This window comes from Streptomyces sp. NPDC017246 (genome assembly GCF_044331325.1).
Taxonomy (GTDB): domain Bacteria; phylum Actinomycetota; class Actinomycetes; order Streptomycetales; family Streptomycetaceae; genus Streptomyces.
The window spans coordinates 281,200-396,542 of sequence record NZ_JBIRMW010000003.1 but is presented as its reverse complement, the minus strand read 5'-3'; the positions used below and the strand labels follow the sequence as shown (position 1 = coordinate 396,542).

The window sequence follows — 115,343 nt, the reverse complement described above, 5'->3', positions numbered from 1 at the left end:
TACGGGCGGAGGTCGCCCACGGTCCATGTCCGCCAGTCGGCCTCGGTGAGCAGGCCCGAAAGCTTGCCCACGGTGTTCGGCAGGGCGGCGAAGGCCCGCAGACCGGCCGCCCAGGGTTCGAGCTCCCCGGTCGCGATCGGCGGTTTCGCCGCGTGGTCGAGTACGAAGGTCAGCTCCGGCAACGCCTCCGCCGCGGCGGTCGCGGCCACCAGCTGGTGCGGAAGGATCACCAGGTCGTAGACGAGCCCGGCGCCGGCCACCGCCCGAAGGCCCCGGCGGACGTCGGGGCGGAGCAGCCAGGCGGGGTCCGCTTCCGCCTGGACCTGGTGGCGGATGCCGACCAGGTGCCCGCCGCCCGGCAGGGCGAGCAGCTCGGCCAGGGTGTCGGCGACGGCGGGCGCCGTCAGGTCCGTCCAGCCCACGACACCGGCGACGAGGTCGCTGTGGTGGGCTGCGGCCAGCATCTCGGGTGTCTCGTCGGCGACCGTCACCGTCTGTACGAGCACGGTGGCCGTCACCCCGGAGGCGACGGTCTCGGCCCTCAGGTCGTGCTCGGTGAAGGTGCGGCGCAGGGGGGCGAGCGCGGGTCCGGTGATCCAGTCCTGCTCACGTACGGCGAGGTCCCAGAGGTGGTGGTGGGCGTCGACGACGAACGGGCCGTTCACGGCCGCTCCCTCCGCAGCGGCCTCTTCCGCGGCCGCACCGCTCACAGCGGGCCCGCCCGCTTCGGGCCTGCTCGCTTCGGGCCTGCTCGCTTCGGGCCTGTTCGCTTCGGGCCTGTTCGCTTCGGACCCGACAGCTTCGGGCCCGCCCGCTCCGGGCCCGTTCACAGCTGCCACACCACGGGCAGTCCGGCGTCCGCCCCTTCGCCGGAGTAGTCGTGCACGACGTCCAGGAGTTCGGCCATCCGGGCCTGCCACTCCACGTTGACCGGCAGTGTCTCCAGTTCGGCCAGGAGGCGGGCGTAGTCCTCGCAGTCGAGCAGATGGAAGAGGTCCGTGCCGCTGCGCCAGATCGTCCAGGACGTACAGCCGGCGGCCCGGATCGCCCGGGTCAGTTCCAGGGGGACTTCCCGGTGCGCCCGCTCGTACGCGGCGATGCGGTCCGCGCGGACGCGAGTGTGCAGGGCGATCCTCATCGGCCCCTCCCCTGCCCCGGCACGGGGGCGTCGTCGGGCAGATGGTGCGCTTCCCGCAGCTCGTCCCAGAGGGCGGCGGGAATCTCCCGGGCGAGCAGGTCGGCGGCGTCCGTGGCCTCCGCGGCGCTGCGCAGGCCCAGGAGGACGCCTGCCACGGCGGGATGCCCCAGCGGAAAACGTGCCGCCACGGCTCGAAGGGGCACTCCGTGGCGCTCACAGATCTCCCGCAGCCGAAGGGCCCTGCCCAGCGTCTCCGGGGACGCGGCCGCGTAGTCGTACCTGGCGCCCGGGCGCGGATCGGCGAGGAGACCCGAGTTGAACACGCCTCCCGCGACGATCGACACACCTCGGTGCAGTGCGGCCGGCAGCAATTCGGCCAGGCCGCTCTGGTCGAGCAGGGTGTAGCGGCCCGCGAGCAGGACGACGTCGATGTCCGTCTCGGTGACGAAGCGGGTGGGTGTCGCCGTCTGGTTCATGCCCACGCCGACGGCCCGAAGGACTCCCTCGGCCCGCAGGCGTTCCAGGGCCGGGTACGCCTCGCGCAGGGCCTGGTCGGTGTGGTCGTCGGGGTCGTGCAGGTACACGATGTCGACGTGGTCGAGCCCGAGGCGTTCCAGGCTCGCTTCGAGGCCGCGCCGGACGCCGTCCGCGCTGAAGTCCCAGACCCTGCGGTACGCGGCGGGTACGGCGAAGCCGTTCGCGAGGTCGTCGCCGGTCGCCCCGGGGTCGGGCACCAGAAGGCGGCCGACCTTCGTCGAGACGGTGTACGTGTCACGGGGCCGGTCCCGCAGAAAGGCGCCGAGCCGCCGTTCGGACAGGCCGAGGCCGTAGTGCGGGGCCGTGTCGAAGGACCGGATGCCGCGGTCCCAGGCGGTCGCGAGGGTCTGGGCGGCCTCCTCGTCGGTGACGCTCCGGTAGAGGTTGCCGATGCCGGCCGCGCCGAACGCGAGGCGGGTCGTCCAGGCGTCGGTCCCGCCGATGGGGACGCGCTCCGGGCCGGTGCTGTCCCCGTCGGGGCGGACTGTGCCGGCCCGGTCCGCGCCGGTGCTCATGTGCCCGCCGGTCGGAGTCGGAGCCCCGCCATGCCGCCGTCGACCGCGAGGGCGGTGCCCGTCACCGAGGCGGCGGCCGGGGAGGCGAGATAGACGACGGCCGCGGCCACCTCGTCGGCGCTGACGAGTCGCCCGGTGGGCTGGCGGGCGCTGAGCGCGGCGCGTTCGGCCTCCGGGTCCTCCGCCGCGTCGAGCAGGCGGGCGACCCAAGGGGTGTCGACGGTCCCGGGGTTCACGCAGTTGACGCGGATCCCCTCCCTCACGTGGTCGGCGGCCATGGCGAGGGTCAGGGAGAGGACCGCGCCCTTGCTGGCCGAGTACAGCGCCCGTCGGGGCAGGCCCGCGGTGGCGGCGATGGAGCAGATGTTGACGACGGCGGCGTGCTCGGAGCGGCGCAGATGGGGCAGAGCGGCCCGGGTCGTACGGACGACCCCGAGGACGTTGACGTCGAGGACGTCGTGCCACTGGTCGTCGGGGTTGTCCTCGACCGTCCCGGCGGCGCCGATGCCCGCGTTGTTGACGAGGATGTCGATGCCGCCCAGCGTGGCGGCGGCCGCCTCTACGGCTTGGCGTACCGAGGTCTCGTCGGCGACGTCCGCGCGGAGGGCGGTGAGGTGGTCGGGCGTCGCGTCCGGGTGGAGGTCCAGGACGGCGACGGCGACTCCGTGGGCGTGCAGCGTCCGTGCGACGGCGAGTCCGATGCCGGAGGCGCCGCCGGTGACGACGGCCCGCAGGCCGACGAGCGGGGGTGTGGTCATGCGGTCACCTCCAGAGTGACTTCGTTCGTGGCGCCGGTCGTGGCGTCGTTCGTGGCGTCGTCGGATCGCGCGAGGTCGGCGGCCCAGAACGTGCCGTGGGGATACAGGAACATCGCGAGGGAGGCCTCGTGCATGTCCGCGGAGAAACCGGGGCCCAGCGGCGCCGTGTACGAGCCTCCGCGGACGACGGCCGGGTGGGTGAAGTGCTCGTGCAGATGGTCGACGAACTCGATGACCCGGTCCTCGGTGGTTCCGCTGAGCGCCACGTAGTCGAACATCGCCAGATGCTGGACCAGTTCGCAGAGTCCGACCCCGCCGGCGTGGGGGCAGACGGGGACGCCGAACTTCGCGGCGAGCAGCAGTATGGCGAGGTTCTCGTTGACCCCGCCGACGCGGGCCGCGTCCAGCTGCACGATGTCGACGGCGTCCGCCTGGAGGAGCTGCTTGAAGACGATGCGGTTCTGCACGTGCTCGCCCGTCGCCACCTTGACCGGCGCGACGGCGGCCCGCACGCGCGCGTGTCCCAGGATGTCGTCCGGGCTGGTCGGCTCCTCGATCCAGTACGGGTCGAACTCGGCGAGCGCCCGGGTCCACTCGATCGCCTCGGTGACGTTCCATCGCTGGTTGGCGTCGACGGCCAGGCGGATGTCCGCGCCGACGGCCGCGCGGGCGGTGCGGCAGCGGCGTATGTCGTCCGCGAGATCGGCGCCGACCTTCAGTTTGATCTGGGTGAACCCCGCGGCGACGGCCTCCTCGGCCAGTCGGGTCAGCTTCTCGTCGGAGTAGCCGAGCCAGCCGGGCGATGTCGTGTAGGCGGGGTAGCCCTCGGCTCGCAGGCGCTCCTCGCGTTCGGCCCGGCCTTCCTTGCCGCGGGTGAGGAGGTCCAGCGCCTCCTCGGGCGTGATCGCGTCGGTGATGTAGCGGAAGTCCACCTGGGAGACGAGCCATGCGGGGTCGGCGTCGGCGAGCAGCTTCCACAGGGGTTTGTTCCGCCGTTTGGCGGCCAGGTCCCACACGGCGTTGACCACGGCCCCGACGGCCATGTGCATGACGCCCTTCTCCGGTCCGAGCCAGCGGAGCTGGCTGTCGCCGATCAGCGCTCGGCTGACCAGCCCCGGGTCGGCGCAGAGGTCTTCCACGGAGCGACCGACGATGTGCGGGCGCAGTGCTTCGATCGCCGCGACCTGGACATCGTTGCCACGCCCGATGGTGAACGTGAAGCCGTGTCCCGCCGGTCCGTCGGGCTCGTCGGTGCGCAGGACGAGGTAGGCCGCGGAGTAGTCGGGGTCCGGGTTCATCGCGTCGGACCCGTCGAGTTGGCGGGAGGTCGGGAATCGGATGTCGTAGGTGTCCATCGCGATGACCCGCGTGATGTCAGTGGACAACGGGGTTCCTTTCACACCTGGGCCGCGTGCGCGGTGTTCGACGTCATCTGTCCGACGCACACGGAGCAGCCCCAACCCTCAGCACAGATCGGGTGATTGGCCTGTCGAGCGAGAACGATACGGCGCCCGCGAGAGCCCGGGCAAGTAGACATCGGATGTTTCTCTCTCGTCGAGAAATGTCCGCCGGCCGACCCGGCACCGACCGGGAGCCGTACGACGAAGGGCGCCCGTCCCCCTGGGGAACGGGCGCCCGAGTCCTGCCACCGCCGCGGGGCGTCACAGCACGGTGTCGAGCCAGCGCACCACGTTGGAGATGTGGATCGTCGCCCAGGCCTCCGCCGTGCGCGCGTCGCGGGCGGCGAGCGCGTCCAGGATGGCCCGGTGCTCCGAAAGGGTCCGGGCCACCGCCGTCTCCTCGGTGATCCCGCGCCACAGCCGGGCCCGCACGGTGGCTCCGGAGATGCTGTCGAGGAGGGAGCAGAGCAGCGGGATGCCGGAGGCGGCCGCGATCCTCCGGTGGAACTCCAGGTCGCTGGCGACGAGTTCTTCCAGGCTCGGGGCCTCGCCGAGCCCGTCGAGAAGCTCCGTGAGCTCCCTGATCTCGTCCTCGGGGATGCGCTCCGCCGCCAGCGCGGTCGCCGCGGGCTCCAGGATGCCCCGCACCTTCAGGGCCTGGAGCGCCTGGTCGTCCTGGTGGAAGTCCAGGACGAAGGAGACCGCTTCGAGCAGCAGGGGCGGTTCGAGGCTGGAGACGTAGGTCCCGTCGCCCTGCCGCACGTCGAGGATGTTCAGCAGGGAAAGCGCCTTCACCGCCTCGCGCAGGGAGTTGCGCGACAGGCCCAGCTCAGCGGCGAGGTCGGCCTCCTTGGGCAGCCGGTCCCCCGGGCGCAGCGCACCGGAGACGATCATCTCCTTGATCTTCCCGATCGCCTCGTCCGTAACTGCCAAGGCGTCCTCCTGTGCACGGCGAAATACATCGGATGTGTCTGCTGGCCGTCAGCCTACTGCAGGGGTGAGGCCGGGCCGGCCGGGAGCGGGCTCACCGGCCGGCCGTCCTTCACGGCGGCGGTGTCACCGGGCGTTCGGGCCCACGTCCGCCGGTGTCAGGGGACGGTTTCGCGGCGTGATCGTCGCGTACTCGTCGGCGCCGACGTCCCGGAGGCCCCCGCGCGGGTCGCCGTCGATGTCGTGGGTGACCGGCGCCGGGCTCAGGGTGGCCGCTCCGATCGCCCGGCTCGTGCTCGACAGCCGGTACACGCCGTCGGTCCCCCGTACCAGTCGGGGGTCGGCCCGTACGAACCCTCCCGCGGGGATGTTCCCGTCGGCAGCGGCCCCGAACAGGATGTTGCTCTGCCAGGTGAAGCGGACCGTGGTCGCCATCTCGACCAGGGTGCCGGTCTGGCCGACGAGCAGGTTGTCGGCGATGGTGACGTCGCGGGGCTCGTGCGGGCGATGGCTCTCGCCCGACAGCCCGTCCGCGTTGTCGAGCAGGGTGTTGTGGGCGATGAGGACACGGTCGGGCGCGTCGTTGCCCCGGCGGGCCTCGGCCGACTCGCCGGGGACGTGGTCGCGTGCCGTACCGCTGCCGACGACCATCGCCCGTCCGGTGAGGCCGGCCAGGTAGTTGTTGACGACGACGTGGTCGTTTCCGTAGATCCGTACGCCCTCCTGGCCGCCGATCAGGTGGTTGCTCTCGACGCGGGTCCGGTTGCCGTGTCGCAGCACGATCCCGCCGAGGCTGTTCCGGATCGTGTTGTACCGGATGACGTTGTCGGAGCTCTTCACGGAGATCGCCTCGGGATCGCCGTCGGCCCGCTCGAACAGGTTGTACTCGACGAGCGCGTGCGCACTGGACAGGGCGCGGGGGCTGACGCCGAGCCGGATCGGCTCACCGCCGTTGGAGCCCGCGAAGGTGTGGTCGGAGAAGTAGTTGCGGTGCACGTGCACGCCCTGGGCCATGGCCTCGCTGCCCGCGCCCTCGATGCCGAGGAAGATGCCGAGCGTGGTCTTGCCGTGGAAGTGGTTGCGGTCGATCACGGCGTCGTCGCCGCGCACCATGACCCAGTGCAGCCCCTCGATGTCGGCGAGCTGGAAGTCGTTGCGGGTGAGCCGGATGTACGTGCAGTTCGGCGGGATCTCCAGGGTGGTGCTCTGGCGGAAGGAGAAGCCGCTCACCGTGACGTCGCTGGAGTCGTCGAAGACGAAGCTCCGCTCGCCGCGCAGGACGGCGCCGCCGCGCGAGGCGGCGACGATGGTGATCGGCGCGCTGCGGGAGCCGTGCCTGCCCGTGACGGTGAGGGGCTTGGCGGCGGGGACGGTGTAGGTGCCGTTCGCGAGGACGATGCGGGTGCCGGGGCCCGCCGCGTCGATCGCGTCCTGGAGGTCGTCGAGGGAGCTGACATCGACGGTGGCGCCCCGTACGTGCGCGTGGGTGTGCCGGGAGGCACTCGCGTACGCCGGGGTGGAGAGGGGCAGGGCGGCCGCGGCCGCTCCTGCCGCGGTGCCGGTGAGGAACGTGCGTCGTTGCATGGTGCCTCCTGGTCGAACGGGGGTCAGGTGGGGGCTGAGGAGAGGTCCTCGGAAGGGTGCGGAGGGGCCCTCAGAGCAGATGGAGTTCGATGACGGGTACCGGGGTGTCCGGCCGCCGCACCGGCAGCCGGAGGGTGAGTGTGCCGGGCGGCTGGCCGCCCATCTGGGTGTTCATCGCCGGGCGGTCGGGGGCCGGCGGTTCCTGGACGAGCTCGGAGGCGTCGTTCAGGAGCTGGGCGTAGCGCACCCGCCCTTCGAGTCCTGGCAGGTGCAGATGGCGCAGCGGCCAGGCGAAGAGGTGGACGTAGAGGCGGTCGCCGCGCTGCGTGTAGCGGCAGTCGGCGGGCGGGGTGAACGGGGAGGGGCCGCAGCCGCGGACGGCCCTTTCGTGGAGCTCGGTCCAGCGGCCGATCTCCGCGAGGGCGGCGGTGTCGCGCGGGTCGAGGTCGCCCCGGCCGGTGGGTCCGACGTTCAGCAGGAGGTTGCCGCCCTTGGACACGCCGTCGACGAGCATCCGGATGAGCAGGTCGGGGCTCTTGTGGTCGAGGTTGTCGCGGTCGTAGCCCCAGCTTCCGTTGAGCGTCTGGCACGCCTCCCACAGCACCGGCCGGCCGTCGACGGTCATGGGTGCGGAGGGCTGGTACTGCTCGGGGGTGACGAAGTCTCCGGGCAGGCCGGACCGGTCGTTGACCAGGATGTGCGGCTGGAGCCCGCGGACCATCTCCATGAGCCGGGGGGAGTCCCAGTCGTCGGGTCCCTTGCCGCCCCACCATTCGCGGCCCGCGTACGAGAAGTCGAAGAAGAGGTAGTCGACGCGTCCGTAGTCCGTGAGGAGTTCGCGTACCTGGCCGTGCAGATAGCGCTGGTACTCACGGATGTCACGATCGGCCGCGGCGGTCTTGAACTCCTCGTCGTCGCGCTGCGGATGGGTGCCGTCGACGGGGAACGACGGGTGGTGCCAGTCGATCAGGGAGTGGTAGAAGCCGACCTTGAGGCCCTCGGCGCGGCAGGCTTCGACGAACGGGCGGACCAGGTCGCGGCCGTGGGGCGTCCTGGTGACCTTGTAGTCGGTGAGCCGGCTGTCCCAGAGGCAGAAGCCGTCGTGGTGCTTGGTGGTCAGGACGACGTACCGCATCCCGGCGGCCTTCGCGGTCCTGGCCCACTGGACCGGGTCGTACCGGTCGGGGTCGAAGTGGTCGAAGTACACCTGGTACCGCTCGTCCGTCATCCTCTCCCTGGTCTTGACCCATTCGTGGCGCGCGGCGAGGGAGTACAGGCCCCAGTGGACGAACATGCCGAAGCGGTCGTGGGTGAACCAGGTCGTGTCCGGTGCGGGGAGCGGGGCGGTGCTCCCGGCGGGTACGGACGGGGAGGCCGGCGCGTCGTCGGCGCTGATCGTGGTCATGGCGCATCGTTCCTGTGGGGTCTGAGGGGGTCGGGACCCTGCTGTCGGGCGGGCTCGTGGACGTCCTCGCGGAGCCGTACGCCGGGGGCCACTCGGGCCAGGTACCCGGTGTCGTCGCGTCGGGTCAGTCCGCACGCCAGGTACTGCTCGTGCAGCCGGTCCAACGCCTCACGGTCCAGCTCCACGCCCAGTCCGGGTGTCCGCGGGACGGTGATCGCGCCGTCGACGAGAGTCCAGGGCCGCGTGACGACGTCGTCCTCGGGCCGCTTCCAGGGCCAGTGGGTGTCCAGGTCGTGGCCGATGGCGGGGGTGGCCGCGGCGAGGTGCACCATCGCGGCGAGGCTGATCCCGAGGTGGGAGTTGGAGTGCATGGACATGCCGATGCCGAAGTGGTGGCAGGCGGTGGCCAGGTGCTGCGCGGCCTTGAGGCCGCCCCAGAAGTGGTGGTCGCCGAGGAGGACGCCGACGGCCCGGGAGGGGACGGCCTCGGTCAGGTCCTTCCAGGTCACCACGCACATGTTGGTGGCGAGGGGCATCGGGGCGATCCGGGCGAGGGCTGCCGTCGCGGGGATCCCGGCGACCGGGTCCTCCAGGTATTCGAGGACGCCCGCGAGCTCCACGGCCACCCGGGCGGCGGTCGCCGGGTCCCAGCTCGCGTTGGGGTCGAGACGGAGCGGATGGCCGGGAAAGGCCTCACGCAGCGCCCGGATCGCCGCGACCTCCTCGTCCGGAGGGAGTACCCCGCCCTTGAGCTTGAACGACCGGAAGCCGAACCGTTCCGCCATCAGCCGGGCCTGTGCCACCAGACCGGCGGGGTCGAGGGCCGGCCCCCACGCGTCCGGCTCGTGACCGGGGTGCGCGGCCCACTTCGCGAACAGGTAGCCGCAGAAGTCGACCCGGTCGCGGGTGGCTCCGCCGAGGAGGTCGGAGACGGGCCTGCCGAGGTGTTTGCCCTGGAGGTCGTGGCAGGCGACCTCGAACGGCGAGGTGACGCTCGCGACGGTCTTGGACGACCCGCCCGCTCCGATGAGGCCGTGCGCGTCGTCGGCGCTGCGGCCGCCGACGACCGCGCCGACCCTCCCGGCCAGTTCGTTGAGGTCGAAGGGGTCGAGGCCGGGCAGCTCGTCGGCGACGTGGCGGAGCAGTTCGAGATGGGCGGAGTCGCCGTAACTCTCGCCCAGGCCGTAGGCGCCGGTGTCGGTCCTCACCTCCACCACCGCGCGCAGGGCGTACGGCTCGTGGACGCCGACGGCGTTGAGCAGCGGCGGGTCGGCGAAGGCGACGGGGGTGACGACGACGGAGGTGACCTTCACGACGCCGCCGTCGCGGTGGGAGCCGTCAGGGAGGTGGAGGTGGGGGTCGCGGCCGCGGCTGCGGCTGCGGTGGTGCGGGCTCCGGTACGGGCTTCGATGTCCGCCAGTGCACACCGGCCACGGTCGAGCAGGTCCCGCAGCTGTTCGACGTGGTCCGGGGAGGCGTCCACCAGCGGCGCCCTGACGTGTCCGACGTCGAGCGAGCGCAGGCGCGCTCCGGCCTTGACGAGGGAGACCGCGTATCCGGGGACCCGGTCGCGCAGTTCGGTCAGCGGCAGGTAGAAGTCGGCGAGGAGCCGGCCGGTGGTGACGGTGTCACCGGCCGTCAGGGCCGTGTGGAAGGCCCGTGCGACGTCGGGGGCGAAGCACAGGACGGCCGAGGAGTAGTCGCGGATGCCGATGGCCCGGCAGGCGCCCGCGCTGACCTCGGCGGTGGGCAGGCCGTTGAGGAAGGCGAACGTCTCGGCGCGGGGGTGGCCGCTGGTGCGCACGGCGGTGACCATCCGCGCCATCGTGTCCAGGTCGCCGTTGCCTTCCTTGATCCCGGCGACCTGGGGCAGCGAGAGCAGGCGCAGGGCGGTGGACACGCCGATCCTGGCCAGGCCGCGCCGGTAGACGAGGACGGGCAGGCGGCCGGTCCGGGCGACGGACTCCACGTACGCGACGTAGCCGTCCTCGGTGCCGCCGACGAGGTACGGGGGCAGCAGCAGGATCCCGTCGGCGCCCGCGTCCGACGCGGCGGCAACGGCCCCTTGGGCGTTGCCGAGACCGCCGCCGGCACCGGCGAAGACGGGCACGCGGCCGGCGACGACGTCCACGGCCCGGCGGACCACCTCGGCGTACTCGGACGCGGCGAGCGAGGAGTACTCCCCCGTACCGCAGGCGACGAAGAGCGCGGCCGGGCCGTGGGCGAGCTGGTCCTCGATGTGGTCGGCGAACACGGCGGGGTTCACCTCGTCGGCGGGGGTGAACGGCGTGAGCGGGAAGGACATCAGGCCGGACGGGATCACGGGAGGTGGTCCTTTCGGAAGGTCGGGTCACCCCTTGAGGGCACCGCTGGACAGGCCGTGGACGAAGGAGCGCTGGAAGAAGAGGAAGACGACGACGGACGGCAGCAGGGCGAGCAGCGACGCGGCCATCACCACGCCGGGGGTGACGAGCGGGTCGACCCGCAGGGTGCGCAGGGCCAGCGGCAGCGTGTACGAGGAGGAGTCCGTGGCCACGAGAAGGGGCAGCAGGTACTGGTCCCAGATCATCGTGAAGCCGAAGACGCCGATGACCCCGAGCGCGGGTTTGCACATGGGGAGGATGATCTGGGCGAAGATCCGCAGGTCTCCGGCGCCGTCGATGCGGGCGGCCTCCTCCAGCTCCCTGGGGACCTCCTTCATGAACTCGGTCATGACGAGGATGGAGAACGCCCAGGCTCCCAGGGGCACGATCATGCCGGCGAGCGAGCCGATCAGGTTGATGTGGACGACCGGCAGGTCGGCGAGGATCACGGACAGCGGGATGGCCAGGATCTCCTCCGGCAGCATCAGCGTGGCCAGGATCGCGACGAACACCAGGGACATCCCCCGGAACCGCTTCCTGGCGAGGGCGTAGCCCGCGAGCACGGAGACGGCCACCTGGAGCAGCAGTCCGAAGCCGACCACGAAGAACGAGTTGAGGAGGTACTTCAGGACTCCCTGGTCGAACGCGACCCTGAAGTTGTCCACGGTGGGGTCGGAGGGGACGACGCTGAGCTGGGTCGGGTCCTTGACGTGGTTGAACGCGCTGACGAGCAGGGCCAGCAGAGGTCCGGCGAACACCAGCAGGACCAGGAGGTAGGTGACGGCCTTCAGGACACGGCCGCCGGCGCTCCGGCTCTCGGTGAGACCCAGCGCGGTCTCGGTCGGCGCGCTCATTCGTTACCCCTCCGTCGGAACAGGTGGACGCAGACCGTCAGAAGCAGCGTCGCCAGGAAGAGGAGGACCGCTCCGGCCGCGCCGACGCCGAGCCGGTTCTGTTCGAGGCCCAGCTTGTAGATGACGGTCATGACGACCTCCGTCGAGCCGTCGGGGCCGCCGTTGGTGAGCAGGAAGACCTCGGTGAAGACGCGCAGGCCCCGGATGGCCGCGAGGATGAACAGGATGGTGAGGACGGCGCGCAGTCCTGGGACCGTCACATGGCGGATGCGTTGGAACCTCGACGCGCCGTCGACCTTGGCGGCCTCGTACAGACCTCGGTCCACCCCGGCCAGACCGGCGAGGAAGATCATCATGTCGTAGGGGGCTCCCCGCCAGATGCCGGTGAGCATGATGGACGCCATGGAGGTGTCGGGGTCGTTGATGAAGCCCGACGGGCCGAACCCCACCAGGCCGAGGAGGGAGTTGAGCATGCCGTCCCCGGTGGGGTGGTACATGATCCGCCAGAGCTCGGCGACGACCGCGATCGGTACGACGACGGGCAGGAAGGCCGCCGAGCGGACGAAACCGAGCCTGCGCCCCTGCCCCTCCATGAGCAGGGCGAGGGCGAGACCGAGCGCCATCGATCCGAGGGTCTGGCCGACGGCGAGGACGACGGTGTGCCAGGCGGCTTCCCGGAAGCCGTCCGAGGACAGCACCGTGGCGTAGTTCTCGCCGCCGACCCACCGGTTGCCGAGGTAGGGCTGCACGTCCTGGAAGGACATGGTCAGCGCGCTGGCCATGGGGATGAACTTGAAGTAGAGGAAGAGGATCAGCGCCGGGGCGAGGAAGAGCCACGGTGTCCACCATCGGCCCGCCCGACGACTCCTCGCACGGCGATTCGTCACTCGGCGACCGGCGGGCGGCCCGCCTCCGGCCGAGGTCGGCGCCGGCCCGCCCTCTGCCCGCGGGGTGGTGCCGGCCGCCGTCCGCGCGGCCGACTTCACCTGGCCGACGCTCGTCATCCGCCGATTCCCTGCTCCTGGAGGATCCCGGCGAGCTTCTTGTCGAGCTCACGCAGCTTCTCGCCCAGGTCGAGGGAGCAGTCGGCCATCAGCGCGTTGACGGTCTCGGCCGTGGTCTGCCGGACCGGGGTCCAGTTGGGGATGGACGGGGCGTAGCGCCCGGAGGAACGGTAGATCTCGGCGTACGTCTTCCAGCGCGGGTCGGGTCGGACCTCGGTGACGTCCACCGTCCTGTTCACCGGGAGCTGGACGGTGGAGCCGTCCTCGCCCTGCATACCGAGCTTCTGGCCCTCGGCGGAGATGGCGTACCCGGCGAAGGCGTCCTGTCCGGCACGGTTCTCCGATCCCGCCATCAGATAGACGGAGCCGCCCTCGGCGAGCACGGTGGCGTCCTTGGGCCCCTTGGGCATGGGGACGACCTCGTATTTGTCCTTCCCCAGCGACTTGTCGAAGCGGGGCATCAGATAGGGGCCGACGACGAACATGCCGGTCCGGCCCGCCTCGAACGTCTCGTTCGTGGGCGGGGTGTCCATGGTGACGGCTCCGGGCTGCACGACCTTCTTGTCGCAGCCCAGCGCACGGAACCACCGCGCGGCCCCCGTCGACTCCTTGCCGCTCATCGACGGCTTGTACTTCCCCGGGCCGGACTCGGTGATGAAGTCTCCGCCCGCGGCCCAGAGGAAGTTGGAGAAGTACCAGGAGGCATAGCCGCGCTTGGTCGACAGCGGGGCGGCGAGGCCGTAGGTGTCCTGCTTGCCGTTGCCGTCGGGGTCCCGGGTGGTGAAGGCCTCGGCCATCGCCGCGAGGTCGTCCCAGGACTGCGGGGTTTCGAGCTTGAGCTTCTCGCGCCAGTCCTTGCGGATGAGGAGGGCGCCGGCCTGGGCGGAGTACGGGATGCCGTACTGCTTTCCGTCGACGCTCTTGCCGGAGTTCAACCCCTGCTCGACGAGGTCCCGGCTGCTCTCGATCCTGCTGAGGTCGATCTCCCTCAGCAGGCCCTGGCTGTGCATGGCGCCGAGCTGGGTGACGTCGTTCATGACGATGTCGGGGAGGTTCCGCTGGGCGGCGCGCTGCTGGAGCTTGGTCTCGAAGTCGTCGAAGATCGCCGTGACCTTCACTCTGTGCCCGGTGGCCTTCTCGAAGCCGTCGACGAGCCGCAGTGTCGCCTTCTCCCCGGGGCCGCCGGGCGTGGTCCTGGTCCACAGCTCCAGCTCGGCCTTGGGGTCCTGCTTGGCGTCCACCCCCGCAGGACCGGACGTACAGCTCGTCAGGGCCAACGCCGAGGCGAGGAGACCCGCACCGATCCATCGCGTTCTCTTCATGACAACTCCTGTTCGCCGCCCTCGGCAGCTGGCCTGTAAGCGCTTGCCGGGGACGCTAACGCTCGGCCGATCGGGGGTCAATAGTCCGATGACTCAAAAGAGTTGGGGCCGATGAGTGTCGGCCCCGGAGCGCGGTCGCCGCTTCGTCGATGACCCGCTTGAGCAGTGCGGGAGCCGGAATTGAAGGTGAAGCGCTTCGCTTCGACGGCGGGAGCGCTCCCGCGGGGATCTGACTCGATGACAGTCAAAGATCCGATGTATGGCGGGCGGCAGGAGGGCGGAGGGCCGGCGAACAGGCCACTCCGCCACTCCGCCACTTGTCGCTCGTCGCTCGTCACGTACGGTTCGCCGCTCGTGCGCCGGCGCGCCGATGTACTGATGCGCTGGGCGCCCCCTACGCCCGGGTCGAGGCCCCGGACTGTTCGACGGCGTGCCGGAGGGGCTCGCCCCGTACCAGTCGGGTGAGCTCGTCGCGGACGAGCTCACCCAGGCGGGCACGCTCCCCGCCCATGGCACCGGCGAGGTGGGGGGTGAGCACGACGTTCGGCAGCGTGAACAACGGCGAGTGGGGATCGGGCGGCTCGGGGCAGGTCACATCGAGTACGGCGGTGAGGTCGGGCCGGTCGCGGAGTACGCCGATCACCTCCGGCTCCTCCAGTACGGCACCCCTGGCCGTATTGATCAGCGTGGCACCCTCGGGGAGCAGCGACATCAGCCGCTTGCCGACGAGGCCTTCGGTCTCGGGCAGCAGCGGGGCGTGGACGCTCACGACGTCGCACACCCCGAAGAGTTCCTCGACACCGGTGAGCCTGACGCCGAGGCCCTGGGCGACGGCCGGATCGATCACGGGATCACAGGCGAGCACCTCGACGTCGAAGCGCCGCAGGTGCTCGGCGACGAGCCGGCCGATCTCGCCGAGCCCGAGCAACCCCACGCGGGAGCGGTACCCCCCGGGCACCCGGGGGTTGTGCGGGAAACGGCGACCCGCGGCCGCTTCGCGACCGAGGCGATGGACCTGCTTCAGGCCCAGCAGGATCTGCGCCAGGCTGAATTCGGCGACCGGGATCGCGTTGGCCCTGGCGGCGGACACGATGGGGATACCCCGGGCCCAGAACTCCGGTGGCGTCAGATGCCGTACCGAACCGGCCGCCACCATGACGGCGCGGAGCCTCGGCGCGTGGGCGAGCAGGTGCGCGTCGAGTACCGGCGCTCCCCAGCCGGTGAGCAGAACGTCGGCTCCTCCCAGTACACCGGGATCGCGGAGGAGCTCGTCACGGGTGAGCGCGGGGGTGACCCGGCGTACGAGGCGTCCGATGTCCTCGATGACGTGCGCCGGGTAGACATCGTCCCTGCGCTCTTCTTCCATGACCAGCAGGGCGTTGAGCATCCTCGTCGCAGCTGCCATCGGCTCGGCCTCCTGGGGCGTGATGGTGTCCGCGCCGGTCGGCGCGCCACACGATACATCGGATGACCGATTGAGGCCTATCCAACGTCTGGACAAAACTCTGGATGATTGGTTGCATTCCTGGGTCGATACATCGGATGTCTGTTGCTCTGTATCGACTCGATATCTGATCGATGTCCAACGGTGAAGGGTGGCTGGCATGCGCGTGCTGAGGGTCGGTGAAGCCGGAGCGGAGCGCCTCGCGGTCCTGGACGGAACGGGTGGACTCCTGGACGCGTCAGGCATCGCCGACGACATCGACCACCGCTCGCTCGCCGACGGTGTGCTCGACCGCCTGGCCGCAGCCGTGGCCGAGGGAGCCCTGCCCCCTCTGCGTACGCTGCCCGCGCTGCCCGCGCTGCCCGCATCGGGTTCCCCGGGCGACCGCGTACGCGTCGGGGCGCCGGTGGCGCGGCCCGGGAAGGTCGTGTGCATCGGCCTCAACTACCGCGACCACGCGGAGGAGACGGGCGCCGAGATCCCGGCCGAGCCGGTCGTGTTCATGAAGGACCCGTGGACGGTCACGGGCCCGTACGACGAGGTGCTGATTCCCCGGGACAGCGTCAAGACCGACTACGAGGTCGAGTTGGCCGTGGTGATCGGCAGGACCGCACGGTACGTGGACAGCGACGAGGACGCCCTCGCGTGCGTCGCCGGGTACACGGTTTCGCACGACGTGTCCGAGCGCGCGTTCCAGCTCGAACGCGGTGGCCAGTGGGACAAGGGCAAGAGCTGCGAGACGTTCAACCCCCTCGGCCCGTGGCTCGTCACTCCGGACGAGATCGCCGACCCGCAGAAGCTCACGCTCCGGCTGTCGGTGAACGGGGTCGAACGCCAGCACGGCACGACCGCGGACATGGTGTTCCCCGTCGCCGGGATCATCCGCTACCTGAGCCGGTTCATGGTGCTGTACCCCGGGGACGTCATCAACACCGGCACCCCGGCCGGCGTCGCCCTGGGCCGTCCCGAACCCCGGCCGTACCTCCGCCACGGCGATGTGGTCGAGTGCGGGATCGACGGACTCGGGACCATGCGCCAGACGTTCCGTCAGGCCTGAGAGGAGACACGCGTGCGGTTCACCCAGGACGACCGGCTGCTCTTCATCGGCGACTCCGTCACCGACACAGGACGCGACCGGGAGGATCCCTCCTCCCTCGGCAACGGCTACGTACGGCTGATCGCCGAGGCGCTGACGGCGCCGCGGACGGACCGCGCGTCCCCGACCGTCGTCAACAAGGGACTCGACGGCAACCGTGTCCACGATCTCGAGGCACGCTGGGCCACCGACGTCCTCGGGCTCGCCCCGTCCGTGGTCACCGTCCTGATCGGCATCAACGACACATGGCGTCGCTACGACCGCGGTCTGCCCAGCCCGGTACCGGAATTCGAAGCCGCTCTCGACCGTGTCCTCGCCCTCACGCTCACCCACTCCGCAGAGCGGAGCGCTTCGCCCCCGGGCGGAGCCACCCCGCACCTGTTCGTCATGACGCCCTTCCTGCTGCCGGTCGGACCCGAGCAGGAGATCTGGCTGGAGGACCTCCTCCCGCGTACCGAAGCGGTGCTGCGCGCCGCGACCGCCCACGGCGCCACAGTCGTCCGTACGGACCTGGCCCTGCTGCAGGCCGCCGAGGCACTCGGGGCGGCGACCCTCGCCCCCGACGGCGTCCACCCGAGCCCGCTGGGCCACCGTGTGATCGCGGAAGCGTGGCTGGAGTCGGCGAGGTCGACGACGGCGGCCACATCGGATGGGACGTGACTGGGCGGGCTGCTCGGGGTAGTACGTGAACGAGGCGGTCAGCGGCGTCTGAGAGGCTGTGGTCATGACTGACACGCCCCTCTGGCGTCGGCCCACCCGTAGTGGTTGGCGCATCGACGTCGACGACGCCCGCACCCGCGCCGACGTGATCGACGCCGCCGGCATCGTCCGGGGGTCCGTCCCCATCGAACCCGTACAGCACTTCACGGGGTGGTTCGCCAAGCGCCAGAACGCGGTCACGATCCGTGCGTTCGAGGCCGACGGCCCGTCGCTGCCGGCCCGTGAGCCGCGTGCGATCTCGCTGCACCCGAACGACCCGCAGGCCTTCGTCAGCGACGGCGCCGGCTCCGGGCGCCGTGGGGAGAAGACCGGGCGGGCCGCCCTCCACGGCAGGAGCTACACGTTTCTGCACACCGGCGGGCAGAGTGCGGACGCGATGCGGGACGGCGTCCGCATCGCGTCGTTCGTCAAGCACGGCTTCCGCCCCCGGGACGGACACGTCAGCCGCGACGATCTCCTTCTCCTGGACGAGACCGACGAACTGGTCCTCACCGTCTTCGAGAAACTGCTGAGGCCCGGACGCCCCGGCGCCGTCTCGGACATGCTCACCGACCTCGGCTGATCAGCGGCGCCTCGAAGGACGTCAGGGGCTCCTCAGGGGCAGCTGACGCGGATGTCGCCCGGGTCGGTGGTGCAGGTGTCCGTGCCGAGGCCGCCGTCGGCGGTGTCGTTGCCCGGTGTGCCGTCGGTGGTGGTCAGGCGGTCGTTTCCGTAGTAGCCGGTCAGGGTGTCGTTGCCCGGGCCGCCGTTGAGGCTGTCGTCGCCGAAACCGCCGTCGATGTTGTCGTTCCCGAAGCCGCCGTGGACCGTGTCGTGGCCGTAGCTCGCGCGGATGGTGTCGTTGCCGCCGAGGCCGCAGACGACGTCGTTGTTGAAGCCTCCGTTGAGGGTGTCGGCGCCGCTGGTGCCGATGATCGTGCACGCGCGCGCGTTGTTCACCGCGGTGGTCGCGGTGGCGGTGTTGTTGGCGGTCAGCGGATCCTGCGGGGTGCCGCTGACACCGGCCGCGTTGGTGAGCGTGCCGGTGGACCGGGGCTCTGCCGTCACCGTGACCGTCGTGCTCGCGCCGGGGTCCAGGGAGCCGAGGGCACAAGTGGCTCCGGTGGTGGTGGTCGTGCAGGTGCCCTGCGAGGGGACGGCCGAGATGAGCGTCGTACCGGCTCCGGAGACCGTGTCCGACAGCGTGATGCCGGTCGCGGTGGCCGTGGACGTCACGGCGTTGGAGACCCTGACCGTGTACGTGGCGCGGTCGCCGATGCTCACGGTGGTCGTACCGGTCTGCGTCACCGACAGATCCGCGCTCGGCGGCGCCGGAGGCGTACCGTCGCCGCCCTGGTACCGCGCGAGGGCGAAGGCGAAGCCCGCTCCGTAGCCCGCCGCGACGATCTTGCCGTCCGGCTGGACGAGCACGCCGCGGGCCTCGTCGAAGCCGTTGAAGCCGGTCACCACGAAGCCGTCGCCGCCGAAGCCGGTGTCGAGGCTGCCGTTGGGGTGGAGTCGGGCCAGGCCGAAGTCGTTGGCCTCGGAGCTGTTCGGGTCGTCCGCCCGGCCGGCGAGCACGATCCTGCCGTTCGGCTGGAGCGCCATGCCGTACGCGATACCGCCGTCGCCCGGGGCGTTGACCGAGGTACGGCCACCCGTGCCGAAGCCTGCGTCGGGGCTGCCGTCGGCGTTGTAGCGGAGGACGGCGAAGCCGGCGCCGCCCGATCCCGCGGCGACGATCCTGCCGTCCGGCTGCACGGCCACGGCGTTGCCGAACTCGGTGCCGCCGAAGTCCGCCGTCACCATGCCGTCGCCGCTGAAGGTGGTGTCGAGACTGCCGTTGGCGTTGTAGCGGGCCACACCGAAGTCGAAGGCGGTGTTGCCCACGTAGCCGACGGCGACGATCTTGCCGTCGGGCTGGAGGGCCATGCCGCGGGCGATGCCTCCGCCGTCCTGGGGCGAGGTGGGGGTGAAGCCCGCGACGACCGCCCCGTCGCCGCCGAGGGTGGGGTCGAGACTCCCGTCGGTGCCCAGCCGGACCAGGGCGAAGCCGCCGCCGGCGCCCTTGCCCGCGGCGACGATCCGGCCGTCGGGCTGCACGGCCACGTCCGCGCCGTCCGCGGAACCGCCGAACTCCTCGACGCGCACCAGGCCGCCGGAGCCGAAGCCCGTGTCGAGGCTGCCGTCGGTGTTGTAGCGGGCCACGGAGAAGAAGCAGCAGCCGCCGCCCTCCTCCGCGATCACCTCGGTGGTACCCGCCACCACGATCTTCCCGTCCGACGGCTGGATCGCGACCGCGTTGGCGGTGGCGGCGCCGCCGCCGAAGTCGCTGGTCACGATGCCGTCGCCGCTGAAGGTGGTGTCGAGGCCGCCGTTCGTGTCGTACCGGGCGAGCGCGAAACCGGCCTCGCTCACACCGACCACGACCAGCCTGCCGTCGGACTGCCGCGCGATGTCGTGGCCCTCCGCGAACCCGGTGACGGGGGTCGTCACACGGCCGTCGGGCCCGAACGTCGCGTCCAGGTCGCCCGGGGCCGCGAGGGCCGCGCCGGGCAGCGTGAGCACGAGCGCCATGCCGAGCGCGGCCGGTAGCACGGCCCTCCCGCCGGGCCTGCGGCGCCGTTCCGCCGGTCTCAGCTGTGTAGGGGTCATGGGGTACGAACCTCCGTCTTCGCGGGTGTACGGGGAGCAGCGCACAGCTTCGTGCCGCAGATCGCTCAGCTTCGGCGGGCCGTGCCGAACTACGCTCACCGGCCCCCGGGAACCACCCCCGCGAGGGAGCGCGCGGGGCGCGCTCCGCGAAGTGAACCCGCACGGTGCTCCCCTGATGCGGGGTCAGGGGTGAATCAGGGTGGAGCCAGGGTGATCCCCGTCTTCTCGGACCGGTCGGGCGGACAGACTCGAAGGGACTTGATCACCGACCGACCCGACCGACCGAAGGCTTCCTGAGCCTTCCAAAGCCTTCGAGTGGAGTTCCTCATGCGCAGGTCTTCGGCCCGGCCCCTGTCCCTCGCCCTGCCCGTCGCTCTCGCTCTGACCTCTGCCATGGCGTTCGGCGTCGCCGCCCCCGCGTTCGCCACGACCGCCGGAACCGGGAGCGGCGTGCCCTCCTCCGGCCTGGCCCGCGATGCCCCCGGCCTGGACCGTGGCGCCCTGCGCGAGGCGATCGCCGTGCGCCCGGACGACGGGGCCGCCGGCGTCGTCGCCGAGGTGCGCAAGGGCGCGGAGACCTGGCGAGGGGCATCGGCGGACGTCGTCTCCGGGCATCGCGTCAGCCGCGACGCCCACTTCCGGATCGGCAGCGTCAGCAAGCCCATGGAGGCCGTGATCCTGCTGCAGCTCTCCGCCGAGGGCCGCGTCGACCTGGACCGGAGCGTTCAGCGCTATCTGCCCGGACTGCTGCCGGAGAGCCTGTTCAAGGAGCCGATCAGCGTACGGCAGTTGCTCAATCACACCAGCGGTCTGCCCCACGACTTCGAGGGCGACCCGGCCGTCCCCTCCCCCGACGAGGAGATCGAGCGCCGCTTCGACTACCTCACCTTCGACAAGATCATCCGGCGGACACTCCGCCCCGAGGGCAGGCCGGCACCAGGCCCGCGCTTCAGCCCCGGCACCCGCCAGGAGTACAACTCCTTCGGCTATCGCGTGGCCGGAAAGCTCATCGAGGAGATCTCCGGGCACTCCTACCAGGACGAGGTGACGGCCCGGATCCTCAGGCCGCTGAAGATGCGGCAGACGAAGGCCGCCGCCCCGGACCGCGCGACGCCCGTCCCCCGGCCCTACCTGCCCGGCTACCTCCCGAGGAGCAGCGGCGAGCTGGTCGACGTCAATGTGCAGGGAGGACTCCCCGCGAGCATGACCTCCACCACGGGTGACCTGGACCGCTTCGTCAGAGGCATGTTCGACGGCCGACTGCTGCCCCCGGCCCAGACCGCGGAGCTGTTCGCGATACCCAAGGGCATCGACGGAAAGCCGCTGCCGTACGCCGACGGCTCCAACTGCAACACCGGCCCGGGGAAGGGAACAGCCTGCTTCAGCGTCGGTCTGATGTCCACGCCCATGCCCGACGGCTCGGTCCTGTGGGGCAAGACGGGCTCCGAGCCCGGCTACCGGAGCGGCGTCTTCGCCTCCCGTGATCTCGACCTGCGCGCGGTGTACGCGATGGGCACCTCGTCCCCGTCCGCCAACGGTGCCCTCGTGGCCCAGCGCCTCGCACTCGCCGCCTTCGCCCGCTGAAGGCCCGCTTCGGTCAGGAGGAGGCGGGCTGTCCCCGGCGCCGGGGAGGGCTCGGGCACCGCGTACCCTCGCATCGAAACGGCCGACGGCCTTGCGGTCCGGCGGCGGAGTCGGCGAAGACCGCAGGTCCGGGCATGATGCCGGGCTGGAAACGGGGTCCGGAGAGCCGGACGTGCGGCGAGCGGGGAACGGGAAGATGACGCAGGAGCGCGGGCAGGGAGCACAGCCCGGTGGGGACCAGAAGGACCGGGCCGCGACCGTTCGCGTCTTCATCGCTCTCGCCCCGCCCGACGAGGCGAAGGAGGAGCTCGAACGGGAGCTGCGCCCCGCGTACGAGGCGTATCCGGGCATGCGATGGAACCGCATCGAGGACTGGCACATCACTCTGGCGTTCCTCGGGGAGCTCCCGGTCGGGACGGTGCCGCGGCTGCGCCCGCCGCTGGCGGAGCTCGCGGCGTCGCGTCGGCCTGTCGAGCTCGCGCTGCGGGGTGGCGGGCACTTCGACGAGCGGGTGCTGTGGAGCGGGATCGACGGGGACCTGGAAGGCTTGCACCGGCTCGCCACCGAGGTCCGTACGGTGGTAGAGGAGTGCGGCATCCCCTTCGAGGACCGGCCGCTGCGTCCCCATCTGACGCTGGCCCGCGCCCGCCGCGACGATCTGTCCAGCGTGGTGGACGTGGCCGCGGGACTGGCCGGCTTCTCCGGCCGCCGTTGGCGGGCCGAGCGGCTCCATCTGGTCGGCAGCGACTTCGGCCGCGGGCCGGGGCCGATCCGGTACCGCGACATCGAGGCCTGGAGCTTCGACGGGCACTGACACTGCCCTGAGGGTGCGTCATCTCGGTGCTCGCGACTGCGAGGATGCCCGACATGGAGACCACACTGACCGGCACGCAGGCTTCGGCCGCGGTCGGGGATCTGGGTTGGCGGTACCTGCTGGGCAGCCTGCGCACGGCGATCGCGGTCGAGTCGCTGGCGCAGGCGACCGAGGTGGCGATGCTCGCGGTCACGACGTGCGGTGAGCACGCCGACCGGCATCTGACGCTCGACGTCAGACCCGGGCGGGTCCTCCTCACCCTGCAGTCGTCGAAGCACGCGGCGGTCACGGCCCGGGATGTCAGGCTCGCCCACCGGGTCTCCGCCGCTGTCGAGGAGCGCGGTCCGGGGCTGAGGACCGGGCCCGAGATCGGGACGGGGGCGCCGCGATCGGTCCAGCTCCTGGAGATCGCGATCGACGCGCTGGACATCGCTGCCGTCCGGCCGTTCTGGAAGGCGGTGCTGGGGTACGTGGACGAGCCGGGCTCCGAGGGCCCCAGTGACCCGCTCGTCGATCCCCTCCGGCAGGGGCCGGCCCTCTGGTTCCAGCAGATGGACGCCGAGCGTCCGCAGCGCAACCGGATCCATTTCGACGTCTGCGTTCCGCACGACGAGGCGCTGGGGAGGATCGACGCCGCTCTGGCGGCGGGCGGCCGGCTCGTGTCCGGGGATCGCGCCCCCGCGTTCTGGGTGCTCGCGGACCGCGAGGGCAACGAGGCCTGTGTCACGACCTGGCAGGGTCGGGACGGCTGACGTGGCCGAAGGGGACGAGGACGTCCCTGTGGAGTGTGGGCCCCGTGACCCGAGGGGCGTGTGCTCCGGGAAGCGCGTGTCTGAGAAGCGCGTGCTCCGAGAGGAGTGTCGAAACCGGTCGGGGGGCGAGGCGCGTGTTTACCCGTGCAGTGATCGCTCCGGAAAGGGAATCGCTTTGTCCATCACAGATTTCGGCCCGTCCCGTCGCACCGCTCTCGGCCTGGGCGCCGGTGCCGCGCTCACCGTCGCCTTACCTCTCGGCGGACCGGCGTACGCCTCCGCTCCCGGCGGGGAGCGGCTCGTCGGGCGGCTGAGGGAGCTGGAGGAACGGCATGCCGCTCGCCTCGGTGTGTTCGCCCATGACGTGCGGACCGGGCGTTCGGTGGCGTACCGCGCCGACGAGCGCTTCCCCATGTGCTCGGTGTTCAAGACGCTCGCCGTGTCGGCCGTGCTCCGCGACCTCGACCACGACGGCACGTTCCTGGCGCGCCGCATCCGGTACACAGAGGCCTACGTCAAGCGTTCGGGCTGGTCCCCCAGGACCGAGCTGCCCGAGAACCTGGCCCACGGGATGACCGTCGCCGAGCTCTGCGACGCCACGCTGCGGTACAGCGACAACACCGCCGCGAACCTGTTGCTCTGCGAGCTGGGCGGCCCGAAGGCCGTCACCCGGTTCGCGCGGTCCATCGGCGACCGTACAACCCGGCTCGACCGCTGGGAGCCCGAGCTGAACTCGGCGGAACCCTGGCGCCGGACCGACACCACGACACCCCGCGCCATCGGCCGGACGTACGGACGTCTCGTGCTCGGCGAGGCGCTCCCGCGCCGGGACCGGGAGCGCCTCACCGGATGGATGCTCGCGAACACGACCAGCGGCGAGCGGTTCCGCAAGGGGTTGCCCGCCGACTGGCTCCTCGCCGACAAGACGGGCGGCGGACGGTACGGCGGCAACAACGACGCGGGCGTCACCTGGCCGCCCGACGGGGGCCCGATCCTGCTCGCCGTGATGAGCACACGGTTCGTGGAGGACGCGGCCCCGGTCGATCCGCTGGTGGCCGACGCGGCGGCTCTGGTGGCGGCGGAGCTCGGCTGATCCCGTCGGGAAAAGCGCTCGAATAAATGGGTTGAGCACCGCCCCGGGCTTTCCTAGGCTGTGGGTACACGCTGAAAGGAGGTGATCCGAGAACATGGTTTCTTTTCGGATTCGTGAGGTGACTGCGGGCTAACGGCCTGCCGTCGCACTCTGTGCACCTCGGCAGGTCATCTGCCGAAAACCACGCAGTCACCCGACCCGTGGGCCGCCGGTGGATCCGGCCGGCTCCCGTCCGAACTCGAGCGGACGGGACCAAGGCCCACGGGTCGTCTGCGTTCCCGGCAGGCCCCGGTTCCACCGATATGAGACGGGTCACAGGGAACCTTCGGGCGGGGCGGCTCCTCCTCGGGGTGTCGGCGCGCTGCGGCGCCGGCCTCGGAACGGAGGGGAACCCCATGGCGGTCATCGACATCGAGCGGTCTCGCACGATCACCGGCGGGCGCGCCGTCGCCGCGCTGCTCGCCCTCCTCGCGCTGGTCCACGTCTACTGGGCCACGGGCCTGACCTGGCCCGCCGCCGACGAGCGGGCACTGTCGCTCGCCGTACTCGGCGGCGTCGTGTCCTTCGGACCCGCCGTGGTCCTGCCGCTGGCGGCCCTTGAGGGCTTCGCGGCGGCCGCTGTCGCGCTCCACTCCCGCGGTGGTGGGCGTCGGCGAGGCATCCCTCGTCTGGTCACGGCCGCCGTGGCTGTCGGGATGCTGCTCCGTGGGATCGTCGGGCTGGTGTGGATCGTGGCCGGCAGGGACGGTTCGGGGGCGGCGTTCCCGTGGCTGAACGCGCTGGTGTACACGCCGCTGTGCCTGGTCTTCGGAGGGGCGGCCCTGCGTGCCGCCCGCTGATCCCGTCGACCGGGGAGTCGCGCTCGTCCGGGCCGCCCGCCGCGGCGACACCCTGGCCCTGCACGATCTGCTCGACCACCTCACCCCGTACATCTCCCGGATCTGCCGTCCCATCGCGCTGGACGATGGACCGGACGCCACGCAGGAGGCGCTGGTCGCCGTGTTCACCTCGCTGAAGGCGCTGCGGGAGCCGGAGGCGCTCTACGGGTGGGTGCGGGCGATCACCGTGCGGGAGGCGGTGCGGGTCGCCAAGCGGGCGGGGCGGGCGCGGCCGGCCGAACTCGCCGACGTACCGGAGCGGGGCGATCCGCAACTGGCCGCCGACATCGACGACGTCCTGGCGCGACTGTCGCCCGCGCACCGGGCCGTTCTGGTGCTGCGGGACGTCGAGGGGATGGACGAGGAGTCGGCGGCGGAGCTCCTCGGAGTGCCGACCGGCACGGCGAAGTCCCGGCTGCACCGGGCCCGGCAGAGTTTCCGAAAGGCGTGGTCCGCGTGAGCGAGGACAGGGTCGGACGAGCGGCGGAAGGTTCCGCGGAGGGTGCTGAACCCGAGGTCGGGGCCGGTCGGACGGGCGGAGCCGGTCCGGGGGGCGGGCCCCTCGGCGCCTTCGCCGCGGGTGGCGTGATGCTCGACGACGTACGGCGGTTGCGGGTCATGGCCGCCGGTGTCCGGGGCGCGCATCTGGTCGAACGGGTGCTTCCCGCGCCTCTCCCCCGGGTCTGGCAGGTGATGGGTGACCTGGAGGGCGGTTTCGGGGAGTTCCAGCCCGACATGCGTTCGGTCCGGGTTCTGCGCCACGACGGTGACCGGGTGGAGGCCCTCGCGCGCAGTCGCTACGGACCGCGGGCGCACTTCCACGGTGTTCTGCGGCCCGGCTGGTGCTGGTTGCAGAGCCGGTTCCTGCTCATCGGGATGGCGGCGGTCGACGAGGGAGGGCGGAGCCGGGTCGCACTCACCGGTGGCGTGCGCGTCCCCGGGCGGGCCGCTCTGGTGCCCTTCGGTGCGCGGCGCGAACTGGAGGAGGCCATGACACGCCTCGCCGCCCGTGTCACGTGACACCCTCCGCCCGTAACCCTCTGCCTGGGTCCCTCCGTCCGTCGGTGCCTTCGGCCCCACCGGTCCGTCGCCCGGGTCCTCACCCGGACCCGGACCGGGCCCCGGCATCGGACACCGTCCCGGTCCTGTCACGCCAGGCTCAGCGCGCCCGTCTTCCGGGCGCGGGCCTCGCCGACACGCAGGATCAACGAGGCCGCCACCAGGAGCAGGACGCTCAGGGCCCCGAGGCCCAGCAGGGTCGGGGCGAGTTCGGTCGCCGTGCGCTGTTCGAGGAGGGCGCCCCGGACCGCGAGCAGGCTGCCGGTGAGCGGGAAGACCGCGCCGACGACCTGGACGGCGGTGGGCAGCGCGAACTGCGGGAGGCGGACGCCCGAGACGAACCAGAGCGGCTCGTCGAGGATCGTGTACAGGAAGGCCGAGTCCCGGGAGAAGACCAGCAGGCTGTTGAGGAACGCGCCCCACGCCACCGCCGGGATGAGCAGGGCCAGGAGGACGATGCCGTACATCCACCAGGCCGAGACCGACAGCGTACCGAAGCCGGTCAGGGCGGCGACGGTGAAGCAGGTGAGCAGCCAGGCGTTCTGGAGGAGTGCTCCGGCGCCGTTGGCGATCATCAGGGTGAGCCGGCCGGCCGGCGAGAGGAAGAGCAGTTCCAGGGTGCCGGTGGTCCGCTCGAAGGAGAGATGCCAGGCGCTCTGGACGAGGGAGAAGAAGAAGGCGTACGCGAGGGTGCCGGTGGCCAGGAAGGCGAGGAGGCGATCGGGGTCGGCGGCGAGCGGCCAGTTCTCGGCGGCCCGGGAGGCCGTGGCGACGGGCCGCAGGGTGTAGTAGGTGGTGGCCAGTTGGAGGACCGGCCAGACGAGCATCGAGAAGACGACGAGCGGCTGGCCGAAGAGCCGGCGGTGCTGCTTGAGCGTCTCCGCGGCGAAGACCCGCAGGGCGTGGCGGAGGTGGTTCACCGGGAGCCGCCCTTGGCTCCGGCGGTCTCACGGTGGGACCCGGCGGAGCCGTCGGGATCCCCGGCAGCCGTCTTGGACCGGGCACCGACGAGGCCGGCGGCCCCCGGGGCCACGAGGCCCGCCTCGCCCGTCGCGGCGAGCGTCAGGATCGCGTCCTCCAGGCTGGCCTCCGCGATCTCCAGGCCGCCGATCGATCCGCCCGCTCCGACCACCGCGGCCGTGAGCGGCCCCGCCATGTCGTCGGGGTGGCGCAGGGTGATCAGTTCTCCCCCGTCGGGGAGGGTCTCGCGGGTGGCTCCGAAGGCGTCCGCGACTGCCCGCGTGCGGTCGGTCGGGTCGGTGACGGTCAGGCGGACGGTGCGGTGGCTGCCGGTGGCGGCCTTCAGTTCGGCGGGACTGCCCTGGGCGAGGTGGCGGCCGGCGGAGATCACGTACACATGGCCGCAGAGTTCCTCGACCTCGGCCAGGTAGTGGGAGGTCAGCAGCACGCCGGTGCCGTCGTGCGCGGCGAGGTCGGCGACGACACGGCGCAGGTCGCGGGCGATGGGGGCGTCGAGGCCGAGCGTGGGCTCGTCGAGAAGGAGGTAGTCGGGGCGGTTGATGAGTCCCCGGGCGATGGCGAGCCGCTGGGTCATGCCGCGCGAGTAGCGCTCGACCATGGTGTCGGCGGCGTCGGTCAGGCCGACGAGGCCGAGGAGTTCACCGGTCCTGCGGCGCAGTTCGGCCTTCGGGACGTCGTAGAGCTGGCCGAAGTACCAGAGGTTCTCGCGGCCGGTCATGCGGGTGTAGACCATGCGCTCGCCGCCGGCGATGAGGTTGATGCGGCGCCGTACGGCGCGGGCGTCCGAGACGGCGTCCAGGCCGTCGACGCGGACGGTGCCGGCACTGGGGCGCAGGAGCGTGGCGAGGATCTTGATGGTGGTGGTCTTGCCGGCGCCGTTGAGGCCGAGGAGGCCGGTGACGCGACCGCGCGGGATGTCGAGGTCGAGGCCGTCGACGGCGCGCTTGAGGGTGCGGGGTCCGAGGATGCCCTTGTCGCGTACGGGGAAGTCCTTGCGCAGGCCGCGGACCTCGATCGCCGTGGTCATCAGTACGTCCTTTCGACGGCACGGGCCTCGGCCCGCGGCAGGCAGGCCAGCCCCAGGAGGAGGTAGGCGCAGGTGAGGACGGCGCCGACGGCCAGCCTCGGGAGGAGTTCGGGGAGGGAGTGGCCGCCGGTGAGGCTGCCGTGCAGGACGTCCATGGCCGAGGTGGTGGGGAGCAGTTCGGCGAACCACTGGACGGGCTCCGGCAGGTAGTCGCGGGGGAAGGTGAATCCGCCGACGAGGCCGAGCACGATGAAGACGGTGTTCTGCGAGATGTGGGCCTCGCCCGCCGCGATCATCAGCCCGCCGAGGCCGACCGAGAGCGCGAAGACGGCGCCGATCAGCGCGAGCCCGCCCAGCAGCGCGCCGGTCACGGAGGAGACGGGCACGGTGATCCCGAGGGCCGCGACGACGAGGCCGAGGGTCAGGAATTCGAGGAGGCTGCTGAGGACCGCGAAGGCGGTGAAGCCCAGGAGGTAGGGCAGGCGCCCGGCGGGGGCGATGAGCAGGGCACCGAGGGTGCCTTGTCGCTGTTCGGTGATGAGGGCCTTGGCGGACCAGAGGATCAGCCGGACGGAGAACTGGAAGGCGGTCGTGCCGACCACGATGTAGGCGAGGTAGGCGGTGGTGCCGCTGCCGGTGGCGAAGTCGGCGCCGACCGCTCCGCCACCGATGAAGTGGAAGCCGAGATAGGCGAGCGCGATGGTGAGCGCGGCGGGCAGGACGGTGCCGACGGCGTACGTCCATGGGTAGGCGCGGCGGGTCATCTGCCAGGTGCGCCAGGCGGTTGCCCAGGCTATGGGCATGAAACGGATCCCTCCCCCGAGATACTGGTACGAGTGAGTTCCCATGAGGAACTCACAGTGAGTTTCTATCGGGAACTCACTCGATGGCGCAAGATGGATCACGTAAGGACCGGCCTCGGACCGGAAGCGGACCCGATACCGGTCGGCACCGGCCCGTACGGGCCGGTGTACGCACCGAACGCACCGAACGAGGAGGACACGTCATGGCACGAGCCGTGCCCGACCGCGACGCCGCATGCGCCATCGCCCAGGCCGCGGCCGTCGTCGGAGACTGGTGGAGCCTGCTCCTCGTCCGCGAGACGGCGCGCGGACGGCACCGCTTCGACGAGCTCCAGCGCGAGCTGGACATCTCCCGCAAGGTCCTCACCGAGCGGCTGAACCACCTCGTCGACAGTGGCGTCCTCGACAAGGTCCCGTACCAGGAAGCGCCGGTGCGGTTCGAGTACCGGCTCAGCGACGCGGGCCGCGCCCTGCTTCCCGTCCTGGTCTCGATGCAGGACTGGGCCGACCGCTGGCTGCTCGGCGACGGCTCCCTGACCGCCTCCGCCGACGAGCGGAGCGCGGAGGCCCACCGGGTCCACGACCTGCCCGGCACCCGGCTGCCCCGGTTCGAGCTGCCCTCGCACACGGGCGGCGCGCTCGACCCGGTGGACACCGGGGCCGGAGCCACCGTCCTGTTCTGCTACCCGGCCACCGGCCGGCCCGGTCCGCTGCCGGACAACTGGTCGGACATCCCCGGGACGACGGGGTGCACGCTGGAGAACCGGCTGTTCCGGGAGGCGTACGAGAGGTTCACGGCGGCCGGTGTCGCCGTGCGCGGCGTCAGCACCCAGCGTCCCGACGAACAGAGGGCGTTCGCGACGGCAGAGGAGATCCCCTTCCCGCTGCTCTCCGACATGGACAACGAGCTGTCGGCGGCGCTCCGGCTCCCGACCTTCCGTGCGGGCCAGGCCCTCCGGCTGAAGCGGGCGATCCTGGTCCTCGACCGCGAACGGACCGTACGCCACGTCCAGTTCCCGGTCACGGACATCCCGGTGGCCGTGGAGACGGCCTGGCGTGAGGGAACGTCGGTCGCCTCGGGCTGACGGACACCCGGCGGCGCGTCGCCGGTCAGGCTCCGGGCAGCGAGGTGGGCACAGGGTCGTGTGCGGAGACGACGCGCTCACGCACCGGATCGCCGCCGAGCCGGCGTCTGGCCCTGCTCCACGAGGACGACGACGTCAACAAGCGGGCACTTCGCCTCCGCCGTCTACCGGACCCTGCGTGCGGCCCACCCCGACGCACTCACCCGCAGCCTCAACGTGTCGACGCCGGACGCACCCGCCTTCGCCACCGCGATGATGGGCCGCCGGATCCTGGGCACGATCGCGGTCGAACGCCGGGGGCCGGTCTTCGTGATGCTCGACATCGCCGGGCAGCCGCAGTGCGAGGGCCCGTGCGGCCGGGCGGGTGCCGCACGGCATCGTCACAGGTCACATGGGGCCCGGTCGCGTCGTTAAGCGGAATCGGCGGGTCGGGTCCGGACCGGCGGCGAACGGGGAATCGATCTTGCGTTCGCACTCACACCGTGGTCACATGTCATGTCTTTCTCATGATCATTGCTTTGGGGGTAGAAATGACCAGAGGCATGGACCGGCGTTCCGTCATCCGTGGTATCGCGACGGCGGGCGCGGGCGCCGCCGCGGGTGCGGTGGCGATGGGGAGCACGCCGGCGTACGCGGCGGGTTCCGGGGACGACCCGTACAGCGTCGACGTCATCAGCAAGGGTGCCGACCCGACCGGTGCGACCCCGAGCGACGCGGCGTTCCGCGCGGCGGCCGCCGAGGTGCTGGCCTCGTTCCAGCCTGGGCCGATCTCGGGGGCGATCCCGAAGAAGGTGCTGGTCGTCCCGCCCGGCACCTATCTGCTGACCCAGCCGGACTCGCTGCTGCCGAACGTCAACGGCGAGGGCAACGGCGGCATCGTCGACGGAGTGACGATCACCGGCTACGGCAAGCGGCTGTCGCGGATCGTGTACTCGCCCGCGGCGAACGACACGACGCTGTGGACGAACTACCAGCGCTACAAGAACATCCGTATCTCCGGGCTGACGTTCACCAGCACCAACGCCACGTCGAGCTTCAACTACGCCTACTCTTCGGCCGACTACGGCGTCCAGGACACCTGGTACACCGACGTCGAGTGGCGCGGCAGCTGGAAGCGGGGCATCGGCCTGGACGGCCCGGCCACCACGTCCAACCTGAACAGCGAGATGGGCTGGGACCACTGTCAGGTCGGCGGCTCGTACTCCGAGGCCTTCCTCCTCATGGGGATGACGCCGTCCGCGACGCAGCAGGACCAGTTCCTCAACTACTGGTTCCGCGACTGCAAGGTGGAGTACCAGTCCGGCGTGTTCGTGAAGAACAACCGGGGCGGTTCGATGAACTTCATCGGCGGCTCCTACATCCTCACCGACGCCGCGTCGACCGGTACGTTCTTCGAGCTCACCGCCGACGCCACCACCCGGGCCGACTCCGTCTCCCGTCTGTACGCGCAGGGCATCCGCTTCGAGCTGCGCGGCGTCGGCCACAAGGTGATCGACTCCCGTTGGTACAAGGGGAACATCACCTTCGAGTCGTGCGACGACACCGCTCTGAGCTTCAAGTCCTGGGCTCCGGACGCGGTGACGCACGCGTACGACTTCAACGCCAACGGCGCCCGGGGTCCGATGGTGCGGTACGTGGACTGCGGTCTCATGGGCTCGCACCGTGTGGGGACGGGATCCACGGCGACCACCAACGGCAAGGTGCTGTACGAAGGCTGCCGGTTCATCGACATGTCGGCAGCGACCGGGGCGACGGGATTCCTCCGCTGGACCGGGTCCGTCGCGCCCCGCTACGAGATGCGTGACTGCCTCATCGGGGCGAACTACCTGGCTGACGTGAAGAACCCCGCCTGATCGACGGCGGGCAGGCACGTGCGCGGGCCGCGACACCAGTCGCGGCCCGCGCCGTCGTTCATCGTGCGTACACCGGGACTTCGGATCTCGGGTCGGCCGGTGGCTCCGTACCGACACGGAAGGGCACCACGCTCACGCAGGACGTACAAGCCCCCCTCCTGAGGAGACTTGCGTGACTCGCCCCACCACCGCCGGATCGCTCGTGCTCGTCGTCACCGCGGCGCTCGCGGCAACGGCCCTTGCCGTACCGGCCCAGGCCCAGGCCCATCACCGTGGCTCGGTCGGCTCGCTGCCGGTCGTGACTCCCCGCGCGGAGACGCCGGTGCTGCACGACGACGACGCGGGCGGCAACGCCGACGCGGACGACCCGGCGATCTGGCGCAACGCCGCCGCCCCGGGCCGCAGCCTCGTCATCGCGACCGCCAAGGAGGGCGGTCTGCGCGTCTACGACCTGGACGCGCGGCCTGTGCAGTCGATCGCCGCGCCGCCGGCCGAGGGGCCGGACGACGCCCCGGGCCGGTTCAACAACGTGGACCTCGTCCAGGGCCTGCGGCTCTCCTCGGGCCGGGCCGATCTGGCCGTCACCAGCGATCGCGGCCACGACCGGCTGCGGTTCTACCGCATCGACCGCGACCGCGCCGCTGGCCCGCTCACCGATGTCACGGACCCCGCCGCCCCCGCCGTGTTCTCCGCGGACCAGGCCGAGATCAACGAGCAGCGGACCGCGTACGGTCTGGCGACCTGGACGGACCCGGCATCCGGAAAATCCTTCGCGCTGGTCAGCCGTCGCGAGCGGACCAGTATCGCCCTGCTCGAACTGCTCCCGGCGGCGGGCGGCAAGGTCACCTACCGCAAGATCCGCACCCTGGACCTGCCCACCACGTTCCGGCTGCCCGACGGCACCTCGTGGGCTCCCTGCGGTGAGCCCGACGAACTCCCTCAGGTGGAGGGCATGGTCGTCGACCCCGCCAACGGCACTCTCTACGCGGGCCAGGAGGACATCGGCGTCTGGCGCGTGCGCGCCGACCTCACCGGCACACCGAAGCTGCTCGACACGGTCCGCGAGTACGGCGTCCCCGGCGTCTACGACGAGGAGACCGAGGAGTGCACGCCGGGGGCCGATCCCGGCTTCGGAGGTACGAAGATCTCCGCGGACGTCGAGGGTCTGACGCTGGTCACCGAGTCCGACGGCGACGGATACCTCCTCGCCTCCAGCCAGGGCGACAACACCTTCGCCGCCTACGACCGGGAGCTCGGGGACCGCAACGAGTACGAGGGCGGCTTCCGGGTCGTGCCCGCCGGTGCCACCCTCGACGGCTCCGAGGAGTGCGACGGCGCCGCCGCCCTGAACGCACCGCTCGGCTCGAAGTACCCCCGCGGCCTCCTCGTCGTCCAGGACGGCCACGACGCCCCCGGCGACGGTGACCGTCCGGCGACCAACTTCAAGTTCGTCGACCTCGGCACCGTCCTGGACGCGCTCGACGACTGACCCTCCACCCGCCCACCCCACCCCTCCCCCGGTTTCCGTTCCCGTACCGCCGCCGGGCCGTCCCCCCGGCGGCGGTGCGGTGTCACGGGGCCGCGAGGAGCGCCGCCACCGCGTGCGCCGTGTCGGGGTGGCGGCCCGTCAGGGACGCCGGGCTCAGCCCCGAAGCCTCCGCCCCGGCCGTTCCGGCCGAGCCCGCCGACGCCCACGGATCGCCGCACCCCAGGAGGTCCGCAAGCGCGTCGGCGGCGGCCCGGTGGGCGAAGAGGAGTGCCGCTCCCGCCGGACCCGCCGTCGGCTCCCCCTCCGCGGCCCATGTGTCCGTACAGCCCAGGAGGCCCGCCACCGCGTCGCAGGTCTCCGGATACAGGCGCGGCAGCGCCGCGCCGCGCGGCCCCCTGGCCGCCGGGGCCGTGCGCTCCGCCGGCAGCTCGCGCCAGGGCGGCACCCAGGTGTCCAGTGCGGCCAGCCGCGCCGGGAAGATCCGTCCCGCCTCGCGGATGAGGAGCGGGGCCAGCTCCGCCGCGTTCGACCGCAGGGTGGTGATGAGCGTCGGCAGCCACGGCAGCAGTACGGGGTCGGGCAGCCGCCCGAAGGCATTCGACACGGCCTCCACCACCACGTCCGCGAGTCCCGGCACCGGCTCAAGGGCGTGGACGAAACCGCTCAGGTAGCGCGGGTAGGAGGGCACCACCAGAGGGTTGGCCAGGAGCTCGTCGCAGCGACCGCGCAGCTCGCCCCGGGAGAGAGTGCCGAGCTGGACCTGCGCCGCCCACAGCAGGGCCGTCTTCGCCGGGTCCCGGGGGTGCGACTGGGCGACCGCGAGCTCCAGCTGCGTCCGGTCGCAGCCGAGCGACAGGGCCAGGTTCTCCATGCTGAACAGGAAGCCCAGCATCGCCGCCACCTGCCCCACGGTCGCGTCCTCGTCCCGGAACGCCGTCGGCAGCAGCGTGCAGTAGTGCGCGTACCCCGCTCTGACGAAGGACTCGATCCAGGGCGGCAGCACCGGTTCGCAGGTGCGGTAGTAGGACAGCAGACCGCGCACCCGGCGCAGCACCTCCGGAGCCCCGTCCACCGTGCGCTCGCCCGCGAGCACCTCCAGAGCCCGTCTGCCGAGCTCGTCGGCGAGACGTCGGCCGCCGAGGTGGAGCGTCGCGTCCTCGACGGCCGCGAGGACCTCCGCCGTCGTGGCCCTCGGGCCGTACGCGGTACGGCGCAGGCGCTGCTCGAGGACCTGTTCCAGGCTCACGCCCTCGTAGCCGAGCTCGATGAGGGCCCGTTGGTGGGTGCCGAGCGACAGGTCCCAGGACTCCTGGATCGACCGTTCTCCGAGGCGCCGCTCGCCCATCACCGTGCGGGCCGCTCCGGGCGGCAGCAGGCGGCGCAGCATCCACAGCACGTCCGAGCAAGCCCGCAGCTCCGGCCGGGACGCCATGTCGAGCAGGGCTCGCCGTACGCCGCGCTGCTGGAGGTTCAGTTCCAGCGGGGCCAGCCGGTCGTGGACGTCACGGGCGAGGGGCGGCAGGGCGGCGTAGCCGACCTGCCCGATCCGGTCGCCGCCCATCATGATCTCGACGAGTCGGCGCACGTCCCGTCGGCCGGGGACGGTGTCCTTCTCGATGCAGGTGACCGCCGCGTCCTGGAAGTCGTACGGCGTGGGCTTGGCCCTGTCCCGCATGGCGGCGAGCAGGATCGACGTCTCGAAGACGGCGATCGCGTCGGCGGTGGAGGCGAGGTAGCCGGCGCGGCGGGCGGCGCGGACGATGTCCACGGACCAGCCCAGCAGTTCGGCCTCGTCCAGGCTGTGGAGGGCGGGGGGCCGCTGGAGGAAGCCGGAGAGCCGGTCCTCCGTCGGTATGGGTGCCGTCGAGGGCGCGGCCTTCGCCGCCGACCTCGTGGTGCTCGTCTTCTTCGTGCCTGCCTGGCCCTCCAGGCGGTACGGCTTCACCCGGGTGCGCCTGAGGTTCTTCGCCCATTCCGTCGCGGCGATCGACACCGAGCCCGGCGCGAGGCCGAACTGCGCCTCGATCGCCGCGTGGCTGGACGGGATCAGCCCGTACTGCCAGGTCGTGGCCGTGCGCGGGGAGATGGCGAAGTCTCCGGTGCCGTGCACGCCGAACTCGTCGACGCGGCTGGCCGCGTGGAAGGCGCCGCACACGTACAGGCAGTCCGCCGGATCCGTGCCGGTGGCGGCCAGGTGCTCGCGCATCCGGGTCCACATGTAGCGCTCGCGGTCCTCGTCGACGCGCACCCGGTCCCCCTGGCCCGGGGCGAGGCGCCGGAAGAGGCTGCCGATGAGGAACATGACCTGGCGGTAGGTGTCGTGGTCGCTGTCGCCGAGCGGCACCTCGACGTACTGGTGCCACCATTCCGACCAGTGCCGCACCTTGCCGTGGCGCAGCAGGTGCTCCTCCAGTTCGGCGAAGCGCGGCCGCAGATCGCCGATCTCGACGCCGACGGCCTCGCCGTGGAGGGCCGCTTCGGGTTCGGTCCCGGCCGGGTGGGTCTCGTCGTCGGCGGGCCGTCGGGTGTCCCACTGGAAGACGTGGTCGGAGGAGCGGTCGACGAGGACGAGTTCCACGCCGGGGGTGTCGAGGGCGTACGCGATGGCCTGGTACTCGGCGGAGGCCTCGGTGATCGGGGCGACGACGGACAGCGGCGCCCAGTCGGGCGGGAATCCGTCGATGTCGCCGGCGAAGGCCTGTACCGCGACCGGCAGCCGGCAGTTGCGGAGTTCGGTGAGCAGCGGCGTCATGTCCTCGCACAGCTCCAGGTACACGACCTTGGGCTGCTTCTCGCGCAGTCGGCGGGCCATGGCGAGGGCGGAGGCGGGCGAGTGGTGGCAGACGGGGAAGATCTCCAGCGGTTCGGCGACCGCCCGGTCGACGTCGTCGACCAGGCCCAGGAGGATGCCTTCGAGGGCGTCCCGGCCGCCGGAGAACTCCGCCGCCGCCTCGTGGAGCTGCCCTCGCAGGGCGGCGAAGGGCGGGTTCGTGGGCGTCGTGGGCGTGGTGCTCATGCCAGCTTCGCGATCGCTTCGCGGCCGCCCTCCAGGAACTCGGGCCAGGAGCCGCCCTGCTCCTTGCCGCGGGGCTCGACGACGCCGTGCAGGTACTTGTTGAGGATGGCGAGGTCCTCGGGTTCGCGACGGGCGAGCGTACCGACGAGGGAGGCGGCGAGGGCGCGGGCGGTCAGGGTGCGCTCGCCGAAGAAGTCGCTGTGCAGGACCGCGTCCTCCAGTACGCCGATCTGCTCGGCGGTGGACAGGGCGGACTCCAGCTTCTCGTCGTCGCTGCCGGCCGCGGCGGCGGAGGCGCGCAGGTCGGCGAAGCTCTGGAGGAGGACGTCGAGCAGGGTGGGCGGCACGTCCAGCTCGATCGCGTGCCGGCGCAGGAGCTCCTCGGTGCGGAAGCGGACGATCTCCGCCTCGCTCTTCTTGTTCGTGACGACCGGGATGCGGACGAAGTTGAACCGGCGCTTGAGCGCGGACGACAGGTCGTTGACGCCCCGGTCGCGGCTGTTGGCGGTGGCGATGACCGAGAAGCCGGGCTTGGCGAACACGATGTTCTCGCCGCCGGCGCTGTCGAGCTCGGGGACCGAGATGTACTTCTCGGAGAGGATCGAGATGAGCGCGTCCTGGACGTCGCTGGTGGAGCGGGTGAGCTCCTCGAAGCGGCCGATGGTGCCGGTCTCCATGGCGGTCATGATCGGCGAGGGGATCATCGACTCGCGGGACTGGCCCTTGGCGATGACCATGGACACGTTCCAGGAGTACTTGATGTGGTCCTCCGTGGTGCCCGCGGTGCCCTGGACGACCTGGGTGGAGTTGCGGCTGATCGCGGCCGAGAGGAGTTCGGCGAGCCAGCTCTTGCCGGTGCCCGGGTCGCCGATCAGGAGGAGGCCGCGGTCGGAGGCGAGGGTGACGATGGAGCGCTCGACGAAGCTGCGGTCGCCGAACCACTTCGGCGACACCTCCCGGTCCAGGCCGTCGGCGCGCTCGGAGCCGAGGACGAACAGGCGGACCATCTTCGGGGAGAGGCGCCAGGAGAAGGGCTTGGGGTTGTCGTCGATCGACTCCAGCCAGTCGAGTTCCTCGGCGTACTTGATCTCGGCGGGAGCGCGCAGCAGGTCGGACATGTGAAGGGCCTTTCTGGGCAGGACGTGGGGCGGGACGCGCGGGCCGGCGGCTTCTGCGGCAGGTGTGAGCGGCAGGGCCGGGCCGCGGGGCGTCTCAGGTGAGGAAGGTCTTGAGTTCGTGCACGAGCTTGTTGATGTGGCCGGAGACCACCGGGGTCCCGAGGGCCTTGAACCGCTCCCGGAACCAGGGGTTGACCTCCTGCCGGCCGGAGCTGGTCACCGAGCCGACGGGAATGAAGCGCACTCCGGACCGGTGGACCGCCTCGATGCCCTCGAAGAGCGGCTGCGAACGGCTGAACTCGTAGAAGTCGGAGATCCACACCATGACCGTGTTCTTCGGTTCGGCGATCTTCGGTCGGGCCATGGCCATCGCCACCGGTCCGTCGTTGCCGCCGCCGAGGTTGGTGCGGAGGAGTACGTCGAAGGGGTCGTGCACCCAGGGGGTGAGGTCGACGGCGCGGGTGTCGTACGCGATGAGGTGGACGTCCACCTTCGGCAGCCCGGCGAAGATGGAGGCGAGGATGGTGCAGTTGACCATCGAGTCGACCATGGAGCCCGACTGGTCCACCACGACGATCAGCCGCTGGGGTGTGGTGCGGCGGGTGGTGTGCCGGTAGTAGAGGCGGTCGACGTAGAGCCGCTCCTCGTCCGGGCTCCAGTTGGTGAGGTTCTTCCAGATGGTGCGGTCGAGGTCGAGATTGCGGAAGACCCGCTTGGGCGGCACCGAACGGTCCAGCTCACCCACGCTCGACTTCTCCACCTGGGTGCGGAGCACCTGGGCGACCTCCTCGACGTAACGCCGGATGAGGGACTTGGCGTTGGCCAGGGCGATGCCGGACAGATTGCCCTTGTCGCGGAGGAGTTGTTCGATCAGGGACATGCTCGGGGTGAGGCGGGCGGCCAGTGCGGGGTCGGCGAGCACCTCGCGCAGACGCATACGCCGGACCAGATCGGCCTCGACGGCGCCGAGTTCGGGACCGAGGCCGCCGCCGTCGACGACCGCACCGGCGCCCTGCCCTCCGCGCAGACCGCCGGGCGGACAGCCGAGGGACCGCTCCAGCCAGCCCGCGTCCGACTGCCAGCGGGCCAGCTGACCGGCGGAGACCGTTCCCGATCCGGTGGAGAAGACGTTGAGCAGCAGCTTCGAGGCGAGCGCGGCGCGCCGCACCTCGGCCGCTCGGTCGCGGACGCCGTCCGGCTCGGGCTCCGGCGTCATCAACCCGTCGAGTTCGTCGGCGAGTTCCGGATGGCGCTGTATGACGGAGTCGACGGAGGCGCCGGGGTCGAGCAGCGCCGTGGGCAGGCCGATGTCCTCGACGACGGCGAGGCTCGCCGCCTCCAGAGCGGCCTGTTCCTCCGGGTCGAAGAGCCGGGCGAGGAGCCGCCAGTAGAGGACCTGGCGACGGTTGTCGTCGGCGTCGGGGCCGGCCGGGGAGGAGGCCGCGGGGGCGGGTCCGGGTGCGCCGCCGGGGGTGGCCGACGCACGGTCGGTGGTGGAGGCGTCGGGGGTGGTGGCGTCGGTGGTGGAGGCGTCGGTGGTGGAGGCGTCGGTGGTGGTGGCGTCGGTGGTGGTGCCTTCGGTCATTTGCGCAGCAGCTTTCCGGCTCGCTCGCGCAGGACGGCGACGGAGTCCGTGGCCGCCTTCTCCGCCCGGGCTCCGGCCTTGTCGTCGGTCCCGCCCGCCCACGCGCCCGCGTGGACGGCGACGGTCTTCTTCCGGACCGTCGTCTCGACGGCGAGCGGCTGGAGAAGGAACTCCCCCGCGTCCCACCGGAGCAGGCCCAGGCACGCCTCGGACGCGGCGACCGCCTCAGGGGTGAGGGGCCCGGCGGCCGGGACACGGTCGGTGTCGACGGCCAGCCGGTGCCCGGCGACCGTGAACGTCAGCGGCCCGTCGCCCGCGCGCTCGGCCGCGTACCCCTCCAGGAACACGGGGACGGCGATCCGGGCCGGGTGGCGGTCCAGCGGGGCGGTCACCGGGTCGGTGGCCGTGGAGAGGATCACCCGGGCCGTGGCGAACGGGTCCGCCGGATTCCCCGTGCGGGCCCGCGCGTCGTCCCAGACGAGGTCGCCCTCGGCGGTGACGGGCATGGCGTCCAGCTCCACGGCGAGGCCCTCCCCTGCGGCGGCGAGCAGTGACATGCCCGGCCGGAGCAACTGCCACAGACCGGCGCCCAGCACGGTGTCCGGCTTGGGCGCGGAGACCGCCGCCCTGACCAGGCGCGGCGCCGTGCCGTCGGCCGGTTCGAACACGGCGTGCACCTGCGCCTGTACGGCGGTCGCGTGCTCCTGGAGGTCCACGCCCAGCGGCAGCAGCCGTCCGGTCGCGGTGGACGGGGTGGGGGTCCGGGCGGCGTCCGGCAGGGTCAGGAGCAGCGCGCGTGACCACAGGTCGGCCCAGCGGCGCTCCGGTACGCGGTCGAGGGTGGCCCCGGGGCAGGAGGCGGCGAGTTCGGCCGCGAATCCGTCGAGGAGGGTCGCGTGTCGGCGCAGCCGGGGGTCCGGCAGCATCGCGGAGACCACGGGCGCGGCTCCGGCGACCAGTTCGTGGTCGATGCCCTGCCAGCCCGCCCGGGCGAGGTCGCACAGCCAGGCGCGGGCGGCGGCGAGCACGTTCGCTCCGGGCTCGGCCGCCCCGGTCTCCGGGGTGTTCCGTTCGGCGCGCGGCCGCCCGGTGACGTCCGCGACGCGGTCCGTCAGGGCGTCGTGCACGGAACCCATGAGGGCGGTGCGGGCGGCGGCGAGCGCGACGAGGTGGTCCTCCCCGGCGGCGCCCGCCGCGGCCTTGTCGGCCGCCTCTGCGACGACCGGGGCGAGCGGTGTGCCGGCGACGGCGCCCGCGAGCGCGGCCAGACCGGCGGCCTGGGCGGGCTGGGGACGGAGCAGTCCCGAGACGAGCACCCGGTCGAAGGCGTCGACGGCGGACAGTGCCTCGTCGAGCCCGTCGACGGGGTCGGTGAGCAGGTCCGTACGCATCAGGCGACCGTCCTCGTCGGCGGGAACCACTGCATCTCGGGCAGCGGCACGGTGGTCGGCTCCAGTTCCAGGTAGGCGAGGTGCCGAAGGAACCGGCTGAACACCGGGGCGGCGGCCGAGGTGTCGCCCTGCGCGGGACGCGTGGCGGTCATCGCCGCGACGAGCTCGTGGGCGTCGGCCGCGGAGCCCGACGCGTCGGCCTTCAGATACCGGGCGACGCGCTCGGCGCCGTACTGCAGGACGGCCTCGCCGACGAGCGCGCGGATGTGGTTGCAGAAACCGCCCCGCGCGCCGCCGCAGGGCCGGTTGTTGTTGGTGCTGCACGCGAACGCGTACGTCCCCGTCGCGACCGAGGACACGTAGACGCGTCCTGCGTCCGAGCCGCTGGACACGACTCCCTGGAGCCGTCCGTCCGCCAGTTCGACGAACGGCACCTTGGCGAGTTTCCGCGGTCGCGCGGGCGGGACCACCCGCGCTGTACTCGACCTCTCCCAGACCGGCAACGTACCTCTCCCATGCACGTCGAAGGGGATGCTCTCGCCGTTTCGGCGGAACGGGGACGAACGTATCCCCGCCCACTGACAACGACTCCGAACAGCCCTTGGGGCCGGGGAAGGTCCGTCCTAGTAGGGCTTCGCCAGGACGTGGGCGGCGCCCGGGATGCCGACCTCCAGGAGCGCGTCCTCCTCGGCGGTCGTCGCCGCGCCCATCTCCTGCTTGAGGACCGCGCGGGACATGGCCTGGACCCACATCGCCCGGGGCCTGCGCCGGGCCTCCCAGGCCTCCAGGGCGGCCGGTACCGAGGCCGCCGTGTCCAGGGAGTCGGCCAGCACGAGCGCGTCCTCGACGGCCATCGCCGCGCCCTGGGCGAGGTGCGGGGTGGAGGCGTGGGCCGCGTCGCCGGCCAGCACGACCCGGCCGACGTGCCAGGGCTCCTCGACGGTCACCTGCGAGATGCGGGAGTACACCACGGCCGTCGGGTCGGTGACGGCGGCGAGCGCCTCGGCGACCGGTCCGGAGAACACGGCGAGGCGCTTCGCGAGCTCCTTGTGCGCGTGCTCCGGGTCCGGGCGGAAGTCCTCGTTCTCCGCGAACACGGCTCCCAGGTACATGAGTTCCTCGGTGATCGGAGTGAGCAGCGCCTTCGCCTCCTTGCCGGCCGTGGCCATGACCACGCCCCGTACGTCGGCCTGGCGGGGCACGGTGACGCGCCAGTTGGCGAAGCCGGTGTACTCGGGCGCGTACCGGTCGCCGTAGAGCCGGGTACGCAGCGGGGAGCCGATGCCGTCGAAGCCGACGACCAGGTCCCAGCGGCCGGTGGTGCCGTCGGAGAGCGTGACGGTGACGCCGGTGCCGTCGTCGTCGAGTTCGTCGATGGTCACGCCGAACCGGACCTTCGCCCCGGCGGCGACGGCGGCGTCACCGAGCACCTCGGCGAGCGCGGGCCGCGGTATGCCGTTCACCGCCGGCGCGTCGCCCATGCGGGGCTGTGGGATGCGGGCGAGGGCGTTCCCCGCGGGGTCGGCGATCGTCAGGATCTCCCACGCGAACCCGGCCGCGAGGCACGCGTCGAGGACGCCGATCTCCCGCATGACGTGCAGGGCGTTCGTCGGCTGGATGATGCCCACGCCGAGCGCGTCCAGCTCGTCGCGGAGCTCCGCGACCTCCACGGTGTGGCCGCGGCGGGCGAGAGCGGTGGCCAGCGTGAGGCCGCCTACGCCTCCGCCGTGGATCAGGACGCGCAGGGTTGATGCCATCTCGGATGTCTCCAGAACGTGACGGGGGCGGGGAGGGGCGGAGCAGGGACTCAGGGTCGGTCGGACCGGACAGCAGCCGCGGCTCTCGAAGGGCCGATCGAGGCGAAGCCGGCGTCCAGGCGCCCGGTGTCCGCGATGACGACTCCGCCGAGCGCGCCGTTGACCAGGTCGTTCCACATGAACGAGTAGCGTACTTGGCCCTGGTGCACCGAAGAGGCCTCACGTGCGACCGTGGTGGGCCACTACCCCTTGCGTCGGTGCGCCACCACCAGGGCGTCGAGGAGACCGGGGAACGCCTCGTCCATGTCCGCCCGGCGCAGGGTGTTCATCCGGGACGTCCCGGCGTAGTGCTGCCGGATGAGGCCCGCCTCGCGGAGCACCTTGAAGTGATGGGTGGCGGTGGACTTGCTGACGGCGATGTCGAAGCCGCCGCACGCGATCTCCGCGCCGCCCGCGTCGAGCTGCGCCACGATGCTGCGCCGCACGGGGTCGACCAGGGCCTCCAGGACCTGTTGGAGGCCGAACTCCGTGACATCGGGGTGGGGCGGCGTACGTTCCATGGATTCATAGTACGACGTCCATCAAAGTTTGACGGCGATCGTACTTCCATGCCACGGTGGCACCACTTCCCGCGAAGCCGGCGAAGTTCACGAAGCCCACGCCTCAGCGCCCACGAGTCGGCTGAGTCACGTGAGTTGCGCGAGTTCCGTTAATCCCGCGAACGAAGGGCGGCGTCATGACGAGGACGGTGCGGTTCCACGAGATCGGCGGACCCGAGGTGTTACGCCTGGAGGACCTGCGACCCGGCGAGCCCGGCCCGGGAGAGGTGCTGATCCGGGTGGACGCGATCGGGCTGAACAGGGCGGAGGCCCTGTTCAGGAGCGGCCGCTACATCGAGCAGCCCGTGAAGTTGCCCTCCGGGCTCGGCAACGAGGCAGCGGGCGTGGTCGAGGCCGTCGGCCCGGGGGTGACCGGGTTCGGTACGGGGCAGGCGATCAGCGTCGTCCCGAGCTTCTCGCACAACGACTACGGCGTGTACGCGGAGCGGGCCGTCGTCCCGGCGAGCGCGCTCCTGCCCCGCGCCGACGGGGTCGACGCCGTGACGGGGGCGTCGGTGTGGATGCCCTACCTGACGGCCTACGGCGCGATGGTCGAGGTGGGAGGCATGCGGGCGGGCGACCTGGCCGTGGTGACGGCGGCCTCCAGCAGCGTCGGACTCGCCGCGATCCAGACCGCCAACCGCGTGGGCGCCACACCGGTCGCCGTGACCCGTACACGCGAGAAGCGCCAGCGGCTGCTGGACGCGGGGGCGGCCGAGGTCGTCGTCTCGGACGAGGAGGACGTGACGGAACGCGTCCGGGAACTGACCGGCGGCCGCGGCGCCGAGTTCGTCTTCGACGCCGTCGCCGGACCGGGCGTGGTGGACCTGGCCCGCGCCGTCGCCCCCGACGGAGCGCTGTTCCTCTGGGGCGCGCAGAGCGGCCTCCCCACCCCCTATCCCGGGTTCGACCTGGGCATGCCCGCACTCTCCCTGCGCACGTACACGATGCTGGAGATCACGAGGGACCCCGGGCGCATGCACCGAGCGGCGTCCTTCATCACCTCGGGCCTGCGCACCGGCTCACTGCGCCCGGTGGTGGACCGCCTGTTCCCGCTGGAGGAGATCGTCCGGGCCCACCGGCACATGGAGTCCAACACCCAGTTCGGCAAGATCGTGGTCACGGTGCCGCACTGACAGCGGTCCGGGCGCCCCGGCGGCCCGTGAAGCACCGCTTCCTTGATCAAGAATCCTATTCGAACTCGGGTATTGTGACGCGTCTATCCGTTCGATACGATCGCAACTCTCATCGGCAGTAAGTCCGCCTATTCCAGGGGGCATTGTGGGTGCGTCAGCGTCAGCAATACCCCCCGAGCGAGACTTATGATGGGCGAGGCCGAGGAGAAATTAAGACCCTCCGGCCCCGACTTATCGAAAGGCCGGACCTCCTCCCCGTTTCGAAGACGGGATTTCTCGCTCTTCTGGGCGGCCGGCGCCGTCGACGGTCTCGGCACCTGCGCGTCCTCCCTTTTCCTTCCACTGATCCTGCTCGGTGCCGGATATTCCTCCGGGCTCGCCGGACTCGTCGCGTCGGTGGCACTGGTCTCCGGACTCGTGTTCTCTCCGGTCGCGGGCGTGTTCGCCGACCGGTGGCCGCGCAAGCCGATGATGTACGCGGCGGCCCTGGTCGCGGCGGGCGCCATGGGATCGGTCTTCGTGACCGTGGCCCTCGGCCATGTCGTCCTCGCCCACCTCCTCGCCGCCGCCGTGGTCGAGCAGGCGGCCGGCGCCACCTACGGAGCGGCTGCCTCCGGAACGATCCGGCGGCTGGTGCCGCCCGGCGAGTACACCCGGGCGATCGGATACCTGCAGGCGCGGGACCAGGCGGTGCAGATCGTCGGACCGACCCTGGGCGGCGTGCTGTACCAGCTGGCGCGATGGGTGCCGCTGCTCGCCGACGCTGCGTCGTTCCTGCTGGTGGCGGTGTTGACCAAGGCGATCCGCACGGACCTCACACCCGGACGGGACGGTCCGGCCGCGTCGTTCACCCGCGACCTCGCCGAAGGGCTGCGCTTCGTGTGGGCCGAGCCCTTGCTGCGCTTCGTGGTGGTGTGGACAGCGGGGATCAACGCGCTCCTCGGCGCCCTGTACTTCCACGCGGTCTTCGCCTCCCACGACCAGGGCGCCAGCCCCTCCTCCATCGGGCTCATCCTCACGCTGGCGGGCGTCGGCGGACTGCTGGGCGCACTCGCCGCGCCGTGGCTGGTGCGGCGCGTCCCGGCCGCGCGGATCGTGACAGGCGCGTCGTGGGCCATGGTGCCGACGGCGGCCGGGCTCGCCTTCGCGTCCCGGACCTGGGCCTACGGGCTGCTGCTGAGCGGGGTGTCGCTGATCGTGCCGTCCGTGGTGGTCGTGCTGCAGACCCGGGCGGTACTGGTGACCCCCGACCGGCTGCTGGCCAGGATGGGGACGGTGCTGGGCACCGCGGGCCAGGGCGTCGCGGCGCTCGCGCCGGTGGCGGCGGGGGTCCTGGTCGCGGCGTACGGGGGCCGTACGGTGGCGCTGGGCTGCGCGGCCGCGTTCGGCGGGCTGGCGCTGTACGCGACCTTCAGGGCCGGGCTCGTCGTCCGGGAGGCGCCGTGACACCGGCCCCGCCGGAGGCGGCCCCGCGGGACTACGGCGTCTATCGGCCGGTGCTGCCGGTGACCAGCCCCCGGAACCCGGACCGGATGGTGTACACCGGGGACGCCGACGGCCGGTGCGAGATCTTCACCTGGGACCGCTCCAGCGGCACGGGACGGCAGTTGACGGACCGTCCGCAGGGCACACTCCTGTGCGCGATCGACGGCGACGAGGTCGTGTGGTGGTTCGACGAGGACCGTGGCGGCAGCGGCGCCTGGCGCACCCAGGACTTCGACGGCGGGCCGGACCGTCCGGCGCTGGCCGGGGTGCCGTACGGGCGGCCCGCCGGACTGGCGCTGTCCGACGGGGGCACGGTGGCCGTCGGCATCCGCGGCCCCGAGGGACTGAGCGTGCACCTGGGGCGGCGCGGCGGCACCGGCACAGCGGTGCTGCGCACGAAGGAATCCGGCACGCTGTGCGACCTGGCGCCGGACGGCGGGCTGCTGGCGGTGTCCGGACCCGCGCACTCCGCCCGTGCCGTGACGCTACTGGCCCCGGACGGGACCACCGTCGCGGTGCTCTCCGGCACCGGGGAGCGCACCTGGGCACTCGGCTTCGCGCCGATGCCGGCAGTGTTACCCGGCCCGACGGTGTTATCCAGCACGCCGCCGTTACCCGGCCCGCCTCCGTTACCCGGCGCGTCCGCGTCATCCAGGCCGTCTGCGTCATCCGGTCCCGCGCCCGGCCGCACTCTGCTGCTGGTCATGCGCGAGCGGGCCGGCCGCTACCACCTCGGCGTCTGGGCCCCCGGGCACGGGCTGGAACTGCTGCCCTGGTGCTCGTTCGACACCGAGACGACCGCCCGCTGGTACCCCGGCCCGGGTGGCGCACGGGTCCTGATCCGGCAGGACCGGCACGGCCGCAGCCGACTGTTCACCGCGGACCTGGACCGCCGCGAGCTGACCCCGGTGCCCACCCCCGAGGGCAGCATCCTGGACGCGTCCCCGTCCGCCGACGGTGACGTGCACTTCATCTGGACCGATGCGGTGAACGTACCGCGCGCGCTGTCCCTGTCGGGTGCGCGGCTGCCCGGGCAGAGCCAGTGGCGCCTTCCCCGGTTCGGCCACCGCCGAGACCTGTGGACGCCGGGGCCCGACGGCCCGGTGCACACCTTCGTCACCACGCCCGCCGACCGCCCCGGGCCGCACCCGCTGGTCTTCCTCGTCCACGGCGGCCCGGCCGACCACGACCGTGACGCCTACGACCCCATGGTGCAGGCCCTCGTCGGCTCGGGTCATGCCGTGGCCCGCGTCAACTACCGGGGCTCGACCGGCTACGGGCCGCGCTGGCGCTCCGCCTACTCCGAGGGTGTCGGCCACACCCAGGTCGCCGACCTGGTGCGGGCCCGGGCCGAACTGCTGGACCGGGGCATCGGCCGCGAGGGCGCCGTGGGCCTGTGCGGCACCTCGTGGGGCGGCTATCTGACGCTGCTGGCCATGGGAACCCGTCCGGACCTGTGGAACGTCGGAGTGGCGGTCAAGCCGCTTGCCGACTGCGTCACGGCCTTCCGGCACTCCACGCCCGCCCTCCAGGCGCTGGACACCGCGCTGTTCGGCGGCACTCCGGATCAGGTGCCCGAGGCCTACGCCCACGCCTCCCCGTCCTCCTACGCGGCCGCCATCCGCTCCCCGTTGCTGGTCGTCGCCGCGCGTCGGGACGCCAAGTGCCCGCCGGAACAGGTCGAGGCGTACCTGGACGTGCTGCGCGAGAGCGGCGTGGCCCACGAGTTGATGTGGCTGGACTCGGGCCACGACGGCTACGACGGAGCCGACCACCTGGCCGTGATCCGGCGGTCCCTCAGATTTCTCGGCCGCGGGCTGCCTTCGGCGCCCGTGCGGGCCGAGCCGCCCCCACCCCCGGAGAGGAGGTGAACACCATGAAGAAGGACATCATCCACGGCGACCCGCTCGAGGGCGACGAGGAGAGCCGCAAGCCGGGCGTCGGCGTCGTCGTCTACCTCCGCTCCGCGGAGGAGATGGAGGACGAGGACAAGTAGCGCGTAGGTGCCGGCCACGCCCCCTGTGCGTGACCGGCACCTGCCGAACCGAGCCGGAAGTCGTCGGGCGCGCACCGCGGCGCCCGACGGCTTCCCCGGCCGCACGCCGGTCGGCCGGCCGACTGACTGACTGACTCCGTGCACTGATCACATGAGATGAGGCGAGCCGTGCGCGTACTCCTGGTGAACATGCCCTGGGCCCCGATCGATCTCCCGTCGCTGGCTCTCGGAATTCTCAAACACAGTGTCGACGAGCGCGTCCCGAACGGAACAGCGGAGGTTCTCCACGCCAACATCGAATACGTGGACTGGGTCACCAAGAACACGGAATTCACCTTGGAGGACTACTCCTACTACGCGCTCGGCTCCTATTTTCTGGGATGTGGCGACTGGGTGTTCTCCTCCGCCCTTTACGACGACCCTCAGTGGCGGGTTTCCGAGTTCACCGAGGCGATGAGCAGCCGGGTCCGCGGGGCGCGCATGGAGATGACTCGGGCACTTCATGCGACCGCGCCCGATTTCGTTCAGTACATCGCCGAGCGGATCGTCGAACTGGCCCCGGACGTGGTCGGTTTCACCTCGACGTTCCAGCAGAACACCGCCGCCCTCGCGGCCGCCAAGTACGTCAAGCGCCTGGCCCCGCACATCGTGACGGCCATGGGCGGCGCCAACTGCGACGGCAAGCAGGGCGAGGCCGCCCACCGCAACTTCCCCTTCGTCGACCACGTCCTGCGCGGCGAGGGTGAGGTGTCGTTCCCCGCGCTGATCAGGGCGCTGGACGCCGGCGAGCCGCTGTCGGAGGTGCCCGGGCTGTGCTGGCGCGACGCCGACGGCTCCTCCGTGGTCAACGCCATGAGCACCAAACCGCTGCCGCCCGCCGCGATCCTTCCGCCGGACTACTCCGGGTACTTCGAGCGGCTCGCCTCCTCCCACGCGCGGCACTGGGTCGAACCCAAGCTGGTCGTCGAGGGTGCCCGGGGCTGCTGGTGGGGCGAGAAGCACCACTGCACCTTCTGCGGACTGAACGGCTCGTTCATGGAGTTCCGCAGCAAGAGTCCGGACGTGTTCTACGACGAGATCATGGAACTGGCCCGCAAGCACCGGGTCCTGGACATGTACGTCGTCGACAACATCCTGGACATGGGGTACGTGAACACGGTGCTGCCGCGGATCATCGGCAGCGGGTTCGACCTGCGCATGCACATCGAGATCAAGTCCAACATGCGGCGGGGACAGCTCCAGACCCTCGCCGACGCGGGCCTGATCTTCGTCCAGCCGGGCATCGAGAGCCTCAACAGCCGGGTGCTGACCCTGATGGACAAGGGAGTGACGGGCGGCCAGAACGTCCGGATGCTCCGCGACGCGGCCACCGTCGGCCTCTCGGTGGCCTGGAACTACCTGCACGGCTTCCCCGGCGAGGACGCCGAGGACTACGCCGACGTGGTGGAGCAGCTGGCCGCACTGGAGCACCTCAACCCGCCCGTGGGCCCGTCCTCCCGGATCGCGATCGAGCGCTTCAGCCCGTACTTCAACGACCCCGGGCTCGGCTTCTCGGAACTGCGCACCGCCGAACCGTACCGGCTCACCTACGACCTCCCCGAGGCCGAGATGTTCGACCTGGCGTACGTCTTCGACGTGCCGCCGCGAGGGATCGGCGAGGACGTCGTCGACCGTCTCGACGCGGCCATCTCGCACTGGAGGCGGAACTACGCCGGCAGCCGTCTCACCCATTGCGACCTGGAGGACCGGATCGTCCTGGTCAGCAGGCGCCGGGCCTTCGACTGGACGCACCTGGAACTGACCGACCCGTTCGAGCTGGCCCTGTTCCGGCTGCTCGACCAGCCGCACACGGTGAAGGCGGCGGCCCGCAAGCTGGAGGAGGAGCACCACGTGGGCGAGGACGCCCTGCGACTGGTGCTCCGGAGGTGGCGGGCGCTCGGCGTGGTCTTCGAGGACAGCGGACAGTTCGTGCAGATCGCGCCGCCGGCGCTCAACGAGGAGTTCCTGCGGATCGACTTCATGCGGCACACCGCTGCCCGCGAGGCCGAACTCGCCGCGACGACCGCCTGACGACCGCCTCACGACTGCCCGACGGAGAGACGACGATGACTCCAGCACTCACCGGCACCGCACCCTTCACCGTGACCGCGTCACGGGACTACGACCCCGAGGTGGGCACGCTGCCCGCCATGTCCCTGGGCCGCTACGAGATCGACATGACCGGCGGTGAGGCCGCCCGCCGGCTGTTCGCCGCCGGGGCCCGGCACGTCACGCTTCCCCGTCCGGTCGACGTGACGGACACCGCCGACGCGGCCTGGTCGGTCAGGGCGCTCAGCTTCGTGGGCGACCTGTCTAGCCTTGCCATCTCGGTCGACTGGCAGCTCCACACCGGCCCGGACCCGGAAGCCTGGCGCCACTACAGCCATCTCCACCCGCCGACCGCCGTCCTCGGTACCGCCGACCCGGCGGCCACCGCACTCGCGTGGCGCAACGCGTACTACATCTGCAAGTGCGTCTTCCGGTACGGCCCCGGGTTCGTCCAGGTCCGCGACCGGCGCTACGGCGAGTTGCGCCGCTTCACCATCGACGAGCCGGAGTATCACGAGGCCATCGAGGCCCTCACCGACGGGGCACCCGCCGACGCGATCCCGGGGCCGGTCCTGGACGACCTCATGGGCGAGACCCTCGTCCTCCGTCTCGGCGACCACCTGTGGTGGGCCCCGTACCGGGTCCGCCGCTGGTCGGAGGCCCCCTTGGTGATCTGATCACCGGGCGGGCCACACCGGTCGGGGACGCACGCGGAGCACCGTGGAGTCCCCCTCGGTATCGGCGTCGCCCTCCTCCGCCCCCTTCCGTCGCCTCGGCCCCCGCGGCCTCCTCGGCGCGAGCCGTCGCTCAGCCCAGGGCCGCTCCGGGAGCCGTGTGAAAGCGCGACGCGGCGGGCAGGGGGCGGCGGTCGTGGGGTTCCAGCATGTCCCGGCGTTCGAACCAGTCGACGAGGCGTGCGCGGGCCTGGGCGTCGCGCTCCCGGACACGGCTGTCCACCCCCTCCGCGGGCGATACCTCACGGAGCAGCACCCGGATCGGGGACGCGTCGTCCTCCGCGATGTGCAGGGCCAGGACCGCGAAGGCCGTGCCCGGTGGGAACACCACCTCCGGTTCGTCGTCCGTACCGAGGAAGACGGCCGTACGACGGCCGGTGGTGGACCAGATCCCGAACTCGACCGCGCCCTCCAGCTCCGCGTCGCAGGCCGGCACGGCCGCCACGGCGGCGGGCTCGACGAGGACGGCGCCGGGCACGTACCGGTCCAGCGGCACCGCCTCGGCGGGGGCCGCGAGCATGACGGCCCCGTAATGACCCGGCAGCCTGCGCAGGCCCGAGCTGAGGCAGCGCAGCAGCGGTGTGAAGGGGCCCGGCGCCCCTGCCCGCGCCGCCTCGGCCAGTCCCGCCCGGGACACCGGGTCGGGGGTGTCGGCCTGGTACACCGCGATGGCGACCATGTCCGGCTTGAGGTCGTCCTGGGCCGTGGAGCGCAGCGACGGCAGCCGGGAGGCCAGAAGTTCCGTCCTGCCCGCGAGGACGTGGTAGCGCTCACCGAGGAGGTCCCGGAGGGCCGCACGGTCCCCGGGGCCGCTGGGCGCGGCGGATACCGGCGCCGGCCGGGCGGGCTGGGCCGGGACCGGGGCCACCCGCACCGGGGCGTCGGGGCCGGGCGGTGCGACCGGAGCGGTCGCGGGTTCGGGCTGCTGGTCCGGCTCGGACGGCGGTGTCGTCTCCGGCACGTGCGAATCCGGCGCATGCGGATCCGGCGCATGCGGATCCGGCTCCGGGGTACCGGCGACCGGCCCGAGCACAACCTGAGGCGCGGCGGGTCCGGGAAGGGGCTCGGGCCCGGCTTCCGGCGCGGCTTCGGGGTCCGGTCCGGCCTCCGGTGACGACAAGGCCTCGGGCGCGGGCCAGGTCGTGCGGGGATCCAGCCAGTTCAGGTCCAGCGCCGTGGCTCGGGACCTGCCTTCCGCCTCCTCGGCCTCGCTCCCGTGGACCAGCAGTCCGCGCGGCTCTGTCGCACCCAGGCCCGGCAGCATCGCCGAGACCCCGGGAAGCGCCGCCCAGACCTCGGGTCCGATGCGTACGCCCCCGTCACCCACGACCAGGACCGGGCGCGCGGGGTCGGGGCGCAGCGTCCGGGGGCGGAGGTCCGGTGCGGGTCCTGCCGGGCGCAGCCAGAGCCCCGCCGGTACGGACTCCAGTACCCAGCCCGCCAGGTCCGAGTTCCGGTGCACGGCAGGGGCCGGTGCGTCCTGTCCGGGCAGACGCAGCCACGCGGACGGGACCACGCGACGGTGCTCGGGCGAGGCGGCGAGTTCGAGCAGCAGGGGCTGCCAGGTGGGTGCGGCCCGCTCGTCGAGGAGCGTGGTGGCGTGGTCGTCGGCCGTGCGTACGGGGAGGCCGATGGCCACGCGTACCGTGCGACCGAGATGTTCCGCGAGGGCCACGGCCATGGCGATGAGGTCGGACGGAGCGGCCCACGGTGCGGCCAGCAGCAGGTCCGCCGCGTCCTTCGCAGCCTCCGGCACGCGGTCGAGGAGTTCGGCGGTGGGCGGCGACGGCCGCCGAGGTGAACCGACACCCAGGAGGAAGGTGTCCGGGTGGGCGCCGATCAGCTGCTCGGCGGCTTCGGGCAGGTCCCCCAGCCAGAACCCGCCCCGCACGGAACGGCTCTCGTCCTCCTCCGGTGCCGCGCCTACCGCAGGAACCGCCCCTTGCACCGGCGCCGGTCCGAACCCGTGCGCACCGGCCCGGGACTCCGCCACCACGGGGACCGGGGGCGCGGGCGGCGGGAGCGGCTCCTCCGCCTGATCGGGATGCTCGTCCGGGTCGGGTTCCTCAATCCGGTCAGGACGCTCTTCCCGGTCGGGTTCCTCAATCCCGTCGGGACGCTCTTCCCGGTCAGGTTCCTCAATCCCGTCGGGACGCTCTTCCCGGTCGGGATCCCCACTCGGGTCGGGGTTCCCGCCGTGGACGAGCCCCTCGCCCCGGCCGGCGCCGGGCTCCGCACGCTCGACCTGCCCCGGAGCCTCGCCCCCCGTCGCCGGCGGCCAGCCGGCCGCCAGTCGGCGCGGCTGTTCCCCCGGCTCCGTGCTCCACCAGCTTCCCGGCTCCGCGATCCGCAGCGTGCCGTCCGGTTCGATGCTGACCACCCCGTCCGGGGCGATCACCGTGAAGTCCGCCGTCGCCGCGACCGCCTCGACCGGGCGGCTGCCGTCGGGGCCCGGTGCGGCGAGGCCCGAGGCCGCCAGCACCAGGCTTGTCGCTCCGCGTTCCACGGCGAGGGCCACCAGCTCCGGAAGGCTCCGGCGGAGCACCGGGGCCGCGTCCGGTGCCGCGGCCAGGATCAGGAGCGCGCCGGGCAGTGGGGGAAGACCGCCGAGGGCCGCCGTCAGGGCCGGTGCCATCTCCTCGGACGCGATCACGAGGTGCGGGCCGACGGGACGCACCCTCGATCCGGTGGCGGGGGCGGACGTGGTCATCCGGAGTGTCCGTTCTGCGGGGTCGGGCCGTCGGGGTCGAGCAGCGGCGTCTGGAGCTGCACCGTCCGACGGCGGGTGATGTGCAGTGCGCGTCCGGTGGGCAGCACCTTGGGCTTCGTACCGCCGAAGAGGTAGCCCTCGGTGGGCGGGCAGGACAGCAGGACGGCCGGGGTGTTGACGTCCTGGAGCTTGCGCAGCAGCTGGTCGGACAGGCCGCGTCCGGCTCCGTTGGCGGAACGGGCGACGATGATGTGCAGGCCGATCTCCGCGCCCTGGGCGAGGTGGTCGAGGACTGCGGCGAACGGATGGGCCGACAGGGAGCCGTGGACCAGGTCGTAGTCGTCGACGAGTACGAAGAGTTCCGGGCCGCTCCACCAGTCGCGCAGCCGCAGCCGGTCCGGGGTGATGTCGGCGGACGGGACGCGGTTGGCGATCGCCTTGGCGGCGCCGGTGACCATCTGGCGCAGCGGGTCGGCCGAGACGGCGTAGCCGAGCCGGTACTCCTCGGGCACGGTCTCGTACATCTCGCGGCGGAAGTCGACCAGCATCAGGCGGCCCTGGTCGGGTGTGTAGGCGCGCATGATCTGGGTGGCGATGTGCTTGAGGAGATTGGTCTTGCCGGTCTCGCTGTCGCCGACGACGATCAGGTGCGGGTCCTGGGAGAAGTCGTGCCACAGCGGCTGGACGTCGTGTTCCTCCAGGCCGAGCGGGATCCGCAGGGAGCCGTGGGGTGCGGGGAGTTCCGCGGCGCCGAGGACGGACGGGAGCATGCGGACCTCGGGGGCGCGCGGCCCGGTCCAGTGGTCGGCCACGACGTCGACGAGGTCGGCGACGCCCTCGCTGAGGTCGTGGGCGGTGCCGATGCCGTCCATACGGGGCAGCGCGCACAGGAAGTGCGCCTGGTCGGCGGTGAGTCCGCGGCCGGGGATCTTGGGCACCTTGCCCGCCGCGCGCATGTTGACGACCGAGTCCACGGCGTCTCCCAGGCGCAGTTCGAACCGGGTCTGGAGCTGGTCGCGCAGGGCGCCGGTGATCTCGCCCCAGCGGGTGGTGCCGACGAGCAGGTGAACCCCGTAGTTGAGTCCCCGCTGCGAGATGAGGGTCAGTGGCTGGACCAGGTCCATGAACTCCTGGCGCAGTGTGTTCCAGCCGTCGATGACGAGGAACACGTCTCCGTGGGGGTCGTCGGGAAGCTCTCCGGCCGCCTTCTTGCGGCGGAAGGCGGCGATGGAGTCGATGCCGAGTTCGGCGAAGTACTTCTCGCGGCGGGTGATGACCGCGTTGACCTCGGCGATCGTACGGGTGACGCGGTCCGGGTCGTGGCGGCCGGTGACCCCGCCGACGTGGGGCAGGCCGCGCAGGCCCGACAGGGTTCCGCCGCCGAAGTCCAGGCAGTAGAACTGCACTTCGGCGGGGGTGTGGGTGAGCGCGAGTGCCGTCATCATGGTGCGGATCAGGGTGGACTTGCCGGACTGCGGGGCTCCGGCGATGCCGATGTGTCCGTCGGCTCCGGCCAGGTCGGCCATGAGCAGGTCGCGGACCTGCTGGAAGGGCCGGTCGACGACGCCGACGGGCACCTTGAGGGTGCCGCGGGCCTCGCCCTCGACGGTGAAGCCGCGCTCCGGGTGCGGTCCGATCGGGGGCAGCAGTTCGTCCAGTGTCGGCGGGACGTCCAGCGGCGGCAGCCACACCTGGTAGGCGGGGGGACCGACGTCGGTCAGCCGTTCGGCGGCGATGTCGAGGAGCGTGCCGGTCTCCTCGGTCTCGGGCTCCTCCTCCGTGTCGGGGGTGGAGGGCAGCACGCGGGGGGCCACGTAGTCGGTGCCGAAGGCCACGACCTGGCCCTCGATGACCGCGCGCTGGGCGGCCGGCCGGCGTTTGGGCTGGTAGGCCCCGGAGACGTAGGCCGCCTTGAAGCGGGTGAGGGTGGAGATGTCGCTGCGCAGATAGCCGTTGCCGGGCTGGGAGGGCAGCTGGTAGGCGTCGGGGACGCCCAGGACGCCCCGGGACTCCATGGCGGAGAAGGTGCGCAGGCCGATCCGGTACGACAGGTGGGATTCCAGCTGGTGCACGCGTCCTTCGTCGAGGCGCTGGGAGGCGAGCAGCAGATGGACGCCGAGGGAGCGGCCGAGTCGGCCGATCATGACGAAGAGGTCCATGAAGTCGCGGTGTGCGGCGAGCAGTTCGGAGAACTCGTCGACGACGACGAACAGCGTGGGCAGCGGGTCCAGCGGGGTGCCGGCGGCGCGGGCGGTCTCGTACTCCAGGAGGGAGGCGTAGTTGCCCGCCGCGCGGAGCAGTTCCTGGCGGCGGATCATCTCTCCGTGCAGCGCGTCGCGCATGCGGTCGACCAGGTCGGCCTCGTCGGCGAGGTTCGTGATGACGGCGGAGGTGTGGGGCAGACGGTCCAGGCCGAGGAAGGTGGCGCCGCCCTTGAAGTCGACGAGGACGAAGTTGAGGATCTCCGAGGAGTGGGTCAGGGCCAGGGCGAGGACGAGGGTGCGCAGGAGCTCCGACTTGCCGGAGCCGGTGGCGCCGATGAGCATGCCGTGCGGGCCCATGCCGCCCTGGGCGGACTCCTTGATGTCGAGGTCGATGGGTGTGCCGTCGGGGCCGAGGCCGAGCGGGACGCGCAGTTTGTTGGACTGGTTGCGCTGCGACCACTGCTGCTTGACGTCGAAGCGGTGCAGGTCGTGGATGCCGAGCAGGCTGGTCAGGTCGAAGTCGGTGGCCAGTGGCTCGCCCTGGTCGACGCTGTCGCCCAGCCGGTACGGGGCCATGGCCGCGGCCAGGCGGGTGGCCGCGGTGGGGGTCAGGCCGTCCGGGACTCCGAGCGTGGTGACCTGGTCCTTGCGGTTGCGGTCGGCGCCGACCATCTCCAGGGCGCTGTCGGTGCCGTCGGGGGTCCCGGTGATCCGCAGGCGGAGGACGAGTCTGCTGTGCTTCCACTCCAGCGCGGAGCCGACGTCGACGACGGTGGCGTTGCGGTAGCCGCCGAGCGCGGCCCGGTGGGGGGCGGTGAAGGTGGCCCCGTCGAGCACGATGACCGTGTACGGCTCGTCACGGCTCGGGGTGGCGTCGGGCTCGTAGGGCGGCCGGGCGCCGAACTCCTCGCCGAGCAGCTGCTCCAGTTCGCCGATGGTTCCGGCGACGAGCCGGAGCGGCCCCGCGCCGTCGGTCTCGCCGGGGTGCAGGGCGTGCGGCAGCCACTTGGTCCACTCCCAGTGGGCACGCCGGTCGGGCGCGGCGACCACGGCGACGCGCAGTTCGTCGGGGGCGTGGAACGTGGCCAACTGGGCGAGCACGGCGCGGGCCAGGGCGCGGGGCCGGTCGTCGGTGCCGGCCGTCGCGCCGCCGTCGGGTGTCCCGCCTTCGGTCGTCCCGTTGCCGGGGCCCGCTTCGTCGGCGCCCCGGATCAGGACGTGGGCGAAGCCGCGCAGGTGGATGGCGACGGGCTGCTCGGCGACGGAGCCGTACGCGTGGATGAAGCGGCGCAGGGCGTGGGCGCTGAGCGGTTCGAGGTCGTCGACCGGCTTGGTGGCGAGCGGGGCGAGGCGCACCGCGAGGCGCTGGGAGCCGCGCGCGATCCGTACGTCGCTGAAGTCCGGGTGCGAGGAGCGTCGTTCCCACAGCCGGGAGGTGCGTACCAGGGAGGGCAGCTCGGACGGGTCGGGGTGCCGCCATGCCAGGGCCTGCTGCTGGCGGAGGACCTCCTTGCGCACCTGGCGCCGCATCTGCGACAGATAGCGCAGGTAGTCGCGGCGTTCGCCGGTGAGCTCCTGCTTGCGGTCGGCGTTGCCTCGCATGATCTGGGTGACGACCATGCCGATCGCGGACACCGCCATGGTGCCCATGGCGATGTACGTCATGAGGCCGCCGTTGGGCCGCAGGAAGATGAACACCATGGAGAGCGAGGACAGCGCCATCGGCACCATCGTGATGATGTTGCCCATGCCGTTCTGCTTCTCCGGGAGGCCCGGCGGCTCCTGGAGCTGGATCTCGCCGTCCGGCATCTCGGGGCCCGGCCGCCTCGGCGGGCGGTTGACTTGCACCACGCTCAACGAACAACGCTCCTCACACCTGGCGGCCGACTGTGTGCCGATTCCTCGTCAGTCGGGAACGGGCGGACGGTGCCCGATGGTTCAACCCCGTGGCCCGTGCCCCGGATGAACCGCCACGGGCGGGGTACGCGTTGATCTCTCCGGCGGAACAGGGGCGGACGAACGGTGGGAGAGCGTGCGCGACTACGGACGACCGCCGGGCCGGGTGCCGGTAACGTCGGCGGGGTGGGCGAGGCGGTGTGTGCACGCCCGTCGTGGCGGTGTCTGCGGGAGAGCGGTGTACGAGGACGAGGCCGAGGACGCGAGGGCGGACGAGGTGCGGGCGCTGCTGCGCGACTGGCTGCCGGACACCCGCCCGGAGGACGGGGACCCGCTCGCCGGGACCGCGACCGGGCTCGACGTGCCGGAGGCCACCGCGTCCGAGGTGACGGGCGTTCTGGCCCGGCTGCTCGGCACGGTGTCCGTCGTCGTCCCGGCACCGCGGGAGACGCTGCTGATCGCCCGCGCGCTCGTGGTCGACGAGCATCCGTCGGCGGGCGCCTGGAGCGAGGGTGAACGGCGGGCCGTGACCCGTCTGGTCGCCGTGCTCCTGGTACGGCACGGTGAGGAGGGCGTCGAGTCGCTCGTACGGGCGCTGCGGGGGGACTGCTGACCCGTCGCCGTCGCCCGCCCTCGTCGCCACGCGTACCCCAGTCGCCACACCGCCCCTCGTCGCCGGGCCCGACCCTCGTCGCGACGGCCGGCCCCGCGGCCCCTCCCCCGTCGTCGTGCCCGGGCCTGTGCCGGCCATCCGGTTCACCGTGGTTGAACCCGCCACCGGGGCGCGTCCGTTCCACTGCCCGCCGAGGGCGTTCCGGCCTCGGCGGGACAGCAGGAAGGACACGCGGGCAGTGAGCGGTAGCGCGGTGGCGGGGCTGTGCCGGTTGAGGTTCCATGGGCCGCACAAGGTCGTCGAACTCTCCGTACCGGCCGACGTCCCCCTGGCGGACCTGTTGCCGACGATCATCGGCTACTCCGGGGACGGCCTCGACGAGGAGGCCGTCGAGGCGGGCGGCTGGGTGCTCCAGCGGCTCGGCGAGGAGCCCCTGGACGAGGAGCGGACGGCCGAGGCCCTGGGCCTGCGGGACGGCGAGCGTCTCTATCTGCGGCTGCGCCGCGAGTCCCTGCCGGAGGTCCACTTCGACGACATCATCGACGGTGTGGCGGCCGGGCTCGACCGGCGGGGCGACGCGTGGCACCCCGCCCTCACCCATCACCTGGCACTCGGCCTGGCACTGCTCGCGCTGGCGGGCGGCCTGGTCCTCCTGGCCCTCTCCGGGGACATCGGGCCACTGCGGGGGGTCTCGGCGGCGGTGACCGGAGTGCTCCTGCTCCTGGGCGCGGGGAGCGCCGCGCGGGCGGTCGGGGACGCGGGGGCCGGTACGGCGCTCGGCGCCGCGGCCGTTCCCTACGTGGCACTGGCCGGGGCGCTGCTGCCGTCCGGGGACAGCGACCTGACGGCCGCCCGGCTGCTCGCGGGCGGTTCGGCCGCCGCGAGCGCCTCGGTGCTCGCGCTCGCCGCCGTGGCCTGTTCGGCGCCCCTCTTCCTCGGGCTGCTCATCACCGCGGTGGCCACGGCGGTGGCGGGAGCGCTCTCCCTCGCGGGGCTCACGGCCTCGGAGACGGCGGGGGCGCTGGCGGTGCTGGTGGTGGCGCTGGGGACGTTCCTGCCCGGGTTCGCCTTCCGGCTCTCGGGGCTGAGGCTGCCCGCGTTGCCGCGCACCGCCGAGGAGCTCCAGGAGGACATCGAGCCCTACCCGGCGCAGGACGTCGTGGACCGCAGTGCCGTGGCCGACGGCTATCTGACCGCCTTCCACGTGGTGACGGGCGCCCTGTGCGCCGCCTGTCTCACCCTGATGGCCCCAGCGCCCGGCTGGGCCCCCGTGGCCCTGAGCTGCGCGCTGTCGCTGCTGCTGATCCTGCACGCCCGTGAGCTGGGCTCCCGGTGGCAGCGGCTGGCCCTGGTCCTGCCCGGCGCGTACGGGCTCGCGCTGCTCACGACCGGGTGGGCCCTCTCGCTGGGCCCCACCGGTCGTCTGTACCTGCTGGCGGGGCTGACGGCGACCGCCGCGGGCCTCGCGATCGTCTCGTGGACGGTGCCGGGGCGGCGGATGCTGCCGTACTGGGGGCGGGCCGCCGACCTGCTGCACAGCCTGCTCGCGCTCAGCATGCTGCCGCTGGCCCTGACCGAGGCCGGGGTCTTCGCGTGGGTGCGCGGGCTCACCGGCTGAATTCCGCGACCGGCCCCCGGGCCGGGACTCCGGCGCGGGGCCGGTGACCGTCACCTCGCGCCCCGCACCCCACCACACCTTTCCTCCGAGGAGTTCACATGCAGTCCAGGCGCGACCAGGTGCAGGCCCACCTGTTCGTGATGAGCAGGCTCGGGGCCGGGATGCTGCGGGGCGAGCCCGACTCCCTGGACCTTCCCACCCGGCGCACCGCTCGCGGGGTGCGCACCGGGCTGTTCATCGCCGTCCTGATAGCCCTGGTGATGGGCTTGTACGGGGCGATCAAACCGGGCGGTTCGACGGGCTGGGCCAAGCCGGGGACCCTGGTGGTGGTCAAGGAGACGGGCGCCCGGTACCTGTTCGTCGGCGGGGAGCTGCGGCCGGTGCTCAACCAGGCCAGCGCCCGGCTGGTGGCCGGGGAGAAGATGACCGTCACCCAGGTCGGCCTGAACTCGCTCAAGTCGGCGCCGCGCGGCGGACCGGTGGGCATCGTGGGCGCGCCGGACGGGCTCCCGGCCGCGTCCGCGCTGTCCCGCGGCGACTGGCTGGTGTGCGGGCTGGTGGTCGCCACGGCGTCGGGGAAGCCCGGAGCGGTGGTCTCGCTGGCCGTCGGCTCCGCCGGCCCGGGCCAGGCGCTGGGTCCCGAGCAGGGACTCCTGGTGATCACCACGGACGGCACTCGCCATGTGCTGTGGCAGGGGAAGCGGCTGCGGCTGGGCAAGGACGCGGGTACGGCGCTCGGCTACGGCACGGCCACGCCGTTCCCGGTGGCACCGTCCTACCTCAACTCCCTTCCCTCCGGGCCCGATCTGGCCGCGCCGGAGGTCGCGGGCCGGGGCACGCCCGGCCCTGACCTGGCCGGTCGGCGGACCCGGGTCGGCCAGCTGTTCACGGGCCCGGCCGGCGAGCCGTACGTCCTGACCCGGATGGGCCTGGCGCCGCTCGGCCGCACCCAGTTCGAGCTGCTGCGCGGTGACCCGCGCACCCAGAAGGAGGCGTACGCGGGGGCTCCGCCGCTCGCCGTCGCGGTGGGCGCCGCGGACCTGGCCGCCCACCCGGCGCCGGCCGGGACCCTGCCGGACACGGGACTTCCGACGACGCCGCCGGAGCTGGTGGCGCCGGGGACCGGTCAGGGCGTGTGCACGGCGGTACGGCCTTCGGCGGCGGGCGGGCCCCGCACCCTGGTGACCGTGGCCGACGCGTCGGCGGTCGCGGGACGGCCGGTGACGCCCCAGCCGGGCGTGACGGCGTCGTGCGGCGCGGCCGACCGGATCTCGGTACGGCCGGGGGGCGGCGCGCTGGTGCGGGCGCTGTCCGGGGCGGGCACGGCCGGGGCGACGTACCTGGTCGCGGACAACGGCGTGAAGTACCCGCTGCCGACGCGGGAGGCGGCGAAGGTCCTCGGCTACGCGGGCGCGACGCCGGTGGGCGTGCCCTCGACGCTGCTGACCATGCTGCCCTCGGGCCTGGACCTCGACCCGGCGGCGCTCATGACGGCGGGGGTGGTCGACGCGCCCGCCGGCGAGCCGGCCCCTCTGTGCCCCGGCACCGTTTCGGGGAGCTGAGCACCGGTGTCCGCGCCGCCGCCCGGGGCCGGTGCGGTGGACCGGTGAACCCCCCACCGTGAACGGCCCGTTCCCCCTGCCGGGAATCCCACGACCGTACGACCAAGGAGATCAGGTGTCCGACGTTCCCAATGACAACCTCAAGATTTCGTCAGCGGTACTGACCCAGACCCTCAACGAGCTGGAGGAGCACCTCCAGACGATGGAGCGGGCCTACACGCAGTCCGAGGACATCGCGAACCAGGTCGCGCAGAGCATGCGGTCCGCGGCGGGCACCAAGTTCATCGCGAAGATCGAGAACTGGCAGCGCGGCTACCGCACGGTGATGGCCGAGTACAAGGACCTCCTGGACGCGGTCGGCACCACCAGCAAGGTCATGACGGACACCGCCGGTGAGGCGGACGCCAACATGGACCTGTGGAGCGGCGACGTCTACGACGTCCTCAGCAAGTGATCACGTACGCCCTCTCCGTCTCTCCCTCCTCCCCTCTTACCTAAGGAACGCGCATGAGCGAAATGGACATGGACATCAAGCACGGCGCGCTCGAGGAAGCGAACGCCCAGATGAAGCAGGTCGCCGCGACCATGAGCTCGGCCGTGGAGACCGTCGTCCAGCGGCTCGACGCCATCCGGTCGGAGTTCACCGGTGAGGCGGCCAAGGAGTTCGCGGAGTTCAAGCAGGTCGTGAACTCCCTGGACTCCAACCTGTCGCAGCAGTTCAACAAGGGCGCGGACCTGCTGGCCGACGCCCACGGCATCATCCGGGGCGGGGACCGCAAGAGCGCGTTCCTGTTCCAGCGCTGAACCCCCGCGCCCCGCACCGGGACCCGGCACGCCGTCACCGTCGGCGTGCCGGGTCCCGGCGTTCCGGGGCCGGGGTGAACCTCCGGGTGCGGGGCCTCCGTTCTCCGTGCCGGACAGCACGCGGCCCGGAACAGGAATGGAGAGGCCCCATGGCGGACGACAACGAGGGTGACGAGAGCGTCACCTCGATCACCGAAGACGTTCTGCTGGAGAAGGCGACGAAGTTCGAGGAACTGCTCCTGGAACTCACCTCGGACACGGTCCTGCTGGCGCTCCCCGACTGGTCGGCGGGAAAGCCCAACGGTGACTTCGGCCAGATCCTGCCGGGCAACCCCAAGCAGTTGAACAGCGCCGCCCGTGTGCAGGCGGGGTTCGCCGCCGTGTGCACGCAGCTGGAGGGCGCTCTCGACAAGCTCCAGGGCGTCACCAAGAGCGGCAGCATCAACCTGCGGAGCGTCAAGGAGATCCTCGGCGACGCGGCGGGCGACGCCGTCGACGTCACCGAGATGTGGGAGATCCTCGGCATGATCCAGCGGGACGCCCAGCAGTCCAGCGGGTCCACTCCCTCTCCCGAGAAGTAGACCGTCACCCACCCGACAGGAGTTCGACGCGACCATGGCGGTAAAGAAGTGGACCTGGGAGGAAGGCCTCAAGGTCTTCATGGACACGACCGGGGCCTTGACGACCCGGGAGGCGGTGGCCGGGCCGGGCTCGACGGACTGGTCCGACTTCGGCACCTTCCGCATCGAGAAGAACGTCGCCTTCAGCAAGGACTACAGCAAGATCTTCGACTTCTACTGGACGTTCGACACCAGCTACGGCGGCCAGTCGGCACGGTTCGTGGTCGGCTTCAGCGCCAACTGGAAGGGCTACTTCGACGACGTCAAATCCCCGTACAACCTGTTCCTGAACGAGCCCTACAAAGCGCTGCTGCCCCTGGTGAACGGGACCTCGTCCGCGAAGACGGACATCGTCAACTCCTTCTCGTTCGGCAACGCCAAGGACCAGCTGGACGGGGTGGTCACGTGGCTCGACGAATGGCTCCCGCTCATCAAGGGCTGGGGGAACGACATGGACTCCGAGGGAAGCGAATGGCGCGGCAGCGCGGCCGGCGCGTTCAAGAAGTTCGTCGACGTGATCCACATGGAGATGAACAAGGTCAAGCTGGACATCAAGACCCCGCAGGACATCTCGAAGTTGCTGGGTGAGTCCAAGACGCAGCTGGAGACGTCCTCCTGGGGGATGTACAGGGCGTTCGAGGCGTGGAGGGCCAAAAAGGTGCCCCCGGACTCGAAGACCGGGTACTCGGCCATGAACGGGGTGGCGCTGCTCCGGGCGGAGTTCAACCGTCTCATGACGGGCTCGACGCTCACCGTCACCTGGCGGACGACGGGCACTCCGAGCTACGCGAACAACTACACGTCCACGACCACTCCGGACTTCGGCCAGATCCTCGACGGCTTCAAGAACGACGTCAGTTCCCCCGACTGGGTCAGGACGGTCGAACGGAACGCGAAGAACGAGTGGCTCAAGACGATCGCCGACCTCGACACCGCCGCGTCGACCCACGTCCTCGCCCTGGACAACAGCTACCTGAAGCTCGCGGCAGCCCTGGAGGAAGGCGTCTACCAGCCGAGCTTCACCCTGCCGGGCGGAGGCGGTCCCACCGGGCCCGGCGGCGCCGGCGGCGGCGGGGGCCCGGGCACCGAGGACCTGCCGGGCGGCGGAAGCGGCGGTCCGGGCGGGATCGGGGGCGGCGGTGGCGGCAGCGGCCTTCCCGACCTGAAGGGCGGCAAGGGAGGAGGCTCCGGCAACCCCGGCGACAAGAAGCCGACGGGCCTGCCCGGCGGCCCCAAGATCCCGCCGGTCTCGGTGCCCACCACCACGCCCGGTTCGCCGGGCGGGGGGCCGGGCACGGGTGCGGGCGGCGGGGGCAAGGTCCCACTGCTCGACAAGAACGGCAAGCCCGTCATGGGCAGCGACGGCAATCCCGTCCTGGTGCCGCCGGGCTCCCGCATCGGCAAGGACGGCAAGGTCTACGACGCCAACGGCAAGCCGGTCCTCGGCACGGGCGGCAAGCAGATCGTCGCGCCCCCCGGCGGCAAGGTGGGCACGCCGCCCGTCAAGGACGAGACCCAGACGGGCGGACTCCCGGGCTCCAACTACGACCGCATCCGGCTCCCCGAAGGCGCGAAGGTCCTCGCGGACGGCACCGTGGTCGACGCCAAGGGCAAGCAGCTGCTCGACTCCAACGGCAACCCCTACGCCCTGCCCAAGGGAGCCACCCTCAAGGACGGCATCGTCGTCGACGCGAACGGCAACCCGATCAGCCGCATGCACCAGCTGCTCACCAACGCCGAGCACGCCGTCGACTCGCCCCCCGTACGGAAGATCACCACCGGCGGTGGCGGCTCGGGCGGAGACAACAAGCTGATCCTCGACGGGTACGGATCGCGCGGCGGCGGCAACAGGTTCACCCTCGACGGCGGCGGTTCGGGCGGCGGCGGGGACGGTCCCCGGCTGAAGGGCGGCTCCTCGGTCGTCACCGGCACCGGCGGGCTCGGAGAGCGGGCCGCCCGCATGCTCGGCATCCCTCCGGAAGGTCCGCCGCTCACCGCGACCGCCGACGGCCGGCAGTCGGGCGGCGGCACCGGAAGCGGACGGACAGGAGGCGGCGGCACCGGAAGCGGCGGCGCCCAGATGCCGCAGTCCCCGATGATGCCCCCGATGAGTCCCGGCGCCGGAGCGGGCGCGGGCGGACCCAACCAGGGCAACGACCGGCAGCGCACCACCTGGCTGACCGAGGACGAGGAGACCTGGGGCACCGACACCGGCTCCGTCAGCGGAGTCATCGGACGCTGACGTCCACCCGTCACCGACACCACCCACCCCAGCAGCACGAAAGGCGGACCATGGCCATCGACTTCGACGGCATCCTCAAGGACGCGATGTCGGCCCTGCACGATCAGCGGGACAGGATGCTCGCGGCCAAGCGCGAACTGGACGCGGCGACCGCGTCCGTCACCTCCAAGGACCGCATGGTGTCGGTCACGGTCGGCCCCCAGGGCCAGGTGGTCTCGATGACCTTCCACACCAAGGCCTACCAGTCGATGGCACCGGCCGAACTGGCCGCGGCCCTGGTCGCCGTCCTCAACGAGGCGCGGGCCAGGATGGGCAGCCACGTCATCGAGCACATCAAGGGCTTCCAGGACTTCGGCGGACACCTGCGCAGCGTGACCGGCCTCGCCGGCACGCCCGACGACATGGACGAACTCCTCAAGCCTCTGCGGGCGATGGCCCCGTCCTTCGGCCTGGAGGAGTCCCAGGAGGAGGCGAAGGCGGCCCGGCAGCGGGAGTTCGCCGCCGAGGAGGAGGCAGCCGCCCGCCGGGCCTCCGAACAGGCCGCCAAGCAGGAGGAGTTCGCCACGCAGGCCGAGAGCCGTATCCCCACGGGGAAGCAGGAGGAGTTCAGTGGCTGACGACCTGAGGGTACTGAGCGACCTCAAGAGCAAGTTCGCCCACTACGACGACTACCAGCGCTGTCTCGCCGACCTCGGCAAGACGATCCTGGAGATCAACCGGATCAACAAGGAGTCCGCGGGCAAGGACGAGATCGGCACGACGTACCACGATCAGGTCGACAAGCCCACCGAGAACCTCACCGAGACGCTCTCCTACGTCACCACGCGGCTGGGCACGGTCGTGGAGGCCGGCAACGACACCTCCGACATCATGGACAGGTCGGACGAGGAGGCCGGGTCCCAGGCGGACGCCTTCTGAGCCCGGGCGGCCGAGCGCCGTCCACCCGGCACCGCGCACCGGGGACGCCTTCCCTCTGAACCGCGCGGACGGCTGTCCCCGTTCCACCGGGCACAGCCGTCCGCACGATCAGAGGACCCTCACGCCATGGCCATCAACCCGCCGGAAGGGATCGCCGACTTCCTCGCCTTCGTGTCGGGCATGGAATGGCCGGAGGCCGACGAGGACCTCATGCGGCGGGTGTCGGAGCACTACGGTGCCATCGCGACGGACCTGGAGACCCTGTCCGGGTACGTCACGGAGCTCATCCCGATCGTCAAGAACGACTTCGACGGCGAGGCGGCCGACTCCTTCCTCGTGGCCATGAACGACCTCACGGGCGCGACCGCGGGCGCGAACCAGCTGACGCAGACGGCGGAGCTGTCGCGCCAGCTGTCCGAGGTGGCGCTGAAGGTCGCCAACCAGGTCGAGTACACGAAGATCATGGCGATCCTCCAGCTCGTGCAGCTGCTGGCCGAGATCCTGTTCGCCACGCTCTTCTCGCCCTTCACCTTCGGCGCGGTGTGGGGCCCGGTGTCGGCGATGTTCACCGCGACCAGGGAGGGCCTCAACCACCTCTTCCGGTGGCTGCTCCAGACCATCATCAGCCAGACGTTCATCGGCATCACCGGCGGCGTCTTCCAGGACACGGTGATCCAGCTCTACCAGCTCAACGCGGGCCACACCACGAGCTGGAACACGGAGTCGCTCATCGACTCCATCAAGCAGGGCGCCCTGACCGGTCTGGTCGGCGGCCCGCTGGAGGTCGTCTTCCACTACGGCGGCAAGATGCTCGGCAGGCTCCTGGGCGGCAGGACCCCGGGCTCGATCATCAGCAAGCGGATCGACGACGTGCTGAACAAGGCCGACAACAAGCTCGGAGACGTCCCGAAGAACAAGAAGCTCGATGTCCCGCAGGGCTCGGCCGGCCCCAAGTCGAAGCTGAACGACGTCGCGTCGAAGACCGACAAGGAACTGCCGCCGACTCCGGTCAACAAAGCCAAGAACGACGCGACGCCTCCCCCGGTCCCTCCGAAGACGCCCACCGAAGGCAGCGTGCCCACGCCCGCCGCCCGCCCGAAGCCGGACACCCCCGCCACCGCTCCGGTCACGACCAAGCCGGACACCCCGGGCGGCGCCACGGCCAAGGACAAGCCGAACGCGCCCGCCACGGGTGCGAAGGACGCGCCCACCCCGGCCCCCGGCACGAAGGACGCCCCGGCCCCGGGTGCGAAGGACACGCCCGCACCGGGCACCAAGGACGCCCCCGCACCGGGCAGAACGGACGCCCCCGCACCGGTCAAGACGGAGTCGGGCGCCGGTGCGACGGCGCCGGGGGCGGGCAAGTCGGCCGCCGGGGACGCACCGACGACGGGCGCGCCCGCCAAGTCCTCCGATGCCCCGGGGACGGGCGGAGCCGCGGCACACGGCGCGAACCCGCTGGACGAACTGCTGGCCACCAAGGAGGCGCGCTCGGCGTTCGCGAAGGACGTCGGCGAACTCCTCGGCGGTGTCAACCGCCAGCTGGAGACCGGTTTCATGCGGTTCGGCGAGGGGACCATCGCGGAGGCCTTCGCCGACAAGATGGGCGACATCTTCGCCAAGCACCTCAAGCACGAGGGCGCGGACGAGGTGGCGGAGGCCGCGGCGAAGCAGGCGGCGAGGGAAGCGGGCAAGGAGTTCGGCGACGTCCTGGCCCACCAGTGGGTCCGCCTCGGCGCGGACCACGCCGACCTCCCCGAGCTCCTGACCAAGGCGATGGGCGACCTGGGCAACCTGGCGCCGCTCAAGAACCTCGCCGACGCGATGCCGGACCTCTTCGCCCGCTCCGAACACAGCAACGCCCTCGCGCGCATCTTCAAGCAGGAGAACCCCCTGCAGGGCAGCCCGATGTACCAGCTGGGCGGGGCCGTCGCGTCCCTCCTCAGCGAGGGCACGCACGAGATGCTGAGCGAGGGCTTCTACAACCTGATCTTCGGAGACGGCACGTTCAAGATCACGGCGGGTCCGTTCGCCTCCGGCGTGGCCATGGGCGCGCTGAGCCACGGCCTGAACCGGATGTTCGAGCCGGTCATGGTCAAGTACCAGAACTGGGTCCTCAGCCACCAGTACGCCGAGAACCCGAACGACAACAAGTACTTCGGGCTGCTGCACCCCATCAACATCGCCTCGTTCGTGGCCAACATGACGGGCAACCCGGCACCGTGGCCGGTGCCCCGTCCCACGTCGGACACGACGGACCCGAGCTTCACCCGCGACATGAAGGACATGGTGAAGTGGGTCTTCTCCAACCCCTTCACCGGCACGCCCTTCTTCTCCGACACGCCCGGTGGCCCGGACGTCACGGTCGAGAGCGACGGCGGCAGCGCCTTCACTCCGCTCGACGTGGACCTGGGGCCGTCGTTCGCCGACGACATCGCCAAGGACCCGCTGTTCCAGGTCGAATCCGACGGCGACACGTCCACGGACGGCGGCGGGGACAAGGACGGCGGCGGGGACAAGGACTCCGACACGAAGGACGACGGGCCCGCCGCCGCCCGCCCGACCACCTCGTCGGACCTCTCCTCCCTGCTGGGCGACGACACGGAGAACCGGGGCCCGAACCGGACGGACGAGGACCGGCTCACGTCCCCCACCGTGACCCAGAGCGGCGGCGACCAGTTCGCCGCCCCCGTACCGAAGGCCACCGAACAGTCGGCGGAGGCGCCCGCCGGTACGGCGTCCGGCGTCAAGCCCCACCCGCTCCAGGCCGAAGCGGACCGGGCCGCCGCCGAAGGACTCGGCTACCTCCTCGTCGACGTCGACGACACCGACACACCCTCCGGCGACGCCCCCGCGCACCGGACGGACCGCGACGACGAAAGCCCCAAGGCCCCGGCCGCCGGTGACGACGGTCCCAAGGCCCCGGCCGGCGACAACGACGACTCCAAGGTCCCGACGGCCATCGACGACGACGGCCCCGAAGTCCCGGTCGACGACGACGCCCACAGCCTCCTTCCGTCCGGCGGTCCGGTGCGGGACATCCCCTCCGGCATCGCCGTCGGCGCCCTCAGCCCCGCCCAGACCAACGCCCTCCAGGCGATCCCCAGGCAGCCCGGCGTCTTCGTCGTCGGCATGCACACCGACCCCGACACCCCCCACGACCCCGCGACCGTCCTCAAGGCCCTCACCGACGCCCACGACGACGGCCGGCTCGACGGCATCACCCGGATCCAGTTCACCGCCTGCAACCTCGCCTCCCCCGTCCACGAAGCCACCGTCAAGACGGTCATGAGCGGCCTGTGGAAGCACCGCGCCGCGAGCAAGGACGTCTCCGAGGGGGACTCCACCTCCGACGGCAGGGCCACTCCCGACCCGCTCACGGCCCGCGCCGCCGACGCCCCCGTCTGGTACGTCCCCACCACGAGCGGGGACACGACGGCCGTTCACCTGCTCACCGCACAGCACATCGGACTCACCCCGGACGGGAAGATCGCCGTCGTCGACGAGGGTTCCTGGCACGAGTACGGCGACGGCGGCGCACCGGACCACGCCCCCGCCCGTTCGACCCCCGACACCGCAGAACTCCCCGACGAGATGGTCCGCTTCCGCTTCCGTACGCCCGCGGTCGACGGGGAGCACCCCGACGCCGTCAAGTTCGGTGCGTCCTCTCCGCCGCGCGTGGACAACGGCGAAGGCTCCAGCTCCCACGCGGGTTCCGGTTCCGGCAACGCGCCGAACCACGAGCCGACGGCCGGCGACGCGCTCGCCTCCGCCCCGGACGCCCGCATCGAGGACCTGGTCCTGATCCGCTACAGGGAGGAGTCGGAGGCGTACGAAAGGCGCCTTGCCGAGTACCTGCTCAGGCTGCCCCCCGTACAGGAGGTCGCGCAGCTTCTGGCGCGGACGGTGCTGGAGAAGCTCCGTGACACGCCGTTCTACTCCCGGCTGGGCAACAACAGTGTCGGCACGCCCGGCGCCGTGGGCCTGGATCGACGGGAATGGGAGCGGGTCGGGGAGAGCGGCAACATTCGGGAGCGCATGACGCTGTTCTTCAACTCCCTCTCGTCGAAGGCTCTCACGGACAGGCTGGGCGTCCCTCCCGGCTACCCGCCGTCCATCCAGGCGGAGCGCGGGCAGCGGGTCCCCAATCCCGACCTCGCGCAGCTGTCCGACCTGAGGAAGCAGCTCGGAAAGCTGGACCACGCGGGACAGCGGAACTCGCCGGAGTACGCCCGGGCCAACGCGAGGTGGCAGGCGCTTGACTCCGTCCTGCGGCCCTTCAGAGCGGAGCAGGTCAAGCCCGAACTGAGCGCCACCGAACGGAACATGGCCGTCGACAGCAAGGGGAAGATGCGCTGGATCCCCGGCGGAAGCAGTTTCACGATCACGATGGACCAGCCGTTCCAGCGCGGTGCCGAGCAGGCGGGCCGGCTGGTCAGGTCGGGCACCTCGGGCTCGGCCTACTACTTCCACCGGTACGCCCAGGTGATGGCGGACCGGTGGGGCATCCAGGTCGACCACCGGGCGCTGCGGCTCGCGATCATCGCCACGTTCGTCGGCCAGGGCCACCACTCCCTGCCCGAGGTACTGGCGGGCTCGGCCGCCTTCACCGAGAACCACGGTGACCAGTACCCCCTGCGGAGGGACATCCAGGCCCTGCGCATCCCGGTCCGCGAGCCCGCTCCGGACTGGGACCACTACGGCTCCCTCGTCCCCCTGTCCGAATCGCAGCTGCGCCGCGATGTCGCGCGCAACGGCCTGTTCCCCCACGAGATCACCGAGGAGTACCGGCGCCGGCTGATCCTCGCCCGCCGGACCGGGGGCATCGCGGAGGACCTCGGCGCCATGGACCTGGACGGCGGGTCGTCGGCCATGGACCTGGACGGCGGAACCTCCGCGTCGGACCCGAACCCGACCAGGGGCTCCAAGCGGTCCCGTCCCGGCGGCGACGACCGGGACCCCAAGCGCGAACGCCAGGGCGGCAGCCCCGGTGTCCCCGAGGAATCCCCGAACTCGCGGCCGGGGCAGCTCCGGCCCGAGCACGTGTCCCCGGCGGACCGGCCGGTCACCGCGGACCGGTGGTCGGCGTGGACGTGGACCCCGGGCCGCGACGACGTCCCGCCGCCCGCCCGGATCCGTACCGAGCGCTTCGACCCGGCGGCGGACCCGGACGTCACCGGCCCCTTCCCCGGCACGGCGGACCGACGGAACGAGGACGGTACGCTCGCGGGCCGGCGCACGCTGATCAGCGCCGACGTCCAGCGCTTCCACGTCCCCGACGCGGCAGGCTCCCCGGGCGGAACGGTCCGCCTGGTCCAGCTCACCCTTCCCGTGGCCGTCGACGACTCGTACACCGCCGCCGACACCGCCGCGCTCCAGGACCGGCTCCAGGGCCTCCTCGACGCTCATGTGAACCTGGGCTTCCAGCTTCCCCGCACCCGGGACCAGCTCCACATCGAGGTACGCCTCACCCCCGAGCCCCTCCCTCGGGACGGCGAGGGAGGCGACGACCGGATCAGGGTGAGCCGCGACGCCGGACCCGGCGACAGATCCGACCAGCTGAACTTCCGGCTGCGCGCCGACGACGCCGATCCGGACGCCGAGAGCCGCGACGACGCCACGCTCCTGCACGAACTGCTCCACTACGCGGGTCTTCCCGACCGCTACCACGACGCCGGGACACTGTTCCGCCACACACCTGAGCAGGCCGACGCGTCCGGCGTCATGGCCACCACCGTCCTGCCCGACGGCACCCTGCCCCACCGCTACCTCGAAGCCATCGAGGACGTCACCGGCTCCGGCCCCGTACTCCACGACAACAGCGGCCCCGGCACCTGGATCACACCCCCCGGTCCTGTGCGGGACATCCCCTCCGGCATCACCGTCGGAGCCCTCAGCCCCGCCCAGACCAACGCCCTCCAGGCGATCCCCAGGCAGCCCGGCGTCTTCGTCGTCGGCATGCACACCGACCCCGACACCCCCCACGACCCCGCGACCGTCCTCAAGGCCCTCACCGACGCCCACGACGACGGCCGGCTCGACGGCATCACCCGAATCCAGTTCACCGCCTGCAACCTCGCCTCCCCCGTCCACGAAGCCACCGTCAAGACGGTCATGAGCGGCCTGTGGAAGCACCGCGCCAACGATGTGCCGCCGCCCGGCCCCGTCAAGGCACTCGCCGCCGACGCCCCCGTCTGGTACGTCCCCGGCGGGCGTCTCGTCACCGCCGCCGACATCTCCGTCACCTCCGACGGCAGGCTCTCCGTCCGGCGCGACGATGCCACCTGGCACGAGTACGCCGACACCGGCGCCCCCGACCACACCCCCGATGTCACCGCCATCCGCTCCGCCGACCTGCCCGATCTGCCCGACCGGGTCGACCCCGTCGACGGAGGGATCGTGAAGTTCGGTCCCGGAGGTGAGACACCGGGGCCACTGTCGCAGCACCTCGCCCGGGAACACTGGGGACTCCTGCTCTCCGATCCTTCCGGGGCCGACCTGCTCGCGAAGGTCGCGGACGGCACGCGGGGCGCCGGCGGCGAGTGGAGCACGCTCGACGTGGACGCCTACCGGAGGCTGCTGACCCTGACCGCGGCGCCCGACCACACCCGCCCGTCCGACGACGACGTGGCGGAAGCCTTCACCTCCTACGCGGACGAGGCCGAGGCCGCCGCCTCCGCCGACGACGGCTGGGGCCGCCTGGAGGCCGTCGCCAACCTGGTCAGGGCGCTCCACCTGGACGCGTCGGACCGCTCGCTCGGGCAGGACGCCGAGATCCTGGTCCAGCGGGTCCTCCTCGACCAGGGCTTCCCCCCGGTGCGGTTGTCACCCGAGGCCCGCACCACCGCTTTCTGGCGGGACTCCACCCCCCTCGTCCTCGCGGCCGAGCTGGCCCTCGGTATGTCCGGCCTCGCCCACGCCGCGACCCGCCCCTCGCCCCTTCCGGGTACGGCCACTCCTTCTCCGGCACCGCTGCCGCCCGAGAACGCTCTGCCGGACCTGCTGCGGGAACCCGACGAGGCCAGAACGGCGCTGCTCCGTGACCTCCTGAACGGGGCGCACACCAAGGAAGGCGTCTGGCGCACGCTGGACACCGACGCGTATCTCGCTCTGCGCGCCGGGATCGAAGGCGGAGAACCGATTGCTCTCGCGGAGGACGTGCGGGGCGCGCTCGACGGTGTCTTCGCCAAGCACCGGCAGGACCTGGCCGGGGCGACCGGGCTCGTGGGACAGCTCAAGGCCGTCGCCGACACGGTTCTGACGCTCCACCAGATCACGGGCGTCTCGGCGACCCCGAGCGGCGCGCTCACCGCCGACGCCGAATTCGTGGTCCCGCGCATGCTCCTGGACCTCGGAGTCACCCCGGTGAAGCTGCCGGCGAAGTACCACACGGAGGCCACCTGGAAGAAGCCCAAGATGCCCGCCATGAAGGCCACGAGGCTTCAGACCTTCGCGATCGACGTGGCCAGGGCCGTCGTGTCGTCGCACCGGTGGCCCTCCACACCCACACACACGTCCACGTCCACGTCCACGTCCACGTCCACGGACAGCGGGAGCCCGGCCGGCGGCCCGAGCGCGGCCGCGGGGCGGCCCGCCGGGGACGACGCCCGGCCGGCCGGTGACCACACGTCCACGCCCGTCGGCGGACCCGCCCTCGCGCAAACCCGCGAAACGGGAGACGGACCGGCGCGCGGCCGGGACGAGGACGACGCGGCCGGTCCGAAGGACTGGCGGGCGGAGTTGAACGCCCTCGGCACGCGTACGCCGGAGGACACCACCGCCCATCTGGTGCTGAACGACGCCCCGGTCCGGCTGGTGGGCCGCTCCGACAGCACTCTGCGCACCGACGACAAGCCGTACACGACGCTCGCCAAGGACCTCCCTCGGGACGCGACCCACTGGCTGACGGTACGGATCCCCGCCGGGCGCGCCGTCGACACGGGCGATGGGCGGCTGCTGCTCGGCAAGGACGACCTGGCCGCGGCGACCGTCATCGGTCCCGACAGCGAACTCACCACGATCCAGGAGTTCCAGCACAGCTTGCGCGAGCCCGGCGCCGCACCGGACACCCGGCCGCTCCCGCTGTCCGTCCTGACGCCCGTCGGACAGGCGTTGCACGCCCATCCCGGTCTGGACGGCGACCATCCGACGGTGCGGGCCGCCCGGCGCGTCATGTACGCCGAGGCCTCCCGGGAGGCCGAACTGCGGCTGGGCGCGGCGCTCGCCGCGCGGGAGGACGTCCAGCGGGAGGTACGGCAGCTGGTCCGGCAGATCTGGAACAGGATCGAGAAGGAGCCAGTCGCCAGGACCCGTACCGGTGAAGAGGTCGACCGCATCGCGCTGCTGGGCTCCCCTGAGGCGTCGGCGAGCGGCTCCGTGGGCAACGATCCCGACACACTCAAGGCCGTCGTCACCGACGGGAACGTGCGCGAGCAGATGCACCTGCTCGGCAACGTCGTGCACAGCAACGCCGTGTACGGCAACGTCACCAAGCCCCTCCTGAAGTTCACGAAGCCCAAGCCACCGATCCTCAGCGGCGACTGGGCGAACCAGCAGCGGGCCGCCGCGCTCATCGAAGACCTCGAGGCCCTGCCGAAGTCCCCGGCGCGTGACGAGCGCATCGCCGAGATCGAACGCGGCCTGCGGACCGGTCTGCGTCCGGACCAGGCGAATCCGCCTCTGAGCGATCGCGAGCGCAGGCACGCGGTGCGGGACGACCAGCTGCTGTGGGAGCCCGGTGAGCGGCGCACCGGGATCAAGATGATCGCCGAGAGTCAGGTGACCGCGGACAGCACCGGCGGTCTGATGAGCGCCGGCACGTCCAACACGACGTACTTCACGCTCGCCCTCGTCCACGCGATGAGCAAGCAGTGGAAGATCCCGGTCGACTACCGGCTGGTGCGCCTCGCGCTGCTGGTCGACATGCTGCCCGTCGGCCACCACACCTTCCACGAGATCATGCGGGCCGCCGACGCGTTCGAGCGGGACGTGCTGGCGAGGGAACCCGGCCACACCCCCGGCACCCTGGAGTACGGCGACGACTGGGGCAGGTTCCGGTCCCTCCCGCCCCTGACCGAGAGCGAGCTGCGCGCCGCCATGCCCGGCGGGAGGTTCCCGGACGAGGTCGCGCTCGGTCTCGAAGCCGGTGAGACGGCACCGGTGGACTCGCCGGACCCGGCCCATGTCCCGATCACCGTCGCCCCGCGGGGTGACTGGTCCGCACTGCTGGACCGTCTTCCCGGCGACAGGAACCGGCTGGAGCCGCTGCTCGGGGAACTCCTGGACGGGACGCCGGGCAAGACCCGTGACTGGCGGCGTGTCCACGCCGATTCCTATCAGGAGCTGCGGAGCCGTCTCGTCGGGGACGTCGAGCCGGACCCCCAGACAGGCGTACGCGACGAGGTCACCTCGATCATGGAGCGGCTGATCCCGCAGCCGGAGGACACCACCGCGGTGGACCCCGAGGAGTCGGCGCACCCCGGTGGAACCGACCCGCACGCGGAACTCGACGGCATCTTCGATCAGTACTACACCGCCATGGCGGCGGCCGGCACGGACCGCACCCGTCTGGCGGCCGTCGCGGATGTCATCAGGGAACTCCAGACGCACCAGGCGCGGCACGAGCCGGGCGCCACGGTCCCTCCGCCGCCGGACTCCGTGGTGCCGGCCGACACCCTCGTCCTGGTGCAGCACCTGCTGGCCGCCCAGGGATACACCCCGGCCCTGCTGGGAGAGGAGAGCGGCACGGCGGGGTTCTGGCAGCGGCCCGCGGACCAGGTGGCGGCCGACCTGATCGCCGGCATGGGCGAGTTCGCCCGGTCACAGCCCGTACGCACCATCCCCGCCGGCATCGCCGTCGGCCCCCTCAGCCCCGGCCAGAGCAGGGCCCTCAGCTCGGTGCCGCGGCAGCCCGGACGTTTCGTCGTGGGCTGGCACACCGACCCCGCGAGCCCGCCCGACGCGGACGCCATTCTCAGGACACTCGTCGACGCCCACGACAGCGGCAGGCTGGACGGCGTCACCGAGATCCGTTTCACCGCGTGCAACCTGGCCGGGTCCGTCGACGAGGCCACGGTCAGGACCGTGATGAGCGGTCTGTGGAAGCACCGCGCCAACGGCACGACACCTCCCGGCCCCCTCAAGGCCGTGGCCTCCGGCGCACCGGTCTGGTTCGTGCCCGGCGCACGTCCGGACACCTCCGCCGACGCTTCGACCGGCTCCGACGCCCACCCGCGTCCCGGGCGTCTCGTCACCGCCGAGGTCCTCGTCGAGGGCGACAGGCTCAGGATCGCTCCGGTGGCCGTCGGCTGGCACGAGTACGGCGACGGCGGTGCTCCCGACCACACTCCGCGACGCACCGAGGGATCTCCCGACGTCCTCGGCGACGTCGATCTCAATCGCCCGGGCACGGAGCGGTTCGGCTCCGGCGAGCGTGTCGCGGTCCCTCTGTCCACGGTGCTGGACAGAGGGGACTGGGGAGCTCTGCTGCCCGGAGTCGATCTCACGGACGACCTGGGGGAGGTGCTCGCGGAGCAGCTCGACTGGCACGGCGACCCCGGCGAGCGGCCGCGCCTCGATGCCGACGGCTATCTGGCCCTGCGTGTCCGGGTGGGCGATTCCAGGCCGCTCGAACCGGGGAACGAGACGGACGACCTACGGAGGGACATCTCCGAGGCCCTGGACCACTACTACGCCGAAGTACCCCGGGCCTCGACCGATGCGAAGCGACTCGAAACCGTCGCCGAGCTGATCAGGAGCCTCAGGACCCTCGATCACCCAGACGCCGAGCCCGGCGCGGGAGCCACGACCGACATACGGATCCTGGCCCAGCGGTTCCTGCTGGAACAGGGCTACTCCCCCGCGCTGGTGGCGGAGCGGAACATCACCCCGGAGTTCTGGGCGGACAACGAGCCCGACCAGCTGGCGGCCGAACTGGCCCTGGGCATGGCGTCCTTCGTCCGCACCCGGACCCCGCACGGCCGACGTCCCGACCTGTCCCCCGCCCCCGTGGCTCAGATCGTCGAGGTGGACTCCGCGCGGGCCCGTGCGGCCTCCCCGGACGCCGGGGTCCACGAGCGCGGCACGAGGCTGCTCGGCGAGCTCCTGTCGTCGGCGTCGAGCGACCGGCCGCCACTCGACGCCGACGCCTATCTGAGGCTGCGCGCGGAAGTCGAGGGGCGCGAGCTGCCCCCGGAGTACGCGGGCTCCCTGCGCGACACGATCAGCACCGTGCTGGCGGCGTACGCGAAGACGGTGACCAGGGTCAGGCCCCCGCTCACGGATCAGGCACGTCTCAAGGCCGTCGGGGAGGTCATCACGAAGCTGCAGAAGCTCGACGAACCGCACCCCGCGACGGCGGACGGAAAGATCACGACGAACGTCCGGATCCTGGCCCAGCGCCTCCTGCTCGACCAGGGATACCGCCCGACGCGGCTGACCGCCGCACAGCACACGGCGGACTACTGGCTCGGTGCGCGCCCGTCCCGGATCACCGACGACCTCGTCCTGGGCATGGCCGAGGCCACCCGAGCGATCTCCCAGCCGGCCCCGTCCCCCGGCCCGGAGACGACGACCGCCGGTGACGGCGGGACGAACACTCCGCCACTCGGCGCGGCCGTACCGGTGCGCACGGACGTACCGGTGGACGAAGACACCCACCGGACGCGCGACGTCGCCGCCGACCTCCACGCGGAGGTGGTTCAGGTGCTCGGCACGGTCCCGGACGAGCCGGACGCCCCGCTCGACCGGCGGGCGGAACTGGACGCCGTCGGCACACGTACGGACACCGAGACCGAGGCCTATCTGCGGCTCCCCGGCGCCCCGGACCTCATCCTCCGGCGCTCCGACGCGTTCCTGCGTACCGGCGACCGGCCCTACGCCACGCTGACCACGACCCCGCCGGACACGGGCGAGGGGACGCTCCTGCGCGTGACCGTGCCCGCCGCGGCAGCCGTCCGCACGGCCGACGGCCGCCTGCTCGTCGACAAGGACGACCTGGCCAGGAGCACCATCACCGCGGTCTCCACCCCGAACGACGCCGCCGACGGATGGCAGCCCCTCACCTCGGGCACCGATCTGCCGGGGCGCCCGCTGTCGGCCCTCACCCGGCTCGGTCGGGCATCGCACGCCACCCCGCACGAAGGAGTCGACGACCCCCTGGTGCGGCTGGCCACGCGCATCGCCTACACGGAGGCCTCCCTGGCGACGGAACGACCGCTCGGCAATCTCCTGGCCCAGCTCCCCACGGTCCACGGCGAGGTGAAGAAGCTGGTGCGGGCCGTCTGGGACGGCATCGAGGCCACGGTCGCGAAGGACAGGAAGTTCTCCGGTGCCGAGGACAAGGCGAAGGAGACGGATCGGCTCCGAGCCCTGCTCGGCAGCGCCGCGGCGACAGGCAGCGGGTCCGTCGGCGCCGACCTCGCCACCCTGCGCGAGGTCGTCGAGCACGGCAACATCCGCGAACAGATGCACATGCTCGGAGCAGCCGTGCACGCGGTCCTGCCCCAGCTGGGCTTCAAGAAGACCACGCCGATGGTCCTCAGTCAGGAGCACACGCACCAGCGGACACCCGACGTCAACCGGCTCGCCCCGACCGACCTCAGGCCGGGCGACGTGGTGCCTCCGCTCAGCCCCCGCGAGCTCCGGCACGCCGTGGACAAGGACGGCCGGCTGACCTGGACCCCCGGCGAGAACCACCGCTCGATCAAGATGCGGAGCATGGGCCAGGTGGAAGCGCAGAGCACCGGTGGCCTCCTGAACGCCGGTACGTCCAACACGGCGTTCTTCACGCTGTCGGCGGTCCACTCCCTGAGCGAGCGATGGGGTGTCCCGGTCGACTACCCGCTGCTGCGGCTGGCCCTGCTGGCCGACATGCTGCCGGTCCGCCACCACTCGTTCCACGAAGTCATGCGGGCGGCGGAGGAGTTCGGGCGGAAGGTGCTGTTGCAAGACACCCGGCTCGGTTTCACCGAGAACCCCCTCGACTACGCCGACAACTGGAGCAGGTATCACGCGCTGGCTCCCCTGGAGGAGAAGCACCTCCGCAAGGTCATGCCGGGCGGAAGGTTCCCCGACGAGGTGGCACTCGGTCTGGAGCCCGGCGAGCGGACGCCGGGCTCCCCACCCCACGTCCAGGGCGCCGCACCCGTCCAGGGCCCCGGACCGCACAGGCCGCGGCTCTCGGACGTCCTGCCCGAGAGCTCCTGGTCCTCGCTCCTGGGCGACGGCACCGCTCCCGACCCCGACGGACGGGTCACCGCGCTGTTCCGTGAGGTCCTGGACCTGCGGCCGAACGGCAACCGGGACTGGCGCGTCCTGCACGCCGACTCCTACCTCGAACTGCGGCGCCGCGTCGCGTACGGAGTCGAGCCGCGCCCCGAGCCCGAGGGAACCCGGCCGTGGCTGGAGGACGACGACCCGGAGGCCCCCCCTGCACGGCCCGACATCGACGCGATCTTCGACGACTACTACGCCGCGGTGGCACAGGCCGGGGACACCCCCGCCCCGGGCCGACAGCGGCTGACCGCCCTCGCCGAGGCCGTCACGAAGCTCCAGCGGCTCGACGACGTGGAGCCTCCGGGGACCGCGCTCACCGCGGACGTGCGGATCGTGGCCCACCGCTTCCTGCTCGACCAGGGCCACTCACCGGACCTGCTGCCCGAGGACGCGTACACCCCCGACTTCTGGCGTGGGTCCGTGGACCGCATCACCGAGGTCCTGGTCGCGGGCACGGCACGCCCCATCCCCGCCGGAGTGGCCGTGGGCGCCATGACACCGGCCCGGAACAAGGCCCTCGACGACCTGCCGCCCCGCCCGGGGGTCTTCGTCGTCGGCATGCACATCGGCGCCGACGGGCCGCCCTCCGCCGACCTCGTCCTCAAGGCACTGACCGACGCCCACGACAGCGGCAGGCTGGACGGCGTCACCGAGATCCAGTTCACCGGCTGCGACCTGGCCACACCCCTCCACGAAACCACCGTCCGAACGGTCATGAGCGGCCTGTGGGCGCACCGCTCCCAGGGGGGCACGGATCCCGACCCCCTCACCGCGCTCGCGGCCGACGCCCCGGTCTGGTCCGTGCCGGGCTCCCCTCTCTTCACGGCCCGTCACGTCGGGATCACCGCCGACGGCGGGATCACGGTCCTCGGCGACCCCCCGGCGCGCTGGCACCGCTACACCGACACCGGCACGTCCGACCACACCCCCGCCACGACGGTCACCGACCAGGACGGAGCCCCCGCCGACGCGGTCCGCGACGCCGGCACCGACCTGCCCGACCACCCCGGAGCCGTCCGGTTCGGCGACGAGGACGAGGCGTCACTGACCGTGCTGTTCGGGCCCGGTGGGGAACCCTCCACATCGCGGCAGGTGACCGTACGGTTCCCGGAGAAGGGAAAGAGCCTCAGCGAGGACCAGCGAGCGGAGCTCGACGCGTTCGCACGCGACCTGAGGCCCGAGCTGGAGCGCCGGCGGCGGGACGGCGAGCCGAAGCTGGAGGTCACCGTCACCGCGGGGGGCAACAACCGCTTCCCCGGGCAGGCGAAGCAGGCCGCCGACGCGCGCGTCACGGCCCTCGTCGCCGCGCTCTCCGACAGCCTCGGGAGGGTGGCACCGGAGTCGGACCGGACGCTGATCGACCTCATCGCGTTCGACCGTCGGCCGCAGGGCCTCTCGCTTCTCGACAGCCTCACGCCGACCGGTCCTTCGACGGCGGAGTCCCGGCGCGAGAGCACCGTCTCCGGCGACGTACGGACGCTGACGCCCTACACCGAGGAGGCCCGGGCGTTGCTCCGGCAGCTGCCCGACGCGGGAATCGACCTCGCGCAGCTGTCCCTGGCCATCGGTCATGCCAGGGGCGACGAGTCCCTGCGCGGCCTGGCAGGTGACCCCGACGGCGCCGTGGCGACGTCGATCGCCGAGATCCACCGGACGGTCAGGCCCTACCGGCACCCGGTGCAGACGGGCGCCGCGATCTCGCCCGAACTGCTGACGCGGCTCCGCGAGTCGGCGGACGACCGGACGACGTACTCCCTGGACGAGCTGGTGTCCGCCACCCCCGTCTGGTCGACCCGGCAGGGACACGAGGCCGGCGCGGCCGACAACGTGATCGTCGAGGTCCACCCCTCGGTCACCTGGTCCGCGCCCCAGGCGCTCGGCGAGAACCGGGTCGTGTTCACCCCCGGCTCGCACTACGAGGTGACGTCGGTGACGCGTGCGACCGGCGGCCGGTCCCTGGTGAAGCTGCGCGAGGTGGATCCGCACGCTCCCGAGGGCTCCGAGCGGGGCCCGTCCCGACGGACCGCCCCCGGCGGCCCGGTCATCGGTGTCCCCGGCATGAGCTACCCGGGGCCGAGCCGTCCCACCGGTGACGGTCCCGCCTGGAAGAACAAGCGCTACGGGTACGCGACGAAGGAGTACGTCCACCGCGGCGAGGCGGAGGTCGAGGTGGTCGACGGAACTCCGTACGTGCGCTTCTACACCGCCGTGGTCGAGGAGGTCCCCCTCACCATCACTCCCGGTGTTCCCGGCCGGGCCACCTCGGCCGACAACCGCAAGGACGTCCAGCAGGACCCGCGGACGGGGCAGGTGCTGCTCTGCACCGGCTCGGGCGACGCCACCATGTGGACGAGCATCGGAACTCCCGCACGCTCCGTCGCCTGGCTCATGAAGTACCAGGCGGAGCACGGCGACGCCAAGAAGCCGCTAATCCGTTCCTACCTCGTTCCCCAGGACGTCTACCACCGCGTCTCCGAGGGCGCCCGCCACCTCGACACTCCGGATGTCGCCGGTGAGAGACCGTCGCTCAACGTCGACCACTCGGGCGACCGCAACCAGTTCGGAATCCGCGGAGACGACCTGACGCTGCTCCGCGAGAGCATCCGTCCGAACTCCCTCATCACCTACTTCGCCGCCACGAAGGACCATCTGAGCGAGGACGCCGACGAACCCGGTCACACGTTCCCGAAGCACGGTGAACACCTCCATGTGAACGAACTCCGGGACCGGATCGGCATGCCGGACTCCGAGAGCCCCGAGCTGAACCCCGAGTACAACCCGTGGATCTCGGGGACCTCGCACCAGAACAACGAGACCACCCTCGGCTGGATATCCCGGAAGCTGCGCCAGCACCACGTCACCTGGAAGCAGTACCTCCAGGAGCCCGTCGACCGCGTCCAGGAACCCCTCCTGGAGGATCCGATCCCGTACGCCGCCCGGGAGAAGGAGCTCTGGAAGTTCCTCAAGGAACACCTGCGGTTCCTCGACGCCACCGACACCCCGAGCACCGACTGGCCGGACCGGTACAACCGGTCCGTCGACCGCCTCATGCACGGGACGGTGGCCACCTGGGCCACCCACGCGGCGCTCGCTCATGAACTCGCCCGCCAGGACAAGGAGGTCTCCGCCGACTTCCACGTCCCCCGGGAGCCCGCGCGGCAGGACTTCGCCGCCCTGCGCGAGTCACGGACCGCCGAGGTCGCCCTTCAGATCGGAACCGGTAAGCGACTGACCCGGCTCAGGGAGGACGGAGCGCCGGTGTTCCGAATGCTCGACCTCCTCGGCGAGACGTTCCCCGGACTCGACGACCGCTACGGCATGATCTGCGCGGCGAGTGAGGAGTACACCTTCTACGAGCACGCGCAGATGGTGGCCGGCCAGTACCTCAAGCTCGTCGACGCCACCGGCGACGCGGGCACCCGCCTGATTCCGGTGGACGCCGTCGTCAAGGCCATCCTCTTCCACGACATCGAGAAGCTGAACTCGAAGGCGATGTACGGTGCCGGAAAGGACGCGCACGACAACGAGCCGGAGCACCGCGGCGCCGTCGATCTCATGAGGCGCTACCGGAACCTGTGGGGCGACATGACCCGGGATCAGGTCAGGTCCGCCTTCCGGGCCTCACTCCTGCTCGTCGACTCCGACCCGATGGGCTTCTACTTCCGGGGGAAGGAGAGCGCCGACAGCACCTTCCAGTGGATCGCCGAGGCCGCCCTCCGACTCACGGATACGCCCGTCGAGACGACGGAGGGCACACGGCGTCGTCTCGTGGACCTCGACAGCGAGCGGCTGAAGACCATCCGCAGGCTCTTCCACGAGTTTCACCAGTACTACCAGGCGGACCTCTCCTCGTACACGAGTTACAGCCGCTACCGCGATCGGGGAGAGAACGCCTGGCATTCCGGAAAGTCCACGTTCGACAAGTACTTCGAGGCACCGGCGGCCGGAACTCTCGGCACCGGAGGCCCCACGTCGGGAACCGGCCCCGAGCTGGCCGAGGCCGAGGTGCCCGTCGCCGGGACGGACGAGGACTTCCCGCGTTATCGCAGATTCGCGCTCGTCGACAGGACCGAGGGGCCGGACAGGTTCGCCTACGAGACGCAGTACCGCAATCTGGCCGCGATGTTCGCCGACGACGACACCGTGAAGGGGCACTTCGAACGGATCGGAGCGGCGCGCATCCGCGCCGCGGCCGGCAAGCTGGGCGACACGGCCAACGCACGGCCGGAGACACCGCCTGCCTCATCGGTCCATTCCGAGGACGACGACGGCTACGGCTTCGGCTTCGGGCTCCCGGGTGCGGACGAGGACGAGTTCGTCTCCCTCGGGAGCGGCGAAACCCCGGCCGCCGACACACTCCCCGCCCCCGCACCCGGACCCACTTCCGCTCCCACCACGCTGCGTGACTCCGCCGACCGGGTCGACGAGCTCGTCCTGGCCATCACCCGCTCCCACCAGGACAACGGCACCCACCACTTCATCGACCCCGACACCGCCCCGGGCGAGGCGGACCGGCTTCGCGACGCCGTCGGGCGGTTCCCCCATGACGAACGGTTCTTCTCGCTGGCCGGTCACATCATGGGGACCGACGGCGCGCCCACCTGGCGCGGGCAGCGGGTCACCGCCCGGGAGCTGGCCACCGTGCTGTCCCGGCTCGCCGACACGGGGGTGTGGGACACCGCCAAGCCCCTGCAGTTCGCCGCCTGCGGTCTGGGCGGGGGCCTGGAGCGGTCGTACGCCGCCGACACGCTGCGCGCGCTGCGGGAGCTGCGGCCCGGTCTGCCGCTCACCGCGTACGCACCCCGGTCCACGCTGTGGTTCGTGCCGTCGGTGACGGGTCCGTTCGGCACCGACACCACCGGCCCCGGCCACACGGCCGTGGCCCAGAAGGTCGTCTGGGGTGCCGACGGCACGCCCCGGCTCGTCCCCGACCACTGGGTCAAGCTGTCCCTCCCGGTGGGCGAGGGCGCCGAGGTCGAGGCCACGGTGCTCGGCGCGCACATGCCGCCCGACGGTGAACTTCCCGCCGACGCGGTGCCGTTGACGACCTCGGCACCTCAGGGCTACCTCACCGCCGAGCGCGAAGGATCCGGGGACCTCTCCGAAGCCGTCCCCTTCGGGACCGGCGACAACGGCGAGGGCACCTCCTCGCGGCAGCCCGTCACCCCACCCGTACCGCCCGCGTCGGACGCCTCCGCTCCCCCGCCCCCGCAGGCGCCGTGGTACGTGGCCCACAAGGCGCTCGGTGACGGGCGGGTCACGTCCGTGCTCGGCTCGGAACGGGTGGCCGAGGACCGGAAGGTCGCCAGGACCGAGCTGGAGCACGCCGGTGTGGACGCCCGGACGGCCGTCAAGATCGTGGGGCGGCTGGCCCCGGTGCTCTCCGGCGGCGACACCCGCACCTGGGACGCGTTCCTGCGCGACGGGCTGGTCTTCCGCGCCAACGGCAAGGTCGTGGTGGTGACCGCCTGGCCGGCCGGCCTCGCGCACCACGCGGCCCAGAAGCAGGACGAGTCGGCCCCGTACACCTCGCGCAACCAGGCCGTCACCAACCGCGCGGTGACCTCCGGCGGCAACGCCTCGGTCGCCGCCGGGGTGGACGCCGTGATGAAGCTGGCGGACGTGGGGAACCTGACCGGGGTGGCCCCTTCCGTCAAGGTGCAGGCCGGCACCACGTACGCCACGGCCCGCACCTCCACGACGGACACTCAGGGCGCCGGCCGGACCGTGGTCAAGGAGACGCACGAGTTCGACGGCGACGTGCGCGTCCAGGTGCGCGTCCTCGACAAGGACCCGGGGCGCGAACGCACCGTGGAGCTCGGCACCTCCACGCGGCTCCGCATCGCCTTCCCCGAGGGGGTCACGCCCTCGGGCGACGGCGCCACCTGGAAGGTCAAGGACCCCGGCGCGCTCAAGACGGTGCTCTCCACGGTCAACGCGGTCGCGCCGGGACGGCTCCTCGCCGATCTCGCCTCGACCCTTGACAGGGCCGGGTTCGCCCCGGACGTCACCGCCGCGTTCGTCTCCGAGGTCACCCGGGAGTTCTTCAACGAGAAGTCGTTCAAGGACGGCAACCAGTGGTGGAGCACCGGGAGTCTGTCCTCCAGGGTGTTCACGGCGGGCGGTTTCACGCGGAAGTCGCTCGCGGGGCACTTCCTGGTGGGCGCCGAACTGACCGGACTCCAGCACATGGGCGAGACCGGCGGCCCCCTGCGGGTGCGGGAGGACTTCTCCGACGCGTTCGGCGTGAAGTCGAGCAGTAAGTTCGGCGACAAGTCGGGCCTCACCGTGGGCGCGGCAGCTCCGTCGACCGTCAGCGGGTACGTGCTCGTTCCCGGTGTGGAACTGGCCGTCAACGCGGCGCGTTCGCACAACTTCGACGTGGGCGGTGCGGACAAGAGCAAGGCGAAGCTCAAGCACGCCGAGGAGGCCCAGGCCGAGTACCGCGCGGTGGCGCGGTTCCACGTGGAGTTCGTGTCGTCGTCGAAGCGGCCGCCCCTGTCGTTCGACTCGACGCTGGAGATGGCCGTGGGCGTCCCCGCCTCGCGGGCCGCCGACTTCGAAGCGCGACTGCTCGGTCCGGACCGGGAGCGGTTCACGCCGGAGCCCCCGCGCCGGGACGACACCACGCCCCGGCCCTCCGCACGCTTCCGGACCGTGGGCACGGCCGTGCGCGAGCTGCTGCGGTTGGCCCGCCAGGAGCCCGCTGCGAACAGGGACGTCGGTGCGGACCGGCCGTTCCCGAGCGGCGGGCTGCCGGACGCGGCGGGACTCCTGAAGATCGCCCGGAGGCATCCGATCGAGATCGCCACCCCGGACGGCACCCTCCCCGCCGGAGCCCCGTGGGCGAGCCTGCGCGACCGTCCGGGCGTCTCGGTCGTCCCCGAGCGGCAGGCCTACGCACTCGTGGACACGACCCTGGACGGACCCGCCTTCCGCTACCACGTGGACGCGGCAGGGCAGGTCACCGCGGCCCAGCGCCTCGGCACCTCCACCTTCACCGAGCTGTTCGGCCCGCTGGAGCGGGGAGAGGGCGGCATCGCGCAGCTCACCGCGCTGAGCGCCGCCCGGCCCTGGCTCGGGTTCTCGGTGCACGACGGCTCGGAGGCCCCGCCGCGCCTCGTCGGAGCCTCCCGCCCGGACGACGTGCGGCTGGTCGTCCACCGGGACGCCGACGGAACGCTCGATGTCCGGGGCATCCTGCGCCACCCGGTCGAACAGGCCGTGCGCAACCTCGCCGCCGACGGCGACGGAGCCGCGGCACGGCCGACGCGGGTGTACGCCGACGTCGCCGCCGAGCTGGAGGACTTCGCCGCGCTGCGCGGCCCGGTGGAGGTACGGATCGACACGCGGTACGCACACGCCGACGAACTGGCCTCCCGCGTCGAAGGGAGCCCCCACCTGCGCATCCGTCGGGGCGACGACCCGCACCGGCCGGCCGCGTACCTGATGGAGGTGACCGGGAGCGGCGCCCTGCTCGGGCCCTTCCGCCAGCGGGACTTCGGAAGCGATCCCGTGGAGCCGCCGGCCCTCGCCTCGCGCACCGGACTCGGACCCGGCGTGGTCGGTGAGCTCCCCGGCGCGCAGAAGGTGCTGGAGGCCGCACGGGGCTGGCTCGACACCCATCTGGAGCGGACCGGTCTGAAGCGGCGGCTGAGCGAGGACGAGTACGCGCAGTTCCACCGGGAACTCACGGCCGCCTTCGGTACGCCCGGCATGCGGGCCCGCTTCGCCAAGCTCCTCGGCTCCGGCGTCCCGGTCGTCCTGAAGGCCGGCGGCCAGGAGATCCGCCTGCACCTGCGCACCGAACTGCGCGACCTGCGGGGCACGGTCGGGGAGAGCGGCCTGTCGTTGACCCGTTCGGCGACGCACACCGCCAACCAGGCCGTCGGCGTCGGCGACCAGGTGGCCTTCTCGGTCACCGGCGGCGGAACGCTGCGGATCGGCACCGGGGAGAGGTCCCGGGTCGAGGTGCCCGGGGTCAAGGTGGGCGGCGGCGCCACGCTGTCGAACGTCAAGGACTCCGTGACAGCCACCGTCAAGGCGTCCCGCGAGCAGGAGACCACCGGGGAGCACACCGCGTTCACCTACGCGGCCGTCCACCATCTGACCGCCACGGTCCACGACGGCAGGGGCGACCTGGTCTCCGGCTCGTCGCTGCGCGTCGAGGGGGACGACGTGTCCGCCGTGGTGCGTGTCGCCGACGAGCACCTGTCGGACACCACGACCGCCCCTCGTGCCTCCACGGGCACCGTGACGGTCTTCCCGCGGGCCGACGCCCCGGGCTGGATCGACGATTCCGCCGTCCCGGAGTTCACCCTCCCGCGGGGCGGGCTCGGCGGCGTTCATCCCGAGTTCCTCGGCACCCGCCGGCTCACCGCGTCCGCGGGCGAACTCGTCGCCGAGCACGGTGGCGGAACCCCGCCGAAGGCCCGGGACGACGAGTTCGGACGGCACTCCGGGGACACGGTCGGCGCCCTGCGCCGGGGCCTCACGCCGGAGATCGAGGACGTGCTCACTCCGAACTTCCTCCAGTCCCGGTTCGAGCGGCTCACCGGCCCCGACGGCGCGGTGTTCCCCCTGCCGCCGGACGCCGGGGGCCGCGCGCAGGCGCTCGTGGTCCGGCTGAGGCTCGGAACGCCGGTGCACGAGGGGACCGGTACGGGCACCAGCCTGGCGTACGGCGCGGAGACCGGCACCAAGTCCGCCACGGCCGACACCGGTTCGTACAACGTCGGCGTCGGGCTCGGCCTCGGCGGCTACGCCTCCCTCGACGGCGCGGCGGTCGCCGCGAGCGGGTCGGTGGACGCCACCCGGACGCGCACGGACGTACGGACCGTCGCCGCGGCGAGCACCGCGACCTCGACGCTGACGTACAAGGGCACGACCCACCGCTACCGCGCCGACGCCTACTACGAGATCAGCCACCACACCTGGAAGCCCGACGGGCGCCTCTCGACCGGCCCGTCGGCCCATTCCGCTCGGACGCTGCTCGTGAAGGTGGACGGCGGCGTGGAGCTGACGGTGCCCGACCACCGGGCCCGTGCCCTGGACATGACCGTCCCCGGACCGCCGCGGCCCGCCGAGACCCCCGAGACCCGCTCGTACGTCAACGCCGATCTGGCCAAGGCCGTCTCGCACGTGGAGAAGCTCGACGCGGACGCCGTACTGCCCGAGGTCAGGAGGCTGCTCAGGACGCTGAAGGGGCTCCCGGGCGGCCTGGACGACGGTATTCCCACGGACTTCTCGCGCGGTCTGGCCTCGGTGTTCTCCCCGGAGTCGCTGCGCGCCGGCTTCACCGCGCTCAGCACGACCTCGGTGCGTCAGCTCGTCAAGCTCCGGCAGCTCGGGGGCGGCACGCGGCTGATCGGCGTCCGGGTCACCGCCACGGTCGGGGACCCGGTGTACGTGGGGCCCCGGGACCAGGTCACGTTGGCCGCGGCCGACACCGCCACACGGTCGACCGCGTCCGCGTCCGGAGCGTCGGACAAGGCGGGCGGGCAGGTCTCCGTCACCGTCAAGGGGACGGACGCGGCGGGGATGCCGCGCGGCGGGGTCAAGGCGGGCGGCGGGGCGGACACGTCCGTCGGCCGCACGGTGACCGACACCGTCTCGGAGCGTGACCAGCACAGTCTGGAAGTCACGGGTACCGCTCAGGAGTTCCGCCACCCGGTCACGTACACCGTGGACGTCTTCGACTCCTCCGAGCCGCACCAGACGGTGCGGATGGCGGGGGCCGCGCTCAACGCCCCGGCGCAGTGGGTCGACCGGGCCACGGACGGCCGGGCCGGGCGGTGGTTCGCCGAGCAGTGGGGCGGCCAGTGGGAGAAGCTGTTCCCCTCGGGGCACGCGCCGACGGCGACCGGCACGCTCCTCGGCGGCGAGGCCCGGCTGCTGGTGCCCGATCACCTGACGCGGCCGGGTGCGGCCCTCCCCGCCGAAGCCGTGCAGGTGTCGGGCCGTGTCCGTCCGAACGGCCCCACGGCCGTGCCGCGGCAGGTCGAGGACCTCAACGGCGACCTGGCCCCCGCGGTGCAGGCCCTCTCCCTGCCCGGTCTTGACCGGGTCCTCCGGTGGCTGCCCGCCGCCGCGTCCCTGCCGCACCGGGTCGCGGAGGGTGACACCGGGGCGCCCGCTCGCAGGGACCTGGCCCCGGCGACCCTGGAGGGTCTGCGGACCGACCTGCTGACCACCGAACAGAACCTGCGCGCCAACGTCAGGCGGCTGCTCGACGGCGGCTACACGGTTCCGGTCGCGGGCGGCGAGGAGATCACCGTGCGCATGGTCGTCCACCGGACCCGGCACCTCGCCTCCGGGGAGTTCGACTCGAACGTCGAGACGGGGGTACGGGAGCGGGAGACGGAGCGGGAACGGGAGAGGACCACCCTCGGCTGGTCCGGCTCGCTCACTCCCGACGGCCGGGTGCACAGCACGGACACCGGTACGCCGGAGGGCCCGGGTGTCTCCCACGTCACGACGAACCTGGGCGTGCCCCTGGGCGTCGGAGGCGAGCACGGGCACAGCTTCAGCACCACCCGCGGCGAGACGGTCGACGAGCGCGACAAGAAGAAGGGGACCCAGCACTACTACGAGGCCGACGTCACCTGGGTCCTCACCGGCAGCCGGAGGACCACGGTCGAGGTCGTGGTCGACGGCGGTCTGATCGGACTGCTGCACGACGACGCGGTGGACGCAATGGCGCGGAAGCACGCGGATCTGTTCGGGCAGAAGCCGGGGCCGGTGGCGCAGGTGGATGGAGCGGGCCGGAACGCCTCCGAGGGCCGGACCGCGGAACGGAAGCAGAGCGTGGAGGAGGACCAGGAGCGGGACCAGAAGCGGGACCAGGAGCAGGAGCAGGAGCAGGACGCGGCAAAGGACCAGGCTCCGCCGAAGGAGCAGGCTCCGGGCGACGATCAGGCCGGGCCGATCCCCGAAGCGAAGACCGGGGAGGAGCAGGAGACCCGGCCGAAGGTGGTCGGGCCGCCGGTCATCACCGTCACCCCGCCCAGCGACGCCCCGGCCCCGCCCGGCACCGCCCCGGCTGCATCGGCGCCCGGTCGTCTGGCTCCGCCGGCGACGCCCCGGGGACCCGTCCCGACGATCACCGTCACCCCGCCGCGCGGCACCGACGCCGACGCCGAGACCACCCCGGACACCGTCACGGCCCCCTCGGATCCGGCCCGCCTGGCCCCGCCGGCCACACCCCCCGGGCCCGTTCCCGCCGTGAGCGTCACCCCGCCCGCCGACACGGCCGCCATGGCGGCTCCCCCGGCCTCACCGCCCGCGCCCGCCTACCGGCTCACCGACTACGAGACGGCGGGGACGACCTCGGACACCCGCCGCGTCGGCGAGGCCCGCGTGGTGGCGTTCGCGGACGGGGAGGACCCGATCGCGCTCGCTCTGAACGGCCCGTCCAGGGACGCCGCGTCCTTCCCGGCGTTCCGGCCCGTCCGCCCGGTCGAGGCGGTGGAGCGGCCCGCCCTCCAGGTGTCCGCCGACCACCGGCTGGCGGTGCCGGACCACGACGGTGTCCGCGCGTTCTACGCGACGGCGGACGTCGTCCAGGAGGCACGGACCCGTCTGGCCCCCGCCGCCGGGGTACGGCTGGACGTCGACCCGGAGGCGTACGTCCGCTTCACCCGGGACGGGGTGGAGCACACCCTGCTGCGGGTCACCGTGCGGGGCGGGGGCGCGTCCGGCTCAGCGCCCCTGGTGCTCGCGGGTGATCCCGAGGGTCCTCACATCGCGCTCCGGGACGAGGCGCGGCCCGCCCGGCGGGACGCCGACATGCGACGCGCCGTGGACGCCAACCTGGCCCACTACGGCCCGGCGCTGGAACGGATCGCCCTGGAGTCGGAGCGGTCCGATCCCGGGCTCTCGGAACCCCGGACGGTGCTGGCGCGTGCTCTGGCCGATCTGCACCGCGTACGGGACGGGGGCGATCCCGCCGCCCTGGCGCGGGCCGAGGCCGAGGCGGCGCGGGCGTTCGCGGCCGCGGCGGGGGACGCGTACGGGTCCCCTGGGGACGACTGGCACGTCTGCCTCGGCCAGGGGCACGCCGCCGTCACGCTGCCGGCCGTGGACTGGTCGTTCTGAGCCGGCCGCGCCCGGTCTGAACCGTGCCCGGCGTTCCGTACGTTCTCCCGGGAGCGTACGGCCGCCGGGCCGCCCCGATCCAAGGACAGGACCTCGCCATGACCGACCCGGAGTTCCGACTCGCCGCCGTCTTCGACCACGCGGGACCGGAGACGGGCCCGGGGTTCGGCCTCGACCACCCGGTGGTCGAGGACCCGGACCTGCGCGCCCTGCTGGTGGAGCGGCTGAACGCCGGGACGCCCGTCCTGATGACGCCGGTCCTGATGGACGACGTGCTGGACCCCTCCCGGGTGGCGGAGGTGCCGCTGAACTTCCGCACGGACGGGCGGTGGGTGTGGACCGACACCGTCACGTACTACCTGGAGCAGTACGCGCTCGCTCCCGAGGCCGAGCTGCTCGCGCACCTGGACAGGCCCGGTTACACCGCCCCGGGCCCCCTCGGCCAGGACGTCGTCGAGCGCGCCGCCGCCTTCGTGCTGACCCCCGCGCCGGAAGGGACGGAAGTCCACCCGCTGAGTTGAGCGGTCCGGTGAACCACGGGACACCGCCGGTCCGTTCGTACGTGTCGCGGGGGGTCCGCGACGACCGAGGGGAATCACGGTGGACAACAACGAAGCACGGGCCGGGGGCACCGCCGCGCAGGCCGCGTCGGCCATCAGCCTGCCGACGGTCGCCTGGCAGTCGGCGGACGACGAGCCGGACGGGGCCGGCGCGGCGCCCGAGCAGCCCACCGGCGCCGCGCGGACCGCGAACGGATCCGGACCGGCGACGGACCCGGCCGGCGCCGGGTCGGAGCAGGTCACCGGACCGGAGACGAGCGCCGGAACCACGGCCGCGCCGGTCGGCACCGTCGCTCCGGCCGGCCCCGACACCCCGGGGACCACAGCCCCCGAAGGCGAGGCCGAGACCGCCGGGGAGGGCGCACCGGACGGCGAACGGGAGGGCGAACGGCAGGCCGCCCCGGACGCGGACAGCCTCGCCGCGGCCGCCACCGCCGCGGCGATCCCCCGCGCCGTCTCCCGCCCCGGCAAGCGGCTCTCCAAGCCGATGATCGCGGCTGCGGCCACCTCGGGCGTGGTCCTGATGGGCGTACCCCTGCTGTTCTCTCAGCTCGGCGGCGGTTCCGGCCCGAATCCCGTGCCCCCTCGCCCCACCGGGTACAACCAGGCCGGCGGAGGCTCCGACGGCTACGTGCCGGGGGTCGACGCGCCGGAGAAGGGTTCGTCCCTGCCGGGAACCGCCGCCCCGGGGGCGGCCCCCGGCTCGCGGGACGGCGGACCGGGCCCCGCGAACAACCCCCTGGCCAAGTCCGCCGCCGGTCTCGGCGCGGGAGCCGGGGTGGGCAGCCTCGGCGGCGGCCCCGGGCCGACCGCCACGAAGAGCCCCGGCACCGGCACCGGCTCCGGCGACTCCCGGCCCACCACCGGTCCGACCTCCGGCGGGTCCAGGTCCACCTCCGGCCCGACGCCCACCACCCGGCCCGGTCCGACTCCCACCAAGACCCGGGGGACCGTGACCGCCCCGCAGCAGACGCCGGCTCCCCCGGCGAAGGCGCAGTACTCGGCCGTGGCGGGCCCGGGCTGCGCGGGCTCGGGCGCCAGCTTCACGTACAGCGGCTGGTACACCGACGGCAAGGAGGGCTGGCAGCGGTACGGCACCGGCGGCTACGGCAGCTCCGGCTGCAACGGCGACTTCTACTCCCTGCCGATGTCCGGACACACCGGCAGCGACGCCGGGAACGCGCTGCGCTGGACGTTCCGTACCGGCGACGTCACCTCCGGCACCTGCCAGGTCTCGGTGCACATTCCCAACAACAGCGACATCAAGGCGGTGGGCGGCAAGCCGTCGTACTACACCGTGCACGCCGGTGCGACGGGCAACGACCCGATCCTGAAGTCCTTCACCGTCGACCAGGCCTCCCGGCGGGGTCAGTGGATCAGCGCCGGCGGCGTCAACGTCACCCGTGGCCTGCTGACGGTGAAGCTCCACGACCGGGGTCTCGACTGGTCGGGGTCGAAGCAGACCTACGCCCATCACGCGGGCGACGCCGCCCGTGTCCAGTGCACCGCCTCCTGAAGCGGTCCGGCCAACCGAGGCCACCGGCCCACCACGAAGGGAACATCCACGCATGTCGCGCCATGTGCTGACCGTGAGCGCCGAGGCGCAGACCGACCGGCCGTCCGGCTCCGGCGGCCAGTACCGCACGATCGGCGCGGCCCTGGAGGCGGCGCGCAACGGCGCGGTGATCTCGGTGCGGCCGGGGCGGTACGAGGAGAACCTGGTCATCACCAAGATGGTGACCATCACCGCCGAGGACCGGCGCGGAAGCGTGCGGATCGTGCCGCCCCGGGGGACGGTGGTGCAGGTGGTGGCCGAAGCGGTGCAGCTGACGGGGCTGGTGCTGCAGGGGCTCGACGACGAGCTGCCCGCGGTGGACGTGCCGCGCGGTCAGGCGGCGCTCCAGGACTGCGAGGTGGTGGGCAACGCCTGGGCCGCCGTACTCACCCGCCAGCAGGGTTCGCTGGCGATGCGCGGCTGCCGGGTGACGAACCCCGGTGGCGCGGGGATCGTGGAGACGTCCACCGGCACCAGTGTGATCGACGACTGCGTCGTGGAGCATCTGGGCACCTCGGCGGTGGTCATCGGCGAGCGGGCCAATCCGACGTTCCGCAACTGCGTGCTGCGTGACGCCCGGGGCAACGGGGTGTGCGCCAACGGCGAGGGCCGGGGCGTGATCGAGGACTGCGAGATCTCGGCCACCGACAAGCCGGCCATCGCCCTGGAGCAGAACAGCTCCACCCAGGTGCTGCGGACCTCGGTGCGGGACTGCCTGCTGGGCGTGTTCATCAGCTCCAAGGAGCGGGTGGTCCTGGAGGAGTGCTCGGTGACCGGCACCAAGGTGCACGGCATCGCCCTCGCCGAGGGCACCGACCCGGTGCTGCGCCGCTGCCGCACCTCCCGCACCAAGGGCAACGGCATCCATGTCACGGGCCGTTCACGCGGCACCTTCGAGGAGTGCGAGGTCACCGGAGCCGAGGGCAGCGGCATCTGGGTGGAGGAGACCTCGGGGCCCTCGTTCAAGCGCTGCTCGGTGCGGGACGCGAGGGACGCCGGGGTCGTACTGACCGGGGACAGCGCGCCGGACTTCGACCGGCTGGAGGTGCGCGGCGGCGCGGGGGCGGGAGTGCGCGTCCTGGAAGGGGCCAACCCGATGCTGCGGCGCGTGACCGTGTCGGACGTCGCCGGACCCGGCGTGGAGGTGACCCGCGACGGGCGTGGCCGGCTGGAGGGTTCGGAGGTCTCCGCGACCGGACAGGCCGGGGTGCGGATCGCCGACGGAGGCAACGCCTACGTCGGCAACACCGTGGTGCGGGAGACCGGTGGGGTCGGCGTGTCGGTCGGCGCGGGCGGGGTGGCCACGCTGCGGGACTGCGACGTCGCCGAATCGCCGCAGGAGGGCGTACTCGTCGAGGACGGCGGGGAGCTGACCGCGACCCGCACCCGCGCACGGTCCTGCCGGCGCTACGGCTTCCGGGTCGCGGCGGGCGGCCGGGCCACGCTCAGCCGCTGCGAGGCGGTGGACAACACCGCCGACGGCATCCGCGTCGACTCGACGGAGGCGGTGCGGGTGCACGACTGCACGGTCTCCGGCAACCGGGGTTCGGGGCTGCGCCAGCTCAAGCCGTCGGTCCGGCTCGCGGTGGAGAACCTGACGAGCGTGGAGAACGACCTGCCGGACTCGTACGGGGAGATCACCGCCTCGGCCGCCGGTCAGGGGAGCGAGTCGCACGGGACGCGCGGGGACACGGACGGCGAGGGCGCGGAGGGCGGTCCCTCCGGCGGTCCCTCCGGCGGGGCCTCGGGCCCGATGCCGCCCGCCGCGCCGCGCAGGCCGGACGGGCCGCTGGAGGCCTTGCAGGCGCTGGTGGGCCTGGACGGGGTGAAGGAGCAGGTCGCCACCCTGGTCAACCTCAACAAGCTGGCCCGACGACGGGAGCTGGCGGGCATGCCCGCGCTGCCGATGAGCCGCCATCTGATCTTCGCGGGACCGCCGGGCACCGGCAAGACGACCGTGGCCCGGCTCTACGGCTCGATCCTCGCCGAGCTGGACGTGCTGCCGTCGGGTCATCTCGTCGAGGTGGCGCGCGCGGACCTGGTGGCGTCGATCATCGGCGGGACGGCCATCAAGACGACGGAGGTCTTCCAGCGGGCCCTCGGCGGCGTGCTCTTCGTCGACGAGGCGTACACGCTGTCGCAGGGCACCGGCGGCAGCGGGCCGGACTTCGGCAAGGAGGCCATCGACACGCTGGTCAAGCTGATGGAGGACCACCGCGACGAGGTCGTGGTCATCGTCGCGGGGTACTCGGAGGAGATGCGGGGCTTCCTCGACTCCAACCCCGGGCTCGCCTCGCGGTTCAGCCGCACGGTGGAGTTCGAGAACTACTCGGACGACGAGCTGACGACGATCGTGGCGATGGCCGCGGCCTCCCACGGCTACCAGCTCGCCGACGGCACCCGTGAGGCGCTGGCACAGCACTTCGAGGGCGTGGCCAAGGGCGCCGACTTCGGCAACGGCCGGGCCGCGCGCAAGGTCTTCGAGGAGATGGTGGACCGGCAGGCCTCACGGCTGGCCACACTGCCCGAGATCGGCAACGCCGACCTGGCACTGCTCACGCCCGAGGACGTGGGGGTGACGGTGGCCGCCGGTGAGCCCGCGGAACGCCGGACGGAGCTGCTCGACGAGCTGCGCGCGATGATCGGTCTGCCCGCCGCCAAGGAGCAGGTCGAGGACCTGGTCAACCTGATCAAGCAGGTCAACCGGCGCAAGGAGGCGGGGCTTCCGACCGCCACGATCAGCCATCACCTGGTGTTCTCGGGACCGCCCGGAACCGGTAAGACGACGGTGGCGCGTCTGTACGGCCGGTTGCTCGCCGAACTCGGCGTGCTGCCGGGCGGCCAGCTGATCGAGACGGCGCGGGCGGACCTGGTGGGACGGTTCGTCGGGCACACCGCGCAGTTGACGAAGGAGGCCTTCGACCGGGCGCGCGGGGGTGTCCTGTTCATCGACGAGGCGTACACCCTGACGCCCCGCGGCGGTACGGGCAACGACTTCGGCCAGGAGGCGGTCGACACCCTGATGAAGCTGATGGAGGACCACCGCGACGAGGTCGTGGTCATCGTGGCCGGGTACGCCGACGAGATGCAGGGCTTCCTGGACTCCAACCCGGGTCTGGCCTCCCGGTTCTCGCGGTCCGTCTCGTTCGAGCACTACACGGACGAGGAGCTGGTGCGGATCGTCGAGGCGCTGTCCGAGAAGGCCGGTTACGTGTGCCCGCCCGAGACGTTGTCGGCTCTCGGCGAGCTGTTCGCCTCGGTGCCGCGCGACCGTACGTTCGGCAACGGCCGCTTCGCCCGCCAGACCATGGAGTCGATGATCACCCGGCAGGCCGGGCGGCTCAGCCGGCTCGACATCGACGACGTGGCGGAGCTGAGCCTGCTGCTGCCGCAGGACGTGCCCTGGGACCGCGTGCCGGGCGGTGTCGCGTGAGCCGTCGGGCGAGAGGGGGTACGACGGTGATCGCGACGGCCCTGCTGTGCGGGACGGTGGGCCTCCCTCCGGGGAGCGCCGCGGCCGCGACGGCCGGGTCCATCGCCGCGGTGGCCCCGGCGACCGCGGTGGCTCCGGCGACCGCGGAGGCCCCGGCGACCGCGGTGGCTCCGGGTACGGACCCCGCCTCGCTGCCCGCCCTCACGCAGCGGCTCTCCGGCGACACGTGCCGCAAGGCGTCGAACCGGATGGTCACCCGATTGCCGTGGCCGCAGGCCCGGTTGCGGCCGGAGATGGTCTGGCCGCTGTCCGAGGGCGCGGGGGTGACGGTGGCCGTGGTGGGCTCGGGCGTGGACGACGCCGCAGGGCTGCTGGGCGACCGGCTGAAGCGGGCACCGCGCCTGTTCGACGCAGGACCGGCGAAGGACTGCACGGGCCACGGCACCTTCACGGCCGGTCTGATCGCGGCGGCCCCCACCGCGGGAGCGGGGTTCGCGGGGTTCGCGCCCCGAGCACGGATCCTCGACGTCCCGGTCACCGACCGGCGGGGCAACACCACCCCGGACCTCCTCGCCCAGGGCATCCGGGTGGCGGCCGACGACGGCGCCCGGGTGATCGTCACCGTGGCGGTGGTGGGCCGGGACAGCCCGGCGCTGTCGAGCGCCGTGCGGTACGCCGTCTCCAAGGACGCGCTCGTGGTCGCGCCGGCCGCTCCGGACGGGGCGACCGGGGTGAGCGGCGGCGGCGCGGCGTATCCGGCGGCCCACCCGCTGGTGCTGTCCGTGGCGGCGACCGGCCCCGGCGGGGAGGTGCCCCGTCAGGGGATCGTGGGCCGGGTGGACCTGACGGCGCCGGGCGAGGCCGTGATGGGCCCCGGACCGGGCGGCAGGGGCAAGTTCACGGCCTCGGGGCCGAGTTACGCGGCCGCGTTCGTGGCCGGAACGGCGGCCCTGGTCCTCGGCTACCACCCGGACCTGGACGCCGAGGCGCTCGCGCACCGGCTGCGGACCACCACGTCGAGTCCGGGCGGACGCCTGCCGGACCCGGTGCGGGGGCACGGACCCGTCGACCCGGTGGCCGCCGTCACGGCCGTCCTCCCCGAGGAGGGGCACGGCGCCTCGCCCTCCGGTGTCCGCGCGACGGCGCCTGGTGTGGCGATGCCGCCCGATGCCGGGCCCTCCGCCGCGGGATCCGCCTGGTGGGTGTCGGCAGGCTGCCTGGCGCTGCTGGCAGCCGTGACGGGCGCCGCCGCCGTGGTGCCGCGCGGGCGCCGACGGCGTTGGCAGCCGGGTGGCTACCGGGCCCCGGAAGCGGACCGGATCCGAGGCCCGGAGCCCCTTTAGGGAGACGCAAGCGAGGCGTTACCACGCGGGGCGCGAAAGGCACCTGATCGTTAGCAAAGCATTAGTCAAGGTTGCGATTCTGCCGGGACGAGCCCGACGAGCCTCCAGAGGCGGTCGGTTGGTGTCGCCGTCGAGCGCCGAGGAGCCGTCGACGGCGCAGCGCGGGAGGAACCACCGGGATGGGAATGCAGGGGGACAGTGCCGACGGCACACCGGCGGGCGCGGCCCGTGCGGGGGCGGGGCCGGGCACACGCGCGGAGGCGCGCCCCACGATGGACCGGGACACCCTGGCGGAGTTCTACCGGCTCCACTCCTCCGCCCTGCTCCGCGCGCTGCTCCGCCTGACCAGCGGGGACCGGGGCAAGGCCGAGGACATGCTCCAGGAGACGTTCCTGCGCGCCTGGCAGAACCCCCAGGCCCTGGTCCGCGGACCGGAGCACGGCCGCCCCTGGCTCTTCACCGTCGCCCGCCGCATCGCCATCGACCACTTCCGGACGCAGTCCGCCCGCCCCAAGGAGCTGGGCGACGAGACGCCGGAGGACCGGGCGGCCCCGGACGACCCGTTCGAGGAGATCCTGTCGGCGCACGCCATCGGCGACGCCCTCGCCGAACTGGCCCCGCACCACCGGGACGTGCTGGTGGAACTGCACCTCAACGACCGCTCGACCGCCGACGCGGCCGTCGCGCTCGGGATACCGCCGGGCACGGTCAAGTCCCGCAACTTCTATGCCGTACGGGCGCTGCGCCCCGTCCTGGAACAGCGCGGCCTCGCCCCGGCCTGACCGGCCGGCCCCTCCCCACCTGAACCGGTCGCGTCCGCCGGCCCGTTCCTCCGGACGACCGACGAGAGGGGACCGCCAGGTGGTTACCGTCGTAGCCAGAAACGACATGGACGAACCCGGGCATTGGACGGACGCACCCGACTACAGCCCGGAGGAGTGGCGTACGGGCCGGGCCGAGCGCCTGCCGACGGCGATACCGCCGAAGGGCGACGGGGCCGCGCACGGGGAGAGCCGGGGGGACGCGGGAGGCGCACACCCGGGTCCGACGGACGACGAAGACCTGCCCGCGGCCCCGGCGACCGACGGAGACGGCGACAGCGACAGCGACAGCGACAGGCCTACGGATCCCGAGAGCGACGGAGACGTCACGCCGGCCGCCACGACGACGGACCCGGACGAAGTAACGCTCCCGGACCCCGCCCCGGCGGCGTCGGAGCCCGAAGCCGAGCACTCCGTACCGGAGCCCGACGCCGAACGCTCCGTACCGGAGCCCGGGTGGACGGGTGCGCGGCCCGCGGAGGCAGCGGACCCCATCCCGGCGACGCCGCCCCCTCCCACGGAACCCGCCGCGGCACCGGCACGGCGTATCGGCTGGGCCGCGGACCGGGAACTGTCCGGCGAGCGCCTGGTGCGCCGCACGACCCGTGAGCGTTTCCGGGTCGGTCTCCGCCGGGCTCCGGCCCATGTGCCCGACGCGCTCCACACCCCGCTGCGCCGCAGCCACCGGATCGCGGTGATCAGCCTGAAGGGCGGCGTCAGCAAGACCACCACCACCCTGGCGCTCGGCGCGGTACTGGCCCGCGAGCGGGCCGACCGGGTCGTGGCCGTGGACGCGAACCCCGACTCGGGCACCCTCGGCCGGCGCGTCGCGCGCCAGTCCGGCGCCACCGTACGCGACCTCGTCACCGCGATCCCCGACCTGCGCACCTACATGGACATCCGGGCGTTCACCTCGCAGGCGCCCAGTGGTCTGGAGGTGATCGCGAACGACTCGGACCCGGCGGTCTCGCAGACCTTCGGTGACCAGGACTACCGGCGGGTCGTCGAACTGCTCAGCGGCCAGTACCCGATCGTCCTCACCGACTCCGGGACCGGCATGCTGCACGACACCATGCGCGGCATCCTGGACCTCTCCGACCAGCTCGTCGTCGCGGCGACGCCGAGCGTGGACGGTGCGAGCAGCGCCAGCGTCACCTTCGACTGGCTGGCCGCCCAAGGCTACGAGGAGAAGGCGCGCCAAGCGGTGACGGTCGTCTCCGGAGTGCGGTCGTCCTCGGGACGGCTGATCCGGGTCGACGAGATCGTCGCCCACTTCCGGCAGCGCTGCCGGGCCGTGGTCAGCGTTCCGTACGACCCGTATCTGGCCCGGGGCGGCGAGGTCGACCCCGAGTGGATGCGCGGCCGGACCCGGGCCGCGTACTACGAACTCGCGTCGCTGGTGGCGCAGGAGTTCGACCGAGGCTGACGCCCCGCCTCCCCCGCCCCAATCGCGCTCCGCGACCGCAGTCGCGACTTCCCCGCACAAGAACACTGGAGGACACCCATGGCCTGGTACGAGGGCCCCTGCCGCATCACCGTCGTCGACGTCGACGCCGACTGGCCACAGCGCGCGGTCGTCGCGGTGTCCGGCTCGCGCGGTGCGCGCATCGAGATCCCGGGCGAGGCGGGAACGGTCCGGCACATCGACGCGCCGAGCTGGCACCTGGAGGTGGAGCACCTGTACGAGGGGAAGTGGCGTCCCAACGTCCGTGCGATCCGCAGCCGTTGGGAGACCATGGACGGCGTACGGACCCAGCTGGTCACCAGCAAGGACGTGGACTGGCCCCAGGGCAACCAGCACGAGCGCAATCTGGTGCTGCGCCTGGAGCGGATCGGCGAGGTGGACGAGCGCGCCCACGAGGTGGTCGGGGAGGCGCCGGCCCGGGCCGCCACCCAGTCGACGTCGACCACCCCGGTCCGCCTCACGGCCGGCGGGCGGACCCACTCCCCCACGGAGTCGTCCTCGGGCGGCTCCGCCTTCGACTCCCGGCCCACCACCGCTCCTGCGCGCACGACCTTCCCCGGCCCGACGTCGACGAGCAGCAGCAGCCCCTGGTGAGACGGGGAACCGGCTTGCCGGCCGTCGGCGCCCGCACCGGCGCCCCGCGATTCCGTACATGACGCCGGCCCACGGCGACCGGAGTCGAATCGAGCGGAAGACGCAAGAAGGGCCGCGCCCCCTGCGGGGAGCGCGGCCCTCGTCATGCGGCGGGCGGCGTCAGTACGCCCAGCGGTACCAGCAGGTGGCCGCGGCCGCCGTCCGCCCGCGCACCTGCCCGACCGGGCCGCGCCGCGCCGCGCCGCGCCGCGGTGCATGCGATCACCGCCATCCCGAGCACACGGGATACCTGCGATTGCACTTATAGCGCGCATGCAACTATTGTGGAGGCACGTAAAGAGCTTGCTCAAGCAATAACGGAAAGGGTGAGCCATGCCGCTCGCGCTCCTTGCCCTGGCAGTCGGGGCCTTCGGGATCGGTACGACCGAGTTCGTCGTCATGGGACTGCTGCCCGAGATCGCCGGCGACTACGGCGTCTCCATCCCCACCGCCGGCCTGCTGGTCACCGGCTACGCGCTCGGCGTGGTCGTCGGCGCGCCGCTGCTGACCGTCCTCGGGAACAAGGTGAGCCGCAAGCGGATGCTCATGCTGCTCATGGGCCTGTTCGTCCTCGGCAATCTGCTCTCCGCCCTCGCCCCCAGCTTCGGCGTGATGCTGACCGGCCGCGTGATCGCCTCGCTCGCCCACGGCTCGTTCTTCGGCATCGGGTCCGTCGTCGCCGCCGGCCTCGTCGCCCCGGACAAGAAGGCCGGAGCCATCGCCACCATGTTCACCGGGCTCACCATCGCCAACATCGTCGGCGTGCCGCTCGGCACCTTCATCGGGCAGGCGATCGGCTGGCGCACCACCTTCGTGATCGTCGCCGCACTCGGTGTGATCGGACTGCTCGGCATCGCCAGGCTCGTCCCCGCCATGCCCCGCCCCGAAGGCACCCACCTGCGCCGCGAGCTGAAGGCGTTCCGCAACCCGCAGGTGCTGCTCGCGATGGCGATGACCGTGCTCGGCTTCGGCGGCGTCTTCGCCGCGATCACCTACATCGCGCCGATGATGACCGAGGTCGCCGGCTACTCCGACGGAGCGGTCACCTGGCTGCTCGTCCTCTTCGGCATCGGCATGTTCCTCGGCAATCTGCTCGGCGGCCGGTACGCCGACCGCGCCCTGATGCCCCTGCTGTACACCGCCCTCGGCGGGCTCGCGATCGTCCTCGCCCTGTTCACCGTGGCCGCCCACCACAAGATCCTCGCCGCGATCGCCGTCCTCCTCGTCGGGGCCCTCGGCTTCGCCACCGTGCCCCCGCTGCAGAAGCGCGTCCTCGACCAGGCGCACGGCGCACCGACCCTGGCCTCCGCCGTCAACATCGGTGCCTTCAACCTCGGCAACGCGCTCGCCGCCTGGCTCGGCGGCATCGTGATCGCCGCCGGCTTCGGCTACACCGCCCCGAACTGGGTCGGCGCCGTCCTCGCCGCCGCCGCTCTCGGCCTCGCCATCTGGTCCGCCGCACTGGAGCGCCGCGCCCCCGCGGCCGACACCGACACCGCCGTCGCCGCCGTCCGCACCCCCGTGCACCACTGACCACCCGCACCGCCCGCACCGCCCGCACCCCCGAACGCAAGGAGTACGTCATGACCACCCGCACCGCCGTCGCCCCGCTGACCAGCCAGGACGCCGAGATCCTGCTCACCGCCGCCCGCCGCGCCGCCGAGACCGCCGGGGTCACGGTCAGCGTCACCGTCCTCGACGCGGGCGGCCACCTGCTCGCCTTCCGTCGCGACGACCGCGCCGTCCTCATCTCCGGAGAGACCAGCACCCGCAAGGCCTACACCGCCCTGCAGCTCGACTCCCCCACCGCCGACCTCGTCGACCTGGTCAAGCCCGACGGGCCCTTCCACTCCCTCACCACGGCCCTGGACCGCCCGCTCCTCTTCATCGCCGGCGGCGTCCCCGTCCACCGCGACGGCACGCTCATCGGCGCCATCGGTGTCGGCGGCGGCGCGCCCGAGCAGGACCACACCTTCGCGGTCACGGCCACCGCCGCCCTCGTCTGAGCCGGACGGGAGCCCAGCCCGTACGGGAACCACGACCCCTACGGCCGTACGAGACCCGCAGTCCCCGTACAAGATCCACCGCCGGACCCGTACCGGAGAGAAAGCAGTACGCCATGTCCCACCCCCACCTCCCCACCGTCACGCTCAACAACGGCGTGGAGATCCCGCAGCTCGGCTTCGGTGTCTTCCAGGTGTCCGACGCCGAGACCACCGCCGCCGTCGGTCACGCTCTCCGGGCGGGCTACCGCTCCATCGACACCGCCGCCGTCTACGGCAACGAGGCCGGCGTCGGACGGGCGCTCGCCGCCTCCGGCATCGCCCGCGACGAGCTCTTCGTCACCACCAAGCTCTGGAACGCCGACCAGGGGTACGACTCCACCCTGCGGGCCTTCGACGACAGCCTCGCCAAGCTGGGTCTCGACCACGTGGACCTGTACCTGATCCACTGGCCCGCGCCGGCGCGTGACCTGTACGTCGACAGCTGGCGCGCCATCGAGAAGCTGGTCGCCGACGGGCGGGTCCGTACCGCCGGTGTCTCCAACTTCCAGCCCGCGCATCTGGAGCGCCTGATCGACAGCGGCGGCCTCGTCCCGGCCGTCAACCAGATCGAGCTCCACCCCGCGCTCCAGCAGCGGGAGCTCCGCGACCTGCACGCCGCCCGGTCCGTCGCCACCGAGGCGTGGAGCCCGCTCGCCCAGGGCGCCGTGCTCGCCGACCCGGCCATCGTGGACATCGCCGAGCGGCACGGGAAGTCCCCCGCCCAGGTGGTGCTGCGCTGGCACCTCCAGCTCGGCAACGTCGTGATCCCGAAGTCCGTCACTCCCGCCCGTATCCGGGAGAACATCGACGTCTTCGACTTCGCCCTCTCCGCCGAGGAGATGAGCACGCTCGGCGCTCTCGACCGCGGGATGCGCACGGGCCCGGACCCCGACACCCTCGACTGACCCCGCCACGCTGGTCCAGCGGGGCGGCCTCGGCCCCGATGCCCCCGTCCGCGGCCTCGGCTTCCAGCAGGGCGCACTGCCGGTCCCGGGTTCCGGCGTCGGCACGGCGGCTCATCGCCCGGTCCCGGGTGGCGAGGGCTTGTCACGTGCGTCGGCCGCTATCGCCGGACGGCGCGCAGGGCGCCGTCCGCGCGGAGGTCGGCGAGGGTCGGATAGCCGTCGACGGCCATGATCAGGTCGGCCTCGGCGAGGAGGGAGCGGAGGACGTGGACGATGCCGTCCGTGCCGCCGAGGGCGAGCCCGTACGCGTAGGGGCGGCCGACGCCCACCGCCGTGGCGCCCAGGGCGAGGGCCTTGACGACATCCGCGCCGGAGCGCACTCCGGAGTCGAAGAACACGGGGAGGCCGTCGGCGGCGGCGACCACGTCGGGCAGGGCGTCGAGGGCGGGGAGGCCTCCGTTGGCCTGGCGGCCGCCGTGGTTGGAGCAGTAGACGCCGTCGACGCCGCCGTCCCTGGCGCGGCGGACGTCCTCGGGGTGGCAGATGCCCTTGAGGACGATCGGGAGGTCGGTGAGCGAGCGGAGCCAGGCCAGGTCGTCCCAGACGAGCGGCTTGCCGAAGACGCCGGCCCATTCCAGGACGGCGGCGCGCGGGTCCTCCTCCGGGGGCTTGGCGAGGCGGGCCCTGAAGACGGGGTCGGAGGTGTAGTTCGCGAGCGCCTTGCCGCGCAGTTGCGGGAAGTTGCTGGTGGCGAGGTCGCGGGGACGCCAGCCGGTGATCCAGGTGTCGAGGGTGACGACGATGCCCCGGAATCCGGCGGCCTCGGCGCGGTGCACCAGACTCTCCGCGAGGTCGCGGTCGGTGGGGGTGTACAGCTGGAAGAAGCCCGGTGTGTCGCCGAATGCGGCGGCGACCTCCTCCATCGGGTCCTCGGTGAGCGTCGAGGCGATCATCGGCACGCCGGTCCGGGCGGCGGCGCGGGCGGTAGCCAAGTCGCCGTGCCCGTCCTGGGCGCAGAGCCCGATCACGCCGACCGGCGCCATGAACAGCGGGGACGGCAGCGTCGTACCGAACAGGTCGACGGACAGGTCGCGTTGGGCCGCGCCGACCATCATGCGTGGCACGAGTCCCCAGTTCCGGAAGGCCGTGGCGTTGGCCTCCTGGGTGTACTCGTCCCCCGAGCCGCCGGCCACGTACGACCACAGGGAGGGCGGGAGGGCCGCCCTCGCCTTCGTCTCCAGTTCGGCGAAGGTCATCGGCAGCGTGGGAAGGACGCCGAAGAGTCCGTCGAAGTAGATCTCGTGCTGGTAGTCGCCGTAGTGCTGGGGCATGGGGTGAGTCGTCCCTTCCGGTGCCTGTCGGCTGCGTTCGGCGCGTGCCGCGGCCCCCATCGTGCCTGTCGCGGGCGCTCGTGACCATGGAACGGCGGCCGTAAAGCGTACGGCGATGGACCCCGGCGGCGGAGAGCTGCCGGGTCCGCCGTACGGGAACGAGGTGGGGCCGAGGGTTACGAGCGAATCGCCGTCCGGCACCCGTCGTCCGGGCTGCCCGTTCCGTCGTCGATCGACGTACTGCGGTCGTACGGATCGACGGCCTCGCCGCCGGCCCCGTCGGTGGCCGCCCGGTCCGTGCCGAACTCCGGGGTGAAGTATCCGGTGGGATGGCCGCAGCCGGCGTTCGTCATGTCGGCCTTGTACGAGACGAGGGAGAAGGTTCCCCGCTCGGTGATGATCTTCGAGGGATCGTCCCAGTTCAGGACCACCTCGCGCCGCACGATCGTGCGGACGACCTCGTCGCTGCCGGCCTCGGCCCGTACGACCGGGTACACATAGGTGACGTCGGTGGTCACCTGGAGCGCCCCGCGCTCGCCCTCCCGGTAGGTGATCCGGCCCCGCGTCTTGATCACGTCGCCGACCGGCCGCACCTGCGAGGGCTCGAACCGGCTGAAGAGGAGGAGCGGGTCGTTCTCCTCGGTCGGCGTGCGGAACGCGGCCGCGAGATAGTCCTTGACGTCCCGCTGATGCGGATTGATCAGGGTGATCGCCTTCGTGGGGTGCCGACCGCGCAGCACGGCCGGGTCCAGGCTGGACGAGGCGAGGAAGTCGCGGGTCCGCCGGAGTGCCTGCTCCACCTGCGCCCTGCTCATCCAACCGGTCGCCCGGGCCGCCGGAACCGTGATTCCGGCCGTGCCGTTCGCCCACCGCACGGCGGGCGAACCCCTGAACGGCTCGTCGAGGGTGGGCAGTCGGGCCGGCTCCACGGGCGGCGCCCCGGTCGGGCGCTCCGACTCCTGGGCGAGCGGTGTCCCCGACCGGCCGTCGCCGGCGGGCGAGCCGATCATGTGCCACGGGTCCAGCGCCACGACGAACAGGGCTACCGCGGCCAGCAGCCCGACCACATACCAGCCCTTCCTGCGGCGGGGCCGGGCCGGTGTGTACGTACGCCAACGGTCCTCCCCCGCAGGCTGTTCACGCAGCCGCCCCGCCACGTCCCTGGCCCGCGCCGAAGGCTCCTTGGGCGCGTCCGCCACACCGTCCACGGAGTCCCGCAGGAACTGTTCCCACACGTCGTCCGGCACGGACGAACCACCGTGTTCCCCACCCGCGTTCACACCGCACTCCTCATGTCGATCATCGATGCGCCCCCCTGGGCCTCCGCATGATCGCATGGCGGCGCGCAGGCCGATCGTCCAGGTCAGGCCTGCTCCGGCCGCCCGTCGGGGTCCGCTTCGCGGGCACGGTTCCCAGCGGGGAACCGGAGTCTGTGCCCATGCCCTTTCGAGGCGCAAGCGATGCAAGTTGTACCGCCGCCTTCGTCGGCCGGACCGTGAAGCCGTACGAGGCGCGGTGAGGATCCCGCCATACGGGGCGGCCGGAAGATCGCACCCGTCCGGCCGGACCGCGGCACCGAAGAACACATGAGAAGGGCTCTCCGGGATCACTCCGGGGGCTCGTGGACAAGGGGTGGACACGATGAACGGGAGAAGCGTCGCCGTGGTGGGAGCGGGCGTGGCGGGACTCACCGCCGCGCACATCCTGTCCCGCGCACACGACGTCGTGCTGTACGAGACCGAGGGGCGCCTCGGAGGTCACGCCCACACCCACGAGCTGCCGACGTCCGAGGGCGGGACGGTGAACGTCGACACGGGCTTCATCGTCCACAACGACCGCACCTACCCCCATCTCCTCCGTCTCTTCCGCGAGCTCGGCGTGACCACGCAGGAGTCCGAGATGAGCATGTCCGTACGCTGTGACGGCTGCGGCCTGGAGTACGCCGGCGCCCGGGGACCGCGAGGGCTCCTCGGCGGCGGGAACGCCTGGCGGGGGCGCCATCTGCTGATGCTCGCCGACGTCCCTCGCTTCCACCGCGCCGCCCGCCGCCTGCTGTCCGCCGACGACACGACCCGAACCCTCGGCGACTTCCTGCGGGACCACCGCTTCTCGGCCTATTTCGTGAGCCACTTCGCGATCCCGCTGGTCTCGGCCGTCTGGTCCTGCGCCCCCGACACCGCACTGCGGTACCCCGCCGCGTACCTCTTCCGCTTCCTCGACCACCACGGGCTGCTGTCGGTGACCGGTTCCCCGCAGTGGAGGACCGTCTCCGGCGGCTCGGCCGTCTACGTCGAGCGGGTCGCCAAGGCTCTCGCCTCCGTCCGCACGTCGACCCCGGTACGCAGCCTCGTCCGCGGCGCCGACCACGTGCGCGTCGTCACCGAGGACGGCGAGTCGGCGGAGCACGCCGCCGTGGTGATCGCCGTCCATCCCGACCAGGCCCTCCGCCTCCTCGCCGACCCCACGGAGCAGGAGCGGCGGGTACTGGGCGCGTTCACCTACGTGCGCAACCCCACCGTCCTGCACCGTGACACGACGCTGCTGCCGCGCTCCGGGCACGCCCGCGCCTCGTGGAACTACTGGCTTCCCTCCTGCGAGGCCCGGCCCGGCGCCGTGCGGGTCAGCTACGACATGAACCGGCTGCAGCGGCTCCCCACGCACGAGCCCCACATCGTCACCCTCAACCCCGGCGACCGCGTCGACGAATCCAGCGTCCTGGCCCGGATGACGTACGAGCACCCCGTCTACACGCCGGAGTCCGTGGCCGCCCAACGTCTGCTCCCCACCCTCCGCGGTCCCCTCACCGCCTATGCGGGCGCCTATCACGGCTGGGGTTTCCACGAGGACGGCTGCCGTTCCGGTGCCGAGGCCGCCCGGCATCTGGGGGTGAACTGGTGAACACCTCGCATCCGCACCGCGTCTCGGCGCCCCCGTCCGGGGCGGCGCGCCGGCCCTCCGCCCCCGTGCCCCACGTTCCCGCGCTGTACGAGTCCGAGGTCGCGCACACCCGTGTCACCCCCTTCCGCTACTCCCTCCGCCACCGCACCTACCTCTGGCTGGTCGACCTCGACGACCTGCCCGTCCTTCCCCGGCCGTTGCGTCCCCTCGCCCGCTTCGACCCGCGCGACCATCTCGACGGCGACGCCCGCACCCTGCGGGCCGGCCTCGACGCGTACCTCGCCTCCCGGGGCGTACGGGACGCGGACGGCCGTGTCCTCATGCTCGCTCACGCACGTGTCCTGGGACATGTCTTCAATCCGCTCACCCTGTACTGGTGCCACGACCGCGCCGGCGCCCCCGTGTGCGTCGTCGCCGAGGTGCACAACACCTACGGCGGGCGCCACTGCTACCTCCTGCGCCCCGACGACCGGGGCCGTGACGAGGTCGCCAAGGAGTTCTACGTCTCCCCGTTCCTCGACATCGAGGGCAGCTACCGGATGCGGCTTCCGCTGCCCGGCGACCGTCTCGACCTCACCGTCCAGCTCCGCCACGGCGACGGCTCACGTCCCCTGACCGCGACCGTCACCGGTACCCGCCGATCCGCCCGTCCCCGCACCCTGCTCGCGGCGGCGCTCCGCCACCCCTGGTCGACGGCCGCCGTCTCGATCGGTATCCGTCTGCACGGCATCCGCCTGTATCTCAAGGGGCTCCCCGTCGTGCCCCGGCCCGCTCCCACCGAGGAAGACGCATCGTGACCCTCTCCCTCCCTTCGGCCCCGCCCGTGGACATCCGTGACCGTCTCGGCGCGGTCGACCCCACGCGCTGGCCGGACGTGGCCCGGCTCCCCCGAGCCTCGGCCACCCGCACCGCTGTGGCCCGCCGGATCCTGGAGCGTGCCTTCGCCCGGCTGCCCCTGCGGATAAGGACCGACCACGAGGCGCCCCACGCACCCGTGCCCTCCGGCCGTGCCGGGTCCCCGCCGACGCTGACGCTCCACGATCCCGAGGCGTTCCACCGCCGGATCGGCGCCGGGGGCCTGATCGGCTTCGGCGAGTCGTACATGGCGGGCGAGTGGGACAGTGACGACCTCGTCGGAGTGCTCACCGTGCTGGCACGTCACGTCGACGACCTCGTTCCCGCGCCGCTGCGCCGACTGCGCCGGGTCTGGGTCCGGCGCAGGCCCGCCGCCGACCTCAACACCCCCGACGGAGCACGCCAGAACATCCAGCGCCACTACGACCTGTCCAACGACCTCTTCGCTCTCTTCCTCGACCCCGGCCTCACCTACTCGTCGGCGGTCTTCGACCCGCTTCCGGACGGCGCCGCGGGCCTCACCGACGCGCAGTTCACCGCCGCCCAGCACCGCAAGATCGACCGGCTCCTCGACCTGACCCGGACGGGCCCGGGCACCGAACTCCTGGAGATCGGGACCGGCTGGGGCGAACTCGCCATCCGGGCCGCCGCCCGGGGCGCCCGGGTGCGCACCGTCACCCTCTCCGAGGAACAGCTCGTCCTCGCCCGCCGCCGTGTCGAGGAAGCCGGAGTCGCCGACCGCGTCAGCGTCGAACTTCTCGACTACCGCAGTGTCGAGGGCCGTTACGACGCCGTGGTGAGCGTCGAGATGATCGAGGCCGTCGGAGCCGAGTACTGGCCCGCCTACTTCTCCGCGCTCCGCCGCCTCCTCGCCCCCGGCGGCCGCATCGCGCTGCAGGCCATCACGATGCCGCACGACCGGATGCTCGACACCGCGCGTACCCACACCTGGATCAGCAAGTACGTCTTCCCCGGAGGTCTGATCCCCTCCCCGCAGTCCATCGCCCGCGAGAGCGCCGCCGCGGGACTGCGCATCGCCGACGACACCGGCTACGGCGACCACTACGCCGAGACCCTCCGCCAGTGGCGCGAACGCTTCCTGCGCGAGCACTCCGCCGTCGCCGCACTCGGCATGGACCACGTCTTCCGCCGCATGTGGGAGTTCTACCTCGCCTACTCCGAAGCCGGGTTCCGCGCCGGGTACCTCGACGTCCGCCAGCTCCTGCTCACCGAGGCGGACCACGCCGAGGTGACCGGGAACACGGACGGGGAGCTCCGGGCGGCACCCGCTCCCCGGAACGTGGAGGCGCCATGACCGCCGTCGACACCGGCGCTCTCGTCCTCGTCCTGGCCGCCTCCGCGGGCGCGGCGCTCACCGTCATGCTGCTGGCCTTCGCCGTGGGCGTGGTGAAGGGCGTCCACCGTGTCGTCGACATCGCCTGGGGGCTCGCCTTCGCCGCCGTCGCCGTCGTCGCCTGGTTCCTCTCGGAGGGCCACGCGGACGACGGGCGGCGGACCGCCGTGGCACTCGCGACCGTGCTGTGGGGGCTGCGGCTCGCCACGCACATCGCCCGGCGCGGACGCGGTCAGGGGGAGGATCCGCGGTACGCCCGTATGCTCGCCCGCAGCCGCGGCAACCCCACGCTCTACGTGCTGCGCACCGTCTACCTCCTCCAGGCCGCCCTCGTGTGGCTCGTCTCCCTGCCCGTCCAGGTGGCCGTCCTGATCCCCGAATCCCTGGACGCGACGGCGTACCTGGGGCTCGCGCTCTGGGCGGGAGGCCTCCTCTTCGAGGCGGTGGGGGACCACCAGCTCGCGCGGTTCAAGTCCGACCCTGCCAACCGGGGCCGTCTCATGGACCGCGGCCTGTGGAGCTGGACGCGGCACCCCAACTACTTCGGTGACTTCCTCGTCTGGTGGGGTCTCTACCTGACGGCCTGCGCCACCTGGCAGACCGCGGCCCTCACCGTCGTCTCTCCGCTCGTCATGAGCGGGCTGCTCATCTGGGGCAGTGGCAAACGCCTGCTGGAGGCCCACATGGCCGACCGCCCCGGGTACGCCGCCTACCGGGCGCGCACGAGCGGCTTCCTCCCCCGTCCGCCACGGCGTCGGGCTGCCCCGCCCGCCACGGGCGTGCGGTGACCGTGAGCAGGGGCCCGGTGCGGCGGCGCGTACGAGGTGGCGGCCTGGTGATCAGGTCCGAGCCCGACGCTCCGACGGGCGCCGTGCTCCTGCTGCACGGTGGACGGGCGGACGGGCTCCGTGCGCCCCCGGTCCTCAATCTGCCGGCGCTCCGCCTGCGGCCGTTCGGAACGGCCGTCCTGAGTGCCCTGCCCGAGGAGTCGGTGCTGCTGGCCGAGGTCCGCTACCGCCATCGTGGCTGGAACGGCGCCCGGGCCGACGCCGTCAGAGACACCCGGGCCGCCCTCGCGGGGCTGCGCGCGCACTTGGGCGACGTGCCGGTCGTCCTGCTCGGCCATTCCATGGGCGGGCGCGCCGCGCTCCGGGCGGCCGGTGACCCCGGGGTCCGGGGTGTCGTGGCCCTCGCGCCCTGGTGCCCGCCCGGGGAACCGGTCGGCCATCTTCGGGACCGCCGGATCTACCTGCTCCACGACGAGCGGGATCGCGTCACCTCCGCGGACGACTCCTGGTCGTTCGTGCGCCGGGCCCGTGAGGCCGGGGCGGACGCGGTCGGCATCCCCATGCGGACCGGTGGGCACTCCATGCTGAGGGGCGCACAGGTGTGGCAGGAACTCGCCGCGCGGCTCGTCGCCGGTCTCCTCACCCGCGACTGACACCATGTCGACCGTGTGGCGGCGGGGGGCCGTCGGTCCTCGGGAGGTGCCCCACTCCCCCGGTCCGACCACCGCGGCCGGCGCGACGGGGACGGCCGGCCCCGCCACCGCGACCGGCCCCGGCCCGACCTCCGCAACCGGCCCGACCACCGCGACCGGCGCGACCTCACGACCGGCGTGCAAGGGTCACGGCGCGGCCCCCGCTGAGCCTTCTGGGTGACCGGCCGGGCCTCGTCTCGTTGTGCAGGCATGCAGGCGTACCACACCCCTCATCCCGCGGGCATATCTTCCGACGAGTCGCCGACGTCTCCTGTACGTCCGACCAGGAAGCAGGCCGAGGCGGCCCTCATCGAGCACTATCCGCAGTTCGTGAGGCTCGCCTATCTCATTCTGCCGCCGTCCCTCGGGCGACACCGCAGGGTCCTCACGGCCCACGCGATCGTCCAGAGGGCCCTGCCCGGCACGTCGGCCTCACCCTCCGGCCACTCCCTGATCCCTCAGCACCAGCAGGCCTCCCCCTCGGCCCACCACTGGCTGCTGAGAAGGGTCGTGAGCGCGGCGCTGAAGGCCGCCGGTCACCCGCGCCGGCTTCACGCGGGGCGCCCGGGTCTCCGCCTGCCGGTGGTCCTGGGACTTCTGATCTTCCCCAGGGCCGGCCACGACAGTGAACTCGCCCTCGACCGCGAACTGGCCGCCACACGCGCCGACGTCCGCGCCGCGTTCGTGCTGCGCGTGCTCGAGGGAATCTCCCCGGCCGACGTCGCACATCTGCTGGAGGCCGGGACAGCCGACCCCGCCGACGCCCTCCGGCAGGCCGAGATCCTCCGCGCCACCGTCGGCCCCCGTGCTGAATCGCTCCTTCACGGGGTGGAGTTCGACCCCTGCACCGTCCAGATCCGCCCGACCGACCTGCTGCGACGTCGCCAGAGGTCCGCGATCGCCATGATCGCGGTTCTCGCGGTTCTCGCGTCGTTCGCCGCCGTGGTGACGGCCGCGTGGTCCGCGTCGCGGGCGGCACCGGAGCGGAGCGTCAGCGCCGCGCCGGGGCCCCAGGCCGAAGGGTACGCGCGAGCCACCGACCCGCTCCGGCTCGTCCGCGCCCCTGCCGAGGCCTGGGCGGACACGGGCCGAGTCGACTTCACCGCGTGGCCCGCGCGCGGCAGGAGGACCCGCGACACCGCCCTGCTCTCCCGCGCTCTCGACGCGTGGGCGAACGGCGCCGACGCAGGTGACGGAGGCGACGCAGGCGACCACGGTACGGTCCGGGTCACCGCCACCCCCGACACCTCCACTCGTCCACCCGCCGAGCCGGCACAGCTGCTCTTCGCCGGCTCGGTCGACGGCGCCGGCGTCGTCCTTCTCCACCACGACCGACGGCTCGCCCTCTACACGGAGCCGGCCACGGGGACAGCGTCGAGAAGCCTCTCGATCGCCCGGGCCGACGACGCGGACGTCACCGGCGGAGCCGCCGTGGCAGTCAGCCGAACGGCCACGCACGCCCGCTTCCTGCTAGCCCCCTGGATCGACGACAGCGCTCTTCGAGACCTGCTCCGGCCCGACGGCCCGAGCACCGCCCTGGCCGTCTCCCGGGACGGGATCACCGGGCCCGTCCCGGGCGTACGGGGCGCGTGCGAGCAGGCGCCCGTGCTCGTACTGCGGTCGTCCCGGCAGATCGTGGAGCACCACTCCTTCCTCCTTGCCGACCTCGGCGAACCGGCTCCCGTCCATCTGACCTGGACTCCGCCGCCCGGCACGGCGGCTCCCGCACGGCAGCCCCGGGAGGCGACATCGGCGGAGGGCCTGGCCGCCTGGTCCCGGTCCGCCTGCACGCTCATCGCCCTCCGGGGAACCGGCGTACGGGCTGTGAACCGTTGGCAGTTCGCCCGACAACTCCTGCCCGAGGGGGCAGGCCTGGCCACCTGGACCTGCGCGCGTGCGGAGACCTGGCGGGGCCGAGCCCGCGTGACGGTCACCCTCGACGGGCCGGACGGCACGGTCACGGCTCTGCCGGGACCGGCCCGCACACCGACGGACACGGCGATGTGCAGCCGCTTCGGCCAGGACATCGCCGCCGGGACCTACTGGCAGGCGCCTTCGGGCGCCCGCTACTACCTCGCAGCCGGCAGCCGCCGTCTGACGGCACTCGCGGCGGAAGGCGCGGTGGAGGCGACCGCGAAGGGGCCGGCCATGGCCGTACGGACCGATGCCGGCGGCGGCGTCCGGCTCACGGGAACCCTGATCGACGGCGGTCGGCTGCCCGGCTGGGGGTCCTGACCTCCTTTCGGTCGTCAGCCGGTCAGAGGGGTCCAGTCGCCGAGCCAGTGGGTGGTGGTCTGCGTGGCGGCCTCGGCGGCTGTCAGGTGGGGACGGTTCGTGTGGGCCGGGCCCGCGCCCGCGCCGGAGTTGCGGTATTCGGCGAAGCGGTCGGACCTCCACGAGAAGCCGCCCATGTCCGTCCAGGGCGTGGTCTTCACGGCGCCGCCGAGGACGCTGTCGCGGACCGTCGTCTGCGGGGAGAGCGTCGCGTCGCCGCCCGCGTGCCAGGGGCGGCCGAGGTGGAAGCTGCCCGGGGCGACGTCGCCGTTCACGGTGGAGCGGGTGATGAGGAAGCCCTTGCGGCCCGCCGGGGTGCTCGGCGCCGTCACATAGCCGGCCGAGGTGCCGTCCCAGCGCTTCTTCAGCGTGAGGACCGACTTGTCGATCACGGCCGTGGCCCGCCCGAAGACGAAGTCGACGTTCCCGATCACATAGGAATCGGTGACGTACACCCGGCCGATTCTGTCCTTGGCGGCGGTGTCGAGGAGCAGGGTGTCCTGGTCTCCGGTGACGATGACGCCGTCGAGGACGATCCGGTCGGCGGCCGTCCGCAGGGCCACGGCCTGGTGGCCGTTCAGGTTCCGGTTCGCGGCCTCGTCGAAGTCGTTCGAGAGGGTGAGGTTGCGGGCCTGGAAGTCGTCCGCCTCGACCGCCACGGTGGCGCTGCCTCCGGTGCCGTACGTCCCCGAGCCGTCCGGCCTGGTCATGCCGGAGGCGTGGCCCTCGACGATGACGGTGTCCTTGCGGCTGCCGCCCGTGCCCTCGATCGTGATCCGAGGCTTGTTCGAGGGGATCTTGACCGTCTCCCGGTAGACGCCGGGGGCCACCCGGATCACGACGCGGGAGCTGTTGCCCGTCGGCACGGCGTCGACGGCCTTCTGGACGCTCGTGAACCGGCCGCTGCCGTCCTTGGCCACGGTGAGGACCGTGGGAGCCGCAGTGGCGGCCGGAGCGGCCGTCGAACTCCCCGTGCCCGCCGTGCCGATCGTGGAGCGCGGCCCCGCGCCGGACGTGAGGAGGGCCGGCACCCGGGACGCCGAGTCGAGCGTGTAGGGGTAGAAGGCCCTCGGGTCGAACGCCGTACCGCCGCTCTCGTTGCGGCCCGTCGTGCCGGAGAAGACGTTGCCGCGCTGTACGAGGGTCGCGGTGCCGTCCTTGATCACCGGGTTGTTCATGCCCTGGAAGACGCTGTTCTCCAGGACCATCCGTGTCCTGCCGCGCGCGTAGTTCCCGTACGACGAGGTGATGTTCGTGCCCGGGTCGTCCTGGAGGAGGTTGTTGTAGAGGTGCGCGTGGGCGACGTTGTCGGTGGACGGGTTGCGCTGTTCGGTCTCGCGGAACCAGTTGTGGTGGATCGTGAGGTCGGCCGTGACGTTCTCCGTCCAGCCGATGCCGAAGGTCTTGTTGTTGTTACCGAGCCTGTTCCAGGACACCGTGACGTACGTCGTGTCCTTGCGGCTGTCGATGAGACCGTCGGCCATGTGCCGCAGGTCGTTGTGGTCGATCCACACGTGGTGCGCGCCGTCCATCTGGACCGCGTCGAAGTCGTGGTCCTTGTCGTTCCAGATGCCCTGGTAGGCGTCACGGATCGTCAGATTCCGGATGATGACGTTGTGGACGCCCTGTCCGAGGAAGAAGCCGCCGCCGACGATGTGGCCGGACGTCCCCGAGCCGACGATCGTCTTGTCGGAGGCGACCTTGACCTCCTTGCCCGTGGGGTTCACCGTGATCGTCCCGGCGACGACGATGACGTACGGCTCCGGGGCGGTGGCGTACCTCTCCAGGTCGGCGAGGGTCCGGACC

Annotated in this window: 74 protein-coding genes and 2 pseudogenes (2 of these 76 only partly in view); 45 read left to right on the top strand and 31 right to left on the bottom strand. The window is 72.3% G+C overall.

Annotation, left to right across the window (positions count from 1 at the left end; translation table 11 throughout):
• The 14 genes from ACH4MY_RS10220 to ACH4MY_RS10155 form a co-directional block, all read right to left on the bottom strand.
• A protein-coding gene (locus tag ACH4MY_RS10220; RefSeq protein ID WP_398000243.1) for an amidohydrolase family protein crosses the window boundary here: on the bottom strand, positions 1 to 665 show its 5' portion. Its footprint begins 247 nt before the window's first position; only the first 665 of its 912 coding nucleotides appear in the window; the start codon lies at positions 663 to 665; the stop codon falls past the left edge of the window.
• Positions 666 to 826: 161 nt separating this feature from the next.
• A complete protein-coding gene (locus ACH4MY_RS10215; protein ID WP_398000242.1) occupies positions 827 to 1,138 on the bottom strand; it encodes an L-rhamnose mutarotase in 312 nt (103 codons plus the stop codon).
• Positions 1,135 to 2,190: an aldo/keto reductase gene (locus ACH4MY_RS10210; protein WP_398000239.1), complete on the bottom strand. Its 1,056-nt coding sequence runs from the start codon at positions 2,188 to 2,190 to the stop codon at positions 1,135 to 1,137. The genes ACH4MY_RS10215 and ACH4MY_RS10210 overlap by 4 nt, the downstream gene beginning before the upstream one ends.
• A complete protein-coding gene (locus ACH4MY_RS10205; protein ID WP_398000237.1) occupies positions 2,187 to 2,948 on the bottom strand; it encodes an SDR family NAD(P)-dependent oxidoreductase in 762 nt (253 codons plus the stop codon). The genes ACH4MY_RS10210 and ACH4MY_RS10205 overlap by 4 nt, the downstream gene beginning before the upstream one ends.
• Positions 2,945 to 4,303 carry an L-fuconate dehydratase gene (locus tag ACH4MY_RS10200; RefSeq protein ID WP_398000582.1) on the bottom strand — a complete coding sequence of 453 codons (1,359 nt, stop codon included), beginning with the start codon at positions 4,301 to 4,303 and terminating at the stop codon, positions 2,945 to 2,947. Before ACH4MY_RS10200 ends, ACH4MY_RS10205 begins: the two co-directional genes overlap by 4 nt.
• A gap of 306 nt (positions 4,304 to 4,609) precedes the next feature.
• Positions 4,610 to 5,281 carry a FadR/GntR family transcriptional regulator gene (locus ACH4MY_RS10195; protein ID WP_398000235.1) on the bottom strand — a complete coding sequence of 224 codons (672 nt, stop codon included), beginning with the start codon at positions 5,279 to 5,281 and terminating at the stop codon, positions 4,610 to 4,612.
• 123 nt (positions 5,282 to 5,404) lie between these two features.
• Positions 5,405 to 6,862, bottom strand: coding sequence for a polysaccharide lyase 6 family protein (locus ACH4MY_RS10190; protein WP_398000233.1), 1,458 nt, complete (start codon positions 6,860 to 6,862; stop codon positions 5,405 to 5,407).
• 70 nt (positions 6,863 to 6,932) lie between these two features.
• On the bottom strand, positions 6,933 to 8,267 hold the full coding sequence (locus tag ACH4MY_RS10185) for an alpha-L-fucosidase (protein ID WP_398000231.1): 1,335 nt from the start codon (positions 8,265 to 8,267) through the stop codon (positions 6,933 to 6,935).
• Entirely contained in the window at positions 8,264 to 9,580 is a 1,317-nt protein-coding gene (locus tag ACH4MY_RS10180) for an enolase C-terminal domain-like protein (protein WP_398000229.1), read from the bottom strand. Before ACH4MY_RS10180 ends, ACH4MY_RS10185 begins: the two co-directional genes overlap by 4 nt.
• Positions 9,577 to 10,590, bottom strand: a complete 1,014-nt coding sequence (locus ACH4MY_RS10175) for a 5-dehydro-4-deoxyglucarate dehydratase (protein ID WP_398000227.1) — start codon at positions 10,588 to 10,590, stop codon at positions 9,577 to 9,579. Before ACH4MY_RS10175 ends, ACH4MY_RS10180 begins: the two co-directional genes overlap by 4 nt.
• A 27-nt stretch (positions 10,591 to 10,617) precedes the next feature.
• Entirely contained in the window at positions 10,618 to 11,484 is an 867-nt protein-coding gene (locus ACH4MY_RS10170; protein WP_398000225.1) for a carbohydrate ABC transporter permease, read from the bottom strand.
• Complete coding sequence (locus ACH4MY_RS10165; protein ID WP_398000223.1) at positions 11,481 to 12,488, bottom strand: carbohydrate ABC transporter permease; 1,008 nt, start codon at positions 12,486 to 12,488, stop codon at positions 11,481 to 11,483. Before ACH4MY_RS10165 ends, ACH4MY_RS10170 begins: the two co-directional genes overlap by 4 nt.
• The gene (locus ACH4MY_RS10160) at positions 12,485 to 13,810 is read right to left on the bottom strand and encodes an extracellular solute-binding protein (protein ID WP_398000221.1); all 1,326 of its coding nucleotides are present in this window, start codon (positions 13,808 to 13,810) and stop codon (positions 12,485 to 12,487) included. Before ACH4MY_RS10160 ends, ACH4MY_RS10165 begins: the two co-directional genes overlap by 4 nt.
• A 394-nt stretch (positions 13,811 to 14,204) precedes the next feature.
• Entirely contained in the window at positions 14,205 to 15,215 is a 1,011-nt protein-coding gene (locus ACH4MY_RS10155) for a hydroxyacid dehydrogenase (RefSeq protein WP_398000218.1), read from the bottom strand.
• A gap of 199 nt (positions 15,216 to 15,414) precedes the next feature.
• Here ACH4MY_RS10155 and ACH4MY_RS10150 point away from each other — a divergent pair, with 199 nt between their 5' ends.
• The 3 genes from ACH4MY_RS10150 to ACH4MY_RS10140 all read left to right on the top strand — a co-directional run bounded on the left by ACH4MY_RS10150 (position 15,415) and on the right by ACH4MY_RS10140 (position 17,632).
• Positions 15,415 to 16,311 (top strand): fumarylacetoacetate hydrolase family protein, encoded by an 897-nt coding sequence (locus tag ACH4MY_RS10150; protein ID WP_398000215.1) that lies wholly within the window; start codon positions 15,415 to 15,417, stop codon positions 16,309 to 16,311.
• Positions 16,312 to 16,323: 12 nt separating this feature from the next.
• Positions 16,324 to 17,010, top strand: a complete 687-nt coding sequence (locus tag ACH4MY_RS10145; protein WP_398000213.1) for a GDSL-type esterase/lipase family protein — start codon at positions 16,324 to 16,326, stop codon at positions 17,008 to 17,010.
• Positions 17,011 to 17,074: 64 nt separating this feature from the next.
• Positions 17,075 to 17,632: a hypothetical protein gene (locus ACH4MY_RS10140; protein ID WP_398000210.1), complete on the top strand. Its 558-nt coding sequence runs from the start codon at positions 17,075 to 17,077 to the stop codon at positions 17,630 to 17,632.
• Between the two features lie 32 nt (positions 17,633 to 17,664).
• Here ACH4MY_RS10140 and ACH4MY_RS10135 read toward each other — a convergent pair whose 3' ends face one another.
• Complete coding sequence (locus ACH4MY_RS10135) at positions 17,665 to 19,704, bottom strand: calcium-binding protein (RefSeq protein ID WP_398000208.1); 2,040 nt, start codon at positions 19,702 to 19,704, stop codon at positions 17,665 to 17,667.
• 327 nt (positions 19,705 to 20,031) lie between these two features.
• Here ACH4MY_RS10135 and ACH4MY_RS10130 point away from each other — a divergent pair, with 327 nt between their 5' ends.
• From ACH4MY_RS10130 to ACH4MY_RS10100, 7 genes are all read left to right on the top strand, one after another.
• On the top strand, positions 20,032 to 21,288 hold the full coding sequence (locus tag ACH4MY_RS10130; RefSeq protein ID WP_398000205.1) for a serine hydrolase domain-containing protein: 1,257 nt from the start codon (positions 20,032 to 20,034) through the stop codon (positions 21,286 to 21,288).
• Positions 21,289 to 21,484: 196 nt separating this feature from the next.
• Positions 21,485 to 22,102 (top strand): RNA 2',3'-cyclic phosphodiesterase, encoded by a 618-nt coding sequence (gene thpR, locus ACH4MY_RS10125; protein WP_398000202.1) that lies wholly within the window; start codon positions 21,485 to 21,487, stop codon positions 22,100 to 22,102.
• A gap of 53 nt (positions 22,103 to 22,155) precedes the next feature.
• Positions 22,156 to 22,854, top strand: coding sequence for a VOC family protein (locus ACH4MY_RS10120; protein ID WP_398000200.1), 699 nt, complete (start codon positions 22,156 to 22,158; stop codon positions 22,852 to 22,854).
• 175 nt (positions 22,855 to 23,029) lie between these two features.
• A complete protein-coding gene (gene bla / locus ACH4MY_RS10115; RefSeq protein ID WP_398000197.1) occupies positions 23,030 to 23,947 on the top strand; it encodes a class A beta-lactamase in 918 nt (305 codons plus the stop codon).
• Positions 23,948 to 24,342: 395 nt separating this feature from the next.
• Positions 24,343 to 24,786, top strand: a complete 444-nt coding sequence (locus ACH4MY_RS10110; protein ID WP_398000195.1) for a DUF3995 domain-containing protein — start codon at positions 24,343 to 24,345, stop codon at positions 24,784 to 24,786.
• Positions 24,773 to 25,285, top strand: coding sequence for an RNA polymerase sigma factor (locus tag ACH4MY_RS10105; protein ID WP_398000192.1), 513 nt, complete (start codon positions 24,773 to 24,775; stop codon positions 25,283 to 25,285). The genes ACH4MY_RS10110 and ACH4MY_RS10105 overlap by 14 nt, the downstream gene beginning before the upstream one ends.
• A 128-nt stretch (positions 25,286 to 25,413) precedes the next feature.
• Positions 25,414 to 25,845, top strand: coding sequence for a hypothetical protein (locus ACH4MY_RS10100; protein WP_398000190.1), 432 nt, complete (start codon positions 25,414 to 25,416; stop codon positions 25,843 to 25,845).
• Positions 25,846 to 25,973: 128 nt separating this feature from the next.
• Here the strand turns inward: ACH4MY_RS10100 and ACH4MY_RS10095 are convergent, their stop codons facing one another.
• The 3 genes from ACH4MY_RS10095 to ACH4MY_RS10085 are packed head-to-tail and all read right to left on the bottom strand — an operon-like array spanning position 25,974 to position 28,695.
• Complete coding sequence (locus ACH4MY_RS10095) at positions 25,974 to 26,804, bottom strand: ABC transporter permease (RefSeq protein ID WP_398000187.1); 831 nt, start codon at positions 26,802 to 26,804, stop codon at positions 25,974 to 25,976.
• Complete coding sequence (locus ACH4MY_RS10090) at positions 26,801 to 27,892, bottom strand: ABC transporter ATP-binding protein (RefSeq protein WP_398000184.1); 1,092 nt, start codon at positions 27,890 to 27,892, stop codon at positions 26,801 to 26,803. The genes ACH4MY_RS10095 and ACH4MY_RS10090 overlap by 4 nt, the downstream gene beginning before the upstream one ends.
• The gene (locus ACH4MY_RS10085) at positions 27,892 to 28,695 is read right to left on the bottom strand and encodes an ABC transporter permease (protein ID WP_398000182.1); all 804 of its coding nucleotides are present in this window, start codon (positions 28,693 to 28,695) and stop codon (positions 27,892 to 27,894) included. Before ACH4MY_RS10085 ends, ACH4MY_RS10090 begins: the two co-directional genes overlap by 1 nt.
• A gap of 203 nt (positions 28,696 to 28,898) precedes the next feature.
• On the opposite strand from ACH4MY_RS10085, the gene ACH4MY_RS10080 reads away from it, so the two are divergent.
• The 4 genes and pseudogenes from ACH4MY_RS10080 (at position 28,899) to ACH4MY_RS10065 (ending at position 33,122) form a co-directional block, all read left to right on the top strand.
• Complete coding sequence (locus tag ACH4MY_RS10080) at positions 28,899 to 29,780, top strand: winged helix-turn-helix transcriptional regulator (protein WP_398000179.1); 882 nt, start codon at positions 28,899 to 28,901, stop codon at positions 29,778 to 29,780.
• Between the two features lie 150 nt (positions 29,781 to 29,930).
• Positions 29,931 to 30,128 (top strand): annotated as a pseudogene (locus ACH4MY_RS10075) (potassium transporter TrkA); the annotation flags it as partial.
• Positions 30,129 to 30,322: 194 nt separating this feature from the next.
• A complete protein-coding gene (locus tag ACH4MY_RS10070) occupies positions 30,323 to 31,633 on the top strand; it encodes a hypothetical protein (RefSeq protein WP_398000176.1) in 1,311 nt (436 codons plus the stop codon).
• Between the two features lie 172 nt (positions 31,634 to 31,805).
• Positions 31,806 to 33,122 carry a phytase gene (locus tag ACH4MY_RS10065; protein ID WP_398000173.1) on the top strand — a complete coding sequence of 439 codons (1,317 nt, stop codon included), beginning with the start codon at positions 31,806 to 31,808 and terminating at the stop codon, positions 33,120 to 33,122.
• A gap of 82 nt (positions 33,123 to 33,204) precedes the next feature.
• On the opposite strand, the gene ACH4MY_RS10060 is transcribed toward ACH4MY_RS10065, so the two are convergent.
• The 8 genes and pseudogenes from ACH4MY_RS10060 to ACH4MY_RS10025 form a co-directional block, all read right to left on the bottom strand.
• Entirely contained in the window at positions 33,205 to 36,138 is a 2,934-nt protein-coding gene (locus ACH4MY_RS10060) for a hypothetical protein (protein WP_398000170.1), read from the bottom strand.
• On the bottom strand, positions 36,135 to 37,256 hold the full coding sequence (locus ACH4MY_RS10055; protein ID WP_398000167.1) for an AAA family ATPase: 1,122 nt from the start codon (positions 37,254 to 37,256) through the stop codon (positions 36,135 to 36,137). Before ACH4MY_RS10055 ends, ACH4MY_RS10060 begins: the two co-directional genes overlap by 4 nt.
• 94 nt (positions 37,257 to 37,350) lie before the next feature.
• Positions 37,351 to 38,841 (bottom strand): VWA domain-containing protein, encoded by a 1,491-nt coding sequence (locus ACH4MY_RS10050; protein ID WP_398000164.1) that lies wholly within the window; start codon positions 38,839 to 38,841, stop codon positions 37,351 to 37,353.
• The gene (locus ACH4MY_RS10045; protein WP_398000161.1) at positions 38,838 to 40,232 is read right to left on the bottom strand and encodes a hypothetical protein; all 1,395 of its coding nucleotides are present in this window, start codon (positions 40,230 to 40,232) and stop codon (positions 38,838 to 38,840) included. Before ACH4MY_RS10045 ends, ACH4MY_RS10050 begins: the two co-directional genes overlap by 4 nt.
• Positions 40,232 to 40,735, bottom strand: a complete 504-nt coding sequence (locus tag ACH4MY_RS10040; RefSeq protein ID WP_398000159.1) for a hypothetical protein — start codon at positions 40,733 to 40,735, stop codon at positions 40,232 to 40,234. Before ACH4MY_RS10040 ends, ACH4MY_RS10045 begins: the two co-directional genes overlap by 1 nt.
• Before the next feature lie 120 nt (positions 40,736 to 40,855).
• Complete coding sequence (locus ACH4MY_RS10035; protein ID WP_398000156.1) at positions 40,856 to 41,989, bottom strand: FAD-dependent monooxygenase; 1,134 nt, start codon at positions 41,987 to 41,989, stop codon at positions 40,856 to 40,858.
• Positions 41,990 to 42,084: 95 nt separating this feature from the next.
• Positions 42,085 to 42,189: pseudogene (locus ACH4MY_RS10030) on the bottom strand (ATP-binding protein); the annotation flags it as partial.
• A 42-nt stretch (positions 42,190 to 42,231) separates the two neighbouring features.
• Positions 42,232 to 42,549 (bottom strand): ArsR/SmtB family transcription factor, encoded by a 318-nt coding sequence (locus tag ACH4MY_RS10025; protein WP_398000153.1) that lies wholly within the window; start codon positions 42,547 to 42,549, stop codon positions 42,232 to 42,234.
• A 176-nt stretch (positions 42,550 to 42,725) separates the two neighbouring features.
• Here ACH4MY_RS10025 and ACH4MY_RS10020 point away from each other — a divergent pair, with 176 nt between their 5' ends.
• From ACH4MY_RS10020 to ACH4MY_RS10000, 5 genes are all read left to right on the top strand, one after another.
• Positions 42,726 to 43,724, top strand: a complete 999-nt coding sequence (locus tag ACH4MY_RS10020) for a zinc-dependent alcohol dehydrogenase family protein (protein WP_398000151.1) — start codon at positions 42,726 to 42,728, stop codon at positions 43,722 to 43,724.
• Between the two features lie 189 nt (positions 43,725 to 43,913).
• Positions 43,914 to 45,170, top strand: coding sequence for an MFS transporter (locus tag ACH4MY_RS10015; protein ID WP_398000148.1), 1,257 nt, complete (start codon positions 43,914 to 43,916; stop codon positions 45,168 to 45,170).
• On the top strand, positions 45,167 to 47,080 hold the full coding sequence (locus tag ACH4MY_RS10010) for a prolyl oligopeptidase family serine peptidase (RefSeq protein WP_398000145.1): 1,914 nt from the start codon (positions 45,167 to 45,169) through the stop codon (positions 47,078 to 47,080). Before ACH4MY_RS10015 ends, ACH4MY_RS10010 begins: the two co-directional genes overlap by 4 nt.
• Before the next feature lie 293 nt (positions 47,081 to 47,373).
• The gene (locus ACH4MY_RS10005; protein WP_398000142.1) at positions 47,374 to 49,275 is read left to right on the top strand and encodes a RiPP maturation radical SAM C-methyltransferase; all 1,902 of its coding nucleotides are present in this window, start codon (positions 47,374 to 47,376) and stop codon (positions 49,273 to 49,275) included.
• Between the two features lie 35 nt (positions 49,276 to 49,310).
• Complete coding sequence (locus ACH4MY_RS10000) at positions 49,311 to 49,970, top strand: DUF5825 family protein (protein ID WP_398000139.1); 660 nt, start codon at positions 49,311 to 49,313, stop codon at positions 49,968 to 49,970.
• Between the two features lie 130 nt (positions 49,971 to 50,100).
• On the opposite strand, the gene ACH4MY_RS09995 is transcribed toward ACH4MY_RS10000, so the two are convergent.
• The gene (locus ACH4MY_RS09995; RefSeq protein WP_398000136.1) at positions 50,101 to 52,737 is read right to left on the bottom strand and encodes a hypothetical protein; all 2,637 of its coding nucleotides are present in this window, start codon (positions 52,735 to 52,737) and stop codon (positions 50,101 to 50,103) included.
• Entirely contained in the window at positions 52,734 to 56,798 is a 4,065-nt protein-coding gene (gene eccCa, locus ACH4MY_RS09990; protein WP_398000133.1) for a type VII secretion protein EccCa, read from the bottom strand. Before eccCa ends, ACH4MY_RS09995 begins: the two co-directional genes overlap by 4 nt.
• Before the next feature lie 277 nt (positions 56,799 to 57,075).
• Here eccCa and ACH4MY_RS09985 point away from each other — a divergent pair, with 277 nt between their 5' ends.
• The 20 genes from ACH4MY_RS09985 (at position 57,076) to ACH4MY_RS09890 (ending at position 103,345) form a co-directional block, all read left to right on the top strand.
• The gene (locus ACH4MY_RS09985) at positions 57,076 to 57,450 is read left to right on the top strand and encodes a hypothetical protein (RefSeq protein WP_398000131.1); all 375 of its coding nucleotides are present in this window, start codon (positions 57,076 to 57,078) and stop codon (positions 57,448 to 57,450) included.
• A 238-nt stretch (positions 57,451 to 57,688) separates the two neighbouring features.
• On the top strand, positions 57,689 to 59,068 hold the full coding sequence (gene eccD / locus ACH4MY_RS09980) for a type VII secretion integral membrane protein EccD (protein WP_398000128.1): 1,380 nt from the start codon (positions 57,689 to 57,691) through the stop codon (positions 59,066 to 59,068).
• Between the two features lie 98 nt (positions 59,069 to 59,166).
• Complete coding sequence (gene eccB, locus ACH4MY_RS09975; protein WP_398000125.1) at positions 59,167 to 60,630, top strand: type VII secretion protein EccB; 1,464 nt, start codon at positions 59,167 to 59,169, stop codon at positions 60,628 to 60,630.
• A gap of 115 nt (positions 60,631 to 60,745) precedes the next feature.
• Positions 60,746 to 61,084, top strand: coding sequence for a hypothetical protein (locus tag ACH4MY_RS09970; protein ID WP_327165028.1), 339 nt, complete (start codon positions 60,746 to 60,748; stop codon positions 61,082 to 61,084).
• A 53-nt stretch (positions 61,085 to 61,137) separates the two neighbouring features.
• Positions 61,138 to 61,434 (top strand): WXG100 family type VII secretion target, encoded by a 297-nt coding sequence (locus ACH4MY_RS09965; protein ID WP_159043144.1) that lies wholly within the window; start codon positions 61,138 to 61,140, stop codon positions 61,432 to 61,434.
• A gap of 149 nt (positions 61,435 to 61,583) precedes the next feature.
• Entirely contained in the window at positions 61,584 to 62,015 is a 432-nt protein-coding gene (locus ACH4MY_RS09960) for a hypothetical protein (RefSeq protein ID WP_327165027.1), read from the top strand.
• Positions 62,016 to 62,049: 34 nt separating this feature from the next.
• The gene (locus ACH4MY_RS09955) at positions 62,050 to 64,296 is read left to right on the top strand and encodes a hypothetical protein (protein WP_398000120.1); all 2,247 of its coding nucleotides are present in this window, start codon (positions 62,050 to 62,052) and stop codon (positions 64,294 to 64,296) included.
• Between the two features lie 50 nt (positions 64,297 to 64,346).
• Positions 64,347 to 64,913, top strand: a complete 567-nt coding sequence (locus tag ACH4MY_RS09950) for a YbaB/EbfC family nucleoid-associated protein (protein ID WP_398000118.1) — start codon at positions 64,347 to 64,349, stop codon at positions 64,911 to 64,913.
• Entirely contained in the window at positions 64,906 to 65,214 is a 309-nt protein-coding gene (locus tag ACH4MY_RS09945) for a hypothetical protein (protein WP_398000117.1), read from the top strand. The genes ACH4MY_RS09950 and ACH4MY_RS09945 overlap by 8 nt, the downstream gene beginning before the upstream one ends.
• A 126-nt stretch (positions 65,215 to 65,340) precedes the next feature.
• Positions 65,341 to 90,585 (top strand): hypothetical protein, encoded by a 25,245-nt coding sequence (locus tag ACH4MY_RS09940; RefSeq protein ID WP_398000114.1) that lies wholly within the window; start codon positions 65,341 to 65,343, stop codon positions 90,583 to 90,585.
• Between the two features lie 98 nt (positions 90,586 to 90,683).
• Positions 90,684 to 91,106 carry a hypothetical protein gene (locus tag ACH4MY_RS09935; protein ID WP_398000112.1) on the top strand — a complete coding sequence of 141 codons (423 nt, stop codon included), beginning with the start codon at positions 90,684 to 90,686 and terminating at the stop codon, positions 91,104 to 91,106.
• 79 nt (positions 91,107 to 91,185) lie between these two features.
• Positions 91,186 to 92,661, top strand: a complete 1,476-nt coding sequence (locus ACH4MY_RS09930; RefSeq protein ID WP_398000109.1) for a hypothetical protein — start codon at positions 91,186 to 91,188, stop codon at positions 92,659 to 92,661.
• Between the two features lie 52 nt (positions 92,662 to 92,713).
• Positions 92,714 to 96,133: a right-handed parallel beta-helix repeat-containing protein gene (locus ACH4MY_RS09925; RefSeq protein WP_398000107.1), complete on the top strand. Its 3,420-nt coding sequence runs from the start codon at positions 92,714 to 92,716 to the stop codon at positions 96,131 to 96,133.
• Between the two features lie 26 nt (positions 96,134 to 96,159).
• On the top strand, positions 96,160 to 97,476 hold the full coding sequence (locus ACH4MY_RS09920; RefSeq protein ID WP_398000104.1) for a S8 family serine peptidase: 1,317 nt from the start codon (positions 96,160 to 96,162) through the stop codon (positions 97,474 to 97,476).
• Positions 97,477 to 97,655: 179 nt separating this feature from the next.
• Positions 97,656 to 98,258, top strand: a complete 603-nt coding sequence (locus ACH4MY_RS09915; protein ID WP_398000102.1) for a sigma-70 family RNA polymerase sigma factor — start codon at positions 97,656 to 97,658, stop codon at positions 98,256 to 98,258.
• A 106-nt stretch (positions 98,259 to 98,364) separates the two neighbouring features.
• Positions 98,365 to 99,723, top strand: a complete 1,359-nt coding sequence (locus tag ACH4MY_RS09910; RefSeq protein WP_398000099.1) for a MinD/ParA family protein — start codon at positions 98,365 to 98,367, stop codon at positions 99,721 to 99,723.
• 78 nt (positions 99,724 to 99,801) lie between these two features.
• Positions 99,802 to 100,356 carry a hypothetical protein gene (locus ACH4MY_RS09905; protein ID WP_398000097.1) on the top strand — a complete coding sequence of 185 codons (555 nt, stop codon included), beginning with the start codon at positions 99,802 to 99,804 and terminating at the stop codon, positions 100,354 to 100,356.
• A gap of 372 nt (positions 100,357 to 100,728) precedes the next feature.
• Positions 100,729 to 101,928 (top strand): MFS transporter, encoded by a 1,200-nt coding sequence (locus ACH4MY_RS09900; RefSeq protein ID WP_398000094.1) that lies wholly within the window; start codon positions 100,729 to 100,731, stop codon positions 101,926 to 101,928.
• A 50-nt stretch (positions 101,929 to 101,978) separates the two neighbouring features.
• Positions 101,979 to 102,401: a heme-binding protein gene (locus ACH4MY_RS09895; protein WP_398000091.1), complete on the top strand. Its 423-nt coding sequence runs from the start codon at positions 101,979 to 101,981 to the stop codon at positions 102,399 to 102,401.
• A gap of 113 nt (positions 102,402 to 102,514) precedes the next feature.
• Complete coding sequence (locus tag ACH4MY_RS09890; protein ID WP_398000089.1) at positions 102,515 to 103,345, top strand: aldo/keto reductase; 831 nt, start codon at positions 102,515 to 102,517, stop codon at positions 103,343 to 103,345.
• A gap of 158 nt (positions 103,346 to 103,503) precedes the next feature.
• On the opposite strand, the gene ACH4MY_RS09885 is transcribed toward ACH4MY_RS09890, so the two are convergent.
• Both ACH4MY_RS09885 and ACH4MY_RS09880 read right to left on the bottom strand, forming a co-directional pair.
• A complete protein-coding gene (locus tag ACH4MY_RS09885) occupies positions 103,504 to 104,676 on the bottom strand; it encodes an alpha-hydroxy-acid oxidizing protein (protein ID WP_398000086.1) in 1,173 nt (390 codons plus the stop codon).
• Positions 104,677 to 104,852: 176 nt separating this feature from the next.
• Positions 104,853 to 105,956 carry a hypothetical protein gene (locus ACH4MY_RS09880; protein ID WP_398000084.1) on the bottom strand — a complete coding sequence of 368 codons (1,104 nt, stop codon included), beginning with the start codon at positions 105,954 to 105,956 and terminating at the stop codon, positions 104,853 to 104,855.
• A 361-nt stretch (positions 105,957 to 106,317) separates the two neighbouring features.
• Here ACH4MY_RS09880 and ACH4MY_RS09875 point away from each other — a divergent pair, with 361 nt between their 5' ends.
• The 6 genes from ACH4MY_RS09875 to ACH4MY_RS09850 all read left to right on the top strand — a co-directional run bounded on the left by ACH4MY_RS09875 (position 106,318) and on the right by ACH4MY_RS09850 (position 113,498).
• Positions 106,318 to 107,574, top strand: a complete 1,257-nt coding sequence (locus ACH4MY_RS09875; RefSeq protein WP_398000082.1) for an NAD(P)/FAD-dependent oxidoreductase — start codon at positions 106,318 to 106,320, stop codon at positions 107,572 to 107,574.
• A gap of 65 nt (positions 107,575 to 107,639) precedes the next feature.
• A complete protein-coding gene (locus ACH4MY_RS09870; protein WP_398000579.1) occupies positions 107,640 to 108,371 on the top strand; it encodes a DUF1365 domain-containing protein in 732 nt (243 codons plus the stop codon).
• Positions 108,368 to 109,744 (top strand): class I SAM-dependent methyltransferase, encoded by a 1,377-nt coding sequence (locus ACH4MY_RS09865; RefSeq protein WP_398000080.1) that lies wholly within the window; start codon positions 108,368 to 108,370, stop codon positions 109,742 to 109,744. Before ACH4MY_RS09870 ends, ACH4MY_RS09865 begins: the two co-directional genes overlap by 4 nt.
• Positions 109,741 to 110,571: a DUF1295 domain-containing protein gene (locus ACH4MY_RS09860; protein ID WP_398000077.1), complete on the top strand. Its 831-nt coding sequence runs from the start codon at positions 109,741 to 109,743 to the stop codon at positions 110,569 to 110,571. The genes ACH4MY_RS09865 and ACH4MY_RS09860 overlap by 4 nt, the downstream gene beginning before the upstream one ends.
• A 47-nt stretch (positions 110,572 to 110,618) precedes the next feature.
• Complete coding sequence (locus tag ACH4MY_RS09855; protein WP_398000075.1) at positions 110,619 to 111,224, top strand: alpha/beta hydrolase; 606 nt, start codon at positions 110,619 to 110,621, stop codon at positions 111,222 to 111,224.
• A 249-nt stretch (positions 111,225 to 111,473) separates the two neighbouring features.
• Positions 111,474 to 113,498: a hypothetical protein gene (locus tag ACH4MY_RS09850; protein WP_398000072.1), complete on the top strand. Its 2,025-nt coding sequence runs from the start codon at positions 111,474 to 111,476 to the stop codon at positions 113,496 to 113,498.
• A 14-nt stretch (positions 113,499 to 113,512) separates the two neighbouring features.
• Here ACH4MY_RS09850 and ACH4MY_RS09845 read toward each other — a convergent pair whose 3' ends face one another.
• Positions 113,513 to 115,343: the 3' portion of a pectinesterase family protein gene (locus ACH4MY_RS09845; protein ID WP_398000069.1), read on the bottom strand. The gene runs 254 nt beyond the window's last position; 1,831 of the gene's 2,085 nt are visible here — the last part of the coding sequence; its start codon lies beyond the right edge, outside the window — the gene reads right to left on this strand; it ends in the stop codon at positions 113,513 to 113,515.

Bases quoted from the DNA above. Each gene is read 5' to 3' on its own strand.
- ACH4MY_RS09950 (WP_398000118.1), top strand. From the start codon at position 64,347: ATGGCCATCGACTTCGACGGCATCCTCAAGGACGCGATGTCGGCCCTG.
- ACH4MY_RS10190 (WP_398000233.1), bottom strand. From the start codon at position 6,862: ATGCAACGACGCACGTTCCTCACCGGCACCGCGGCAGGAGCGGCCGCG.
- ACH4MY_RS10080 (WP_398000179.1), top strand. From the start codon at position 28,899: ATGGCACGAGCCGTGCCCGACCGCGACGCCGCATGCGCCATCGCCCAG.
- ACH4MY_RS10215 (WP_398000242.1), bottom strand. From the start codon at position 1,138: ATGAGGATCGCCCTGCACACTCGCGTCCGCGCGGACCGCATCGCCGCG.
- ACH4MY_RS09925 (WP_398000107.1), top strand. From the start codon at position 92,714: ATGTCGCGCCATGTGCTGACCGTGAGCGCCGAGGCGCAGACCGACCGG.
- ACH4MY_RS10100 (WP_398000190.1), top strand. From the start codon at position 25,414: ATGCTCGACGACGTACGGCGGTTGCGGGTCATGGCCGCCGGTGTCCGG.
- ACH4MY_RS09965 (WP_159043144.1), top strand. From the start codon at position 61,138: ATGAGCGAAATGGACATGGACATCAAGCACGGCGCGCTCGAGGAAGCG.
- ACH4MY_RS10085 (WP_398000182.1), bottom strand. From the start codon at position 28,695: ATGCCCATAGCCTGGGCAACCGCCTGGCGCACCTGGCAGATGACCCGC.
- ACH4MY_RS10055 (WP_398000167.1), bottom strand. From the start codon at position 37,256: ATGTCCGACCTGCTGCGCGCTCCCGCCGAGATCAAGTACGCCGAGGAA.
- ACH4MY_RS10165 (WP_398000223.1), bottom strand. From the start codon at position 12,488: ATGACGAGCGTCGGCCAGGTGAAGTCGGCCGCGCGGACGGCGGCCGGC.
- ACH4MY_RS10155 (WP_398000218.1), bottom strand. From the start codon at position 15,215: ATGGCAGCTGCGACGAGGATGCTCAACGCCCTGCTGGTCATGGAAGAA.
- ACH4MY_RS10205 (WP_398000237.1), bottom strand. From the start codon at position 2,948: ATGACCACACCCCCGCTCGTCGGCCTGCGGGCCGTCGTCACCGGCGGC.
- ACH4MY_RS09850 (WP_398000072.1), top strand. From the start codon at position 111,474: ATGCAGGCGTACCACACCCCTCATCCCGCGGGCATATCTTCCGACGAG.
- ACH4MY_RS10025 (WP_398000153.1), bottom strand. From the start codon at position 42,549: ATGGAACGTACGCCGCCCCACCCCGATGTCACGGAGTTCGGCCTCCAA.
- ACH4MY_RS10210 (WP_398000239.1), bottom strand. From the start codon at position 2,190: ATGAGCACCGGCGCGGACCGGGCCGGCACAGTCCGCCCCGACGGGGAC.
- ACH4MY_RS09860 (WP_398000077.1), top strand. From the start codon at position 109,741: ATGACCGCCGTCGACACCGGCGCTCTCGTCCTCGTCCTGGCCGCCTCC.
- ACH4MY_RS10140 (WP_398000210.1), top strand. From the start codon at position 17,075: ATGACTGACACGCCCCTCTGGCGTCGGCCCACCCGTAGTGGTTGGCGC.
- ACH4MY_RS10035 (WP_398000156.1), bottom strand. From the start codon at position 41,989: ATGGCATCAACCCTGCGCGTCCTGATCCACGGCGGAGGCGTAGGCGGC.
- ACH4MY_RS10015 (WP_398000148.1), top strand. From the start codon at position 43,914: ATGGGCGAGGCCGAGGAGAAATTAAGACCCTCCGGCCCCGACTTATCG.
- ACH4MY_RS09900 (WP_398000094.1), top strand. From the start codon at position 100,729: ATGCCGCTCGCGCTCCTTGCCCTGGCAGTCGGGGCCTTCGGGATCGGT.
- ACH4MY_RS09875 (WP_398000082.1), top strand. From the start codon at position 106,318: ATGAACGGGAGAAGCGTCGCCGTGGTGGGAGCGGGCGTGGCGGGACTC.
- ACH4MY_RS09995 (WP_398000136.1), bottom strand. From the start codon at position 52,737: ATGACCACGTCCGCCCCCGCCACCGGATCGAGGGTGCGTCCCGTCGGC.
- ACH4MY_RS10160 (WP_398000221.1), bottom strand. From the start codon at position 13,810: ATGAAGAGAACGCGATGGATCGGTGCGGGTCTCCTCGCCTCGGCGTTG.
- ACH4MY_RS10150 (WP_398000215.1), top strand. From the start codon at position 15,415: ATGCGCGTGCTGAGGGTCGGTGAAGCCGGAGCGGAGCGCCTCGCGGTC.
- ACH4MY_RS09895 (WP_398000091.1), top strand. From the start codon at position 101,979: ATGACCACCCGCACCGCCGTCGCCCCGCTGACCAGCCAGGACGCCGAG.
- ACH4MY_RS09915 (WP_398000102.1), top strand. From the start codon at position 97,656: ATGGGAATGCAGGGGGACAGTGCCGACGGCACACCGGCGGGCGCGGCC.
- thpR (WP_398000202.1), top strand. From the start codon at position 21,485: ATGACGCAGGAGCGCGGGCAGGGAGCACAGCCCGGTGGGGACCAGAAG.
- ACH4MY_RS10045 (WP_398000161.1), bottom strand. From the start codon at position 40,232: ATGCGTACGGACCTGCTCACCGACCCCGTCGACGGGCTCGACGAGGCA.
- ACH4MY_RS10020 (WP_398000151.1), top strand. From the start codon at position 42,726: ATGACGAGGACGGTGCGGTTCCACGAGATCGGCGGACCCGAGGTGTTA.
- ACH4MY_RS09940 (WP_398000114.1), top strand. From the start codon at position 65,341: ATGGCCATCAACCCGCCGGAAGGGATCGCCGACTTCCTCGCCTTCGTG.
- ACH4MY_RS10135 (WP_398000208.1), bottom strand. From the start codon at position 19,704: ATGACCCCTACACAGCTGAGACCGGCGGAACGGCGCCGCAGGCCCGGC.
- ACH4MY_RS09955 (WP_398000120.1), top strand. From the start codon at position 62,050: ATGGCGGTAAAGAAGTGGACCTGGGAGGAAGGCCTCAAGGTCTTCATG.
- ACH4MY_RS10120 (WP_398000200.1), top strand. From the start codon at position 22,156: ATGGAGACCACACTGACCGGCACGCAGGCTTCGGCCGCGGTCGGGGAT.
- ACH4MY_RS10090 (WP_398000184.1), bottom strand. From the start codon at position 27,892: ATGACCACGGCGATCGAGGTCCGCGGCCTGCGCAAGGACTTCCCCGTA.
- ACH4MY_RS10000 (WP_398000139.1), top strand. From the start codon at position 49,311: ATGACTCCAGCACTCACCGGCACCGCACCCTTCACCGTGACCGCGTCA.
- eccB (WP_398000125.1), top strand. From the start codon at position 59,167: ATGCAGTCCAGGCGCGACCAGGTGCAGGCCCACCTGTTCGTGATGAGC.
- ACH4MY_RS09935 (WP_398000112.1), top strand. From the start codon at position 90,684: ATGACCGACCCGGAGTTCCGACTCGCCGCCGTCTTCGACCACGCGGGA.
- ACH4MY_RS10200 (WP_398000582.1), bottom strand. From the start codon at position 4,303: ATGGACACCTACGACATCCGATTCCCGACCTCCCGCCAACTCGACGGG.
- ACH4MY_RS09910 (WP_398000099.1), top strand. From the start codon at position 98,365: ATGGACGAACCCGGGCATTGGACGGACGCACCCGACTACAGCCCGGAG.
- ACH4MY_RS10060 (WP_398000170.1), bottom strand. From the start codon at position 36,138: ATGAGCACCACGCCCACGACGCCCACGAACCCGCCCTTCGCCGCCCTG.
- ACH4MY_RS10185 (WP_398000231.1), bottom strand. From the start codon at position 8,267: ATGACCACGATCAGCGCCGACGACGCGCCGGCCTCCCCGTCCGTACCC.
- ACH4MY_RS10050 (WP_398000164.1), bottom strand. From the start codon at position 38,841: ATGACCGAAGGCACCACCACCGACGCCACCACCACCGACGCCTCCACC.
- ACH4MY_RS09885 (WP_398000086.1), bottom strand. From the start codon at position 104,676: ATGCCCCAGCACTACGGCGACTACCAGCACGAGATCTACTTCGACGGA.
- ACH4MY_RS10110 (WP_398000195.1), top strand. From the start codon at position 24,343: ATGGCGGTCATCGACATCGAGCGGTCTCGCACGATCACCGGCGGGCGC.
- ACH4MY_RS09905 (WP_398000097.1), top strand. From the start codon at position 99,802: ATGGCCTGGTACGAGGGCCCCTGCCGCATCACCGTCGTCGACGTCGAC.
- ACH4MY_RS10130 (WP_398000205.1), top strand. From the start codon at position 20,032: ATGCGCAGGTCTTCGGCCCGGCCCCTGTCCCTCGCCCTGCCCGTCGCT.
- ACH4MY_RS09960 (WP_327165027.1), top strand. From the start codon at position 61,584: ATGGCGGACGACAACGAGGGTGACGAGAGCGTCACCTCGATCACCGAA.
- ACH4MY_RS09890 (WP_398000089.1), top strand. From the start codon at position 102,515: ATGTCCCACCCCCACCTCCCCACCGTCACGCTCAACAACGGCGTGGAG.
- ACH4MY_RS10070 (WP_398000176.1), top strand. From the start codon at position 30,323: ATGGACCGGCGTTCCGTCATCCGTGGTATCGCGACGGCGGGCGCGGGC.
- ACH4MY_RS10170 (WP_398000225.1), bottom strand. From the start codon at position 11,484: ATGAGCGCGCCGACCGAGACCGCGCTGGGTCTCACCGAGAGCCGGAGC.